The organism is Pseudomonas sp. Choline-02u-1, from assembly GCF_002836515.1.
In the GTDB taxonomy this organism is placed as follows: Bacteria; Pseudomonadota; Gammaproteobacteria; order Pseudomonadales; family Pseudomonadaceae; genus Aquipseudomonas.
This window is the reverse complement of sequence record NZ_PJBC01000066.1, coordinates 1-112,602: the sequence shown is the minus strand read 5'-3', so window position 1 is coordinate 112,602 and position 112,602 is coordinate 1. Positions and strand designations below refer to the sequence as shown.

The 112,602-nt window shown below is 60.1% G+C and carries 113 protein-coding genes, 2 tRNA genes, 4 pseudogenes and 1 riboswitch (1 of these 120 only partly in view); of the genes and pseudogenes, 72 read left to right on the top strand and 47 right to left on the bottom strand.

Annotated features, from left to right (window positions below; genetic code table 11):
* From CXF97_RS25210 to CXF97_RS25195, 4 genes are all read left to right on the top strand, one after another.
* Positions 1–1,740, top strand: the 3' portion of a protein-coding gene (locus CXF97_RS25210; RefSeq protein ID WP_101161954.1) for a penicillin-binding protein activator. It extends 72 nt beyond the left edge of the window; only the last 1,740 of its 1,812 coding nucleotides appear in the window; its start codon lies off the left edge, out of view; the stop codon is at positions 1,738–1,740.
* Positions 1,740–2,102, top strand: coding sequence for a YraN family protein (locus CXF97_RS25205; RefSeq protein WP_101161953.1), 363 nt, complete (start codon positions 1,740–1,742; stop codon positions 2,100–2,102). The genes CXF97_RS25210 and CXF97_RS25205 overlap by 1 nt, the downstream gene beginning before the upstream one ends.
* 101 nt (positions 2,103–2,203) lie before the next feature.
* Positions 2,204–2,797, top strand: coding sequence for a phosphoheptose isomerase (locus CXF97_RS25200; protein ID WP_008082788.1), 594 nt, complete (start codon positions 2,204–2,206; stop codon positions 2,795–2,797).
* The gene (locus CXF97_RS25195) at positions 2,794–3,372 is read left to right on the top strand and encodes a BON domain-containing protein (RefSeq protein ID WP_101161952.1); all 579 of its coding nucleotides are present in this window, start codon (positions 2,794–2,796) and stop codon (positions 3,370–3,372) included. Before CXF97_RS25200 ends, CXF97_RS25195 begins: the two co-directional genes overlap by 4 nt.
* Before the next feature lie 145 nt (positions 3,373–3,517).
* Here CXF97_RS25195 and CXF97_RS25190 read toward each other — a convergent pair whose 3' ends face one another.
* The 7 genes from CXF97_RS25190 to rplM all read right to left on the bottom strand — a co-directional run bounded on the left by CXF97_RS25190 (position 3,518) and on the right by rplM (position 8,407).
* Complete coding sequence (locus CXF97_RS25190) at positions 3,518–3,931, bottom strand: ClpXP protease specificity-enhancing factor (RefSeq protein ID WP_016773263.1); 414 nt, start codon at positions 3,929–3,931, stop codon at positions 3,518–3,520.
* Between the two features lie 16 nt (positions 3,932–3,947).
* Positions 3,948–4,565 carry a glutathione S-transferase N-terminal domain-containing protein gene (locus tag CXF97_RS25185; protein WP_007961620.1) on the bottom strand — a complete coding sequence of 206 codons (618 nt, stop codon included), beginning with the start codon at positions 4,563–4,565 and terminating at the stop codon, positions 3,948–3,950.
* A 146-nt stretch (positions 4,566–4,711) separates the two neighbouring features.
* Positions 4,712–5,494 (bottom strand): cytochrome c1, encoded by a 783-nt coding sequence (locus CXF97_RS25180; RefSeq protein WP_101161951.1) that lies wholly within the window; start codon positions 5,492–5,494, stop codon positions 4,712–4,714.
* A complete protein-coding gene (locus CXF97_RS25175) occupies positions 5,494–6,705 on the bottom strand; it encodes a cytochrome bc complex cytochrome b subunit (RefSeq protein WP_101161950.1) in 1,212 nt (403 codons plus the stop codon). The genes CXF97_RS25180 and CXF97_RS25175 overlap by 1 nt, the downstream gene beginning before the upstream one ends.
* Positions 6,705–7,298 (bottom strand): ubiquinol-cytochrome c reductase iron-sulfur subunit, encoded by a 594-nt coding sequence (gene petA / locus CXF97_RS25170; RefSeq protein WP_007917031.1) that lies wholly within the window; start codon positions 7,296–7,298, stop codon positions 6,705–6,707. The genes CXF97_RS25175 and petA overlap by 1 nt, the downstream gene beginning before the upstream one ends.
* A gap of 273 nt (positions 7,299–7,571) precedes the next feature.
* Complete coding sequence (gene rpsI / locus CXF97_RS25165) at positions 7,572–7,964, bottom strand: 30S ribosomal protein S9 (RefSeq protein ID WP_003228056.1); 393 nt, start codon at positions 7,962–7,964, stop codon at positions 7,572–7,574.
* A 14-nt stretch (positions 7,965–7,978) separates the two neighbouring features.
* Positions 7,979–8,407: a 50S ribosomal protein L13 gene (gene rplM / locus CXF97_RS25160; RefSeq protein ID WP_003228062.1), complete on the bottom strand. Its 429-nt coding sequence runs from the start codon at positions 8,405–8,407 to the stop codon at positions 7,979–7,981.
* Between the two features lie 244 nt (positions 8,408–8,651).
* Between rplM and CXF97_RS25155 the strand changes: the two genes are divergently transcribed.
* Complete coding sequence (locus CXF97_RS25155; protein WP_101161948.1) at positions 8,652–9,692, top strand: NADP(H)-dependent aldo-keto reductase; 1,041 nt, start codon at positions 8,652–8,654, stop codon at positions 9,690–9,692.
* A gap of 141 nt (positions 9,693–9,833) precedes the next feature.
* Here the strand turns inward: CXF97_RS25155 and CXF97_RS25150 are convergent, their stop codons facing one another.
* Positions 9,834–10,970: an acyl-CoA dehydrogenase family protein gene (locus CXF97_RS25150; RefSeq protein WP_101161947.1), complete on the bottom strand. Its 1,137-nt coding sequence runs from the start codon at positions 10,968–10,970 to the stop codon at positions 9,834–9,836.
* Positions 10,971–11,220: 250 nt separating this feature from the next.
* Between CXF97_RS25150 and CXF97_RS25145 the strand changes: the two genes are divergently transcribed.
* The 5 genes and pseudogenes from CXF97_RS25145 to CXF97_RS25125 all read left to right on the top strand — a co-directional run bounded on the left by CXF97_RS25145 (position 11,221) and on the right by CXF97_RS25125 (position 17,367).
* On the top strand, positions 11,221–12,117 hold the full coding sequence (locus tag CXF97_RS25145) for a GlxA family transcriptional regulator (protein WP_178081235.1): 897 nt from the start codon (positions 11,221–11,223) through the stop codon (positions 12,115–12,117).
* Between the two features lie 183 nt (positions 12,118–12,300).
* Positions 12,301–14,011: pseudogene (locus tag CXF97_RS25140) on the top strand (flavin monoamine oxidase family protein).
* 191 nt (positions 14,012–14,202) lie between these two features.
* Positions 14,203–15,090 (top strand): nitrilase family protein, encoded by an 888-nt coding sequence (locus CXF97_RS25135; RefSeq protein ID WP_101161945.1) that lies wholly within the window; start codon positions 14,203–14,205, stop codon positions 15,088–15,090.
* Between the two features lie 14 nt (positions 15,091–15,104).
* Positions 15,105–16,310, top strand: coding sequence for a hypothetical protein (locus tag CXF97_RS25130; RefSeq protein WP_101161944.1), 1,206 nt, complete (start codon positions 15,105–15,107; stop codon positions 16,308–16,310).
* A gap of 70 nt (positions 16,311–16,380) precedes the next feature.
* Positions 16,381–17,367: an asparaginase gene (locus CXF97_RS25125; protein WP_101161943.1), complete on the top strand. Its 987-nt coding sequence runs from the start codon at positions 16,381–16,383 to the stop codon at positions 17,365–17,367.
* Between the two features lie 42 nt (positions 17,368–17,409).
* Here CXF97_RS25125 and zapE read toward each other — a convergent pair whose 3' ends face one another.
* The 3 genes from zapE to CXF97_RS25110 all read right to left on the bottom strand — a co-directional run bounded on the left by zapE (position 17,410) and on the right by CXF97_RS25110 (position 20,604).
* Positions 17,410–18,504, bottom strand: a complete 1,095-nt coding sequence (gene zapE / locus CXF97_RS25120) for a cell division protein ZapE (protein WP_039761353.1) — start codon at positions 18,502–18,504, stop codon at positions 17,410–17,412.
* 90 nt (positions 18,505–18,594) lie between these two features.
* Positions 18,595–19,950, bottom strand: a complete 1,356-nt coding sequence (locus CXF97_RS25115) for a tryptophan--tRNA ligase (protein WP_101161941.1) — start codon at positions 19,948–19,950, stop codon at positions 18,595–18,597.
* Between the two features lie 24 nt (positions 19,951–19,974).
* Positions 19,975–20,604 carry an alpha/beta hydrolase gene (locus CXF97_RS25110; RefSeq protein WP_101162253.1) on the bottom strand — a complete coding sequence of 210 codons (630 nt, stop codon included), beginning with the start codon at positions 20,602–20,604 and terminating at the stop codon, positions 19,975–19,977.
* Positions 20,605–20,748: 144 nt separating this feature from the next.
* On the opposite strand from CXF97_RS25110, the gene CXF97_RS25105 reads away from it, so the two are divergent.
* Positions 20,749–21,183: a YhcB family protein gene (locus CXF97_RS25105; RefSeq protein ID WP_016773251.1), complete on the top strand. Its 435-nt coding sequence runs from the start codon at positions 20,749–20,751 to the stop codon at positions 21,181–21,183.
* A gap of 256 nt (positions 21,184–21,439) precedes the next feature.
* Here the strand turns inward: CXF97_RS25105 and CXF97_RS25100 are convergent, their stop codons facing one another.
* From CXF97_RS25100 to CXF97_RS25070, 7 genes are all read right to left on the bottom strand, one after another.
* Positions 21,440–22,174 (bottom strand): OmpA family protein, encoded by a 735-nt coding sequence (locus CXF97_RS25100; RefSeq protein WP_041479972.1) that lies wholly within the window; start codon positions 22,172–22,174, stop codon positions 21,440–21,442.
* 117 nt (positions 22,175–22,291) lie between these two features.
* Positions 22,292–22,936: an MBL fold metallo-hydrolase gene (locus CXF97_RS25095; RefSeq protein WP_101161940.1), complete on the bottom strand. Its 645-nt coding sequence runs from the start codon at positions 22,934–22,936 to the stop codon at positions 22,292–22,294.
* A gap of 60 nt (positions 22,937–22,996) precedes the next feature.
* Positions 22,997–25,732 (bottom strand): LuxR C-terminal-related transcriptional regulator, encoded by a 2,736-nt coding sequence (locus tag CXF97_RS25090; RefSeq protein WP_101161939.1) that lies wholly within the window; start codon positions 25,730–25,732, stop codon positions 22,997–22,999.
* A 305-nt stretch (positions 25,733–26,037) separates the two neighbouring features.
* A complete protein-coding gene (locus CXF97_RS25085) occupies positions 26,038–27,402 on the bottom strand; it encodes a DUF1329 domain-containing protein (RefSeq protein ID WP_101161938.1) in 1,365 nt (454 codons plus the stop codon).
* A gap of 27 nt (positions 27,403–27,429) precedes the next feature.
* Complete coding sequence (locus CXF97_RS25080) at positions 27,430–29,319, bottom strand: DUF1302 domain-containing protein (RefSeq protein WP_101161936.1); 1,890 nt, start codon at positions 29,317–29,319, stop codon at positions 27,430–27,432.
* A 337-nt stretch (positions 29,320–29,656) separates the two neighbouring features.
* On the bottom strand, positions 29,657–31,339 hold the full coding sequence (locus CXF97_RS25075; RefSeq protein WP_101161935.1) for a fatty acid--CoA ligase: 1,683 nt from the start codon (positions 31,337–31,339) through the stop codon (positions 29,657–29,659).
* Positions 31,340–31,608: 269 nt separating this feature from the next.
* Positions 31,609–32,238: a LysE family translocator gene (locus tag CXF97_RS25070; RefSeq protein WP_101161934.1), complete on the bottom strand. Its 630-nt coding sequence runs from the start codon at positions 32,236–32,238 to the stop codon at positions 31,609–31,611.
* 235 nt (positions 32,239–32,473) lie between these two features.
* Between CXF97_RS25070 and CXF97_RS25065 the strand changes: the two genes are divergently transcribed.
* The 3 genes from CXF97_RS25065 (at position 32,474) to CXF97_RS25055 (ending at position 35,307) form a co-directional block, all read left to right on the top strand.
* Positions 32,474–33,439, top strand: a complete 966-nt coding sequence (locus CXF97_RS25065) for a 2-hydroxyacid dehydrogenase (RefSeq protein ID WP_101161933.1) — start codon at positions 32,474–32,476, stop codon at positions 33,437–33,439.
* Positions 33,440–33,471: 32 nt separating this feature from the next.
* Positions 33,472–34,470 carry a class I SAM-dependent methyltransferase gene (locus tag CXF97_RS25060; RefSeq protein ID WP_101161932.1) on the top strand — a complete coding sequence of 333 codons (999 nt, stop codon included), beginning with the start codon at positions 33,472–33,474 and terminating at the stop codon, positions 34,468–34,470.
* Positions 34,471–34,510: 40 nt separating this feature from the next.
* Positions 34,511–34,633: riboswitch (yybP-ykoY riboswitch) on the top strand.
* Between the two features lie 89 nt (positions 34,634–34,722).
* Positions 34,723–35,307, top strand: coding sequence for a TMEM165/GDT1 family protein (locus CXF97_RS25055; RefSeq protein WP_042609731.1), 585 nt, complete (start codon positions 34,723–34,725; stop codon positions 35,305–35,307).
* 149 nt (positions 35,308–35,456) lie between these two features.
* Here CXF97_RS25055 and CXF97_RS25050 read toward each other — a convergent pair whose 3' ends face one another.
* Positions 35,457–36,275, bottom strand: a complete 819-nt coding sequence (locus tag CXF97_RS25050; RefSeq protein WP_101161931.1) for a M48 family metallopeptidase — start codon at positions 36,273–36,275, stop codon at positions 35,457–35,459.
* Between the two features lie 251 nt (positions 36,276–36,526).
* Between CXF97_RS25050 and CXF97_RS28845 the strand changes: the two are divergent.
* Both CXF97_RS28845 and CXF97_RS28840 read left to right on the top strand, forming a co-directional pair.
* A pseudogene (locus CXF97_RS28845) lies at positions 36,527–37,813 on the top strand (HAMP domain-containing protein); the annotation flags it as partial.
* 12 nt (positions 37,814–37,825) lie between these two features.
* The gene (locus CXF97_RS28840; RefSeq protein ID WP_371918396.1) at positions 37,826–38,668 is read left to right on the top strand and encodes a methyl-accepting chemotaxis protein; all 843 of its coding nucleotides are present in this window, start codon (positions 37,826–37,828) and stop codon (positions 38,666–38,668) included.
* A gap of 99 nt (positions 38,669–38,767) precedes the next feature.
* Here CXF97_RS28840 and CXF97_RS25040 read toward each other — a convergent pair whose 3' ends face one another.
* The 3 genes from CXF97_RS25040 to CXF97_RS25030 are packed head-to-tail and all read right to left on the bottom strand — an operon-like array spanning position 38,768 to position 39,880.
* Complete coding sequence (locus CXF97_RS25040; protein WP_101161928.1) at positions 38,768–39,391, bottom strand: SOS response-associated peptidase; 624 nt, start codon at positions 39,389–39,391, stop codon at positions 38,768–38,770.
* A 35-nt stretch (positions 39,392–39,426) separates the two neighbouring features.
* On the bottom strand, positions 39,427–39,687 hold the full coding sequence (locus CXF97_RS25035) for a putative signal transducing protein (protein WP_101161927.1): 261 nt from the start codon (positions 39,685–39,687) through the stop codon (positions 39,427–39,429).
* Positions 39,688–39,697: 10 nt separating this feature from the next.
* The gene (locus CXF97_RS25030; RefSeq protein ID WP_101161926.1) at positions 39,698–39,880 is read right to left on the bottom strand and encodes a CPXCG motif-containing cysteine-rich protein; all 183 of its coding nucleotides are present in this window, start codon (positions 39,878–39,880) and stop codon (positions 39,698–39,700) included.
* A gap of 140 nt (positions 39,881–40,020) precedes the next feature.
* Here CXF97_RS25030 and CXF97_RS25025 point away from each other — a divergent pair, with 140 nt between their 5' ends.
* A complete protein-coding gene (locus tag CXF97_RS25025; protein ID WP_174823868.1) occupies positions 40,021–41,184 on the top strand; it encodes a 1-acyl-sn-glycerol-3-phosphate acyltransferase in 1,164 nt (387 codons plus the stop codon).
* Between the two features lie 60 nt (positions 41,185–41,244).
* Here the strand turns inward: CXF97_RS25025 and CXF97_RS25020 are convergent, their stop codons facing one another.
* Positions 41,245–41,523, bottom strand: coding sequence for a hypothetical protein (locus tag CXF97_RS25020; RefSeq protein WP_101161925.1), 279 nt, complete (start codon positions 41,521–41,523; stop codon positions 41,245–41,247).
* Between the two features lie 193 nt (positions 41,524–41,716).
* Between CXF97_RS25020 and CXF97_RS25015 the strand changes: the two genes are divergently transcribed.
* Entirely contained in the window at positions 41,717–41,923 is a 207-nt protein-coding gene (locus tag CXF97_RS25015; RefSeq protein ID WP_101161924.1) for a hypothetical protein, read from the top strand.
* Positions 41,924–42,084: 161 nt separating this feature from the next.
* Here CXF97_RS25015 and CXF97_RS25010 read toward each other — a convergent pair whose 3' ends face one another.
* Positions 42,085–42,669 carry a YajG family lipoprotein gene (locus CXF97_RS25010; RefSeq protein ID WP_042609724.1) on the bottom strand — a complete coding sequence of 195 codons (585 nt, stop codon included), beginning with the start codon at positions 42,667–42,669 and terminating at the stop codon, positions 42,085–42,087.
* Positions 42,670–42,874: 205 nt separating this feature from the next.
* On the opposite strand from CXF97_RS25010, the gene CXF97_RS25005 reads away from it, so the two are divergent.
* Together CXF97_RS25005 and mqo are read left to right on the top strand one after the other, a co-directional pair.
* Positions 42,875–43,108, top strand: a complete 234-nt coding sequence (locus tag CXF97_RS25005; RefSeq protein ID WP_039761314.1) for a hypothetical protein — start codon at positions 42,875–42,877, stop codon at positions 43,106–43,108.
* 703 nt (positions 43,109–43,811) lie between these two features.
* Positions 43,812–45,320, top strand: a complete 1,509-nt coding sequence (gene mqo, locus CXF97_RS25000; protein ID WP_101161922.1) for a malate dehydrogenase (quinone) — start codon at positions 43,812–43,814, stop codon at positions 45,318–45,320.
* A gap of 148 nt (positions 45,321–45,468) precedes the next feature.
* On the opposite strand, the gene CXF97_RS24995 is transcribed toward mqo, so the two are convergent.
* The 3 genes from CXF97_RS24995 to CXF97_RS24985 all read right to left on the bottom strand — a co-directional run bounded on the left by CXF97_RS24995 (position 45,469) and on the right by CXF97_RS24985 (position 47,035).
* Positions 45,469–45,756 (bottom strand): PA4642 family protein, encoded by a 288-nt coding sequence (locus CXF97_RS24995; protein ID WP_101161921.1) that lies wholly within the window; start codon positions 45,754–45,756, stop codon positions 45,469–45,471.
* A 63-nt stretch (positions 45,757–45,819) separates the two neighbouring features.
* The gene (locus CXF97_RS24990) at positions 45,820–46,299 is read right to left on the bottom strand and encodes a hypothetical protein (protein ID WP_101161920.1); all 480 of its coding nucleotides are present in this window, start codon (positions 46,297–46,299) and stop codon (positions 45,820–45,822) included.
* A 178-nt stretch (positions 46,300–46,477) separates the two neighbouring features.
* Positions 46,478–47,035: a hypoxanthine-guanine phosphoribosyltransferase gene (locus tag CXF97_RS24985; RefSeq protein WP_016773231.1), complete on the bottom strand. Its 558-nt coding sequence runs from the start codon at positions 47,033–47,035 to the stop codon at positions 46,478–46,480.
* 164 nt (positions 47,036–47,199) lie between these two features.
* Here CXF97_RS24985 and upp point away from each other — a divergent pair, with 164 nt between their 5' ends.
* Positions 47,200–47,838, top strand: coding sequence for a uracil phosphoribosyltransferase (gene upp, locus CXF97_RS24980; protein WP_024014279.1), 639 nt, complete (start codon positions 47,200–47,202; stop codon positions 47,836–47,838).
* Between the two features lie 2 nt (positions 47,839–47,840).
* Positions 47,841–49,115, top strand: a complete 1,275-nt coding sequence (locus tag CXF97_RS24975) for a uracil-xanthine permease family protein (RefSeq protein WP_101161919.1) — start codon at positions 47,841–47,843, stop codon at positions 49,113–49,115.
* Between the two features lie 108 nt (positions 49,116–49,223).
* Here CXF97_RS24975 and hemH read toward each other — a convergent pair whose 3' ends face one another.
* Positions 49,224–50,249: a ferrochelatase gene (hemH, locus tag CXF97_RS24970; RefSeq protein WP_101161918.1), complete on the bottom strand. Its 1,026-nt coding sequence runs from the start codon at positions 50,247–50,249 to the stop codon at positions 49,224–49,226.
* 13 nt (positions 50,250–50,262) lie between these two features.
* Positions 50,263–51,165 (bottom strand): TIGR01777 family oxidoreductase, encoded by a 903-nt coding sequence (locus CXF97_RS24965; RefSeq protein ID WP_101161917.1) that lies wholly within the window; start codon positions 51,163–51,165, stop codon positions 50,263–50,265.
* Between the two features lie 197 nt (positions 51,166–51,362).
* On the opposite strand from CXF97_RS24965, the gene CXF97_RS24960 reads away from it, so the two are divergent.
* The 12 genes from CXF97_RS24960 (at position 51,363) to CXF97_RS24905 (ending at position 61,401) form a co-directional block, all read left to right on the top strand.
* Entirely contained in the window at positions 51,363–52,349 is a 987-nt protein-coding gene (locus CXF97_RS24960; RefSeq protein WP_101161915.1) for an NAD(P)/FAD-dependent oxidoreductase, read from the top strand.
* A complete protein-coding gene (locus CXF97_RS24955; RefSeq protein WP_076564097.1) occupies positions 52,346–52,561 on the top strand; it encodes a TIGR02450 family Trp-rich protein in 216 nt (71 codons plus the stop codon). Before CXF97_RS24960 ends, CXF97_RS24955 begins: the two co-directional genes overlap by 4 nt.
* Before the next feature lie 130 nt (positions 52,562–52,691).
* The gene (locus CXF97_RS24950; protein WP_101161914.1) at positions 52,692–53,654 is read left to right on the top strand and encodes a DUF523 and DUF1722 domain-containing protein; all 963 of its coding nucleotides are present in this window, start codon (positions 52,692–52,694) and stop codon (positions 53,652–53,654) included.
* Positions 53,654–54,595 (top strand): MerR family transcriptional regulator, encoded by a 942-nt coding sequence (locus tag CXF97_RS24945; RefSeq protein WP_101161913.1) that lies wholly within the window; start codon positions 53,654–53,656, stop codon positions 54,593–54,595. The genes CXF97_RS24950 and CXF97_RS24945 overlap by 1 nt, the downstream gene beginning before the upstream one ends.
* Positions 54,596–54,611: 16 nt before the next feature.
* Entirely contained in the window at positions 54,612–56,057 is a 1,446-nt protein-coding gene (gene phrB, locus CXF97_RS24940) for a deoxyribodipyrimidine photo-lyase (protein ID WP_101161912.1), read from the top strand.
* Positions 56,050–56,472, top strand: a complete 423-nt coding sequence (locus tag CXF97_RS24935; protein WP_101161910.1) for a nuclear transport factor 2 family protein — start codon at positions 56,050–56,052, stop codon at positions 56,470–56,472. Before phrB ends, CXF97_RS24935 begins: the two co-directional genes overlap by 8 nt.
* Positions 56,469–57,251 carry an SDR family oxidoreductase gene (locus CXF97_RS24930; RefSeq protein WP_101161909.1) on the top strand — a complete coding sequence of 261 codons (783 nt, stop codon included), beginning with the start codon at positions 56,469–56,471 and terminating at the stop codon, positions 57,249–57,251. The genes CXF97_RS24935 and CXF97_RS24930 overlap by 4 nt, the downstream gene beginning before the upstream one ends.
* A complete protein-coding gene (locus CXF97_RS24925; RefSeq protein ID WP_101161908.1) occupies positions 57,248–58,495 on the top strand; it encodes an NAD(P)/FAD-dependent oxidoreductase in 1,248 nt (415 codons plus the stop codon). The genes CXF97_RS24930 and CXF97_RS24925 overlap by 4 nt, the downstream gene beginning before the upstream one ends.
* A complete protein-coding gene (locus CXF97_RS24920; protein WP_101161907.1) occupies positions 58,492–59,307 on the top strand; it encodes a DUF1365 domain-containing protein in 816 nt (271 codons plus the stop codon). The genes CXF97_RS24925 and CXF97_RS24920 overlap by 4 nt, the downstream gene beginning before the upstream one ends.
* Positions 59,294–60,559 (top strand): cyclopropane-fatty-acyl-phospholipid synthase family protein, encoded by a 1,266-nt coding sequence (locus CXF97_RS24915; RefSeq protein WP_101161906.1) that lies wholly within the window; start codon positions 59,294–59,296, stop codon positions 60,557–60,559. Before CXF97_RS24920 ends, CXF97_RS24915 begins: the two co-directional genes overlap by 14 nt.
* Complete coding sequence (locus tag CXF97_RS24910) at positions 60,552–61,043, top strand: DUF2878 domain-containing protein (RefSeq protein ID WP_101161904.1); 492 nt, start codon at positions 60,552–60,554, stop codon at positions 61,041–61,043. Before CXF97_RS24915 ends, CXF97_RS24910 begins: the two co-directional genes overlap by 8 nt.
* 52 nt (positions 61,044–61,095) lie before the next feature.
* Positions 61,096–61,401: a YkgJ family cysteine cluster protein gene (locus CXF97_RS24905; protein WP_101161902.1), complete on the top strand. Its 306-nt coding sequence runs from the start codon at positions 61,096–61,098 to the stop codon at positions 61,399–61,401.
* A 136-nt stretch (positions 61,402–61,537) separates the two neighbouring features.
* On the opposite strand, the gene CXF97_RS24900 is transcribed toward CXF97_RS24905, so the two are convergent.
* From CXF97_RS24900 to hemA, 6 genes are all read right to left on the bottom strand, one after another.
* The gene (locus CXF97_RS24900) at positions 61,538–62,056 is read right to left on the bottom strand and encodes an acyloxyacyl hydrolase (protein ID WP_101161901.1); all 519 of its coding nucleotides are present in this window, start codon (positions 62,054–62,056) and stop codon (positions 61,538–61,540) included.
* Between the two features lie 110 nt (positions 62,057–62,166).
* Positions 62,167–62,958, bottom strand: coding sequence for a glutamate racemase (murI, locus tag CXF97_RS24895; RefSeq protein WP_101161899.1), 792 nt, complete (start codon positions 62,956–62,958; stop codon positions 62,167–62,169).
* A complete protein-coding gene (locus CXF97_RS24890; protein WP_101161897.1) occupies positions 62,951–63,706 on the bottom strand; it encodes a molybdopterin-synthase adenylyltransferase MoeB in 756 nt (251 codons plus the stop codon). Before CXF97_RS24890 ends, murI begins: the two co-directional genes overlap by 8 nt.
* On the bottom strand, positions 63,700–64,530 hold the full coding sequence (gene prmC, locus CXF97_RS24885; protein WP_101161896.1) for a peptide chain release factor N(5)-glutamine methyltransferase: 831 nt from the start codon (positions 64,528–64,530) through the stop codon (positions 63,700–63,702). The genes CXF97_RS24890 and prmC overlap by 7 nt, the downstream gene beginning before the upstream one ends.
* Positions 64,531–65,613 (bottom strand): peptide chain release factor 1, encoded by a 1,083-nt coding sequence (gene prfA, locus CXF97_RS24880; RefSeq protein ID WP_101161894.1) that lies wholly within the window; start codon positions 65,611–65,613, stop codon positions 64,531–64,533.
* Complete coding sequence (gene hemA, locus CXF97_RS24875) at positions 65,610–66,896, bottom strand: glutamyl-tRNA reductase (protein ID WP_016773209.1); 1,287 nt, start codon at positions 66,894–66,896, stop codon at positions 65,610–65,612. Before hemA ends, prfA begins: the two co-directional genes overlap by 4 nt.
* 182 nt (positions 66,897–67,078) lie before the next feature.
* Here hemA and CXF97_RS24870 point away from each other — a divergent pair, with 182 nt between their 5' ends.
* From CXF97_RS24870 to ychF, 8 genes are all read left to right on the top strand, one after another.
* On the top strand, positions 67,079–68,803 hold the full coding sequence (locus tag CXF97_RS24870; RefSeq protein ID WP_101161892.1) for a tetratricopeptide repeat protein: 1,725 nt from the start codon (positions 67,079–67,081) through the stop codon (positions 68,801–68,803).
* 3 nt (positions 68,804–68,806) lie between these two features.
* Complete coding sequence (lolB, locus tag CXF97_RS24865; RefSeq protein WP_101161890.1) at positions 68,807–69,424, top strand: lipoprotein insertase outer membrane protein LolB; 618 nt, start codon at positions 68,807–68,809, stop codon at positions 69,422–69,424.
* Between the two features lie 3 nt (positions 69,425–69,427).
* Complete coding sequence (gene ispE / locus CXF97_RS24860; protein WP_101161888.1) at positions 69,428–70,279, top strand: 4-(cytidine 5'-diphospho)-2-C-methyl-D-erythritol kinase; 852 nt, start codon at positions 69,428–69,430, stop codon at positions 70,277–70,279.
* Between the two features lie 37 nt (positions 70,280–70,316).
* Positions 70,317–70,391 (top strand) — tRNA-Gln (locus CXF97_RS24855).
* Between the two features lie 45 nt (positions 70,392–70,436).
* The gene (locus CXF97_RS24850) at positions 70,437–71,378 is read left to right on the top strand and encodes a ribose-phosphate pyrophosphokinase (RefSeq protein WP_003171603.1); all 942 of its coding nucleotides are present in this window, start codon (positions 70,437–70,439) and stop codon (positions 71,376–71,378) included.
* Between the two features lie 141 nt (positions 71,379–71,519).
* Positions 71,520–72,122 (top strand): 50S ribosomal protein L25/general stress protein Ctc, encoded by a 603-nt coding sequence (locus CXF97_RS24845; protein WP_039761263.1) that lies wholly within the window; start codon positions 71,520–71,522, stop codon positions 72,120–72,122.
* Positions 72,123–72,293: 171 nt separating this feature from the next.
* Entirely contained in the window at positions 72,294–72,878 is a 585-nt protein-coding gene (gene pth / locus CXF97_RS24840; protein WP_008079560.1) for an aminoacyl-tRNA hydrolase, read from the top strand.
* A 22-nt stretch (positions 72,879–72,900) separates the two neighbouring features.
* Positions 72,901–74,001: a redox-regulated ATPase YchF gene (gene ychF, locus CXF97_RS24835; RefSeq protein WP_101161886.1), complete on the top strand. Its 1,101-nt coding sequence runs from the start codon at positions 72,901–72,903 to the stop codon at positions 73,999–74,001.
* A gap of 179 nt (positions 74,002–74,180) precedes the next feature.
* On the opposite strand, the gene CXF97_RS24830 is transcribed toward ychF, so the two are convergent.
* The gene (locus CXF97_RS24830) at positions 74,181–75,398 is read right to left on the bottom strand and encodes an MFS transporter (RefSeq protein WP_101161884.1); all 1,218 of its coding nucleotides are present in this window, start codon (positions 75,396–75,398) and stop codon (positions 74,181–74,183) included.
* Positions 75,399–75,834: 436 nt separating this feature from the next.
* Between CXF97_RS24830 and CXF97_RS24825 the strand changes: the two genes are divergently transcribed.
* From CXF97_RS24825 to CXF97_RS28095, 22 genes are all read left to right on the top strand, one after another.
* Complete coding sequence (locus tag CXF97_RS24825; RefSeq protein WP_101161882.1) at positions 75,835–77,892, top strand: methyl-accepting chemotaxis protein; 2,058 nt, start codon at positions 75,835–75,837, stop codon at positions 77,890–77,892.
* Positions 77,893–78,006: 114 nt separating this feature from the next.
* Positions 78,007–78,083 (top strand) — tRNA-Met (locus tag CXF97_RS24820).
* A 170-nt stretch (positions 78,084–78,253) separates the two neighbouring features.
* Positions 78,254–79,495: a tyrosine-type recombinase/integrase gene (locus tag CXF97_RS24815; protein WP_101161880.1), complete on the top strand. Its 1,242-nt coding sequence runs from the start codon at positions 78,254–78,256 to the stop codon at positions 79,493–79,495.
* 178 nt (positions 79,496–79,673) lie between these two features.
* A complete protein-coding gene (locus CXF97_RS24810) occupies positions 79,674–80,216 on the top strand; it encodes a hypothetical protein (RefSeq protein ID WP_101161878.1) in 543 nt (180 codons plus the stop codon).
* Positions 80,217–80,320: 104 nt separating this feature from the next.
* Positions 80,321–80,590, top strand: a complete 270-nt coding sequence (locus CXF97_RS24805; protein ID WP_101161876.1) for an AlpA family transcriptional regulator — start codon at positions 80,321–80,323, stop codon at positions 80,588–80,590.
* Positions 80,591–80,959, top strand: a complete 369-nt coding sequence (locus tag CXF97_RS24800; protein ID WP_101161874.1) for a hypothetical protein — start codon at positions 80,591–80,593, stop codon at positions 80,957–80,959.
* Between the two features lie 478 nt (positions 80,960–81,437).
* Positions 81,438–82,001 (top strand): hypothetical protein, encoded by a 564-nt coding sequence (locus CXF97_RS24790; RefSeq protein WP_157830928.1) that lies wholly within the window; start codon positions 81,438–81,440, stop codon positions 81,999–82,001.
* On the top strand, positions 81,998–82,312 hold the full coding sequence (locus tag CXF97_RS24785; protein ID WP_101161868.1) for a hypothetical protein: 315 nt from the start codon (positions 81,998–82,000) through the stop codon (positions 82,310–82,312). Before CXF97_RS24790 ends, CXF97_RS24785 begins: the two co-directional genes overlap by 4 nt.
* The gene (locus CXF97_RS24780) at positions 82,309–82,569 is read left to right on the top strand and encodes a hypothetical protein (protein WP_101161867.1); all 261 of its coding nucleotides are present in this window, start codon (positions 82,309–82,311) and stop codon (positions 82,567–82,569) included. Before CXF97_RS24785 ends, CXF97_RS24780 begins: the two co-directional genes overlap by 4 nt.
* The gene (locus tag CXF97_RS24775) at positions 82,566–82,781 is read left to right on the top strand and encodes a hypothetical protein (protein WP_101161865.1); all 216 of its coding nucleotides are present in this window, start codon (positions 82,566–82,568) and stop codon (positions 82,779–82,781) included. Before CXF97_RS24780 ends, CXF97_RS24775 begins: the two co-directional genes overlap by 4 nt.
* Positions 82,778–83,275: a hypothetical protein gene (locus CXF97_RS24770; protein ID WP_101161863.1), complete on the top strand. Its 498-nt coding sequence runs from the start codon at positions 82,778–82,780 to the stop codon at positions 83,273–83,275. Before CXF97_RS24775 ends, CXF97_RS24770 begins: the two co-directional genes overlap by 4 nt.
* Before the next feature lie 4 nt (positions 83,276–83,279).
* Positions 83,280–83,567 carry a hypothetical protein gene (locus CXF97_RS24765; RefSeq protein WP_101161861.1) on the top strand — a complete coding sequence of 96 codons (288 nt, stop codon included), beginning with the start codon at positions 83,280–83,282 and terminating at the stop codon, positions 83,565–83,567.
* Complete coding sequence (locus CXF97_RS24760; protein ID WP_101161859.1) at positions 83,560–83,787, top strand: hypothetical protein; 228 nt, start codon at positions 83,560–83,562, stop codon at positions 83,785–83,787. The genes CXF97_RS24765 and CXF97_RS24760 overlap by 8 nt, the downstream gene beginning before the upstream one ends.
* Positions 83,784–84,665: a toprim domain-containing protein gene (locus CXF97_RS24755; RefSeq protein ID WP_101161857.1), complete on the top strand. Its 882-nt coding sequence runs from the start codon at positions 83,784–83,786 to the stop codon at positions 84,663–84,665. Before CXF97_RS24760 ends, CXF97_RS24755 begins: the two co-directional genes overlap by 4 nt.
* Positions 84,652–86,454, top strand: coding sequence for a DUF927 domain-containing protein (locus CXF97_RS24750; protein WP_101161854.1), 1,803 nt, complete (start codon positions 84,652–84,654; stop codon positions 86,452–86,454). The genes CXF97_RS24755 and CXF97_RS24750 overlap by 14 nt, the downstream gene beginning before the upstream one ends.
* A gap of 336 nt (positions 86,455–86,790) precedes the next feature.
* Positions 86,791–87,099, top strand: coding sequence for a hypothetical protein (locus CXF97_RS24745; protein WP_101161852.1), 309 nt, complete (start codon positions 86,791–86,793; stop codon positions 87,097–87,099).
* Entirely contained in the window at positions 87,096–87,701 is a 606-nt protein-coding gene (locus CXF97_RS24740) for a hypothetical protein (protein WP_101161850.1), read from the top strand. Before CXF97_RS24745 ends, CXF97_RS24740 begins: the two co-directional genes overlap by 4 nt.
* Positions 87,702–87,811: 110 nt before the next feature.
* Positions 87,812–88,198, top strand: a complete 387-nt coding sequence (locus CXF97_RS24735) for a hypothetical protein (protein ID WP_101161849.1) — start codon at positions 87,812–87,814, stop codon at positions 88,196–88,198.
* Between the two features lie 5 nt (positions 88,199–88,203).
* On the top strand, positions 88,204–88,824 hold the full coding sequence (locus CXF97_RS24730) for a tail assembly protein (RefSeq protein WP_101161847.1): 621 nt from the start codon (positions 88,204–88,206) through the stop codon (positions 88,822–88,824).
* 48 nt (positions 88,825–88,872) lie between these two features.
* The gene (locus tag CXF97_RS24725; protein ID WP_101161845.1) at positions 88,873–89,304 is read left to right on the top strand and encodes a hypothetical protein; all 432 of its coding nucleotides are present in this window, start codon (positions 88,873–88,875) and stop codon (positions 89,302–89,304) included.
* 135 nt (positions 89,305–89,439) lie between these two features.
* Positions 89,440–89,718: a hypothetical protein gene (locus tag CXF97_RS24720; protein ID WP_157830927.1), complete on the top strand. Its 279-nt coding sequence runs from the start codon at positions 89,440–89,442 to the stop codon at positions 89,716–89,718.
* 230 nt (positions 89,719–89,948) lie between these two features.
* Entirely contained in the window at positions 89,949–90,146 is a 198-nt protein-coding gene (locus CXF97_RS28095) for a hypothetical protein (RefSeq protein WP_157830926.1), read from the top strand.
* Between the two features lie 421 nt (positions 90,147–90,567).
* Here the strand turns inward: CXF97_RS28095 and CXF97_RS28090 are convergent, their stop codons facing one another.
* The gene (locus CXF97_RS28090; RefSeq protein ID WP_157830925.1) at positions 90,568–90,777 is read right to left on the bottom strand and encodes a hypothetical protein; all 210 of its coding nucleotides are present in this window, start codon (positions 90,775–90,777) and stop codon (positions 90,568–90,570) included.
* Positions 90,778–91,990: 1,213 nt separating this feature from the next.
* On the opposite strand from CXF97_RS28090, the gene CXF97_RS24705 reads away from it, so the two are divergent.
* Positions 91,991–92,191 (top strand): hypothetical protein, encoded by a 201-nt coding sequence (locus CXF97_RS24705; RefSeq protein ID WP_101161837.1) that lies wholly within the window; start codon positions 91,991–91,993, stop codon positions 92,189–92,191.
* Between the two features lie 522 nt (positions 92,192–92,713).
* Complete coding sequence (gene ggt, locus CXF97_RS24700) at positions 92,714–94,546, top strand: gamma-glutamyltransferase (RefSeq protein WP_101161836.1); 1,833 nt, start codon at positions 92,714–92,716, stop codon at positions 94,544–94,546.
* 53 nt (positions 94,547–94,599) lie between these two features.
* Here the strand turns inward: ggt and CXF97_RS24695 are convergent, their stop codons facing one another.
* The 4 genes and pseudogenes from CXF97_RS24695 to CXF97_RS24685 all read right to left on the bottom strand — a co-directional run bounded on the left by CXF97_RS24695 (position 94,600) and on the right by CXF97_RS24685 (position 98,126).
* A complete protein-coding gene (locus tag CXF97_RS24695) occupies positions 94,600–95,199 on the bottom strand; it encodes a flavin reductase family protein (RefSeq protein WP_101161834.1) in 600 nt (199 codons plus the stop codon).
* 181 nt (positions 95,200–95,380) lie between these two features.
* Positions 95,381–95,818: pseudogene (locus tag CXF97_RS28835) on the bottom strand (methyl-accepting chemotaxis protein); the annotation flags it as partial.
* A 150-nt stretch (positions 95,819–95,968) separates the two neighbouring features.
* Positions 95,969–96,607: pseudogene (locus tag CXF97_RS28830) on the bottom strand (PAS domain-containing protein); the annotation flags it as partial.
* 205 nt (positions 96,608–96,812) lie between these two features.
* The gene (locus tag CXF97_RS24685; protein WP_101161830.1) at positions 96,813–98,126 is read right to left on the bottom strand and encodes an MFS transporter; all 1,314 of its coding nucleotides are present in this window, start codon (positions 98,124–98,126) and stop codon (positions 96,813–96,815) included.
* A 337-nt stretch (positions 98,127–98,463) separates the two neighbouring features.
* On the opposite strand from CXF97_RS24685, the gene CXF97_RS24675 reads away from it, so the two are divergent.
* Together CXF97_RS24675 and CXF97_RS24670 are read left to right on the top strand one after the other, a co-directional pair.
* Positions 98,464–99,882 (top strand): short-chain fatty acid transporter, encoded by a 1,419-nt coding sequence (locus CXF97_RS24675; RefSeq protein WP_101161826.1) that lies wholly within the window; start codon positions 98,464–98,466, stop codon positions 99,880–99,882.
* Between the two features lie 157 nt (positions 99,883–100,039).
* Positions 100,040–101,212 carry a hypothetical protein gene (locus CXF97_RS24670; RefSeq protein WP_101161824.1) on the top strand — a complete coding sequence of 391 codons (1,173 nt, stop codon included), beginning with the start codon at positions 100,040–100,042 and terminating at the stop codon, positions 101,210–101,212.
* Positions 101,213–101,273: 61 nt separating this feature from the next.
* Here CXF97_RS24670 and can read toward each other — a convergent pair whose 3' ends face one another.
* The gene (gene can, locus CXF97_RS24665) at positions 101,274–101,918 is read right to left on the bottom strand and encodes a carbonate dehydratase (protein WP_039761245.1); all 645 of its coding nucleotides are present in this window, start codon (positions 101,916–101,918) and stop codon (positions 101,274–101,276) included.
* 140 nt (positions 101,919–102,058) lie between these two features.
* Between can and CXF97_RS24660 the strand changes: the two genes are divergently transcribed.
* Positions 102,059–102,463: a serine kinase/phosphatase gene (locus tag CXF97_RS24660; RefSeq protein WP_101161822.1), complete on the top strand. Its 405-nt coding sequence runs from the start codon at positions 102,059–102,061 to the stop codon at positions 102,461–102,463.
* Between the two features lie 118 nt (positions 102,464–102,581).
* On the opposite strand, the gene rimI is transcribed toward CXF97_RS24660, so the two are convergent.
* Positions 102,582–103,034 (bottom strand): ribosomal protein S18-alanine N-acetyltransferase, encoded by a 453-nt coding sequence (gene rimI, locus CXF97_RS24655; RefSeq protein WP_101161820.1) that lies wholly within the window; start codon positions 103,032–103,034, stop codon positions 102,582–102,584.
* Complete coding sequence (locus CXF97_RS24650; RefSeq protein ID WP_101161818.1) at positions 103,027–103,785, bottom strand: energy transducer TonB; 759 nt, start codon at positions 103,783–103,785, stop codon at positions 103,027–103,029. Before CXF97_RS24650 ends, rimI begins: the two co-directional genes overlap by 8 nt.
* 242 nt (positions 103,786–104,027) lie before the next feature.
* Between CXF97_RS24650 and mksB the strand changes: the two genes are divergently transcribed.
* Genes mksB through mksF form a run of 3 tightly spaced genes read left to right on the top strand, consistent with a single transcriptional unit; the run spans position 104,028 to position 108,836 of the window.
* Positions 104,028–105,308, top strand: a complete 1,281-nt coding sequence (gene mksB / locus CXF97_RS24645; RefSeq protein ID WP_178081233.1) for an Mks condensin complex protein MksB — start codon at positions 104,028–104,030, stop codon at positions 105,306–105,308.
* Positions 105,298–105,999 carry an Mks condensin complex protein MksE gene (gene mksE / locus CXF97_RS24640; RefSeq protein WP_064589195.1) on the top strand — a complete coding sequence of 234 codons (702 nt, stop codon included), beginning with the start codon at positions 105,298–105,300 and terminating at the stop codon, positions 105,997–105,999. Before mksB ends, mksE begins: the two co-directional genes overlap by 11 nt.
* Positions 105,996–108,836 carry an Mks condensin complex protein MksF gene (gene mksF / locus CXF97_RS24635; protein ID WP_101161814.1) on the top strand — a complete coding sequence of 947 codons (2,841 nt, stop codon included), beginning with the start codon at positions 105,996–105,998 and terminating at the stop codon, positions 108,834–108,836. The genes mksE and mksF overlap by 4 nt, the downstream gene beginning before the upstream one ends.
* A gap of 118 nt (positions 108,837–108,954) precedes the next feature.
* Here mksF and CXF97_RS24630 read toward each other — a convergent pair whose 3' ends face one another.
* The 3 genes from CXF97_RS24630 to CXF97_RS24620 are packed head-to-tail and all read right to left on the bottom strand — an operon-like array spanning position 108,955 to position 112,520.
* Positions 108,955–111,258 (bottom strand): PqiB family protein, encoded by a 2,304-nt coding sequence (locus tag CXF97_RS24630; protein WP_101161812.1) that lies wholly within the window; start codon positions 111,256–111,258, stop codon positions 108,955–108,957.
* Positions 111,251–111,874 carry a paraquat-inducible protein A gene (locus CXF97_RS24625; RefSeq protein WP_101161810.1) on the bottom strand — a complete coding sequence of 208 codons (624 nt, stop codon included), beginning with the start codon at positions 111,872–111,874 and terminating at the stop codon, positions 111,251–111,253. The genes CXF97_RS24630 and CXF97_RS24625 overlap by 8 nt, the downstream gene beginning before the upstream one ends.
* On the bottom strand, positions 111,861–112,520 hold the full coding sequence (locus CXF97_RS24620; RefSeq protein WP_101162251.1) for a paraquat-inducible protein A: 660 nt from the start codon (positions 112,518–112,520) through the stop codon (positions 111,861–111,863). The genes CXF97_RS24625 and CXF97_RS24620 overlap by 14 nt, the downstream gene beginning before the upstream one ends.
* Positions 112,521–112,602: the final 82 nt, after the last annotated feature.

The following is a 112,602-nucleotide window of genomic DNA, read 5'->3' as shown; positions in this document are numbered from 1 at the left end:
TCCTCCAGCCTTGGCGAACTTCCACGGACTCCGGACGCCAGCATCGAGCAACTGCTCGAACAGGCTGCCCAGGCTAAAACCCCGGAACAAGCCGCCCTGTTGCGCCTGAGCGCGGCAGACCAGGCTTACCGCCAAGGCAATGCCGGCCAGTCCGCGCAAATCCTGCAACAAGTGCCGATCGAGCAACTCAAGCCAGGCCAGCAGATTTTCGCCAATACGCTGTCCGCCGAACTGGCCATGACGCGCAATCAGCCGAAAGCTGCGCTAACTGCGCTGAGCCATCCAAGCTTCCAAAAGCTCGGTGAAATGCCGCAAGAGCAGCAAGTGCGCACCGGCACCGTTCATGCCCGCGCCCTGGAAGCCGACGGTCAGACATTGGCGGCTGCTCGCGAACGTGTGTTCATCGCACCAATGCTGGAAGGCGAAGCCGCGAGCAAGAACCACGAAGCGATCTGGACCCTGATCGCCTCGCTGCCAACCGATCAGCTGCAACCGAACACCACCGATGATCTCGGCGGCTGGATGGCACTGGCGCAAGCAGTGAAAACCGCAGGCACGCTGGAGCAGCAGCAAGCTGCGATCGACAACTGGCGCGCGCAGAATCCAAAGCACCCGGCAGCGATCAACCTGCCGCTGCCGCTGACCAAACTCAAGGAACTGGCCAGCCAGCCGCTGGGCAAAATCGCCCTGCTGCTGCCACAAGACGGCCAGTTGGCGTCGGTTGGCAAAGCGCTGCGCGAAGGCTTCATGGCGGCGCATTATCAAGCGCAACAGGCCGGTCAGAATCCGCCAGCGATTGAGTTTTACGACAGCTCGAAACTGACCTCGATGGACGAGTTCTATCGCAAGGCTCAGGCTGACGGCGTGCAGCTGGTGGTCGGCCCGCTGGAAAAACCACTGGTCAAGCAATTGAGCACCCGTCCGCAATTGCCGATCACCACCCTGGCGCTGAACTACAGCGAAGGCGAGCAAGGCCCGGCGCAATTGTTCCAGTTCGGCCTTGCTGCTGAAGACGAAGCTCGGGAAGTCTCGCGCCGCGCCCGTGCCGATGGCTTGCATCGCGCCGCGATCATGGTGCCGAAAGGCGAATGGGGTGATCGCGTGCTGCGCGCCTTCAGCCAGGACTGGCAGGCCAATGGCGGCAGCATCGTTGCCACCGAGCGAGTTGATCAGCCGGTGCAACTGGCGCAGCAGATTGCCGACATGTTCCAGTTGCGTCAGAGCGAAGCCCGCGCCAAGAGCCTGCAGAACGTTGCTGGTACCAACGTCGCAGCCCAGCCTTCACGCCGCCAGGACATCGAATTCATTTTCCTGGCCGCCACACCGCAACAGGCCCAGCAGATCAAGCCGACCCTGAACTTCCAGTACGCCGGTGATGTTCCGGTCTACGCGACTTCCCATGTGTACAGTGCCAGCGGCGACGTCAACCAGTACAACGACATGAACGGCATTCGCTTCTGCGAAACACCCTGGCTGCTGGAAACCAGCGATCCGCTGCGCCAGCAAGTCGCTGCGCAATGGCCGCAAGCGAACGGCAGCCTCGGTCGCCTCTACGCCATGGGCGCCGATGCCTATCGCCTGGCACCGCGCCTGGGTCAACTCAAAGCCCTGCCGGACAGCCGCATCGAAGGTCAGTCGGGCAGCCTTGGCATGACCCAGACCCAGCGCGTTGTGCGCCAGCTGCCGTGGGCGCAGTTTGTCAGCGGTCAGGTGCAGCGTCTGCCGGACACCCCACGCTGATGCCCGACAGGTCACGCTCGCAAAGCGGCAAGGATGCCGAGCGCCAGGCGCTCGAACATCTGCAACAACAGGGGCTGCGCCTGGTGGCGCAAAACTGGTTATGCAAACGCGGCGAGCTTGATCTGGTCATGCTTGATGGCGATACAGTAGTATTCGTTGAAGTTCGCTACAGAAAAAACACTCAATGGGGTGGCGCGCTCGCCAGTATCGACGAGCGCAAGCAGCAGAAACTGATCTTTGCAGCACAGTATTTTCTTCAGCGCGAGTCGCGTTGGGCCAATTCCCCCTGCCGCTTCGATGTGGTGGCGATCGACAGCCGCCCGAATCAGCTGAACTGGTTGCAGAATGCTTTCGACAGTTGATCGCCTGCACCCTGCCCCGTTTTCGTCCGACACATTTTGCTCTTTGCTTTGCGGGCTGCACATTCACGTGCCGAACAGCCGCGCCACTTAAGGTCACACAGATGGACATGCAATCCCGAATTCGCCAGCTTTTCCAGGCCAGTATCGACACCAAGCAACAGGCGATGGACGTACTTGCACCGCACATCGAGCAAGCCAGCCAGATCATGGTCAACGCCCTGCTCAACGAAGGCAAAATGCTCTCTTGTGGCAACGGTGGCTCGGCCGGCGACGCCCAGCATTTTTCCTCGGAACTGCTCAACCGCTTCGAGCGCGAACGCCCGAGCCTGCCGGCGATTGCGCTGACCACCGACACTTCTACGATCACTTCGATCGCCAACGATTACAGCTACAACGAAGTGTTCTCCAAACAGATCCGCGCGCTCGGTCAGCCGGGCGATGTGTTGCTGGCGATTTCGACCAGCGGCAACTCGGCGAACATTATTCAAGCGATCCAGGCCGCACATGATCGCGAAATGATTGTCGTAGCTTTGACCGGACGCGATGGCGGCGGCATGGCGTCGCTGCTGTTGCCCGAGGACGTGGAGATTCGCGTACCGGCCAACGTCACTGCACGTATTCAGGAAGTCCACTTGCTGGCGATCCATTGCCTTTGCGATCTGATCGACAGCCAACTGTTCGGGAGTGAAGAATGACCCCTAATCGCCTTGGCCTTCTGGCCTTGACCTTGTGCCTCGGCATCAGCGGCTGCACCTCGGTGGTGAATGCCAGCCGTGAAGCGCCGATCGAAGACGACCGTGGCACGCGCACCTTTGGCAGCAAGATCGACGATTCGCTGATCGAAACCAAAGCAGGCGTGAACATCGCCAAGGCCGACCCGGCTCTGGACAACGACTCGCACATTGTCATCACCAGCTTCAACGGCGTGGTATTGCTTGCCGGCCAGACGCCACGCGAAGACCTCAAGGCCAAGGCCGAACAGGCCGCCGCCAACGTCCAGCGCGTAAAGAAGGTGCATAACGAACTGCAAGTGCTGCAACCGTCCTCCCTGCTCGCTCGCCAGAACGACGCGTGGCTGACCACCAAGATCAAGACGCAGATGCTCACTGACGCCAGCATCCCTGGCTCGCGCATCAAAGTCGTGACCGAAAACGGCATCGTCTATCTGCTGGGCCTGCTGACCAAACAGGAAGCCAATCAGGCGACCAACCTGGTTCAGGGCGTGTCCGGTGTGCAGAAAATCGTGAAACTGTTCGAATACATCGACTGACCTGATTACGCAGGAGCTGTGTAGGAGCTGACGAGTGCAACGAGGCTGCGATCTCTTGATCTTGTGCTTCTAAAAACAGCCTTCGGCCGCTCCTACCCGGCCAATGCAGACACAAAAAAGGCGATCCAACCGGATCGCCTTTTTTTTATTTCACAACTTTCAAACTCGGCCGGCCACTTGGGCGCGGCGGCTCGCTGCCCGGAGGCGGCGAGTCGTCATCCGGATCAATGTCTTCCTCGTCATCCATCGGCAACTCGAGGTCAAACACCATCCCCTGGCCGTTCTCCCGGGCGTAGATACCCAGAATCGCGCTGATCGGCACATAGAGGCTGTGCGGAACACCGCCGAAGCGGCCTTCGAATGTCACCACGTCGTTGTCCATGTGCAGATGACGCACGGCACTCGGCGAGATGTTCAGGACGATCTGGCCGTCGCTGGCAAAACCCTGCGGCACCTGCACCGCCGGGTACTCGGAGTTGACCAGCATGTGCGGTGTGCAATCGTTATCCACAATCCACTCGTAGAGCGCGCGGACCAGATAAGGTCGACTGGAGTTCATAGCGGCTCCTTAAGCCTTAGCGCATATCGCGTTCGACACCAGACAGACTCGCCTGGAAAGCCTCACGCGCAAACTGACGCTCCATATAATCAAGCAGCGGCTTGGCCGGCCGCGGCAGTTCAATACCCAGAATCGGCAAACGCCAGAGTATGGGTAATAGGCAGCAATCCACCAGACTTTGTTCCTCACTGAGGAAGAACGGTTTGTCGGCGAACAGCGGCGAAACGCCGGTCAGGCTTTCGCGCAATTCCTTGCGCGCCACGACCCTTGCGGCCTCTTTGCTCTTGGGATCCAGAATCAGATCCACCAGTCCGCACCAGTCACGCTGAATCCTGTGAATCAGCAGACGGCTGTTGGCTCGCGCCACCGGATAAACCGGCATCAGCGGCGGATGCGGGTAACGCTCATCCAGATACTCCATCACCACGGTCGACTCCCACAACGCCAGGTCACGATCGACCAGCGTCGGCAGACTGCCGTAAGGGTTCACCTCAATCAGTTTAGGCGGCTGCCGGCCGGCTTCCACGTAAATGATTTCGGCGCTGACACCCTTCTCTGCAAGCACGATGCGCACTCGGTGGGAATAGTGGTCGGCGGGGTCGGAGTAACAGGCCAACCGATTGGTCACGCCCATGGCGATCCTCCTCGCTTGTTGAATTTGTCGGAACCGGAAAAACGCGCGCGCCCAGAGGGCACCTCCTGCAGGGTCTGACCGAGCAGACCCTGCTTTAGCGGAGGCGCCCTTGGGCGCGCGCGATTAACAGCAATGCTTGAAGCGTATCAGTGCACGTCTTTCCAGTATTCACGCTTGAGCAGGTAGGCGAACACGAAGAAGAACGCCAGGTACAGCAAGACATAAGTACCGATGCGCTGATGTTGCAGCTTGACCGGGTTAGCCGAGTAAGCCAGGAAGGTTACCAGATTCTTGACCTTCTCATCGAACTGCTCTTCGTTCAGAGCACCGGACTTGGGCACGATGGTCAACTGATCGCACGCTTCATGCGTCAGCGGCGTGCCGGTCAGTGGATCGTATTGCTTCTTGCCGTCCTCGACGATCTGCACCTGCTTGCAGCCGACAACCTGGCGACCCTGCAGGCCAACCAGTACGTTCGGCATGCCGACGTTCGGGAAGACCTTGTTGTTGACGCCCCAAGGACGCGCCGGATCTTCGTAGAACGACTTCAGGTAACCGTAGAGCCAGTCGGTGCCGCGCACGCGTGCTACGAGGGTCAGATCCGGCGGCGCCGCGCCAAACCACGTTTTGGCGTCGGCCGGCTGCATGCCGATGTTCATGTGGTCACCGATCTTGGCGCCCGTGAATACAAGCTTCTCCAGCATCAATTCGTGCGGTATGCCGAGGTCATCGGCAACGCGCTCGTAACGCTGGAACTTGGCGCTGTGGCAACCCATGCAATAGTTGGCAAAGGTCCGCGCACCATCCTGCAGGGCAGCTTTGTCGGAGACGTCGATATCGACACTTTCCAGTTCCGGACCATGCCCCCCGGCGGCAAAAGACAGGGCAGGCAGCGCAGCAAAAATCAGAGCAAAAAATAACTTTTTCATCAGCCAGTCACCCTTTCCGGAACCGGTTTGGTCTTCTCGAGCCGGGTGTAGAACGGCATCAGAATGAAGTAGGCGAAGTACAGGAAGGTGCAGACCTGCGACAGCAACGTGCGCCCCGGCGTCGGCGCAAGCACACCGAGCACACCCAGGATCACGAAGGAAATGCAGAACACCACCAGCCAGATCTTGCTCAGCCAGCCCTTGTAGCGCATCGACTTGACCGGACTGCGATCCAGCCACGGCAGCACGAAGAGCACCGCAATGGCCGCGCCCATGGCAATTACGCCCATGAGTTTGTCCGGCACCGCGCGCAGGATTGCGTAAAACGGTGTGAAGTACCAGACCGGAGCAATATGTTCGGGAGTCTTGAACGGGTTAGCCGGCTCGAAGTTAGGCTTTTCGAGGAAGTAGCCGCCCATTTCCGGAAAGAAGAACACAATGAAGCAGAAAATGAACAGGAACACCACGACGCCGACAATATCCTTCACCGTGTAGTACGGGTGGAATGCGATGCCGTCCAGGGGAATGCCGTTTTCGTCTTTGTGCTTCTTGATATCAACGCCGTCAGGGTTGTTCGAACCCACTTCGTGCAGCGCCAGAATGTGCAGCACCACCAGACCGAGGATCACGATCGGCAGCGCAACAACGTGCAAGGCGAAAAAGCGGTTCAGGGTGATTCCGGAAATCAGGTAGTCACCACGAATCCACTGGGTCAGGTCATCGCCGATCAGCGGAATCGCACCGAACAGCGAGATGATCACTTGGGCACCCCAGTAGGACATCTGGCCCCACGGCAGCAGGTAACCCATGAATGCTTCGGCCATCAGCGCCAGGTAAATCAGCATGCCGAACACCCAGACCAGCTCGCGCGGCTTTTGATACGAACCGTAGAGCAAGCCACGGAACATGTGCAGGTACACAACAATGAAGAACGCCGAGGCGCCAGTCGAGTGCAGCAGACGCAGGATCGAGCCGTACTCGACGTCGCGCATGATGTATTCGACGGAAGCGAAAGCCTCTTCTGCCGACGGCGTGTAGCTCATGGTCAGCCAGACACCGGTGACGATCTGATTGACCAGCACCAGCAGCGCCAGGGAACCGAAGAAATAGAAGAAGTTGAAGTTTTTTGGGGCGTAATACTTGCTGAGATGGTCTTCCCACATTTTGGTCGCGGGAAAGCGCGCATCAACCCAGTCCATGAACTTGCTCATCACGCTTTCTCCGTATCGACGCCAATGACAATCAGGTCATCAGTCTCATAGGAATGCGGGGGAACTGGCAGGTTCAAGGGCGCAGGTTGCGACTTGTAGACGCGGCCAGCCAGATCGTAGTGGGAACCGTGACAAGGGCAGAAATAACCGCCTACCCAGTCTTTGCCCAGATCAGCAGGTGCCACTTCGGGACGGAAGGTCGGTGAGCAACCCAGGTGCGTACAGATCCCGATCAGCAGCAGAATTTCCGGCTTGATCGAGCGTACTTCAGGGTCGACATAAGTGGGTTGTGTGGAGTTTTTGGAAGTCGGATCAGAGAGCTGGCCCTCGATCTTCTTGAGATTCCCCAGGATTTCCTCAGTACGGCGGACAATGAATACCGGCTGGCCGCGCCACTCAGCAATCATCTGCTGGCCTGGCTCGATTTTGCTGACATTCACTTTCACCGGTGCACCGGCAGCTTTTGCCTTGGCACTGGGAAACCATGACCCCACGAACGGGACCGCAGCCCCCACCGCTCCTGCAGCACCCACCACGGATGTGGCTGCCACCAAGAAGCGACGCCGGCCTGCATTCACGCCGTCATTGCTCATTCAGTCCTCTCCCATCAGCTTTTTTGGCCTGTTAAATCAGGCGTCTACTAAATAAATCAAATGTTACTTATAAAAATTTTGCCCGAATGGTAATGAAAACCCCCAATTCTGACAAGGTTAATTCCCTGGGGCTAAGCCCCTTAAGCCTTGGAGTATAGGGGGTCTACGGCTGTGGCAAGTTGTCACAACGCAATTCTTTGATAAATCGCAGGCATAAAAAAACGCCCGCTTCCGTGAGGAGGCGGGCGTTCTTTTTTGAACGTGGAAGCGGAATTAACGCTTCGAGTACTGCGGACGCTTACGCGCTTTACGCAGACCCACTTTCTTACGTTCAACTTCACGGGCGTCGCGGGTAACGAAGCCAGCTTTGCGCAGAGCGCTACGCAGGGTTTCGTCGTAGTCCATCAGAGCGCGAGTGATGCCGTGGCGGATTGCGCCAGCCTGACCACTTACACCACCGCCGATCACGGTGACGTAGATGTCGAACTTCTCGACAGTCTCGGTCAGCTCCAGCGGCTGACGAACTACCATGCGGGCAGTTTCGCGGCCGAAGAAGTTATCCAGCGAACGGTTGTTGATGGAGATGTTACCAGTACCCGGACGCAGGAAAACGCGTGCGGTTGCGGTCTTGCGACGGCCAGTGCCGTAATTTTGAGTCGCCGACATAATGAACTATTCCGTTAAATCTTCAGTTCTTGGGGCTGCTGAGCAGTATGAGGGTGTGCAGCGCCCGCATAGACTTTCAGCTTACGGTACATGTCGCGACCCAGTGGGTTTTTAGGCAGCATGCCTTTAACCGCGGTCTCGATCACGCGCTCAGGGGCTTTGGCGATCAGCTTTTCAAAGTTGATCGACTTGATGCCGCCCGGGAAACCGGAGTGGGAGTAGTACATTTTGTCAGTGGTTTTAGCGCCGGTAACACGGATCTGCTCGGCGTTGATGACGACGATGTAGTCGCCGGTGTCAACGTGAGGAGTGTACTCAGGCTTGTGCTTGCCACGCAGACGGCTCGCGATTTCGGTGGCCAGACGACCCAGGGTCTGACCAGCAGCGTCGACGACAAACCAGTCGCGCTTTACTGTTTCCGGTTTAGCAGTAAAAGTTTTCATTCTTTATAGCCTCAGGGGCCGCCTGTAAATAAGACGGCGGATCTTACTGAATAGTGCGTACTTTGACAAGTCAAAGGCAGCCGGATACAGACGCTTTCGGGGGCTCGGGTCGGCGCGTCCGTTCAACGGCAAGATTCTTCGGCGGCGGCGCATCACTTCCACTGCAGAAAGAGGTCGGCAATTATGCAGATTGCGAAAATTTTTTCAACCTGCTTTTATGATTGTTTTGCCCAAGGAGCACCCGATGGACTATCGCCAGCTAGGCCGTACCGACCTGAACGTGAGCGCAATCTGCCTCGGCACCATGACCTGGGGCGAGCAAAACACTGAAGCTGAAGCCTTCGCCCAGATCGAACGGGCCAAGGAAGCCGGGATCAATTTCATCGACACCGCCGAGATGTACCCGGTACCGCCAAAAGCCGAAACTTACGCCACTACCGAGCGCTACATCGGCAATTACTTCAAGAGTCGCGGCGACCGTGCCGACTGGATCCTTGCCAGCAAGATCGCCGGCCCCGGCAACACCATCGACTACATCCGCGATAAAAACCTGCGCCACAACCGCCAGCACATCACTGAAGCGCTGGACGGCAGCCTCAAGCGCCTGCAGACCGATTACATCGACCTGTACCAGTTGCACTGGCCGGAGCGCAGCACCAATTTTTTCGGCCAGTTGGGCTACAAGCACAAGATCGAAGCCAACCTGACCCCGCTCGAAGATACCCTCGAGGCTCTTGACGAGCAGGTGAAGGCCGGCAAAATCCGCCACATCGGCCTGTCCAACGAGACGCCGTGGGGCACCATGCGTTTTCTCGCGCTGGCCGAAGCCCGTGGCTGGCCGCGTGCGGTGTCGATCCAGAACCCGTACAACCTGCTCAATCGCAGCTTCGAAGTGGGGCTGGCGGAAATCGCCATTCGCGAACAGTGCGGCCTGCTGGCCTATTCGCCGCTGGCGTTCGGCTTTCTTTCCGGCAAGTACGAGGGCGGCGCCCGGCCACCGAAAGGCCGCCTGAGTCTCTACAGCCGCTTCAGCCGCTATTTCAACCCACAATCGGAGGCGGCGTGCAGCCGTTACGTTGCGCTGGCCCGTGAACATGGTCTGGATCCGGCGCAAATGGCCCTGGCCTTTGTGACCCAGCAACCCTTCGTCACCAGCAACATCATCGGCGCGACGACGCTGGAACAGCTGGACAGCAACATTGCCAGTTTTGATCTGAAACTGTCTGATGAAGTGCTGGCCGGGATTGAGGCGATTCACAAGGATCATCCGAATCCCGCGCCTTGACCCACCGCCCAACCGTCCCGTCTGATCGTTCCCACGCTCCGCGTGGGAATTTTTCCCGTGGCGCTCCGCGTTACATCCACAGCGGAACGCGGAGCGTCCCCGGCGGCATTGCCACGCAGAGCGTGGGAACGATCATGCCTCTCAGAGCGACCGCGCAATAATCTCCTTCATGATTTCGTTGGTGCCGGCATAAATCCGCTGTACCCGTGCATCCGCCCACGCCCGGGCGACCGGGTATTCCCACATGAAGCCGTAACCGCCATGCAGTTGCACGCACTCGTCGAGTACTTTGCATTGCAGGTCGGTGCCCCAATACTTGGCCATCGCCGCTGTTGGCACATCGAGTTTGCCCTGCAGGTGCAGCTCCAGGCAGCGGTCGACGAAGACCCGGCCGATCTGAATCTCGGTAGCCATTTCGGCCAGTTTGAAGCGGGTATTCTGGAAGTCGGCAATCGCCTTGCCGAACGCCTTGCGATCACGGGTGTAATCCAGCGTCCATTGCAGCGCCGCCTCGGCCGAGGCCAGCCCGCCGATGGCCACGGTCAGTCGCTCTTGCGGCAACTCCTGCATCAGATACGCAAACCCGGCACCCGCCTGGCCGAGAAGGTTTTCCTTCGGCACGCGCACATCCTGGAAGAACAGTTCCGAAGTGTCCTGCGCTTTCATGCCGACCTTTTCCAGGCGCTTGCCCTTCTCGAAGCCCGGCGTATTCGCCTCCACCAGAAACAGGCTGGTACCCTTGGCCCCAGCCTTCGGGTCGGTCTTGGCCACCACGATCACCAGGTCAGCCAGGAAGCCGTTGGTGATGAAGGTTTTCGAGCCGTTGATCACATATTCGTCACCGTCCAGCACCGCCGTGGTTTTCACGCCTTGCAGGTCGGAACCAGCGCCAGGCTCGGTCATGGCAATCGCTGTGACCATTTCGCCCGAGACCAGTTTAGGCAAGTATTTGTGCTTCAGCGCCTCGCTGCCGTAATGCAGGATGTACGGCGCGACGATGTCCGAATGCAGCGAAAACCCGATGCCAGTCAGCCCGAGACGCCCGACCTCTTCAATCACCACGGCGCTGTAGAGGAAGTCCGCGCCCAGCCCGCCGTACTCCTCCGGCAAATGCGAACAGAGCATCCCGGCCTCCCCCGCTTTGTTCCAGAGTGCGCGATCGATGTGCCCCTGCTTCTCCCATTGCGCGTGATACGGCACAGCTTCTTTTTCGAGGAAAGTTCGTACGCTGTCGCGGAACAATTCGTGCTCGGAACTGAACAGGGTTCTGGGGATCATGCGGCACCTTTCTTTGTTGTTGGAGGGATAAGGCTCTCAGAGACTAAGCCCGACTCCTGCTACGGGACACTGGACACATCCGACAAAAAATAAGACGATCCAGCCGTCTGGTGACCACTTTCCCTTATAAAAACAAAACAAAAGTTGAATTATGTCCAAGCACGTCTCCCCGCCCTTGCGGCGCGTCAGCATCCTGGCTATCGACCGGGTTTTCGCTTACACCCTCATGCAGGCCAAGGATTTTTTCCACGTGGCCAGCCTGCGTTACGGCAAACAACTGGGCCATGGCCTGACGCCGGCGTTCGAAACGCGCCTGGTCAGCCCCGATGGCAAACCGGTGAAAAGCTTCAGCGATGTGGTCATGCCGGTCGACGGCGGCCTGGAAAACGCCGATGTGATCATCCTCCCGGCGTTCTGGGACGATTTCGATACGCTGTGCGGCCGTTACCCGCAAATCCTGCCGTGGCTGCGCGAACAGCATGCGCGCGGCGCGGTGTTGTGCGGCGAAGCCACTGGGGTGTTCTGGCTTGCCGAAGCCGGGCTGCTCAATGGCAAGGAAGCGACCACCTATTGGCGCTTCTTCAATGCCTTCGCAGAGCGCTTCCCCAAGGTCTATCTGAATCAGGACAAGCACCTGACCGATGCCGACAACCTCTACTGTGCCGGCGGCACCACCTCAGCCTGCGATCTCTATATCTATCTGATCGAACGCTTCTGCGGCTCGAACGTAGCGCAGGCCGTGGCCCGCGACATCCTGTACGAGGTGCAGCGCAGTTACTCGCCGGGGCGTATCGGCTTCGGCGGGCAAAAGCTGCACCAGGACGTCATCATTCTGCAGATCCAGCACTGGCTCGAAGAGCATTTCGCCGACAAGTTTCGCTTCGAAGACGTCGCTCGCGAGCATGGAATGAGCATCCGCAACTTCATGCGCCGCTTCCAGACCGCCACCGGCGACAAGCCACTGCATTACTTGCAGCGCCTGCGCATCGAGACCGCCAAGGGTTTGCTCTCCGGCACGCGCAAGAGCATCAAGACCATCAGCTATGAGGTCGGTTACGACGATGCGAGTTTCTTCGCACGATTGTTCCGCCAGCACACCGAACTGTCGCCGAACCAGTATCGGCAGCAGTTCCAGCAGGCTGCATAAACTCCCGTCAGTTTGAAGCCCCTGTGGGTGTAGTCCTCCCACAGGGCACAGCTTCATTTTTGTCCTTCTTCCGACACAAATGAGCGAAAACAGAACAGCATCTGGCTCGGTTTTACGACTGTTCAGACGAGGCTGCGCCGATCAGACTTCTTTCCAAGCACATCGCATCAGGGAAGATGAACAGTGACCATCGGCTCCAGCTACAACTACCCCTCCCAGGCTCCTGGCCTCGAAACCCGTAACAAACGTTCGCCATCCGGCAAATGGAAAGCTCGTTTCCCCAATCCGCCGGATCTGTGTTTTGACTACCGGGCGTTATTGGAGCAGCCAGGCGGAATCGCCCGAGCGACTGATTCCAGCCATCGAATATGCATTATCGGCGCCGGCATTACAGGCCTCACGGCCGCCCGAGAATTACTGCGCTGCGGCTTCACCCATATAACCCTGATTGAACAATCCTCGCGAATCGGCGGCAGGCATCTGACCGTTCCCGGCAGTCCTCAATCCAAGGCCAGTCATACCCCTTTCGAAATGGGCGCGATGCGCATGCCGTTGTTCAATCGCGAAGGAGAATCGCCAAAGGACGGTCGTTCGCTGATGGCCTACTACGCGACGATATTCGAGCTGGCCCTGTCAGACTTTGCCAATCCCGGCAGCCAATGGGTCAGATCGACCGGCATTTATCTGCGCGAGGGCAGCCTGTCAAAGCCGGCTACGCCGCAAATGCTGATCTGGAAAAACGCCGATGGTCGCACCCTGCCTCCCGGAGAGGAACTGCAAGCGGTCTATGCGAAATGGAGAGCGTTCGCCGACCGTATGACCCGACACGTTTGCGACAGTTATGCGAGTGAGCAATGGGAATCCGTATGGGCAGCTATTGTCGCCAGGTATCACGCCATTTCCTTCCGTGATCTGGTGAGCATGCCCGCAGCAATGCGGTTTTCGATTCAACCGGCCTGCAGTTTGAAGGCCCGCGCTACCTTGGGCTCGCGGCGCTGAGCGAAGGCCTTATGTTCATCAAGCCAGATGAAGTGCCGATGTCTTCCTACCAACACTGCCTGCAATACCGCGAAGGCTTGCTGACCGACAGCTCCGTCACGCGGTTGAAAAAGCTCGCCAACGGTAAAACCCGTGTCTACTACAACTGGAAGCAAAGTCGGCCGCAGCAGGCCGAGGAACACTTCAGCGATTTTGATTCAGTGATCATGACGCTGCCTTCGTGGCTGATCGAAACACGAATCAAGCTTGAAAATTTCACTGCACAAATGTTGCCGTTCGAGACGATCAATGCCTATAAGACTGCGCATTGGGAAACCAGCTGCAAGGTGTTCGCTCCGCTGAAGAAATCTTTTCTGTCCGGCAACACCGCTATCCCCCAAGCGATCGTCACGGACAGTTTCATCCACGATGTTTATACCTACCGCTATAACGATCACTACAGTTACGACTGCATTCTTCTCAGTTATACCTGGGAAGACGACGCGACCAAACTTTGCTGTTTCAGCGACAAGGAACTGATCACCGAATGCGCCGAAGAACTTGATCGGATCCTGGTGAACTGCAGCAATATCGGGCAGCGCATCTCGCCTTACATCGGCCTGGAGCAGGCCGTCGTGCAGCGCTGGATGACCACAGGAACTCACTGGGTTGCGCCAAGCTTTACCGCCCCGGCGCCTATCACGACGCTGTCAGCCTGATGCGATACAACCGAGACTACTCGAGCGTTTCCGGGTTGTATCTGTCGGGCGAGTCGTTTTCGGTAGATGCCGGTTGGACAGAGCCCTGCTTTCGCGGCGCCATCGATGCTGTGATTCATATTTGCGAAAAAACCTCGGCGCAGTTCAATGGCGGCTTCGAGATAGCCGACTATCCACACTACCAGGCCGGCCCATGAACTTTTCGGAGCAGGCTCTTGCCCCTGGAAAATACAGCGTGGTGAGCGCGCACCGTCGATATGTGTTTAATCGTCCCAGGAGGCGTACTACAACTTAACCGGAAAGCGCCGACTTACCTTCCACGGCTGACTCGACTCTTATGTTCCCCGCCACCCGATGGCGTGAAAACAACAATAAGGGATCATGAAAAATGAGTGAGTCAACAAGCCCCGTTCGTGTTGCGGTCGTGCAATGTGATCCGCAGGTCGGTACGAAAAATCGTGCAGCGAATCTAAGTAACAGCCTGGAGTTGGCACTGCAGGCGGTCAATGGTGGTGCCAATCTCATCGTTTTGCCCGAGCTGACGAGTACCGGTTATTTCTTTCGCACTCGACAGGATGCGTTCGATCACGCCGAATCGGTTCCGGATGGACCAAGCGTGAGCCGCTGGGAGGATTTTGCCCGCCAGCATCAGGTGTATCTGGTGGCTGGACTGGCCGAGCGCGAAGGGGCGCGGTTGTACAACACCGCCGTGCTGTTGGGACCTGACGGTTTCATCGGCAAATACCGCAAGGCGCACCTGTGGAATCTGGAGAAGCTCTGGTTCACTGCCGGCGATAGCGGTTTCCCGGTGTTCGAAACGCCGATCGGTCGCATCGGTCTGCTGATCTGCTGGGACATCTGGTTTCCTGAAGTCCCGAGGATCCTCAGCCAGCAGGGCGCGGACATCATCTGCAGCCTGAACAACTGGGTCTGGACACCACCGCCCTTGTTCGATGACGCCGGCAAGTGCATGGCTTCGTACCTCACCATGACCGCAGCGCACGTCAACAACGTGTTCATCGCGGCGGCGAGTCGAATCGGCGAAGAGCGTGGCGCTCGTTACCTTGGATGTTCGCTGATTGCTGGCACTAACGGCTGGCCGATCGGCCGCGTGGCGTCCGCCGATCAGCAGGAAATCCTCTACGCCGATATCGACCTGACGAGTTCGCGCAGTGCGCCAATCTGGAACGAGCTGAACGATCTGCACCGAGATCGGCGCTGTGATGTCTACGACCGGATGCTCGGTTACACCCAGCATCCATGCCTGCCGCGTTAACCGGAGGCCAGCCTATGGACGTTCACGCAAAACAACGCAAAACAATCGTGGCCAGAACATCGATGGACAACACGATCATCGTCCTGTTGGTGGGTGCAGCGGCAGTCATCGCCTGGCTTTCTCTAACCTATCATTCGCTGTGGTCAGCGCGCTGGCCGGATTACGGCCATATGGTCTCGAGCTTTCCCGACGCGGCTGCCTGGCTGCGCTGGGTGCTCGGGGATATCAGCGAGGTGGCGTTCTATAAGCACGAGTTCGCCTCGATTGGCCTGCTGGCCGGTGCATACCTGGGCTATTGGGCGAATCGAACGGGGAAATCCTGGCAAGGTTTCACAATCTGCTACGGCAGCGGGCTCTGGCCGTGGCTGGTCACCAGTTCATTGCTGGGGCTGGCACTGAGCAATCTGCTGTGGGGCTGGACTGTCACCGCCACCAGTTGGCAGCCCACCTTCGCGGCGTTCGTGTCGTTGCCGGCGGCGATGGTGCTGATGTTTGGCGGCGGCTGGAAAGTCGCAATCAACGGCGCAATCCTGGGAGCCCTGTCAGTGACACCGCTGTGCCTGGTGATTGTCAATTACGTATGCAATCCACTCGGCTTGCCGGTGGTGATCGGTAACGTTTCGGGCATGGCCATTGCCAGCATTGGCGCCTTCGTGCTGTGTCGCTGCGTGCCGAGCCTGGTGAAATCCGCAGAACCTGCGCAGGCCGACGTGCAAGCCAGTGTCACCGTGCCCACCAAGGCGCCGGATTACGGCGTGGTGTGGAGCATGCGCCGGGTCTTGGCAGATTTCTCCGAAGCGCCTTTCTTCGGTAATGAGTGGGCCAGTCTGGGGCTGATTGTCGGTGCGTTGCTCGCATTCACACTCAACCCGATGAGCCCGGTCTACGGGACAGGTCTGTTGCCGCAACTGCTCGCGGGACAGGCGTTGACGTCAGCCTTGGGCGTGGTGATCTGGCGCAGGCAGTGGATGGCGCGCGGCTGGTATCCGACGTATGTACCGCTGGTGTCCGTTGTTCCGGCCGCGATTCTCACTTACGGCGCAGATTGGCAAGTGATCATTTCCAGTGCGCTGCTCGGCGCGCTGATCGCGCCGCCATTGGCCTGCGCCCTCGCGCAGCGGCTGCCAGGCTACATGCATGGCTTTATCGGTAACGTGTTGTCGATGGCCCTCAGTACGCTCTTGATCGTGCCAATCGTCGGATGGCTGGCCAGCCACTGACCTTACCCCCTGCCCCGGCTGGCCTCTGGATTATTTCCGGTACAGCCGGGCTTCCTTCGCGAGGTATCACATGGAACTGCCAACACTGGCCATTGCCGCGCTGGGTGGCACTGTCAGCATGCAATCGACGCAAAGCGGTCAAGGGGTCGTCCCTGCAGTGTCCGGGGAAACGCTGCTGGACACCGTGCCCGAACTGAAAAAGCATGGGCATCTAACCGTCGAAACTTTCGGACTGCTGCCCAGCGCGTCACTGGATTTCGACTACCTCTTGAACGTGCTGGACTGGGCCAACGCGCAGATCAGCCAAGGCGCGGCCGCAGTCATCGTCATCCAGGGCACGGACACTCTGGAGGAATCCGCGACGTTTTTCGATTACCTGTGGGCGCATGACGAACCACTGGTGCTGACAGGTGCCATGCGTTCTGCCGCGCAAGCCGGGGCTGACGGACCGGCGAACCTTCTGGATGCCGGTCGTGTCGCGTTGGCGGCGTGCAGTCGTGGGCGCGGCGCGCAGGTGGTTATCAACGGCGAGATTCACCGCGCCAGTAGCGTGCGCAAGGTCGACTCGATGGCCATGCACGCCTTCGCCTCTCCCTTGACCGGTCCTGCTGGGTTGATAATCGAAGGCGCTGCGCGCTACTTCCGGGCGCCGGTTGCGCGCCATGTTTTACCGATACCACAAGACACCCACCAGAATATTGCTTTGCTGGAAGCGTCACTCGGTGCCGACAGTCGGCTGTTGGATAAAGTTGTGGAGTTGGGTTACGCCGGCCTGGTGATCGCAGGCTTCGGTGCCGGCCATGTTTCAGCGCAGTGGGCCGATGTCATCGAAGGCATTGCCCGGCACATTCCGGTGATCATCGCCACCCGCACCGGCTGCGGCGCGACGGCGCAAGCGACCTATGGCTTCGCCGGCAGTGAAATCGATATCACCCGCAAAGGCGCCCTGATGGCCGGGTTCCTGTGCCCGCGCAAAGCGAGAATTCTGCTGTGGCTTCTGGTTGGCTGCCGACAACAATCAAAGTTGGCAACCTGCCTCGCTGAACCGGCCCCATAAAAAAAGGCCTGCAATCGCAGGCCTTCCAATGGGTCGAATCCGTTAAGGCTTGTGCGCCCGCGACAGAAACTCGTGGGATTGCATCTCCAGCAGTCGGCTCAGCGTGCGCTGGAACTCGAACGTCAGGCGGCCGCCAGTGTAAAGATCCTTCAGCTCGACTTCGGCAGAAATGATCAGTTTGACGTTACGGTCGTAGAACTCGTCGACCATGTTGATGAAGCGCCGGGCGATGTCGTCGGTGGTGACGCTCATCTGCTCGACACCGCTGAGCAACACGGCGTGGAAGATCTTGCCCAGTTCGATGTAGTCGTTCTGGCTGCGCGGGCCGTCGCACAGTTCACGGAAGTCGAACCAGGCCACGTCGTCGCAAGTACGCAGTGCGCGGATTTCGCGGTTCTCGATGATCAGCACATCGTTTTCCACCGCCGCCGTGCACTCCGGTGTCAGCGCCTTGAAGCTCTTGCGCAGACTTTCGTGAGCGGCTTCGTCGAGCGGATAGTGGAACAGCTCGGCTTGCTCGAGGTGACGCAGACGATAATCGACGCCGCTGTCGACGTTGACGATCTCGGTGTTCTGCTTGATCAGCGCAATGGCCGGCAGGAAGCGCGCGCGTTGCAGACCGTCCTTGTACAGACCGTCCGGGACGATGTTCGAGGTCGCAACCAGGGTCACGCCATTCTTGAACAGCTCTTCCATCAAGGTGCCGAGGATCATCGCGTCGGTGATGTCGGAGACGAAGAATTCATCGAAGCAGATCACCCGCGACTCGGCCGCGAAGCGCTTGGCGATGATGGTCAGCGGGTTCTTTTCGCCGCCCAGGGTTTTCATTTCTTCGTGCACACGCTTCATGAAGCGGTGAAAGTGCGTGCGGGTCTTTTCCTTGAACGGCAGCGCTTCGAAGAACGTGTCGACCAGGTAAGTCTTGCCGCGACCGACGCCGCCCCAGAAATACAGGCCCTTGACCGGTGCCTGATCCTTTTTGCCAAACAGCTTGCCGAGAAATCCCGGCTTGTTCTGGTCGGCGGCGATCAAGTCGTCGTACAGACGCTGCAGGTGACGCACAGCAGTTTCCTGCGCGGCGTCATGGAAGAAGTCCGGGCGTTTCAGATCAGCTTGATATCGTTCTAGGGGCGTCATAATTCGTTAGCAAGGCAACAAAAACGGGCCGTCACTGTAGCGACGGCCCGCAGGAATGGCAATCGGCCCTTGGTCGGGTCGTGCCGCCGATCAGTCCTGAGCTGGAGTCAGCGCGACGCGCAGTGCCGCAATGGCCGCGTCCCGCGCAGCCGCGTCGGCGAACGCCGGGCTGTCGCCGACGCACTCACCCGCCAGCCAGACGCTGAAGCTCAGTTCTTCAGTACGCACGTCCAGCGGCTCACCGGACTGCAGCTGCTTGGTCACCTGCCCGGCAGTTTTGCCGTCAGCGAAGTTGCGCGACAGCAACAGTTGCTCGCCATCAGCCGCCAACAGACGGAAACGGAAGCTGCCGTCAGCTTCGCGGAAGCTGACGAAACGCGCGGCTTTCGCGGCCTTCTTTTTGGTGGTCGCGGCGACCTGAACCTGATTGACGAAAGAACGCAGGCCAACGGCTTCGCGCAATTCATTGAGGAACGGCGTGGCCACGGCGCGGGCCTTCTTTGCGCCGATCTGCAGAATGTCTTCCAGGTCCGCCGGGCGCTCGATCAACTGGTGATATTTCTCGCGCGCCTCGCCCAGATCGCTGTCGAGCAACTGGAACAGACGATTCTTCGCCTCGCCCCAACCCAGACCACCGAGCAGTTCGCTGCGGAATTCGTCAGCCTGCGCCGGGGTAGCGAAGGCCTGGAACAGCGTGAACAAGTGCGAGTTGTCCGGATCCTTGGCTTCGCCCGGGGCCTTGGAGTCGGTGACGATCCGCGAGATCGCGTCCTTCATCTCCTTGGCGCTGGAGAACAGCGGGATGGTGTTGTCGTAGCTCTTCGACATCTTGCGACCGTCGAGGCCCGGCAACGTCGCCACGCTTTCTTCGATCAGCGCTTCGGGCATGGTGAAGAATTCTTTGCCTTGGCCGAAGAGGTGGTTGAAACGCTGGCCGATGTCTCGGGCCATTTCCACGTGCTGAATCTGATCGCGACCGACCGGCACCTTGTGCGCGTTGAACATCAGGATATCTGCGGCCATCAGCACCGGGTAGCTGTAGAGGCCCATGGTGATACCGGCGTCCGGGTCTTCGCCGGTTTCTACGTTCTTGTCCACCGAGGCCTTGTAGGCGTGCGCACGGTTGAGCAGACCTTTGGCGGCGACGCAGGTCAGCAGCCAGGTCAGCTCAGGGATTTCCGGGATATCGGACTGGCGGTAGAAGGTCACGCGATCGACATCGAGGCCACCGGCCAGCCAGGTCGCGGCGATTTCCAGACGCGAGCGCTGGATGCGCAGCGGGTCATCGCATTTGATCAAAGCGTGGTAATCGGCCAGGAAGTAGAACGAATCGGCCTGGCTGTCGCGGCTGGCAAGGATTGCCGGGCGGATGGCGCCGGCGTAGTTGCCCAGGTGCGGCGTGCCGGTGGTGGTGATGCCGGTGAGAATGCGGGTACGGTTGGTCATGGGTAATCGCTTGTCAGACTGCAATCAATTCGAGATACGCGGCAGCAGCAGATCCTTGAGATCGGTCAGCTTGCCGTGAAAAAAGTGTCCGCATTCTGCCACTTTCAGCAGCTCATGGGGGCGCTGGAGTTGTTCCGACCATTGGTAGACCAGTTGCGGATCGATGACTTCGTCGGTTTCCGGCTGGATCACGGTCAATGCGCCGTGCTGCGGCAGTTGATCCTGCTCGCCCAGACGCATCACCGCCGGGGCAACCATGAACAGGTGCTGAATCTGCACGCCCTGTGCTTCGAGGCGGCCACCGAGACTTGCTGCAACAAATCCGCCGAAGGAGAAACCGAACAGGGTCAGCGGCAGGTTCGGGTGTTTTTCGCGCAGCCATGTGGCGGCCGCCTGAGCGTCGTCGACCTCACCGGTGCCCATGTCGTGCGTGCCCTGGCTGGCGCCGACGCCGCGATAGTTGAAGCGCAAGGTGATCAGGCCTGCGTCACGCGCGGTGCGCTGCAGGGTCGAGACCACCTTGTTGAGCATGGTGCCACCCTGCACCGGGTTCGGATGGCAGATCAGCGCGATGCCGCGCGGCTGCTCGCTATCCAGGTACAGGGACTCCAGTTGACCCACCGGGCCGTCAATCACTACAGGGGTTTCGCGCATCAGCAAGGGAGGAACTCCGTGACCTCGAATCGGGTCGACTCGTCTAGCAAATTGTCTGTGCCGATCTATTGCGAGTGAATCGCGGTATACAGCGCAGGTTCGAGCCGTTAACGTAAAGCAAAGCCGTTTATAGAGGAAGGACTCGTGGAACACTCGCTCTTAGTTTGGTTGTTACCGACTCTTGCCCTGGTTGTGGGTGTCGCCATTGGATTCCTGATCGCGCGCGTTGCGCCGAACGCCGCACCGAGCCGTACGCAGCGTCAACTGGATGATATCCAGGAGCGTTTCGACAGTTATCAGAACGAAGTGGTCACCCACTTCAACAGCACCGCGATGCTGGTCAAGAAGCTGACCCAGAGCTATCAGGAAGTGCAGGACCACCTCGCCGAGGGCGCCAATCGTCTGGCCCTGGACGAGCAGACCCGCCAGCGCCTGATCGCCGCCCTGCACGCTGACGCGGCGCAGGCACCACGCGAACGCCTGACGCCACCGCGCGATCAGGAACCGCCGCGTGATTACGCACCGAAATCGCCAAATTCACCGGGCATGCTCGATGAGCACTATGGTTTGAAGAAGTAATCAGGGTTCGCGCCCAACAAAAAGCCCCCGGACAATGCTGTTGTCCGGGGGCTTTTTTGTATCGGCTGATTTTGCGGTGACAACACTGGCCTCTTCGCGGGCAAGCCCGCTCCCACAGGGGTCAGGTGTGGGACACAGATTTTGTGGCCACCGCCAATACCTGAGGGAGCGGGCTTGCCCGCGAAGAGGCCGGCACTGCCCAGCCAAAAAAAATGCCCGATCACAGGATCGGGCATTTCTTCAATCAGGCAATCGTTTACGGATACTGCTGCACCGTACCCGGCTGTTGCTGCTGACCACCATATTGCTGGCCCGGAATCGCCTTCAGGTTGACTTCAACCCGGCGGTTTTGCGCGCGGCCATTGACGTCACCGTTGCTGGCAATCGGGTTATCCGGGCCGGCGCCACGGGCCGACAGGTTGGCGCCGCTGACGCCTTGCGACGTCAGGTAGGTCGCCACGCTCTGCGCACGACGCTGGGACAGGTCCATGTTGTGCTGGCGGCTGCCGGTGCTGTCGGTGTAGCCGACGATTTCAATCTGGTTCTGGTTGAATTCCTTCAGCGAGTTGGCCAGGTTGTTCAACGGCTGGTAGAAGCTCGGGGCAATGTTCGCCGAATCGGTGGCGAAAGTGATGTTGCCCGGCATGATCAGCTTGATCTGATCGCCCTGACGCTGCACTTCAACGCCAGTGTTGGCCATGCTCGCGCGCAGTTTCTTTTCCTGCTGGTCGGCGTAATAGCCGTAGCCGGCCGCGGAGGCACCAACCACGGCAGCGCCGATCAAGGCGCCCTTGCCACGGTTGTCGTGACCGATGGCGGCACCGGCGAGCGCGCCGGCCAGCGCACCGAGGCCACCGTATTTGGCGGTTTTGCTCATGCCTTGCGAGCCACCGTCGGCCTGCCCCTGATTGTCATACGGGTTAGGCGAGGCGCAGCCGGACAGCACGGCCACGGCAGTAGCGACAATAATCAAACGACGCGTGGTGAACATGGAGAGCTCCTACATTTTTTGCATTCTATGGTGCAGCGGCCATCGATGAATGGACCCGTGCGGGCGTTGGATCATGACAATGCCTAAAAATTCCGCCCGCTGCCCGTGACAAAAAATTCAGGCACGCACAAACGGGTTCTCGCGCATCTCGTCGCCCAAGCGAGTGTCCGGCCCATGGCCGGTCACCACGGTTGCCTCCTCATCCAGCGTGTACAGCCGCTGCTTGATCGAACGCACGATGGTTGCCTGATCGCCGCCCCATAAATCCGTGCGCCCTACCCCGCGACGAAACAGCGTGTCGCCGGCTATCAACAGCTTAGCCTCGGAAAACCAGAAGCTCATGGAACCCGGTGTATGTCCCGGCGTGTGCAGCGCCACGCCGCAGCCGCAGGCCAGTTCTTCGTCATCGCTCAGCCAACGATCCGGCGACGGTACCGGGGTGTAAGGCACGCCGAACATCTGGCATTGCATCTCCAGGTTGTCCCAAAGGAACTGGTCTTGCTTGTGCAAATGCAGCGTCGCACCGGTTTTCTCCTTCATCTGCCCGGACGCCAGAAAGTGGTCGAGGTGCGCGTGGGTGTGGATGATGCTGACGACTTTCAGACCATGGGCGTCGAGGCGCGCCATGATCAGATCAGGGTTACCGCCCGGATCGACGACGATGGCTTTTTTTGTGATGGGGTCGCCGATGATCGTGCAGTTGCACTGGAGCGGGCCGACGGGGAAGGTTTCGCGGATAAGCGCAGGGCTGGGCGTGGTCATGGAAAAATCCTGGGCAGGTTAAACACCGTTGGCAACGGCCGATGGCAAATTTTACCGTTGCTAAAGCAATAACCCCAACGCCTTCGCCCGCGCCACCGCCTGCGTACGCCGCTCGACCCCGAGCTTGCTGTTGATGTGGCTGGCGTGGGTTTTCACGGTGTGCAGGGAAATGAACAACTGCTCGCTGATTTCCTGATTCGAACAGCCCTGAGCAATCAGGCGCAGTACTGCCAACTCACGGCTGCTGAGTTGTTCGGTCGCTGAGCTTTCCCCGCTCGGGCGCGGAGCAACCGTTGGAAAATGCGTGAGCAATTGCTGGCTGACCGCGTTGCAAGTGAGCGCCTGCAATTGCCCTCGCAACCAGTCGGCATGGCTTCTGAGCAGTGCATCAAAAGGTTGATAGACACCGCCTGCAGCGGCTTCCAGCGCCAAATTCAAGGTTTTGCGCGCCTCGAGCTCTCGTCCGCTCGACAGCAATAGCGCCACCTTCTGCGTCAACGCCATCACACTGAGCAACTGGCGCCCGGTCAGCTGGCCGTTTTCATGCAACACGTTCAAGCGCCCTTCGGCGAGCATCGGCTGCCCCTGAATCACATCGAGCAGCGCCTGTTGCAGCTCCACGTGCAGTGGCAGCTGTGGATGAAACTCTGGCGGTGCGGCAGCGTGTTCGCCGGTATAGGTCTGACCCAGTCGCGCGAGCCACGCTTCGGCGAGATCGATGCGGCCCTGGGCCAGCCATAGCTCGCATTTGACCAGGGTGATCATCGCCAGATAGTAGATCGGCGGCACGTCCCAGATGTGCATCAGGCGTTCGGCTTCGGCAAGCTCGGCAAAGGCCTTGGCGAACTCGCCACTGGCGCCATCCAGGCGGGCGATCACGCAGTGACCGATCAGCACGCTGATGTCACGACAGGCCCGCGCTTCGCCAATCCCCGCCAGCAGACGCACGCGTGCAGCCTGAGGCTGCAGACGCATTGCCAGCAGAAAACCCTCGTACAGCGTCAACCGCGCGCGCACGGCGTAGAGTCGTTGCGGCGACAATCCACGCAAGCGCTCCAGGCCCTGATGCACCTCATCAAGCGCTCGCAATATTTCGCCACGCGACTGTAAAACCCGGGCACGGTCGTAATGCGCCAGCGCTTCGAACAAGGGATTGCCAACCCGTTGCGCCAGCTCAAGGGATTCACGGTTCAAGCCACGGGCGCGCCATAAATCACCGTCGGCGATCGCCAGATTGGACAGCGTCGACAAGCACATCAGGCGCTGGCCATAGCGCTTGGCCGGCAGGCTCTCCAACGCTTCGCTGCAATAGCGCAGCGTCAATTCGCGATGGCCGCGCCCGCGGGCAATGATCCCGCTCAGCGCCAGCCATTGCGCCAGCATCGATTTCTGCGCGGTAGCAGAAGGCGCCGGCAGGAAGCGGCTCAAATGGCTGGCCAGCTCTTCGGCAGCATCGAGCTGACAGGCCAGGCCCAGTGCCCAGCTGTAGAGCACGATCAGCCGTGGCGTACTGATCAGCAGGCTGTCGGGCAAGTCCATTTTCCAGCGCAACAGCATGCCGACGTTCTGCTCGGCAAGCAGTTGTTCCTCGGACAGGTTCTGTACCAGGTTCGCCGCGACATCCAGATGCCCGGCGCGCAAGGCCTGCTCCACCGCTTCGTCGAGCAAGCCCTGGGCATTGAACCAGCGGCAGGCGCGCAAATGCAGGGAGGCGGTCGGCACCATCGCCTGCGCGATCGGCCGACTGCGCAACAAGTCAGAAAACAGATGGTGATAACGATACCAGTGGCCGTGCTCGTCCAGCGGCACCAGGAAAACCTGATGGGCAAGCAGAAAGCGCAGGATCTCGGCGCTGTCGTGGGCTTCGCGGACGGCGTCGCACAGTTCGCTGCAAAAGCGTTCCTGCGGGGCGGTTTCGTAGAGAAACGATTGCACTTCGGCGGGCAGGCAATCGATGACCTCTTCGAGCAGATAGTCGCGAATCAGGCCTTCGCCGCCATTCAGCGCTTGCGGCAGCGCGGCATCGTTGCCCGCTTCGGACGCCGCCAGCAGCCAGAAGCGCAGGCCGGCGACCCAGCCTTCGCTGCGCTGGATCAGGTTTTCCAGCGCTTCGCCGCGCAGTGAGCTGCTGTGGCGATCAAGCAAGGTCAGTGCTTCGTCGTGGGTCAGGCGCAAATCCTGTTCGTGCAACTCAAGCAACTGCCGCGACAGGCGCAAACGCGCCAGATGCCAGTCCGGGCGCTGGCGGCTGGTGACCATCACCAGCAGGCCATCGGGAAGATGATTGAGAAAAAATTGCAGGCAACGATCCAGCACTGGCCCCTGGGCAAGGTGGTAGTCGTCGAGCACCAGCAGCAACGGCGCAGCAGGATCGAGATGCAGCGCCAGCTCATCGAGCAGTCCGTCGAGCCACTCTTCGAAGGCAAACGGCTGATGGCGCTGACGCATTTTTAACAGCCCGAGAGCGCCCGCGCCCAACGCGGGAAAATAGTCTTGCAGACCTTCAAGCAAGCGTTCAAGAAACCGCCCCGGATCGCTGTCTCGCGGACTCAGACCCAGCCAGAGACTTTGCCAATGCGCCGGCAGACTCTGACAGAACTCCACTGCCAGCGAACTCTTGCCGAACCCGGCCGGGGCGCTGACCAACAGCAACCGCCCACCGAGCCCGGCCTGCAGGCGCTGGCAAAGGCGCGGTCGCAGAACATAGCCGTCAGGCAGCGGCGGGCGGAAAAAACGCCCGTCCAGTGCGGCGACGGTAATGCTTGCGGGACCCGGAAGTGGGGACAGATCAGTCATGGCCGGCTCTTGTTCGAAGGCGATTGGCGGCGTTGCAGATGTCCGCAGCCTAGCCTTAATCGAACCGGTTATGAAGGTTGCTGCTACAAATGGCTACAAAAAGGCTACATCCACCCGCCTTCCCTGTAGGAGCTGCCGAAGGCTGCGATCTTTTGATCTCGCTTTTGCTGTTGCAAAGGCAAAGTCAAAAGATCGCAGCCTTCGGCAGCTCCTACATGAGCGGTGCGGCGCAAGCCGCACGCAAAAAAACGCCCCGAACCGGTCGGGGCGTTTTCACGAGGATGCTGCCTCGGGTTTACGCAGGTTTAGCGAACACCGTCCTGACGCAGAGCCGCCGGGGTGAAGTCGCTGGTGGTGGCGGTGAAGCCGAAGTCATACGCCTGCTTCTCTTCGTTCTTCATGCCCAGTGCCAGGTAACGGCCGGACTGCAGGTCGTAGAGGGTTTCGAGGGCGTACCACGGCACTTGCTTGTCGTAGTAGTTCTCGGCATGCGCCTCGGCTACGCGCCACAGTTGGCCACGACCGTCGTAGTGGTCGATCACCGCTGCTTGCCAGGTGTCCTCGTCGATGTAGAAGTCACGCTTGGCGTAGATATGGCGCTGACCTTCCTTCAGGGTCGCGACGACATGCCAGACGCGGCGCAGCTCGTAACGTGCCAGGTCCTGGTTGATGTGACCGGCCTTGATGATGTCCGAGTACTTGAGCTTCGGATCGTCGAGCTTGTAGCTGTCGGAAGCGATGTACATCTCTTTCTTGCCTTCGAGCTTCCAGTCGTAACGATCCGGAGCACCGTTGTACATGTCGAGGTTGTCAGAGGTACGCAGGCCGTCGGCGGCAGTACCCGGGCCGTCATATGACACTTGCGGTGCACGACGCACGCGGCGCTGACCGGCGTTGTAGACCCATGCCGAACGCGGCTCTTTCACCTGATCGAGAGTTTCGTGCACCAACAGAACGCCACCGGCCAGACGCGCCGGCGCGGTCACTTTCTGCTTGAAGTAGAACAGGATGTTGCCCGGGTTCGCCGGATCGTAGTCCTTCATCTTGTCGCGGAACACGAACTGATCCTGGAAGTAGACCAGGCTGTACGAGCCGTTCGGTTGCGGCGTGGCCTGGGTCACCAGACGGGTCACGCTGCCGCCACGATAGCGGGTGATGTGGTTCCAGATCACTTCCACACCGGTTTTCGGAATCGGGAACGGCACGGCGGTATCGAAGTTTTCCAGACCGTTGCCGCCCGACACCAGGTTGGTGCTGGTGGCGTTCTTCTTGATGGCCGCGAACACGTTATCCGGCACGGTGGCGCCGCGATGGGACGGATAGACCGGCATCTTGAAGGTTTCCGGGTAGCGCTTGAACATCGCGTACTGGCCCGGGGCAAGCTTGTCCTTGTACTTGTCGACATCCTTGGCTGTGATGGTGAACAGCGGCTGCTCACTGGCGTAAGGGTTGGACAGGAAGCCCTTGCTGTCGACGCTGCCGGCATTTTTCGGCAGCGGTTTCCAGGCCGGGATCGAACCATCGGCATTACCCGCCATTTCCGCGCCCATCGGCGTCAGGCTCTTGCCCAGTTTATCCGCTTCGGCAGCAGGCACCGCCGCCATGACGCTGGTCGCAAGCAGCGACAGACCCAGAACACCGGCGTGGAACAGACTCTTTGTTATTTTCATAAATTCGTTCGTCCTGAAATGCAGTGCTTAGAAGTTCACGCCGAAGCTGAGCGCCACGAAGTCGCGGTCATCCACGGTGGTGTACTTGCCATCGAAGAAATTGGTGTAAGCCAGGCTCGCGGTGTAGGTGTTCTGGTATTCGGCATCGACGCCCAGGCTGACCGCCTTGCGACCTTCTTCGAAGTTGCCGCCAGGGCCTGGCGAGTAACCGCTGACGTCGTGGGACCAGGCCACGTTCGGCTTGAGGTTCACACCGGCAAACACGTCGTTGTATTCCCAGATGGCACGACCACGGTAGCCCCACGACATCGAGGTGGTGAAACCGTCGTTGTCGCAATTGCGGCTGCGATTGTTTTGCGGCGAACCAGGGCCTGCGCCGTTGATGGTGCTGGCGTTAAGGATGTTGGCGCAGGTATCGACTGTGCCAGTGGCCGGCAACTCACCCGGACCGTAGACCGGATCGCGGCCATAACGCTTGTCGGAACGGCTTTCCAGGCCACCGACGTAGGTCGCGCCGACTTCACCGACGAGGGTCAGACGGCTGGCGCCCATGACCTGATCGAAGAAGTGCGTGAAGGTCGTTTGCAGTTGGGTGATTTCCTTGCGCTCGTAGCCATGCAGATCCTGACCCGGCACGCCGGTCAGCAGCGAAGCGTTGGTCAGTGCACCGCCCAGTGGACGTACGCCGGCAAACAGGATGTCGGTGGAGTTCAATTGCACCGGCGCGTTCGGACGGTAGCTGATCTCACCGCTCCACGCCGTACCGGTAGGCAGGGTGGTGGAGAAGCTCAGACCGTAGAGACGAATGTCTTCAGGATATTCGATGAAGTAATTGGAGTTGCCCGCCACCAGCAGCGGCGCGAGCGCGGCGAACGGCCCCGGCAACGCGGCGGCACTGTTGTAGACCGACTGCGGTGCGCCGGTGGCGCTGAAGATCGGCGCACGGCTGTGGTAGTTCATGAAGTAGGCGCCGAACTCGGTGTCGAGTGGCTCGAACATGTATTTGAGGGAGGCGCCCCACTGACCGCTGTCACGTGCGTCGCGGTCCGGCCCTCGGCGCACCAGGACACCTTCCTGGTTCACATCGACGCCGGCATTGGCCAATGGCCCCAGAGCAATGGCCGGAATCTGCGAACGTTTGTTCAGCACGCGCAGATTGTTGTCGCAACCGTCGGCAACGATGTCCGGCTGGGAGAAGAAGGTGCCGCAGTTGTCGACGACGGTCTGATCCCATTCCAGTTGATAGAACGCTTCGGCCGAGAGGTTATCGGTGAGGCTCTGCGACACGTAGAACATGTTGACCGGAATCAGGCCTTCCTTGATCTCGGCGCCTGGGCGACGGAACGCGGAGACGTCGATCGGGTTGATCGAGTTGATGCCGCCGCCGATGAAGGTACTTTCACCCCAGCTCACGACCTGTTTGCCCAGACGCACGGAGCCCGGCTGATCGGCAATCGCATAGTTGTGGTAGACGAAGGCGTCGAGGATCTGCCCGCCGGAGGACTTGGCGCCCTCTTTGCGGTTGCTGTCGCTGATGTCCTTGAACTGGCGGCTCTCGTCCTTCAGTTCGAAGTCGTACCAGTACTTGCCACGGACGAACACGCCGGTGTCGCCGTATTTCAATTCAAGGTCATGGATGCCCTTGAAGATTTTCGAAAAGGTTTCGCCACTCTTGAAGTTGGCGTGACCGTCATCGGAGGTCTGCGACAGGCCATGGCCGCCGTTGTTGACGCCGATGAGGTTCTTGTTCGGGCTCTGAGTAGACCAACTGGCACCGATCGACAGGGACGAGTCGAACTGGCCTTCGATTTCACCGACGTTGAAACTGACGCCGAATGCAGGTCCGGCGAGCGAGGAGGCAAGGCTGACCGCCAGAGGCAGTTTCGCCCGGCGCCAGAACTGGTTTACTGAGGTCATCGACGCTACTCCATGTGCATTATTGTTATGGCAGTGAGTACTTTTAAAAACGCTGTGGAGGACCGGGCGCCAGGGCTGCCCGAAATCGCTCCAGAGTTGCTCGCCCCGTTCAGTGCGTGTGCTCCGTTTTCAAAAAGTCCTTGAGCGGACTATAGCCAGCGGGTGGTAGTGCTTGATCCCTCTAAAGTGTGATTTGCAGCCGCCAACCACTCTGGAACAGTCCTTTCGCCAGTCCGACACAAGTCGGCACGGCAAGGATGGCTGATTTTTTCGATTTCACAAGCCAAGCGCTTGCTTGGTGGGTCTGGCACGCCGGTTTCGGCGCGCCAGCAGACACTCAAAGTGTCGAAAGGAAGGTGCTGTTGTTGGCTTGCCATTCGGTGATGTCGAGGCGGATGCGCTTCTTGTCGAGCTTGCCGACACTGGTCTTGGGAATTTCGGTAACAAGGGCGATCTGGCTGGGAATCGCCCACTTGCTCAGGTGCCCCAGCTCGACGAATGGCTTGAGGTGTTCCTTCAGTTCCCGTGCGCCAATTACATGCCCTTCGCGGACCACCAGCAAGGCAAACGGGCGCTCGCCCCACTGCGGATCGGCGATGCCCACCACTGCTACTTCGCGTACCGCCGCGTGGCGGCTGATGAGGTCTTCGAGGTCTAGGGAGGAGATCCACTCGCCGCCGGTCTTGATCACGTCCTTGATGCGATCACGAATATCGATCACGCCCATGCTGTCGAGCGTGGCGACGTCGCCGGTGTGCAGCCAGCCACCGGCCCAGAGCTCGGCCCCCTTCTGCGGTTCATTGAAATAACCTTCGGTCAGCCACGGCGCGCGCAGCACCAGCTCGCCCTGGGTTTCGCCGTCGGCCGGCAGGAAGTTGCCCTCGCCGTCGACAATCGCCGCTTCGACCAACGGCCCCGGCACGCCGGCCTTGATCCGGTAAGTGGTGCGCTCGTCCTCGCTGCCAGCCATCAGCTCGTCATTAAGGTGCGCGCAGGACACCAGCGGACCGGTTTCCGACATGCCGTACGCGGCCGTCAGTTGAATGCCGCGCGACTTGGCGTTTTCGTAGAGGCTGCGGTTGAGCGCGCTGCCGCCAATGACGATTTTCCACCCGGCAAAATCGGTTTCCTGGGCGGCTTTGGCGTTGAGCAGCATCTGCAGGATGGTCGGCACGCAGTGAGAGAAGGTGACCTTCTCCTTGCGCCACAACTCCACCAGATACTCCGGATCGTAACGCCCCGGATAGACCTGTTTGAGCCCGAGCATGGTCGCGACGTACGGCAAACCCCAGGCGTGAACGTGGAACATCGGCGTGATCGGCATGTAGACGTCGCTGGTGCCGAGCAAGCGCACGCTGTCGATCGAACCCATGATCGTCGCCACGCCAATGGTGTGCAGCACCAGTTGCCGATGGGTGAAATACACGCCTTTCGGGTTGCCGGTGGTACCGGTGGTGTAGAACGTGGTGGCGACCGAGTTTTCGTCGAAATCCTGGAAATCGTATTGCGCGCTCGCAGCGGCCAGCAGTTGCTCGTATTCGCCGACGAGGTTCGGCAGCTCGGCGGTTTTCTCCGCAAGATCGGTCAGCAGTAACGTTTTCTCGACCGTGGTCAGCTGCGGCGCGATGCTCTGATACAGCCCGACGAACTCGCTGTTGACCAGCACGAAGCGGTCCTCGGCGTGGTTCATGGTGTAAAGAATCTGCTCTGGCGACAGGCGTACGTTGATGGTGTGAATCACCGCGCCGATCATCGGAATGGCAAACATGCATTCCAGGTAACGGTGGCTGTCCCAGTCCATCACCGCCACGGTGTCACCTGCCTTGACCCCGGCCGCCGTCAGCACGTTGGCCAACCGCGCAACGCGTTCGATCAAGGTCGGATAGCTGTAGCGCAGCTGGTCGCGGTAGATGATTTCGCGGGTTTTCTCGTAACGGGCGCCAGACATCAGCAGCCGTTTGATCAGCAATGGATACTGGTAGGCCCCATCGGCCGGCGGAATGACCCGAGTCTGCAACATAAGAATCCCTTTTCTGACTGCACGGTGTTGGCGGAAAGATTCGTACTCTAGTGCGCCTGCATGACAGTCAAATCAGCCAAAGGAATGATTTGCAGAGCCGTACAAATGCTAGCTTTGCGCCAGCATCCCAGGTATCAAGAAAATGGAATATGGCACCTGTAGGAGCTGCCGAAGGCTGCGATCTTTTGATTCATTGATGAAAAGAGAAGATCAAAAGATCGCAGCCTCGTTGCACTCGTCAGCTCCTACAAGAAAGAAATGCCTAGCGGTCAGTGCATTTCGGTGAACGCGATTTTCACGCCGAGAGCAATCAACACCGCGCCCATGGTGCGGTCGAACCAGTGGCCCATGCGGGCAAAACCGGCGCGCACGCGCTGTTGGCTGAACAGCATCGCCACCAGGCAAAACCAGAACGCCGTCGCCACCGCCAGGTACACCCCGTAACCGGCCTGCACAGCCAGCGGCGTGTGCGGATTGATCACCACGGTGAACAGCGAGAGAAAAAACAGCGTGGCTTTCGGGTTCAGGCCGTTGGTGACGAAGCCCGAGGTGAACGCACCGCGCGCGGTGCGCACGCCGGCTTCCTTGTGCAGATCATCGGTGACGGTTTTCGCCGGCTGCGCGCGCAACGCCTTGAAGCCGATGTACAGCAAATAAGCCGCTGCTGCCCACTTCAGCGCATTGAACAGCACAATCGATTGCGACACGATCAGACCGATGCCGAGCAGCGAATAACCGACATGCAGGAAAATCGCCGTGCCCACGCCCATGGCCGTCCAGGTGCCGGCGCGGCGCCCATGGGTCACGCTTTCGCGCACGACCACCGCAAAGTCCGGGCCGGGGCTGGCGACGGCCAGCAAATGGATCAATGCCACGGTCAAGAATTCGGTCCAGTACATTGGGGGCTCCTCTTAAATTAAACGGTCACATTGTTGCCAGCCGGTAAATGCAATTTCTGTGGGAGCGGGCTTGCTCGCGAATGCGATGTCACCTTCAACCCTTGCGCTGACTGACCCACCGCTTTCGCGAGCAAGCCCGCTCTCACTTGAAAACTTCGGCATCAAGTAACCAATTGTTTCATCTGTTAGGCTCGGCAGAGTACGCCCTCCGCTCACAGCACAAAAGGTACAGTTGATGACGAACACGCGCCGCGCGGTATTCCTTGATCACCCTTCACTGGATCTCGGCGATCTGGATCTCGGTCCGTTGCGTGAATGCTTCAGCGACTTGCAACTGTTCGCCCAGACCTTGCCGGAGCAGGTCCGTGAACGCGTGCAAGGCGCCAGTGTGGCGATCACCAACAAGGTGGTGATCGACGCGGCCGCCATGGCCGCCAACCCGCAGCTGAAACTGATCCTGATCAGCGCCACCGGCACCAACAACGTCGACCTCACTGCCGCCCGCGCCCACGGCATCACCGTGTGCAATTGCCAGGCTTACGGCACGCCGTCGGTGGCGCAACACACAATCATGTTGTTGCTCAACCTCGCCACCCGCCTCGCCGACTATCAGAAAGCTGTGGGCGCGGGCCGCTGGCAACAGGCGAAACAGTTCTGCCTGCTCGACTACCCGATCGTTGAGCTGCAAGGCAAAACCCTCGGCCTGCTCGGCCATGGCGAACTCGGTGGCGCCGTGGCGCGGCTGGCCGAAGCGTTCGGCATGCGCGTGCTGCTCGGGCAGATTCCCGGGCGCCCTGCCCGCCCGGATCGCTTGCCACTGAATGAACTGCTGCCACAGATCGACGCGCTCACCCTGCACTGCCCGCTCAACGAGCACACCCGCCATTTCATCGGTGCGCGCGAGCTGGCCTCGCTGAAACCTGGCGCGTTCGTGGTCAACACTGCTCGGGGCGGGCTGATCGATGAGCAGGCGCTGGCCGACGCGCTGCGCAACGGGCACCTCGGCGGCGCGGCGACGGATGTGCTGAGCGTCGAGCCGCCCACAATGGGCAATCCTCTTCTGGCCGGCGACATTGCGCGCCTGATCGTCACCCCGCATAACGCCTGGGGCAGCCGCGAAGCCCGCCAGCGCATCGTCGGCCAACTGAGCGAAAACGCCCGGGCGTTCTTCAGCGGTGAGGCGCTGCGGGTCGTCAGTTGATAAACTGCGGCACTTTTTTTCAAGGAGCAGTTATGGATCCGCGCAGTGAAGTACTGCTTCGTCAGGCCGAGTTATTCCAGGGTTCGCTGCTGTTGGCCGGCCTGCCCGCCGATGACTTGCTCGGGCGCTTGCCCAACGCGTTCGGCTGGTGCTGGCACGCTGGCGATCAAGCCGCGCTGGACGCGCGTTTCGAGGGCCGCAGCCAGTTCGGTGTGAATGTTCCGGAGCGCGAATTCGACAGCGCTGTGGTGTTCCTGCCCAAATCCAAGGACCTGACCGATTACATCCTCAACGCAGTGGCATCGCGTCTGGCCGGGCGTGAAGTGTTTCTGGTCGGGGAAAAACGCAGCGGCATCGAGGGCGCGTCCAAGCAACTCAACCCATTCGGCAAGCCGCGCAAACTCGACAGCGCTCGCCACTGCCAGCTCTGGCAAGTCACCGTGGCCAACGCGCCTGAAGCAAAATCACTGGAAAGCCTCGCACAGACTTACCAATTGCCGCTGGCCGAAGGCCCGTTGAAAGTCATCAGCCTGCCGGGCGTGTTCAGCCACGGTCGACTGGATCGCGGCAGCGCCCTGCTGTTGGAGCATCTGGACAAACTGCCGAGCGGCCATCTGCTCGACTTCGGTTGCGGCGCCGGTGTGCTCGGGGCGGCTGTGAAGCGCCGCTATCCGCACAATCAGGTGACCTTGCTCGATGTCGACGCATTCGCTGCCGCCAGCAGCCGTCTGACGCTGGCCGCCAACGGCCTGGAAGCGGAAGTGCTGACCGGTGATGGCATCGATGCCGCGCCGATGGGTTTGAGCGCAATTCTGAGCAATCCGCCGTTCCACGTCGGCGTGCACACCGATTATTTCGCCACCGAGAATCTGTTGCGAAAAGCGGCGAAACATCTGAAAAACGGCGGCGAACTTCGTCTTGTGGCCAACAGCTTCCTCAAGTATCAGCCGCTGATCGAGGAGCACCTGGGCGTGTGTGCGATCAAGGCTGAAGGCAATGGTTTCCGGATCTACCGGGCCAAGCGCGGTTGAAAATTTGTTCTTGCCCAATCGGATTTGCCTAGGCAGAATCCGCTCCGTCCTAGGGGAGTAGTCTCCCACGAGCGCCAAGCTCGTCCGGCATACGTCAACATACTTGATCCTCAGATCATGGCGTATGCGACCCAAGCGTCCGCACCAGACGGATCGCAGGGTTTGACAAGACCTATGACACGCACACCTTACCCGGGGCGGGAAGGCTGTACGTGTCATAGCCGTGTCGACCCGCCCCTTAGGAAATCCCTGATGCTGGACTCGTTACTCGTTCCCACCGCTATCGTTGCCTTGGCCGAAATCGGCGACAAGACGCAACTGCTCGCGCTGATTCTCGCCGCTCGCTTTCGCAAACCCTGGCCGATCATTGCCGGGATTGTCGCCGCGACGCTGGCCAACCACGCAGCAGCCGGTGCGGTAGGTGCCTGGTTCGGCAGTTTCTTCTCCGACGCCGTTCTGCACTGGATTCTCGCCGCCAGCTTCGCCGCCACGGCGCTGTGGACCCTGGTTCCAGACAAAATGGATGACGACGAAGCCAGCACCGCGCGCAAATTCGGGCCGTTCCTGACCACGCTGATCGCGTTCTTTCTCGCGGAAATCGGCGACAAGACGCAGATCGCCACGGTGATGCTCGCCGCGCAATATCCGGAACTGTGGCTGGTGATTATCGGCACCACCGTGGGCATGCTGATTGCCAACGTGCCGGTTGTGCTGGCGGGTAACTTTGCCGCAGACAAACTGCCGCTGACCCTGATCCGCCGCCTCGCGGCTTCGGCGTTCATGATTCTGGCGATTGTCGCGGTTTATAAAGCGATGCAGAGCAGCGGCTGGGTTTGACAACGCACGTCGATAAACCGTGTGGCCGTTCTTCGGGAGCACCCCCCCTCCCCCATTAGATGGCAGTGAACACAGATTATGTGTTCAAGCAGATCCAGTGTGGGAGCGGGCTTGCTCGCGAAGAGGCCATCAGCCTTGCTGAAAGATAATCAGGATTTCGGGGCTTTTTCGTACAACGGCATCACCTTCGGAATCGCTGCCTGCAACGCAGCAATGCGGCTGCTCGACGCCGGGTGAGTGCTCATGAATTCCGGTGGCGCGCCCTCGGAAGCCTTGCTCATCTCGTCCCACAGGGTGATCGCCGCGTTCGGGTTGTAGCCAGCGCGGGCGGCCAGTTCCAGGCCGATCAGGTCGGCTTCGTTTTCGTTGGCGCGGCTGTTGGGCAAGGTCATACCGTAGTTGGCCACGGTGTCGGCCAGCGCGAGACTGTCCTGCCCCAGACCGAACAAGGCGCCGGCGCCCTGCTTGGCCATTTCCATGCCATAGGCCTTCGACATCGCCTCACGACCGTGCTCGCGCAGGGCGTGGGCGATTTCATGACCCATGACTGCAGCAATTTCATCGTCGGTGAGTTTCAGACTGTCGATCAGCCCGGTGTAGAAAATGATCTTGCCGCCAGGGCCGCAGTTGGCGTTGAGTTCATCGCTCTTGATCAGATTGACTTCCCATTGCCACTGCGCCGCGTCCGGGCGGAAGGTCGGCGCCTGGGCGATCAAGCGATTGGCGATGGTCTGCACGCGTTTGGCTTCCGGGCTGGTCTTGTCCAGCACACCTTTGCTCGATGCTTCGCCGACGGTCTTCTGATACGACTGCGCGTACATCTGGTCGACCTCTTGCGAGGACAGCATGCTGAACATGTACTGTTTGCGCTCCACGCCCACGGCGCCGCCGCTGGTGGTGTTGACCGACTGACAACCGGCCAGCAACAGCGCTGCGCTCAGTGCACTTGTAACCAATGTCTTGTTCATTCAAACGCTCCCTGAAAACCTGAGGCGTATCCTAGGCGGCTAATTGTATTGGCGCCAGATACAACGGACGCATTGCGCGTACATTCAGCTATGGCCGCAAGACTCGCTGGAAATTCCTCAACGCGCATTGAATCCGCCGCGCACCGATCCATCAGCGACATCGCGCGGCGATTCCGACCAACGTCTCTCATGGCCACGCTCACCCCGCCGATAAATCCCTCGCAGATTGTCCTCTTGCGTGCGGAGCTCCCATGAAGTTCAAGTCGATCCAGTTTTCCGTCGCCGCCCTGGCCGGCGCCATCGTTCTCAGCGTGGTTGCGGCGCTGGTGCTGTACGCGTTGTTCTCCGGCAGCCGCACTCAAGAAATGGTGCAACAGCGCACCCAGGCGCAGTTCGAGCAAGTCATTGAACAGCGCCTGACTTCGCTGGCGCAGACCCAGGTCAGCCAGATCCAGCGCGAGCTCGAAGCGCCGCTGCTGATCGCCGGCGGCCTGGTGCGCGTCAACGCTCTGCTCGGTACAACCGGCGCCGATGGCCAGCCGCGCCTGAGCGTCAGCCGCGAGCAGCTGATCAGCCTGATCAAGGAAAACGTCGAGAAGAACCCGAAAATTCTCGGCACCTACATCGGCTGGGAAAAAAACGCACTGGACCACAACGACGCGGCCTACGTTGGCAGCTCTGTGGTCGGCATCGATCCCGCCAACGGCCGCTTTCTACCGTGGTGGTTTCGCAATACCGACGGCAGCCTGGGCGTGGACAAACTGGCCGATGTCGACGACCAGAAAACCCTCTCTACCGGGGTGCGCGCCAGCGAGTACTACCTGTGCTCGAAAGAAACCAAGAAACCCTGCGTGATCGACCCGGCACCGTACAAAGTCGGCGACAAGATCGTCATGCTCGCCTCGTTCATTGAACCGATCATGGTCAACGGCGCGTTCCAGGGCATTGTCGGTGCCGACCTTTCGGTGAACTTCATTCAGGACATGCTCCTCGCCGCCAATCAGAAGCTTTACAGCGGCGCCGGTGAAATGGCTCTGGTCGGCGGCAACGGGCGAATCGTTGCCTACACCAGGGACTCGAGCAAATTCGGTGAAAAAGTCAGCGACATCCTCGATGCCGAACAGGCCAGCAACCTCGCCAATCTCAAGCGCGATGAGGTCACCTACTCGGTCAATCAGGCCAAGGGCCGTATCGAGTTGTACCTGCCGTTCGGCATCGGCCAGACCGACGCGCGCTGGACGCTGATGCTGCAATTGCCGCTCAACGCCGTCATGGCCGATCTGCAAAACCTGCAGGCCGACCTCGATGCGCAGCGTAAATCCGACACCTTCGGCATGGCGATGGTCGGCCTGATCATCGCCGGTCTCGGCCTGCTGGTGATCTGGCTGGTCGGACATGGCATCGCGCGGCCACTCAAGCAAATGGTCGCCATGCTCGATGACATCGCTCAGGGCGAAGGTGACCTGACCCGTCGCTTGAGCAGTGACCGCAGCGATGAACTGGGCTCGATTGCCAAAGGCTTCAACACCTTCCTCGCCAAGTTGCAGGCCATGATCACCCAGGTGGTGACCTCGGTGCAGAGCGTCAGCGATTCCTCGGAACACACTGCAGACATTGCCATCCGCACCAACATCGGCGTGCAGAAACAAATGGCCGAAATCGATCAAGTCGCGACCGCCGTGCAGGAGATGACCGCCACCGCCCAGGACGTTGCGCGCAACGCCACCCAGGCCGCACAAGCCGCCAGCCACGCCGATCAGGCCGCCAGCCAGGGCATGCAGATCGTGCGCGACACGTCGAATTCGATTGGCGTGCTGGCAGTGGAAATCGGCAAGGCTGTCGACGTGGTGCAGACGCTGGCCAAGGACAGCGAAAACATCAACGCCATCCTCACTGCCATTCGCGGCATCGCCGAACAGACCAACCTGCTCGCGCTCAACGCGGCGATCGAAGCAGCACGGGCCGGCGAGCAGGGTCGCGGGTTTGCCGTGGTCGCTGACGAAGTGCGCAATCTGGCGCAGAAAACCCAGAAAGCCACTGAAGAAATCCAGACGATGATCCAACAGTTGCAACAGGGCACCCGCGACGTGGTTCGGGTAATGGAAGATAGCCAGAACCGCACCGACGAAAGCGTGCAACACGCGGCGAAAGCGGCCGAGGCGCTGGAGACGATCACGCAGGCGGTATCAGTGATCAACGACATGAACACGCAGATTGCCAGTGCGGCGGAAGAGCAGAGCGCAGTGGCCGATGACATCAACCGCAACGTGATCAATATAGGTCAGGTGGCCAATGAAGTGGCAGGCGGTGCGGATGAGTCGAGTTCGGCGAGCGCCGGTTTGACCAAACTGGCCGAGCAGCAGCGGCGGTTGATCAATCAGTTCAAGGTCTAGGGGCAAGATCAAAAGATCGCAGCCTTCGGCAGCTCCTGCATCGGGATGTGCATTTTCCTGTAGGAGCTGCCGAAGGCTGCGATCTTTTCGCTTTTTACATCACGCCGGGGTGAGACACTCCGGCCCATTCAACTTCGGATCATTCACCAGATTCGCCAGCACCCGCTCGCGCAGCGCCGCCGGTTCACTGGCGAGCAATCCCTGCAACACATGCAGCGGCGTTTCGGGATCAAGCCAGGCAGCCTGCCCCGCTTCATCGAGAATCAACGGCCGCCGCTGACTCGCCGCCGACTGAGTGATCACCGCCGCGCTCAGCCAGACCTGCTCCTGCACCGGATACGCTTCCCAGATCGCCGCGAAAAACAGCGACGAGCCCTCCCCCGGCGTCAGCCAATAGGGGCGTTTGCGCTGGGTGCCACGCCATTCGTAAAAACCGTTGGCCGGCAGCAGGCAGCGGCGCAGACGCAAGGCCTCACGAAACATTGGCTGTTCAGCCACGGTTTCGGCGCGGGCATGAGCCGGGGTCTTCGACAGATCGGTCAGCCACGGCGGCGTCAGCCCCCAGCGCGCACGCGCCAACGTGCGCCCGCCGGCTTCGTCGGCACGCAGCATCAACACCGAATCATTGGGGGAAATGTTCCACTGCGCCTGCTGATCGGCGGGAAAACCTGGCAGGGCCGCGAAGTCGCGGTTCCAGCGAAACAGGGCATAACGTCCACACATGGGGCAACACGACTCTTGATAAAACCAACGTCAGCCTAACAGACCAGCGTCCCGGGGAAGCTTTCCGGTTCGTCGCCGGGCAGCGGCAGCGCGGCATTGTACGCGGTGATCAGCTCGCGGGCGTATTCGGCCTGATCGTTCTCAACCGACAGCCAGAGCAGTCCGAAGATCGGCAATTCACCGGCACCGCCCACCAGATCACGGCCGATCAGGTGCGCCTCGATACCTTCATTGGCAAGCATGCCCTTGAGCATTTCGCCTTCCATCAGGTTCGCCGGTTCGTAGATGCGCTGCATACGCGGCCCCTCATTCGTTTTCGCTGAAGACTTCCAGATGCCACTCGTCTTCATGTACCTGCAGGACAAAGGTGATCGGACGACAGCACACCTGGCAGTCTTCGATGTACGTTTGGTCGCCGCCGGACAGATCCAGCGTGGTCTCGACTTCTTCACCGCAATAAGGACATTCATACACTGCATTTTCCAGCATCGCGGTCTCCCCAGTGACTTGTGCGTATAATCGCCGGTCTATTTGCAGGGCTATTTTTGTCTGGCTACTTTCAGACCGCGCCCCGCGGGTTTTCGATCAAACCCTTTACTTACCCTAGCCGTTTCCAACAAGAGAGCATGATGGGCGAATTCGATGCCATCCGACCTTACGACGACAGCGAAGTACCTGCGGTACTGGCAAGGCTGCTCGGCGACAAGGCGTTTCTAGATATCCTCACCCACTTCCGCTTCCCGCGTTTTGCCGGTGCCTTCGGCTGGATGCTCAAACCTCTTATAGCCCATCGGCTGCGTCGTGAGTTTGCCGACGTGAATTCCGTGGCTACCTTACAGGACAAAGTCGAGTTCTACGTCGACCACACCATCGAACGCGCCACCGACGGTGTGACGTATACCGGTGTCGAGCAATTCAAGTCCGGCAGCGCCTACCTGTTCATCGCCAACCACCGCGATATCGTGATGGACCCGGCCTTCGTCAACTACGCCGTGTACCACGCCGGCCTGCCGACGCCGCGCATCGCGATTGGCGACAACCTGCTGCAAAAGCCGTTTGTCAGCGACCTGATGCGCTTGAACAAGAGTTTCATCGTGCATCGCTCGATCACCGGCCGTCGCGAGAAAATGGCGGCGTATCAACTGTTGTCGGCGTACATCAACCACTCGATCCGCAACGATTGCGCCTCGATCTGGATCGCGCAGGCTGAAGGTCGGGCGAAGGATGGCGACGACCGCACCGAGTCGGCGATCCTCAAGATGTTCCACATGAGCCGCAAGGACGAGCCGTTCGGCGAAGTGATCCGCTCGCTCAACGTCACCCCGGTGTCGATCAGTTATGAGTACGACCCGTGCGACCAGGCCAAGGCCCGCGAACTGTACATCCGCGCTACCACCGGCACCTACGCCAAGGCGCCGGGCGAGGATGACGTGAGCATTGCCAAGGGCATCACCGGCTACAAGGGCCGGGTGCACGTAAACTTTGCCGCGCCGATTACCGAGGTGTTCGAAGACACCAAGCAACTGGCGATCGAGATGGACAAGCAGATTCTCGGCGGCTACCGGTTGTTCCCGGTGCATTACCTGGCGTACGCGCAGTGGGCCGATGCCGATCCGCAATTGAATGTGCCGAAGGCAGCTGAGGTGTTCCCGGCTGACGAACTGGCCAAGGCGCAGGATGAGTGGCAGAGCCGACTGGATGCCTGCCCCGCCGAGCATCGTCCGTATCTGGTGCTGCAATATGCGACGCCGGTGCGCAATCAGTATCGGGTCAAGGCTGGGTTGCCGTTGTAAGCGGTTTCCGGCAAACGCAAAAACGGCGCCAACGGGCGCCGTTTTTTATGCGTAAGCGGGTCAGAAGCGTGTGCTGATCCAGGAGACCAGCAGAGCCAGGCCTAAACAGGCAAAACCAAAACGATAGAAAAACCGGTTCATGCGCAACGTCGCCCAATCAAGGATCGGCTCGGCATTCGGCTGCGCCTGGCGCTGGGCAGCGAGACTGGCCTGCGCGCGTTGCTCGCGGCGGCGGGTTGCGTGCAGCAGCCAACTGCCTGGAAAGGCCAGAAGCAAGGCCAGCAGGTTGATCAACTTGGCGGGATGGGCGGTAAACAGCGTCATCAAGTGCAGCGACATCACAGACCTCGAACTAAACCGGTATGGCAGACGCCAGATCGACGACCGCGGCGCGGATTCTACCCAAACCCTAGCGCCCTGCCCCAGCCTTTGCGACAAATAACCCGACAATCGACCGATGGCTGCCCTGTGTCATGGCATCGTCACGTGGATGCTTCACCCTGCGCGCCTCGAAACCCGAATGGAATGCGACATGCTGCACGCGGAAAACCAGGATCGCCTTTATCTCATTACTCCTTACGACGACCAGCAAAGCCTGGTCGGCGGCCTTGCCTTCAACGTGCAGGATCGGCACTGGCTGGTGTACTGCGCACTGGGCGGGCATCAGCATGCGGACCTGCCCGAGACCGATTTGCTGACCGGAGTGAGCGTGCTCGATTTTTATTCGCAGGCTGCCTGAATGAAACTCCCCGTGTAGGAGCTGCCGAAGGCTGCGATCTTTTGATGTTGGTTTTAAGATCAAAAGATCGCAGCCTTCGGCAGCTCCTACAGGGAATCGATCTGCATGAAAAAGCCCGGGGCCATTACTGGCCCCGGGCTTTTTTGCCTCTGCCGAAAAGCTTACTCAGCAAGAACCTGACCCACCGTCGGGTCCTTGAACAGACGCGTCAACGCATCGCTCAACACGTCGCTGACCAGTTTGGTATTGGTCTCCTGATTAGGCGCCATGCCGAAGCGCTGGTCCAGCGAAGCACCGTAGCGCCCGCTGTAGCGGCGGTTGGCGTTCTGCACGTCGGAGCGGAAGGTTGCGCCGATGGTGGCTTCGGTCACGTACATGCCCTCTTTCGGCGACTGGTACTTCAGCTCGGCCAGGGTCACGGTCAGCTGCGGCGCGTTGGGTGCGCTGGTGGTCGGGGTGAAGCCGAGCAGACGCACGGCGGCTTCGGCCTGGGCCTGCAGCTTGGGCAGGATCTGCTCGCGCTGCACAGTGATGGCGCTGGTTTCCGGATACAGACCGCCACGGGTGCCCAGGGTTGGCGACGGACGACCGTCGACCACACGCACCACCACAGGTTGGCCACGACCTACCGCTGGCAGTTGCGTGGTCAGCTTCGGCTCCGGATTCAGTTGTTGCGGGCTGTGGGCGCAGCCGGCCAGGGTCAAACCGGCGACAGTGATCAAACCGAACAACAGGCGTTGCAACATGCTCTTCTCTCCAGAATCAGGCACAAACAGGCCGGCAGTATAGCGGTGGGCCACGGCGCGTAACCAGCGCCGCACAGTGAATACTGAAATGTCAGACAAACCCCGCCCAAAGCGGTTCCTGTCACACATTCTTCATCGTCCATACACCGCCGCGTCACGCCTCGCCGGCATTCTTCACAGCAGTCCTCCTTCAAGGAACTCTGCCATGCGTTATCTGATCTCGCTGTTCGCCCCACGCCCGCTGCACCGCAGCTTTGCCCTGCTCGACCGCAACGGTCATTGCCAGGCCTTCAAGCAGTGCAGCCTGCAACCGATGGGTGACGGCTGGGTGGAAATCGAGGAAATTCGCCTGACCTGGTTGAACCAGCCGCTGCCCGCCAGCGCCCGCGTCGTACCGCGACAAATGCGCGCACGGGGCCAGGTGCAGTTGAGCATCTGACCGGATGCCTAATAAAAGTCATTAAACACGAGCAACTGCGCGCATTTCTTCGCTACAATCTCCCCCCGATTATAAGGACGTCTCCTGATCGGGCCCCGCAACAGCGTCAATGCGCACGCATTGACATCAAAATCGCCCACAGAGAGCCGCCCACACAGATCGAGTGAAGTTGGCGCGCTTGCCTGTTCTTCCGGCAAAAACCCGCTTTTCGCGAATCTGCAGAGCTGTCATTCGCTCGGCCACCGCGTTGTTTTGCCCTAGCGGGCAGGTGCCAGGCCAAGGCAGCCCTTTTTGAGGTTCACGTCTTCAAAAGAGCGTGAAAAAAACGGGTTTTCACAACTTCACAAGAGTGTGGCGAGCAAATGAATAGTTTTGCGTCTGAACATGCACCATTGGCGTCTGAAACAGCCCAACGACACAGGACCGGGTATACCTCGAATACCGGAGCCTGAAGCCTGTCCGCTACGGATTTGGTTGCACGAAAACGGATGTCTCGGCCATAAGTCGAATTGCCAGCCCTGTGTGAAAATGCGTTCATTGAACGCTTGAAACCAGGCCGCACGCATCCGTCGAAGTTGCGAAAAATTGCGAAGATTCGGACATGGCCAACCTGACCACGGATAGCCCGGGCCCACTGACCTGCCCTGGAACGCCTGGCAGCCATGCCGACAATTTGGTGCTGCAGATTTGGGAGACGCGTTAAATGGCGCATAACGAAGCAGTCGACGTAGTTCTGGTAGGGGCCGGCATCATGAGTGCCACCCTGGCCGTACTGCTCAAAGAGCTCGACCCCGCGATCAAGCTGGAAGTCGTCGAGCTGATGGATTCCGGTGCTGCCGAGAGTTCCAACCCATGGAACAACGCCGGTACCGGCCATGCCGGTCTGTGCGAGCTGAACTACACGCCGCAGGCCGCCGACGGCAGCGTCGACATCAAGAAAGCCGTGCACATCAACACTCAGTTCGAGGTGTCGAAGCAGTTCTGGTCGTACCTGACCAAGAAAGGCACGTTCGGCTCGTGCAAATCATTCATCAGCCCGGTGCCGCACCTGAGTTTCGTTCAGGGCGACAGCGGTGTGTCATTCCTCAAGGAACGCTTCAATGTCCTGAGCAGACACCACGCGTTTGCCGACATGGAATACACCGAAGACAAAGGCAAGATGGCCGAGTGGATGCCGCTGATGATGCCGGGCCGTTCGCCCGACGAAGTCCTCGCCGCCACCCGCGTGATGAACGGCACCGACGTCAACTTCGGCGCCCTGACCAATCAGTTGCTCAAGCACCTGACCAGCGCTCCGGATACCCAAGTCAAATACTGCAAGCGCGTGACGGGCCTCAAGCGTAACGGCGCCGGCTGGACCGTCAGCATCAAGGACGTCAACAACGGCAACACACGCGAAGTCGACGCCAAATTCGTCTTCCTCGGCGCCGGTGGCGCGGCGCTGCCGTTGCTGCAGGCTTCAGGCATCGAAGAAAGCAAAGGCTTCGGCGGCTTCCCGATCAGTGGCCAGTGGCTGCGTTGCGATAACCCGGAAGTGGTCAAACAGCACCAGGCCAAGGTCTACAGCCAGGCCGCCGTAGGTTCGCCACCCATGTCGGTGCCGCACCTTGACACCCGCGTGGTCGATGGCAAGAAATCCCTGCTGTTCGGGCCATACGCCGGTTTCACCACCAAGTTCCTCAAGCACGGCTCCTTCATGGACCTGCCAATGTCGGTGCGTGCCGGCAACATCGGGCCGATGCTGGCGGTGGCGAAAAACAACATGGACCTGACCAAGTACCTGGTCAGCGAAGTGATGCAATCGATGGAGCAGCGCCTGGATTCCCTGCGCCGTTTCTACCCGCAGGCAAAAGCCGAAGACTGGCGCCTGGAAGTGGCCGGCCAACGGGTGCAGATCATCAAGAAGGACCCGAAAAAGGGCGGAATTCTGCAGTTCGGTACCGAACTGGTCGCCGCCAAAGACGGCTCTCTCGCCGCCCTGCTCGGCGCATCGCCTGGCGCGTCGGTGACCGTTTCGATCATGCTCGAGCTGATCGAGAAGTGCTTCCCGGGCAAGGCGTCCGGCGAATGGGCGGCCAAACTGGCGGAAATCTTCCCGGCCCGGGAAAAGGTTCTGGAAACCGATGCTGCGCTGTATCGCAAGATCAACACGCAGAACAACATCGCCCTGGAGCTGGTTGAGGAAAGCAGCGAGACGCCAAGCTTCGCTTGATCTCGCTGCATAAAAAACGCCCCGTTCGGGGCGTTTTTTTTGCCTGTGAGAAGCAAAAGATCGCAGCGTTCCGCAGCTCCTACAGGGTGTACATCGATCCCGTGTAGGAGCTGCGGAACGCTGCGATCTTTTGATCTTGCTTTTGATCCTAGCCGCGAGCCTTGTCGATCAGCTCGATGTAGTCGGCGGCATTACGCTGATCCTTGATCAGCTCGACGAAGGTCTTGCCCTGCTCGTCCTTGCCATCGACGTCAAAACCGGCCGCGACGAAGAACCCCAGAAAACGTTCGAAGTCGTCGATGCGCAAACCGCGATAGGCCTTGATCAGTTTGTGCAGCGACGGCGAAGTGGCGTCGACCGGCTCAAAATCGAGGAACAGCTTGATCTGCTCATCGCCGATCTCGTCACCAATCACTTGTTTCTTATCTTTACGCATTGCCGACTCCAGCTTGCAGACATGACACGGGGCGGGCAGTTTACCCCTGCCCGGTCGCCCGGCTCAACGCGGACGAATCGCCCCGGTGTGCAAATCGGCCCAGATGTGGCCGTTGGCGTAACTGAGGAACTGCACATACACCGTGTCGTTGCGCAGCAGATCCATCACCACGCGGTATTGCGCCAGTGGGTAGAACAGCGTCAGGGTTTTGCTCTTGTCGTCGTAGGCCGGCTTTTTCAGGCTTTTGCTTTCGCCGTCGAAACTCACCAATACCTGATTGATGGTTGCGCCTTTGTTCAGCGACTTGCCCTTGAGGCGGATCAACAAGGATGACGTGACCGGAATCGGCTGCTGATTGGATTGGCGTTGCGCACCCACCACCACCGAGTACTCGCTGACTTGCATCAGTTGTTGCTGCTCGGGCTCGGCATCGCGCACGGTCAGATCATCGGGCGGCAGGAATTGACTGTGCATCGGCGCGGCGGACAGCGGCAGGCTGAGGGACAGCAACAGGGCGGCGAGGCTACGGGACAAGAGGCGCATGACGGACTCCGGGGCGGGGCCGAGCACTCTAGCATGGGTGTCGCGGAAGGATCAGCACACACAAAAACAACTGTGGGAGCGGGCTTGCTCGCGAAGGCGGCCTGACATTCAAAATGGATGTCGACTGATACCCCGCTTTCGCGAGCAAGCCCGCTCCCACATTGGATCGGGGCTTGGATTACATGCCTTTAACGGCGTAAATCCCGTTGGCATTGCGCCAGTAGCCTTTGTAGTCCATGCCATAACCGAAGATGTAGCGGTCGATGCACGGCAGGCCGACGAAATCGGCTTTCAGGTCAGGGCGCGCCTTGCGGTCGTGGTCCTTGTCGATCAGCACGGCGGTGTGCACTTTGCGTGCGCCGGCGTGTTTGCAGAAGTCGATGATCGCGCCCAAGGTATGACCTTCATCGAGGATGTCGTCGATGATCAGCACGTCGCGGTCGATGAACGAGACTTCCGGCTTGGCTTTCCAGAACAAGTCGCCGCCGCTGGTTTCGTTGCGATAACGGGTCGCGTGCAGGTAGGACGCTTCCAGCGGGAATTGCAGATGCGTCAGCAGTTTGCCGGAGAAGATCAGGCCGCCGTTCATCACGCAGAACACCACCGGATTGCTATCAGCCAGTTGTTCGTTGATTTGTGCACCGACGCGGGCGATGGCCGCCTCGACTTCAGATTCGGTGTACAGGCAGTCAGCCTCTCGCATGATTTGACGGATATGCTCGAGATCAGCGGACATGGCGCTCTCCAGGGGGGCTTCGGATTCGGAAAAGCGGGCAAAGGTACGCATCCGCAACGGCTGAATCAAGCCTTTATGGACTAACGTACTGTATGTCCTATAGGACATCACCCTCGGATAGATTAATCTAGGCCGGTTTTTTTGCCCGCCGCCGGAGTTTTTCCATGCCCATTCTCGAGATCCGCCATCCGCTGATCCGCCATAAACTCGGCCTGATGCGCCGCGCTGACATCAGCACCAAGAATTTCCGCGAGCTCGCTCAGGAAGTCGGCGCCCTGTTGACCTATGAAGCTACAAAAGATTTGCCGCTCGAATCCTACGACATTGCCGGCTGGTGCGGCACTGTGTCGGTGGAGAAGATCGCCGGCAAGAAAATCACCGTTGTACCGATCCTGCGTGCCGGCATCGGCATGCTCGAAGGCGTGCTCAGCCTGATTCCGGGTGCCAAGGTTTCTGCTGTGGGCGTTGCCCGCAACGAAGAAACCCTGCAAGCGCACACCTACCTTGAAAAACTGGTACCGGAAATCGACGAACGCCTGGCGATGATCATCGACCCGATGCTCGCCACCGGCAGTTCCATGGTTGCGACCATCGACCTGCTGAAAAAGGCCGGTTGCCGCGACATCCGCGCCATGGTCCTGGTGGCCGCGCCGGAAGGCATTGCTGCCGTAGAACAGGCGCACCCGGATGTGACCATCTATACCGCGTCCATCGATGAACGTCTGAACGAGCACGGCTACATCATCCCTGGGCTTGGCGACGCCGGTGACAAGATCTTCGGCACCAAGCAGAAGGACGCGTAACCATGCAGCAAGAGTTCAACGATCCGCTCTGGCGCACGGTGCTGTCCGGCGCGCAGATGCTGTTCGTGGCTTTCGGCGCGTTGGTGCTGATGCCACTGATCACGGGCCTGGACCCGAACGTGGCACTGTTCACCGCGGGTCTGGGGACGATCCTGTTCCAGATCGTCACCGGGCGGCAGGTGCCGGTCTTCCTGGCGTCGAGCTTCGCCTTCATCACACCGATCATTCTCGCCAAAGGCCAATTCGGCCTCGCCGCGACCATGGGCGGGGTGATGGCGGCCGGTTTCGTCTACACCTTCCTCGGCCTTGCCGTGAAGATCAAAGGCACCGGTTTCATTGACCGATTACTGCCTCCGGTGGTGATCGGTCCGGTGATCATTTCCATCGGCCTGGCCATGGCGCCGATTGCCGCCAACATGGCAATGGGCAAAGCCGGGGACGGCACCGAGCTGATTCATTATCAGACGGCGATGATGATTTCGATGCCGGCGCTGCTGACCACGCTGATCGTGGCGGTGTTCGGCAAAGGCATCTTCCGTCTGGTGCCGATCATCTCCGGCGTGCTGGTCGGTTTTGGTATGGCGTTCTATTTCGGCGTTGTTGATACCGCGAAGATTGCTGCAGCGCCATGGTTTGCGATCCCGCATTTCACTGCGCCGGAGTTCAACTGGCAGGCGATTCTGTTCATCGTTCCGGTGGCGCTGGCTCCGGCCATCGAGCATATCGGTGGTGTGATTGCTGTGGGTAGCGTGACCGGTCGCGATTATCTGAAGAAGCCGGGCCTGCATCGCACCCTGCTCGGTGACGGCATCGCCACCACCGCCGCTGGCCTGTTCGGAGGTCCGCCCAATACCACCTACGCCGAAGTGACCGGCGCGGTGATGCTGACCAAGAACTACAACCCGAAAATCATGACCTGGGCGGCGATCTTTGCCATCAGTCTGGCGTTCATCGGCAAGTTCGGCGCCCTGCTGCAGAGCATTCCGGTGCCGGTGATGGGCGGGATTCTGTGCCTGTTGTTCGGTTCGATTGCGGCGGTGGGCATGAACACCCTGATCCGCCACAAGATCGACCTGGGCGAAGCGCGCAATCTGGTGATTGTTTCGGTGACGCTGGTGTTCGGTATCGGCGGCGTGCTGGTCGGCACCGGCACCGGCCCGGACGACTTCGGCCTCAAAGGCATCGCGCTGTGCGCGGTGGTGGCGATTGCGCTGAACCTGATCCTGCCGGGCAATGATGGCTGGAAGCAGAAGAAGGCGGATGAGCCGCTGATCTAACCCTTGCAGATCTTCAGCGCCTGACAGTCAGCCTTCGCGAGCAAGCCCGCTCCCACATTTAATCGCATTTGAATGTGGGAGCGGGCTTGCTCGCGAAGCTTTTGACTGTCAGAGGGCCAGCGGCGCTCGTTCGCAGAGGGTCGCCAAGGCCTTGGCCCATTGCGCGTCGTCGTTCAGACACGGCACCAGCACCAACTCCTCGCCCCCCGCTTCGCGGAACTGTTCCTTGCCGCGATCGCCGATCTCTTCCAGCGTCTCGATGCAATCGGCGACGAACGCCGGGCACATCACCAGAATCTTTTTCACCCCGCTTTTTGCCAGCTCATCCAGCCGCGCTTCGGTGTACGGTTCGATCCACTTCGCCCGGCCCAGGCGTGACTGAAACGACACCGACCATTGGCCGTCCGGCAAGCCCATTGTTTGGGCGAAGGCGGCGGCGGTACGGAAACACTGCGCGCGATAGCAAGTCGCCAACACCGCCGGCGAGGCGGTCTGGCAGCAATCGGCGCCCTTGAGGCAGTGCTTGCCGCTCGGATCGAGCTTGGTCAGGTGCCGCTCCGGCAAGCCGTGAAAGCTCAGCAGCAAATGGTCGTAATCCTGCTGCAGATGAGGGCGCGCGCTGGCGGCCAGTGCTTCGATGTATTCCGGCTGATCGTAGAACGGTTGCAGGATCGACAACTGCACGTCGAGTTTCTTCTCGCGCAACACGCGCCGCGCTTCTTCGATCACAGTGGTGGTGGTGCTGTCGGCAAACTGCGGATACAGCGGCGCCAAAGTGATCTTCTTGTGCCCGGCCTTCACCAGCCGCAGCAGGCAGGTTTCGATCGACGGCTCGCCATAACGCATCGCCAGATCCACCGGGCCGTGTTTCCACGTCCGGGTCATCTGTTCCTGCAGCCGGCGGCTGAGCACCACCAGCGGCGAGCCCTCCTCCCACCAGATCGAGGCGTAGGCATGCGCCGATTGCTCGGGGCGCTTGATCAGGATCAACGACACCAGCAGCCGCCGCAGCGGCCATGGCAGGTCGATCACGTACGGGTCCATCAGAAATTGATTGAGGTAGCTGCGCACATCGGCCACCGAGGTGGAGGCCGGAGAGCCCAGGTTGACCAGAAGCAAAGCGTGATCGGTCATGCAACGTCCTATTTCAGAGGCGGCTGGAGAGATCATCCAGAGCCGCGCGTAAATCCGTAAAGCGGAAAGCGAACCCCGCTTCCAGCAAGCGTGCCGGCGTGGCGCGCTGGCCGCCGAGCAGTAACAGTGACAGCTCGCCGAGCATGACTTTCAGCGCCAGGGTCGGCATCGGCATGAACGCTGGGCGGTGCAATACGCTGCCCAGGGTCTTGGCAAATTCGCGGTTGCGCACAGGTTTCGGCGCGCAGGCATTATATGGACCGCTCGCCTGATTGCGGTGCAGAAGAAAATCAATCAGGGCGATTTGATCGTCGATGTGAATCCACGGCATCCACTGCCGGCCACTGCCTAACGGCCCGCCCAGCCCGAGCTTGAACGGCAGCAACAGCCGCGATAAAAAGCCGCCCTCGGCCGACAGCACCAGACCGGTTCGCACCAGCACCACGCGGATGCCAAGGTTTTCGGCACGCAACGCGGTTTCTTCCCAGGCGATGCACAACTGGCTGGCGAAGTCGTCGATGCCGGGCGGCGACTCCTCTGTCAGCTCGCGCTCGCCACCGTCGCCGTACCAGCCGATCGCCGAGCCGGAAATCAGCAGCGACGGTTTCTGCACGCGGGTCTCCAGCCACGCCAGCAAGGTTTCGGTCAGCGTGATGCGACTGCTCCACAGCAACGCCTTGCGCCGATGGGTCCAGGGGCGATCGGCAATCGGCGCGCCGGCAAGATTGATGATCGCATCCAGCGGCTCTTCGCCGAGGTCTTCCAGGCGCGCAATCCCGCGCACTTGGGCGCCGCAGATCTGCGCGACTTTTTCTGCGCGGCGACTCCACACCGTCAGGCAATGGCCCTGTTGCAGCCAGTGCCGGCAGAGCTGACGTCCGATCAAACCAGTACCGCCGGTCAGCAATATGTGCATGACATCTTCCTCGCGTGGCATTTAACCCGGATCACTAGTCTATTTTTATAAACAGGGATCTTTTCCTTCGGGCGGGCTCTATTGTTTAACCATAGGCCAAGCTAACGAAACGAGAATGGCAGAAGTTATACCAAAAAACATAATTGTACAGGTTTCATCGACGGCGTAGTCTGTACAGAAAGGTAAACGAGGCCCCTATGACTGTACCTATCGCAATCATCGGCACCGGCATCGCCGGGCTCTCCGCCGCCCAGGCTCTGACAGAGACCGGGCATACCGTTCAACTGTTCGATAAAAGCCGTGGCAGCGGCGGGCGCATGTCGAGCAAGCGCAGCGACGCTGGCTCGCTGGACATGGGCGCTCAATACTTTACCGCGCGCGACCGGCGCTTCGTCACCGAGGTGCAGCGCTGGCAGAGCCAGGGCTGGGCCGCCGAGTGGACGCCGCAGCTGTACACCTTCCAGGGCGGGCAACTGAACATGTCGCCGGACGAGCAGACCCGCTGGGTCGGCACGCCGCGCATGAGCGCCATCACCCGTGGCCTGCTCGATGGCCTGGACGTGCAGTTTGCCTGCCGCATCACCGAGGTCTACCGGGGTGAAGAACACTGGCACTTGCAGGACGCCGACGGCGGGACACACGGCCCCTTCAGCCATGTGGTGATCGCCACGCCGGCACCGCAAGCCACCGCGCTGCTCGCCGCCGCGCCGAAACTCGCCGGCGTTGCTGCCGGGGTGAAGATGGAGCCGACCTGGGCCGTCGCCCTCGCCTTCGAGTCCCCACTCGACACGCCGATCGAAGGTTGCTTTGTGCAGGACAGCCCCCTCGACTGGCTGGCGCGCAACCGCAGCAAACCCGGGCGCGAGACCACGCTCGACACGTGGGTGCTGCATGCAACCAGCGCCTGGAGCCGGCAGCACATCGACTTGCCCAAGGAAGCAGTGATCGAGCATCTGCACGGCGCCTTCGCCGAGCTGCTGCACAGCGCCATGCCTGCGCCAACCTTCAGCCTCGCCCACCGCTGGCTCTACGCCCGCCCTGCCATTGGCCATGAATGGACGACGCTGGCGGACGTCGATCTGGGCCTTTACGCGTGCGGCGACTGGTGCCTGTCCGGCCGAGTTGAAGGCGCCTGGCTCAGCGGGCAGGAGGCTGCACGTCGCTTGCACGAACACCTGCAATGAATCGCATCAATCCGCGCAAATTGCTGCTGTCGAAGTGGACAGCAGCCCACCCGCAAAACCGCGAAAAACATTTTCTGGTCACCGAACTGATCCGCGACGAGGAAGGTACGGTGCTGGAGGTCGAGTTGCAGGCGGTACTCACCCAGCGCAGCGAGCGGCTGGATTGGCAGGTGCTCAAAGATAGCGAGCACTGGTTACTCGGCTGGAAGTAGATTTCTGCCCAAAGATTAGGCGCCGCACAAAAAACTTATACAAATCATTTGACTTGTACATCCATCGATCTATGCTGAGGAAAAGTTGTACAGAGATAACTCTCTGTACAGGTATAGATTCGAGGTGCTCATGTCTACTGCTTCCCTGTCCAAGCCGAAGATCGCCATCAGCGCCTGCCTGTTGGGCGAAGAAGTGCGCTACAACGGTGGGCACAAGGAATCGCGGCTATGCAGCCGTACCCTCGCGGAATATTTTGACTTCGTCCCGCTCTGCCCTGAGGTCGCCATCGGCATGGGCATTCCGCGCGAGCCGATTCGGCTGGTAGGCGACCCGCAGCAACCCGAGGCCGTCGGCACCGTCGACCGCACCATCAATGTCACCAGGCCACTGGCCGAGTACGGTGAGAAAATGGCCGGCGAGCAGCAGGATCTTTCCGGCTACATTTTCATGCAGCAATCGCCCTCCTGCGGGCTGGAACGGGTCAAGGTCTATCACGCCAACGGCGCCCCGGTGAACGGTGGCGGGCGTGGCATCTATGCGCAGGCATTCTGTGCCCAACATCCTGACTTGCCGGTGGAAGAAGCCGGGCGCCTCAACGATCCGGTGCTGCGGGAAAACTTCATTACCCGCGTGCTCGCCTACAGCGCCTGGCAGCAAGTGCTCGCTAAGGGCCTGAGCCGCCGCGCCCTTACCGAATTCCACTCGCGCTACAAATACCTGCTGATGGCGCACAACCCGCTGCAGTACAAAACCCTGGGCAAACTGCTCGGCAACATGGCCGACAGCGATCCTGCCGAACTTGGTCCGCGCTACTTCAGCGAACTGATGGCCGCACTGAAGAAATGCGCCACCCGCGGCACCCATTGCAACGTGCTGCTGCACCTCAGCGGATATTTGAAACAATCGCTGAGTGCCGAAGACAAACAGGAAATGCAGCAAGTCATCGGGCAGTACCGCCAAGGCATCGTGCCGCTGGTGGTGCCGTTGACGCTGCTCAAACACCACTTCCGACTCCATCCGGACCCGTACATCGCGCAGCAGGTTTACCTGCAGCCGCATCCGGAAAACCTCAGTCTGCGAAACGCGATCTAATGAACGATAAAACCGACAGCAGCGCCCGGGAAGACCTCGGCGCCGACTTCAAGAAAGCCCTCGACGAAGGCTGGTTGCCGATCCGCGAAGTCGCGCGGCAGACCGGCGTCAACGCCATCACCCTGCGCGCATGGGAACGTCGCTACGGGTTGGTGGTGCCCCAGCGCACGCCCAAGGGCCATCGACTGTATAGCGCTGAACATGTGCAGCGGATCATGGCCATCCTTACCTGGCTCAATCGTGGCGTGGCGGTCAGCCAGGTCAAGCCGCTGCTCGACGCGCCGCAGGCCTTCACCGAAACCGTGGAAAACGATTGGCAGCGTCTGCGTCAGACTTTGCTGTCGGCGGTGACCGCGCTGAATGAGCGCACGCTGGACGACAGCGTCAATCAGGCCATCGCTCTCTACCCGCCACGGACCTTGTGCGAGCAGTTGCTGATGCCGCTGCTGGCCGAGCTCGAACAGCGTTGGCAGGGGCAGTTCGGCGCGCAGATGGAGCGGACGTTTTTTTTCTCCTGGCTGCGCAGCAAGTTCGGTGCACGCATCTACCACAACAACCGCCAACTGCATTCGGCGCCGCTGCTGTTGATCAATCATTCCGACCTGCCGCTGGAGCCGCATCTGTGGCTATGCGCGTGGCTGATCAGCAGCGCCGATTGCCCGGTGCAAGTGTTCGACTGGCCGCTGCCGGTCGGCGAGCTGGCGCTGACTGTCGAGCATCTGCAAGCCCGTGGCGTGCTGCTGTATTCGAGCAAAGCCATGCAACTGGCGCAGCTGCCCAAGCTGTTGGCGAACGTCAATTGCCCGACGTTGATTGCTGGCCCCACGGTACATATCCACCACAGCGAGCTGTCGGCACGCACCTCTCAAACCGCCGATCTGTTCCTGGCTGAAGATCCGCTTGCGGCACACCAGGCGCTGCTCGAGCGCGGATTGATCTGATGATGGGTTTAATCACATGCAACTGATCTGGCTGCGCAGCGACTTGCGCCAACATGACAACACTGCCCTCGCGGCCGCTGCAGCGCGCGGCCCGACCGTGGCGGTGTATATGTTGAGTCCGCAGCAGTGGCTGGAACACGACGATGCGCCGTGCAAAGTGGATTTCTGGCTGCGCAACTTGCGCGAATTGAGGCAAAGCCTCGGCGCGCTGAACATTCCACTGTTGATTCGCAGCGCGCCGCACTGGGATCAGGCGCCGGCAGAATTGCTCAAGCTGTGCCGGCAATTGAAGATCGAGGCGGTGCACGTCAATGAGGAATACGGCGTCCACGAAAGCCGCCGCGATGAAGCTGTGGCCGAAACGTTGCAGGCCGAGGGCATCGAATTCCACAGTTACCTGGACCAGTTGCTGTTCAAACCCGGGACGGTGCTAACCAAGACCGGCACTTATTTCCAGGTGTTCAGTCAGTTCCGCAAGGTCTGCTACGAACGCCTGCACCGCTCGATACCGGCATTGATCAAAGCACCGGGCAAACAGGCCGCGCTGGATATCGAAAGTGACGCAATTCCCGAGGCGGTCAAAGGCTTCGCTACGCCGAGCGAATCCCTGCGCAGCATGTGGCCTGCGGGTGAGCAAGAGGCGCGGCGTCGCCTCGATACCTTCACCGACGCGCAGATCGACTACTACCGCAGCGAGCGCGACTTTCCGGCCAAACCCGGCACCAGCCAACTGTCGGCGTACCTCGCCGCCGGGGTGATCTCGCCACGCCAATGCCTGCACGCCGCGCTGCAAAGCAATCAGGGCGAATTCGAAAGCGGCAAGGTCGGCGCGGTGACCTGGATCAACGAGTTGCTGTGGCGCGAATTCTACAAACACATTCTGGTCGGCTATCCACGCGTCTCGCGGCATCGCGCCTTCCGCCCGGAAACCGAAGCGCTGGCCTGGCGCGATGCGCCGGAGGAACTCAAGGCCTGGCAAGAGGCACGCACCGGTCTGCCGATCATCGACGCGGCGATGCGCCAATTGCTCGAAACCGGTTGGATGCACAATCGCTTGCGCATGGTCGTGGCGATGTTCCTGACCAAGAACCTGCTGATCGACTGGCGCGAGGGCGAACGCTTTTTCATGCGCCACCTGATCGATGGCGACCTGGCGGCCAACAACGGCGGCTGGCAGTGGAGTTCATCGACCGGCACCGACTCGGCGCCGTACTTCCGTATTTTCAACCCGCTGAGCCAGTCGGAAAAATTCGACGCCGAGGGTGTGTTCATCAAGCACTGGTTACCGGAACTGGCCGGCCTCAACAAGAAAGAAGTACACAATCCGGCGAGCGCCGGTGGACTGTTCGGTGGGGCGGATTATCCGGCGCCGATCGTCAACCTCAGCGCCTCACGCGAGCGAGCGCTGACGGCGTTCAAGAACCTGCCGTCGCGCCAGCCTGTCGGCGGCAGCGATGAGTGAATTCCTGCGCAGCTTCGCCCGCGAATTTGCCGGGTTGAACAAAGACAACCTCCATCGCCTCGGCGAGTTGTACAGCGACGATATTCATTTCACCGATCCGCTGCATGAAGTTCAGGGCCTGGCGCAACTGCGCGATTACTTCAATGAGCTGTACGCCAACGTCAGCGATCTGCGTTTCGATTTTCATGGTTTCGATCAGATCGGCGAAGGCGAAGGCTACCTGCGCTGGGTCATGAGTTACCGCCATCCGCGCCTGGCCAAGGGTCGGGAAATCCGCGTCAGCGGGTGCTCGCACCTGCTATGGCGCGACAAGGTTTATCGCCATCGGGATTATTTCGATGCCGGGGCGCTACTGTATGAACACCTGCCAATATTGGGCCCGGTGATTGCCTGGCTGAAAAGGAGAATGGGATGAGTCGTACACCTCCACGCCGATATTGGTTGACCGGCGCCAGCAGCGGCATCGGTGCAGCATTGTGTGAACACATTCTGAAAAGCGGCGCGCATCTGGCGGTCAGCTCGCGCTCGGCCGCGCCGCTGAAAGTCTTGTCCCAGCGTTATCCGGGACAGGTGCTGGTAGTGCCCGGCGACCTGACCAACAGTCAGACCGTGCGTGAAATCGGTGAGCAGATCACCGAGGCCTGGGGCTCGCTGGACAGTGTGATTCTCAACGCCGGCACCTGTGAATATGTCGACGCGCGTCAGTTCGATGCGTCGATCATCGAGCACGTGGTGCGCACCAATCTGTTCGCCAGCAGCTACTGCATCGAAGCCGCTCTGCCGCTGTTGCGCAAGGGCACCGCGCCGCATCTGGTCGGCATGGCCAGCTCGGTGACTTACCTGCCGCTGCCACGGGCCGAAGCCTATGGCGCATCGAAGGCCGGGCTGCGTTACCTGTTCGAATCGCTGCGTATCGATCTGGCGGACGAAGGCATTGAAGTGACGATCATCAGCCCGGGTTTTGTCGAAACGCCGCTGACCGAGAAGAACGATTTCCCGATGCCGCTGAGCTGGCCTGTGGATAAAGCCGCGCGGCACATCTACGCCAAACTCAAGGATCGTCCGCTGGAAATCGCTTTCCCGGCGCTGTTCATGGCCGCGCTGTGGCCGCTGTCGAAACTGCCGGCCCGCGCGCAACTGGCGATCGGCAAACGCATGGTGCGCAAAGACCCTCCGCAGCAGGACCCGATATGAAAATCGCCGTGATTGGCAGCGGTATCGCCGGCCTGACCTGCGCCTACCTGCTGAACCGCCGCCACGACATCACCGTCTTCGAGGCGAGTGACTGGATCGGCGGGCATACCCACACCGTGCCGGTCACCGTGGCCGGGCAATCGTTCGCCATCGACACCGGTTTCATCGTGTTCAACGACTGGACGTACCCGAACTTCATTCGCTTGCTCAACCAGCTCGGCGTGGCGTTCAAGCCGACCGAAATGAGCTTTTCGGTAACCGACCCGGACACCGGCGTCGAGTACAACGGCAATAACCTCAACAGCCTGTTCGCCCAGCGCAGCAATCTGTTGTCGCCGGGGTTCTGGGGCATGCTGCGCGACATTCTGCGCTTCAACAAAGAAGCCCAGCGCGACCTGCTGGAACTGCGCATCGCCGCCGACACCACCCTCGACGATTACCTCAAGGCTGGCGGCTACGGCGAGCGCTTTATCCTGCATTACATCGTGCCGATGGGCGCGGCGATCTGGTCGATGCCGATGGCCGAAATGCTCAATTTCCCGCTGCAGTTTTTCCTGCGCTTTTTCAAGAATCATGGCCTGCTGTCGGTCAGTGATCGGCCGCAGTGGCAGGTTATTGATGGCGGTTCAAGTGCCTACGTCGCGCCGCTGACCGCGTCATTCAGCGAGAGGATTCGCCTGAACTGCCCGGTCAAAAGCGTCGAGCGCAACCAGCACGGCGTGATTATCCACAGCCCGGCCGGCCTCGAACATTTCGACAAGGTCGTGTTCGCCTGTCACAGCGATCAGGCTCTGAAGTTACTGGCCAACCCGAGCGACGCCGAGCGTTCGATCCTCGGCGCCCTGCTCTACGCCGACAACGACGTGGTGCTGCACACCGACACGCGCCTGCTGCCAACGCGCAAACTCGCCTGGGCCAGTTGGAACTATCGCCTCGGCGGCGCCGGCCATACCCGCGCGGCAGTCACCTACAACATGAATATCCTGCAAGGCATCGAAAGCGAAACGACGTTCTGCGTCAGCCTCAACCAGACCGCCGGCATCAGCCCGGACAAAGTGCTGGCCCGCTATACCTACGCTCACCCGCAATACACCCTGGACGCCGCAGCAGCGCAAAACCGTTGGGGCGAACTCGACGGTGAGCAGCACACCCATTATTGCGGCGCCTACTGGGCCAACGGTTTTCATGAGGATGGCGTGGTCAGCGGTTTACGCGTCGCCGCTGCATTCGGTGAAACCCTGTGAACAGCGCCCTCTACAGCGGCCTCATCGGCCATCGACGTTTTGCGCCGCGCCGCCATGAATTCCGCTATCGCATTGGCCTGCTCTATCTCGATCTGAGCGAACAGGACGCCGTGCTGGCCCTGTCGCCATTAGCAGGGCGCAGCCGTTTTGCGCCGTTCTCGTTTCGCGAAACCGATTACCTGAAAGCCTTCACCGGCCAGGGCATGCGCCTGATCGACGCCGTGCGCCAACAGGTCGGCGCGGCCATTGGTCATGAGCCACAAGGCGCGGTGTACCTGCTGACTCAGCCGCGCAGTTGGGGGCTGTCGTTCAATCCGGTGAGCTTCTTCTATTGCCACGAAGCCGACGGGCAACTGGCGGCGATCGTTTGTGAAGTGACCAATACGCCGTGGCGCGAGCGTTATCACTATGTGCTGCCGGCGCAGGCGCCGACCAGTCTGCAGGACTTTCATCAGCATTTCGCCGTGGCCAAGGCATTTCACGTCTCGCCGTTTCTGCCCCGCGACCTCGAATACCGCATGAGCTTCAGCCCGGCCGCGCAGACCCTTGGCGTGCACATGGCCGACTGGCAAGGCAGCGCCAAACTGTTCGACGCCACGCTCAATCTGCGCCGCGAATCCCTCGATCGTCGCAGCCTGCACCGCTATCTGCGGCGCTTCCCGTGGATGACTGCAAAAACCGCTTTGGCGATCTACTGGCAAGCGCTGCGACTGCTGTGCAAGCGCGCGCCGATTTTCGCTCATCAGGCTGCCGACGGCAGCTTTCAAACCGCCACTGTGCCTCCGAAGGAGCCGCACCATGAAATCCTCTAGCCTGCCGCTCAGTCGCTTGAGCACCAACGGTTTGACCGGCTCGCTGCTGCGCCGTGGCGTGTTACGCCAATTGGCCAAGCTCAAACACGGACAATTGATGGTCGTCGAGAATGGCGAACACATGCTCTTCGGCACCCCGGGCAGCGCCCTGCTCGGCGAAGTCCATGTGCTTGATCCGGCGCTGTGGGGCATGGTCGCCAGCAACGGCTCGATCGGCGCGGGCGAAGCATTCATCCACGGCTATTGGAGTTCGCCGGACCTGACGGCTGTGGTGCGCGTGTTCGTCAGCAATCTGGATGTGCTCGATGCCATGGAGGGCGGCCTGGCGCGTCTCGGCCGGCCGTTCGTGCAAGGCCTGCACTGGCTCAACCGCAACACGCGCAAGGGCTCGCAGAAAAATATTTCGGCGCATTACGACCTCGGCAATGAACTGTTCGAACAGTTTCTCGACCCGACCATGATGTATTCCGCCGCCCAGTTCCTCTCTACAAGCGACACGCTGGAACAGGCGCAACTGAACAAACTCGAGCGCATCTGTCAGAAACTCGCGCTCAAGCCCAGCGATCACCTGCTGGAAATCGGCACCGGTTGGGGCAGCATGGCGCTCTACGCGGCGCAGCATTACGGCTGCCGCGTGACCACCACGACCCTGTCGAAAGAGCAGTTCGCGTTCACCGCCAAGCGCATCGAACAACTCGGCCTGCAGGATCGCGTCACCCTGCTGCTCAAGGACTATCGCGACCTCAGCGGCGAGTACGACAAACTGGTGTCGATCGAGATGATCGAAGCGGTCGGCCATCGGTTCCTGCCGACCTATTTCAAGCAATGCGCGCAGTTGCTCAAGAGCAATGGCCTGATGCTGCTCCAGGCGATCACCATTCGCGAGCAACGCTACGAACAGGCCAAGCGCAGCGTCGACTTTATCCAGCGCTACATTTTCCCCGGAGGCGCGCTGCCCTCGGTGCACAAGATGCTCGATGTGGTCAGCCGCGAGACCGACATGAACCTGTTGCACATGGAAGATTTCGGCCTGCACTACGCCAAGACACTGCGCCTGTGGCACGAGAACTTTCGCCTCGCCCACGGTCGCTTGAGTGAACTGGGCTACGACGATTATTTCCTGCGGCTGTGGGAATTTTATCTGTGTTACTGCGAAGGCGGATTCCTCGAGCGCACCATCGGCACCGCGCAATTGCTGCTGGCCAAACCGGCGGCGATGACCGCGCCGCTACTCGGTCGCTTCGATGCGTGAGCGAATCGCCAATGCCGTGCTGTTTCAGCTCGGCTGGCTGGCTTGCGTGCTCGGCGGCAACAGCTTTTGGCTAACGCTGGCACTGGCCGCGCTGGTGATTCATCTGCGCTGGATCAGCAGTTGGGCGGCGGAAGGTCGTTTGATTCTGTGCCTGGTGATTGTCGGCACGACGGTCGACAGCGTTTTGCGTTACCTCGGCGTGTTCCGCTTTGAAGAGGCGGCGCCGTTGATTCCGTTGTGGCTGATGCTGCTCTGGGCGCTGCTCGCCACTACATTGCGCCACTGCCTGGCCTGGAGCGCACGGCCGTGGTGGCTGGCCAGCGGACTTGGCGCGGTGGGCGGCGCGTTGTCGTACTACGGCGGCGGGCAACTGGCCGGCGTGCAATTTCCCTACGGCGAAATGCAGACGCTGATCGTGATCGGCGTGCTCTGGGCGGGGCTGTTTCCGCTGTTGCACTTGATGGCGCGACGTCTGGCGCCATGAGCGTCCGTCAGCGCTCTCACACCCACAGCGATCACTGCCTTACACTGCGGCCATGAAAACCATCCCCCACACCCAAATTGCCGAACCGGCAGTCACCTGTTCGACCTGCGCGGCGTGCTGCTGCCAACTCGAAGTCATGCTGATCACCGACACCGGCGTGCCTGATCGCTTTATCGATACCGATGAATGGGGCGGCGAAGTGATGCTGCGTCTGGACGACGGCTGGTGCGCCGCGCTGGATCGCGACAGCATGATGTGCACGATTTATGAACGTCGCCCGCTGATCTGCCGCGAGTTCGAAATGGGCGCGCCGGAGTGCATCGAGGAGCGCCGGGGCATATCTACCGTCTACCGCTGATTTTCGAACACCACAAAAAACAACTGTGGGAGCGGGCTTGCTCGCGAATGCGGTGGGTCAGCGCCTTATGTGCTAACTGATACACCGCATTCGCGAGCAAGCCCGCTCCCACAATGGGATTGCGCGTAGCGACTGATTACAGCGGCATTGTGTAATGCAGCGCGTAGCTTTCTACACCGTCGTTGTCGCTGGACAGGCCGGCGTTGGAATAGTGCGTGGCGCGGATGCCGACTTCGTGGCCGCCGTTGAAGCGCAGGCCGAAACCGATGCGGTCTTCGAACTGGAAGGAGCCGCCCAGCTTGTTGCTTTCGTATTCGGTGTTGGAGAAAAACGCCGCGCCGATACCCGCTTCAATGTACGGTTTGACCGACTGGCCGGCAAACTCGTAAACAAATACAGGCGAGAACGACACGCTGTTGTTGCTGGAAGTCTTGTCACCTTCCCAATACGTGTAGGCACCGCTCCAGTAGCCGGTCAGGCGACCCACGTCACTCTGCAGCCAGCTCTTGTCCCAGTCGAAATTCATGCCCAAGCGATACGTCATAGTCGAATCGCTGGTACCGCCGACAGCGAATTCAACGCCAGCGGCTTGTGCAGAAATGCTTTGCCCCATTAGTGCGGCCGCAATCGCGGCCAAGCAGAATAGTCGCTTCACTTTGAAACTTCCTTTTCCGGAACGATCGTTTGGTTTTTAGTGCTGCTGTCGCTATAGAAATCTGCGCTTGGTCAGAAGTTCAGCTTATTTCGAGTTATTTCACATTTTTTTTACAAGTCGAAGTTTTGCACATTCGACGGAATCTGGCCCAGCAAGGGTAGGATTTTTCTGAGCGATTGCGGATCGCCGCTGGTCCAGAACTTCACGGGCAGGTTCATACCTTGCGCCAGCAGATCACGTTCGGCGAGCAGCCGATGCAGCTGCCGGGCCACGGCGGCTCCGGTATCGATCAGGCTGACATCATCGGCGATCATCGATCTTAGAAGCGGCTTGAGGAAAGGATAATGTGTGCAACCCAGGATGATCGTATCGCAGCCGTGAGCCAGTATAGGCGTGACGTAACCCTGCAATAAAGTCCGCAGCTCGGGGCTGTGCAGGTCGCCACTTTCAATCAGCTCGACCAGTCCCGGGCAGGGCTGGGTAATGACTTTTACGTCTGCGGCAAAACGATCCAGCAACGCGGCAAACTTTGCGCTCTGCAACGTGCCCGTCGTTGCAAGCACGCCGACAACGCCACTTCGGGTGGCTGCTGCGGCCGGTTTGACCGCCGGTTCCATGCCGACAATCGGCCAGTCGGGATAGTCGCGACGCAGATCGGCCACACCAGCCACGGTCGCGGTATTACACGCCAGCACCAAAGCCTTGGCACCCTGCTCACGAAAAAACCCGGCCATCACGCTGCAACGCTGGCGGATGAATTCCGGGGTTTTCTCGCCGTAAGGAATGTGCCCGCAATCGGCGACGTAGAGCAGCGATTCGTGGGGCAACAAATGCTGAATTTCAGCGAGAACCGACAAGCCGCCGACCCCGGAATCGAACACGCCAATCGGCGCTTCACGCATGGCGCGCGCCACACACGCTGCAGCCCGGATCGCGCTTGACCCGCAACTCACGGAAGCGCGAACTCAAGGCATCGATCAGCAATAGACGCCCCACCAGCGGTTCGCCAAAGCCGACCAGCACTTTCAGAGCCTCCAGTGCCTGCAGGCTGCCGACCAGCCCGACCAGCGGCCCGACCACGCCAGCCTCGCTGCAGGTCAGTTCGGCTTCGCTGCCGTGTCCGTACAGGCAGTGGTAGCAAGGGCTTTCGGCACGCCGTGGATCGAACACCGACAACTGCCCTTCCAGACGAATCGCCGCGCCACTGACCAGTGGCTTGCACGCGGCAACACAAGCGGCGTTTACCGCCTCGCGCGTGGAAAAGTTGTCCGAACAATCGAGCACCAGATCCACCGCCGCCACCGCTGCGGCGAGGGAACCCTCGTCCAGCGCCTGGCGATGGGCGACCAGTTGAATCTCGGGATTGATCGCGCCCAGGCGCTTGAGCGCCGAGTCGACCTTGGACATGCCGACACTGTCGGTGTCGTGAATGATCTGCCGTTGCAGGTTGGTCAGATCGACCGTGTCGAAATCCGCCAGATGCAATTCGCCGACACCCGCCGCCGCCAGATACAACGCCACCGGCGCGCCGAGCCCGCCGAGGCCGACGATCAGCACACGGCTGGCCTTGAGCTTCAGCTGCCCGTCGATGTCGATGTGTTGCAGCAGAATCTGCCGGCTGTAGCGCAGCAATTCCTGATCATTCAGCACGGCAGGCGCCCCAGACTGATGCGTTGATGGCCGCCCAGATCGGTGCGGCTGTGGACCTCTTCAAAGCCATGGGTGAGCAGCAGATCACGCACGGCTTCGGCCTGATCATAGCCATGTTCGAGCATCAGCCAGCCACCAGCCTCCAGATGACCCGGAGCTTGCGTAACAATCAGACGCAGATCATCGAGGCCGTCTTCACCGGCAACCAAAGCACTGGCCGGCTCGAAACGCACATCGCCCTCGACCAGATGCGGATCGGCGGCGGCAATGTACGGCGGGTTGCTGATGATCAGATGGAAGCGCTGGCCTTCAAGAGCGCTGAACCAATGGCTGCTCAGCACAACGGCGTTGTTCAGGTGCAGACGCTGGCGATTGCGTTCGGCCAGGGCCACGGCTTCGAGGACACGATCCACGGCGGTGACTTTCCACGCCGGGCGTTCGCTGGCCAGGGCCAGAGCAATCGCGCCGCTGCCGGTCCCCAGATCGAGAACCCTGGCCGGGGTGGCCGGCAGCAGTTCCAGCGCTGCTTCCACCAGCAATTCGGTGTCGGGCCGCGGGATCAGCGTGTGTGGCGCGACTTCCAGATCGAGTTTCCAGAAGCCCTGCTGGCCGAGAATATAAGCCACCGGTTCACCGCTACGTCGCCGTTGCAAATACTCGGCAAAGGTCAGCGCGGCTTCGCTCGGGACGATGCGCTCGGGCCAGGTGTGCAAAAAACTGCGCGATTTGCCCAGCGCCGCAGCGAGAAGCAATTCGGCGTCCAGACGCGCTGTCGGCGAATCCGGCAGTTCGGCGGCGCGCAGCAGGCTGGCGATGATGGTCATTTATTCACCTATCGCTGCGAGTTGGTCAGCCTGGTACTCGGCCAGCAAAGGCTCGATCACGGCGTCGACGCCACCGGCAAGAATTTCGTCAAGCGAATACAGCGTCAGGTTGACGCGATGGTCGGTGACCCGGCCCTGAGCGTAGTTGTAGGTGCGGATGCGCTCGGAGCGATCGCCGGAACCGACCAGCAATTTACGCTCACTGGCAATCGCGTTGGCCGCCGCTGCGTTCTGCTGATCGTTGAGCTTGGCCGACAGCCACGCCATCGCCCGGGCGCGGTTCTTGTGCTGGGAACGCTCTTCCTGACACTCGACGACGGTGCCGGTCGGTATGTGGGTGATGCGGATCGCCGAGTCGGTGGTGTTGACGTGCTGACCACCGGCCCCGGAGGAACGGTAAGTGTCGACACGCAAATCCGCCGGGTTGATCTCGATGGCTTCGCGCTCGTCCGGCTCGGGCAACACCGCCACGGTGCAGGCCGACGTGTGGATCCGGCCTTGGGATTCGGTGGCGGGTACACGCTGGACGCGGTGTGCACCGGACTCGAATTTCAGCTTGCCGTAAACGTTGTCGCCTTCGATGCGGGCGATGACTTCTTTATAGCCACCGTGTTCGCCTTCGTTTTCCGAGAGGATTTCGACGCGCCAGCCACGCCGCTCGGCGTAACGCGAGTACATGCGAAACAGATCGCCGGAGAAGATCGCCGCCTCGTCGCCACCGGTGCCGGCGCGGATTTCGAGGAAGACGTTGCGCCCGTCGTTCGGATCCTTGGGCAGCAGCATGCGCTGCAGGTCGGATTCCAGAGTACTCAGCAACTCCTTGGCTTCGCGGACTTCTTCCACGGCCATTTCGCGCATGTCCGGGTCGTTGTCCTTGAGCAGCGCCTGCGCGCCTTCAAGATCGCTTTGTACGCCGAGCAGTTTTTTATAGGCGGCCACTACCGGCTCGAGCTCGGCGTATTCCTTGGAATAAGCGCGGAATTTGGCCTGATCGGCAATGACCTCGCCGTCGCCGAGCAGCGCGGTCAGTTCCTCGAAACGGTCCTGGAGAATGTCCAGCTTGTTGAGCAGTGACGCTTTCATTGCGGTTTTTTATCCGAAAAACTATCCGGTGAGCCCTCAAGGGCAAAGAGTTCCTGGGCCATGGCCAGCGCATCGAGGCGGCCTTCGGCAGACAGCTTTTTCAACTGCACGCTGGGCGCATGCAAGAGTTTGTTGGTCAGGCCCCGGGCCAATTGCCCGAGCACGTCTTCGGCGTTGCCGCCGTTGGCCAGCAGCCGCAGGGCCTTCTGCAATTCCTCGTCACGCAAACGTTCGCTCTGTTGACGATAGGCCTTGAGCACATCCACCGCCGCCAGTTCGCGCAGGCGCACCATGAAATCGTCGGCGCCGACCGAGACCATTTCTTCCGCCGCTTGCGCAGCGCCCTGGCGGCTCTTGAGGTTCTCGGCGACCACTTCGTGTAGATCGTCGACGCTATACAGGTAAACGTCGTCGAGTTCGCCGACTTCCGGTTCGATATCCCGCGGTACAGCGATGTCGACCATGAAGATCGGCTTGTGCTTGCGCAGCTTCAGCGCACTTTCCACCGCGCCCTTGCCGAGGATCGGCAACTGGCTGGCGGTCGAACTGATGACGATATCGCTGCGCACCAGCTCCGCCGGAATGTCCGAGAGCAGCACGGCATGGGCCCCGAACTGCTCGGCCAACTGGCTGGCGCGCTCCAGCGTACGGTTGGCGACGACGATGCGCTTGACTCCCAACTCGTGCAAATGGCGCGCGACCAGAGTGATGGTCTCGCCAGCACCGATCAGCAGCGCCTGGCTGCGTTGCAGGTCGCTGAATATCTGCTTGGCCAGGCTCACCGCAGCGAACGCCACCGACACCGGGTTCTCGCCAATCGCAGTATCGGTGCGCACCTGCTTGGCGGCATTGAAAGTCGCCTGAAACAGCCGCCCCAGCAGCGGGCCGATGGTGCCGGCCTCGCGGGCCACGGCGTAGGCTGATTTCATCTGGCCGAGAATCTGCGGCTCGCCCAGCACCAGCGAGTCGAGCCCGGAGGCCACACGCATCATGTGACGAACGGCCGCATCGTCTTCGTGCACATAGGCACTGGCGCGCAGCTCGTCCAGGCTCAGATGGTGATAATCGGCCAGCCAGCGCAGCACGACATCGGCCGAGAGCTGATCCTGTTCTATATAAAGCTCACTGCGATTGCAGGTGGAGAGGATCGCGGCTTCGCGGCTGTCAGTCAGTCGGCAGAGCTGCTGCAAGGCCTCCACCAGCTGCTCAGGGGTAAAGGCCACGCGCTCGCGGACGTCTACTGAAGCAGTCTTGTGGTTAATACCGAGTGCAAGGAAGGCCATTCAAGGTCGCTGGTGGTGACGTGAAGCCGGCAATTGTCCTACTTCGAAAGATTCAGAACAACTACCGCTGACTATTGTCCCAATCGTCAGCCCCTATAATGGCCACAATTGAGTCTCGGTTATGTTTGGCCGAAGGCTTGTGTCATGATGATCCGACCGCAGGTTAGTCGTCCTCTTCCTATATGAATAGATCTTCCGCGTTGCTCCTCGCTTTTGTCTTCCTCAGCGGCTGCCAGGCCATGGCGCCCGTTGCGCCGGACGGCACCCCACCGGTCGAAGACACCACGCCCGCACCTGAAAAGCCCAAGGTTTACGGCTCGTTCAGCGAGGAAACCGTGTTCAGCCTGCTGAGCGCCGAACTCGCCGGCCAGCGCAATCGTTTCGACATTGCCCTGGACAATTACGTGACCCAGGCCATCAACACCCAGGATCCGGGCGTCTCCGAGCGGGCTTTCCGCATCGCCGAATATCTGGGCGCCGATCAACCGGCCCTCGACACCGCGCTGATCTGGGCGCGCAATGCCCCGGACGATCTCGAAGCGCAACGCGCCGCTGCCGTGCAGCTGGCCCGCGCCGGGCGCTACGACGACTCCATGGTCTACATGGAAAAGGTCCTGCAGGGCAAGGGCGACACTCATTTCGATTTCCTCGCGCTGTCGGCCGCCGACACCGATCAGGAAACCCGCAACGGTCTGATGAAAAGTTTCGACCGTTTGCTGCAGCGTCATCCGAACAACAATCAGCTGATTTTCGGCAAGGCCCTGCTGTTGCAGCAGGACGGCGACAATCAGGGTGCGCTGACTCTGCTCGAAGACAATCCCCCGGAAGACGGCGAGATCGCACCGATTTTGCTGCGCGCACGCCTGCTTCAGCTGCTCAACCGTGGCGACGAAGCACTGCCGCTGCTGCAAAAAAGCATCAGGAAGTATCCGGAAGACAAACGCCTGCGCTTGACCTATGCGCGCATGCTGGTCGAACAGGACCGCATGGACGATGCCAAGGTCGAATTCTCCACCCTCGTTCAGCAATACCCGGAAGACGACGAACTGCGTTACTCGCTGGCGTTGGTGTGCCTGGAAGCCAAGGCGTGGGATGAAGCCAAGGGTTATCTGGAAGACCTGATCGCTCGCGAAAGCCATGTCGATTCGGCGCATCTGAACCTCGGCCGGATTGCCGAAGAGCGCAACGATCCACAAGGCGCGCTCATCGAATACGCCCAGGTTGGCCCGGGCAATGACTATCTGCCGGCACAGTTGCGTCAGGCCGATATCCTGATGAGCAACGGCAAGACCGCCGAAGCGCAGAGCAAGCTGGCCGCCGAGCGTGACGAGCAACCGGATTACGCGATCCAGTTGTATCTGATCGAATCGGAAAGCCTGTCGGCCAACAAACAGGACGACAAGGCCTGGAAGGTTCTGCAACAAGCGCTGCAGAAATACCCGGACGATCTCAATCTGCTTTACACCCGCGCCATGCTCGCGGAAAAACGCAATGACCTGGCGCAAATGGAGAAAGACCTGCGTCTGATCATCAAGCGCGACCCGGACAACGCCATGGCGCTGAATGCGCTGGGCTACACCTTGTCCGACCGCACCACCCGTTACGCTGAAGCGAAGACGCTGATCGAGCAGGCGCACCAGATCAATCCGGAAGACCCGGCGGTTCTCGACAGCCTCGGCTGGGTGAACTACCGCCTGGGCAATCTGGATGACGCGGAGAAATATCTGCGTCAGGCGCTCGAGCGCTTCCCTGACCACGAAGTCGCCGCACACCTGGGCGAAGTCCTGTGGGCCAAGGGCAATCAACGCGAAGCCAAACAAGTGTGGGGCAAGTTCCTCAAGGATCAGCCCGACAGCACCATTCTGCGCAGCACCATCAAGCGCCTGACCGGATCCGAGACTCTTTAACCCATGTTTTTGCGCCACGTTATCGTTTTCAGCTTCATCGCCCTGCTCGCCGGCTGCTCGGGTTTCGGTACTCGCGAATCAGTTGAAGGCCACGGCAGCCCGGCCCAGTGGGCGGCAAACAAACAGCAACTGACCGGCCTCGATGGTTGGCAGATCGACGGCAAGATCGGCATCCGCGCACCGAAGGATTCCGGCAGCGGCACGTTGTTCTGGCTGCAGCGGCAGGACTATTACGACATTCGCCTGTCCGGCCCGCTGGGTCGTGGCGCGGCACGCCTGACCGGGCGTCCGGGCAAGGTGTCGCTGGAAGTTGCCAATCAGGGCCGCTACGAATCGCAATCGCCTGAATCCTTGCTCGAAGAGCAGCTGGGCTGGAAATTGCCGGTATCGAATCTGGCCTGGTGGGTTCGTGGCCTGCCGGCTCCGGAAAGCAAAAGCCGCCTGAACCTGGACGCCGACAGCCGTCTGGCCAGCCTTGAGCAGGACGGCTGGAAAGTCGAATACACCGCCTACACCGAACAGAATGGTTATTGGCTGCCCGAGCGCATCAAGCTGCACGGCACCGACTTCGACGTGACGCTGGTGATCAAAACCTGGCAACCGCGCAAGTTGGGGCAATAACGCATGACCGCTGCACGCCTCACCCTGCCCTCGCCAGCAAAACTCAACTTGATGCTGCACATTCTCGGTCGCCGTGAAGACGGCTATCACGAATTGCAGACGCTGTTTCAGTTCCTCGATTACGGCGATGAAATCACCTTCGCCGTGCGCGATGACGGCGTGATCCAACTGCACACGGAGTTCGCCGGCGTGCCCCATGACAGCAACCTGATCGTGCGCGCGGCGAAGATGTTGCAGCAACAGTCCGGTAGCTCACTCGGCATCGACATCTGGATCGACAAAGTGCTGCCCATGGGCGGCGGCATCGGCGGCGGCAGCTCAAACGCGGCGACGACCTTGCTCGGCCTCAACCATTTGTGGCAACTGGGCTGGGATGAAGATCGTCTGGCGGCACTGGGCTTGTCACTGGGTGCCGATGTACCGGTTTTCGTCCGTGGCCACGCGGCGTTTGCCGAGGGCGTCGGCGAAAAACTGACCCCGGTCGAACCCGAGGAACCTTGGTATCTGGTGCTCGTGCCGCAAGTTGCTGTTAGTACGGCAGAAATTTTTTCCGATCCTTTGTTGACACGTAACACACCGCCCATTAAAGTGCGCCCCGTTCCCGAGGGAAACAGTCGAAATGACTGCTTGCCGGTGGTAGCAAGGCGTTATCCAGAGGTACGTAACGCATTGGATTTGTTAGGTAAATTTACCGAAGCAAAGCTCACCGGAACTGGAAGTTGTGTGTTTGGGGGCTTCCCAAGCAAAGCTGAAGCTGATAAAGTCTCGGCCCTTCTGACAGAGACCCTTACAGGGTTTGTAGCGAAAGGAAGCAACGTTTCGATGTTGCATCGCAAGCTGCAAAGTCTGCTCTAAAGGAATCAAGTGCCCGGCACTTGAAAGCAACAGATACAGGGGCGTCGCCAAGCGGTAAGGCAGCAGGTTTTGATCCTGCCATGCGTTGGTTCGAATCCAGCCGCCCCTGCCATTTTCTCTACTCATCCAGGTTACCCTCAGCCTCTAGGTACTGCGCGTGTCCAAGATGATGGTCTTTACGGGGAATGCCAACCCCGATCTGGCTCGGCGTGTCGTACGTCAGCTGCATATCCCTCTCGGTGACATCTCTGTCGGCAAGTTTTCCGACGGCGAAATCACAGCCGAGATCAATGAAAACGTTCGCGGTAAAGACGTCTTCATTATTCAGCCGACCTGCGCTCCGACCAACGATAACCTGATGGAACTGGTAGTGATGGCTGATGCCTTCCGCCGCTCCTCGGCTACTCGTATCACTGCTGTTATTCCTTATTTTGGTTATGCCCGTCAGGATCGCCGTCCGCGTTCCGCACGTGTGGCTATCAGCGCGAAAGTCGTCGCTGACATGCTTACCGTAGTCGGCATCGACCGTGTTCTCACGGTTGATCTGCATGCTGACCAGATTCAGGGCTTCTTCGATATTCCGGTAGATAACATCTACGGCTCCCCGGTTCTGGTGGATGACATTGAAGATCAGCGCTTCGAAAACCTGATGATTGTGTCCCCGGACATTGGCGGCGTCGTGCGTGCACGGGCTGTTGCCAAGTCGCTGGGCGTCGATCTCGGGATCATCGACAAACGCCGTGAGAAAGCCAATCACTCTGAAGTGATGCATATCATCGGTGATGTCGAAGGGCGTACCTGTATTCTCGTCGATGACATGGTCGATACCGCCGGCACCCTGTGCCACGCGGCGAAGGCCCTGAAAGAGCATGGCGCAGCCAAGGTCTTTGCCTACTGCACACACCCTGTGCTGTCGGGCCGGGCCATCGAGAATATCGAAAATTCCGTGCTGGACGAGCTGGTGGTCACTAACACCATCCCGCTGTCCGCTGCAGCACAAGCCTGTGCACGTATCCGCCAACTGGATATCGCACCGGTTGTTGCCGAAGCGGTTCGCCGCATCAGCAATGAAGAATCGATCAGCGCGATGTTCCGTTAAGGGCCCTGCCCTTCACGAAATGTCTCGTTGACGAAAAGCGCCCCGCCCCGGCATTCCTGTCGGGGCGGGGCTTTTTTGCCCATACCGTGTTCGGCGCTGGTCGCAAACGCCACTCGGTCATGGCTATTTTGGAGATACAAAATGAACGATTTTACTCTGAATGCTGAAGTGCGTTCCGACCTGGGGAAAGGTGCGAGCCGCCGCCTGCGTCGTCTCGCAAGCCTGGTTCCAGCTGTAGTTTACGGTGGCGACAAAGCCCCTGAATCCATCAGCATGCTGGCCAAAGAAGTTGCCAAACTGCTCGAAAACGAAGCGGCTTACAGCCACATCATCGAGCTGAACGTTGGTGGCACCAAGCAGAACGTCATCATCAAGGCTCTGCAGCGTCACCCGGCCAAAGGCCACGTGATGCACGCTGACTTCGTACGCGTTGTTGCCGGCCAGAAACTGACCGCCATCGTGCCTGTACACTTTGTTGGCGAAGAAGCTCCAGTCAAGAAAGGCGGCGAAGTTTCGCACGTTGTTGCCGAGATCGAAGTTTCCTGCCTGCCAAAAGATCTGCCTGAGTTCATCGAAGTCGACCTGTCGAAAGCAGAAATCGGCACCATCATTCACCTGTCGGACCTCAAAGCTCCTAAAGGTGTTGAGTTCGTTGCTCTGGCACACGGCGATGACAAGGCTGTTGCCAACGTCCACGCTCCACGTGTTGCTGCAGAACCTACCGAAGAAGGCGCAGCAGAGTAATTCACTCTGTATAGCCTGAGTGAGCAAGTAACATCGCGGACTGGAACGTAGCGAGAAAGCGGGCGAAAACGCGGAGTTTACATCCATGGTAAATGAGCACTTTTCGTCCACTTTCGCCGCTGTCACAGATTGCGGCGATGTTATTCACCACTCAAAGGAAGGGCCCCTATCGTGACTGCCATCAAACTGATCGTTGGCCTGGGAAATCCAGGCGCTGAATACGACCAGACCCGGCATAACGCAGGGGCCCTTTTTGTTGAGCGCATCGCCCACGCACAGAATGTGAATCTTGTGGCCGATCGCAAATATTTCGGCCTGACCGGGCGCTATTCGCATCAGGGTCAGGATGTTCGTCTGCTGATTCCCACCACCTACATGAACCGCAGCGGCCAGGCCGTGGCGGCACTCGCCGGTTTCTTCCGCATCAAGCCTGAAGAAATCCTCGTGGCGCATGACGAACTCGACTTGCCTCCGGGCGTTGCCAAGCTCAAGCAGGGCGGCGGCCATGGCGGTCACAACGGGTTGCGCGACATCATTGCGCAACTGGGCAATCAGAATACGTTCTACCGTCTGCGGCTTGGCATCGGCCACCCGGGCGTTGCCAGTATGGTTTCAAATTTCGTCCTGGGTCGTGCGCCACGCGCCGAACAGGAAAAACTCGATGCCAGCATCGACTTTGCCCTCGGCGTGCTGCCGGATATCCTCGCCGGGGAATGGAACCGCGCGATGAAAAACCTGCACAGCCAGAAGGCCTGACTTTTACCCGAGGGGAAACACCATGGGATTCAATTGCGGCATCGTCGGCCTGCCTAACGTCGGCAAGTCCACCCTGTTCAACGCCCTGACCAAATCCGGTATCGCGGCCGAGAACTTCCCCTTCTGCACCATCGAGCCGAACAGCGGCATCGTGCCGATGCCGGACCCGCGTCTGGACGCACTGGCGGCCATCGTCAATCCCAAGCGCATCCTGCCGACCACCATGGAATTCGTCGACATCGCCGGCCTCGTCGCTGGTGCCTCGAAAGGTGAAGGCCTGGGCAACAAGTTCCTGGCCAACATCCGCGAAACCGACGCCATCGCTCACGTGGTGCGCTGCTTTGAAGATGAAAACGTGATTCACGTTTCCAACAGCGTCGACCCCAAGCGCGACATCGAAATCATCGACCTGGAACTGATCTTCGCCGACCTCGACAGCTGCGAGAAGCAACTGCAGAAAGTCGCGCGCAACGCCAAGGGCGGTGACAAGGACGCTGTGGTTCAGAAGGCGCTGCTTGAGCAATTGATCGCGCACTTCACCGAAGCCAAGCCGGCGCGCAGCCTGATGAAGAACATGAGCGCGGATGAAAAAGCCGTGATCAAGGGCTTCCACCTGCTGACCACCAAACCGGTCATGTACATTGCCAACGTTGCCGAAGACGGCTTCGACAACAACCCGCACCTGGACGTGGTCAAGGCCATTGCCGAAGAAGAAGGCGCCATGGTCGTTCCTGTCTGCAACAAGATCGAAGCGGAAATCGCCGAGCTCGACGACGGCGAAGAAAAAGACATGTTCCTCGAGGCCTTGGGCCTGGAAGAGCCTGGTTTGAACCGCGTGATTCGCGCCGGCTATGAAATGCTGCACCTGCAGACCTACTTCACCGCTGGTGTCGAAGAAGTCCGCGCCTGGACCGTCAAGGTCGGAGCCACCGCACCACAGGCTGCTGGCGTGATCCACACCGACTTCGAAAAAGGCTTCATCCGCGCCGAAGTGATCGCCTACAACGACTTCATCCAGTACAAGGGCGAAGCCGGTGCCAAGGAAGCTGGCAAATGGCGTCTGGAAGGCAAGGAATACATCGTCAAGGACGGCGACGTGATGCACTTCCGCTTCAACGTCTAAGCAACAGCCATACATGAAAAAGCCGCGTTTGATTCGCGGCTTTTTTGTGCCTGCGATCTGACACTGTATCTGTGGGAGCGGGCTTGCTCGCGAATGCGGTGTATCAGCAAAACATTCGTCGACTGACACGACGCCTTCGCGAGCAAGCCCGCTCCCACCGGGGACTGGATAGTGTGGGATCAGGTCTTTCTGGTACGCGGGAGAAAGATCGCCAACACGCCAAACAACGGCAGGAACGAGCACAGGAAATACACGTACTCAATCCCGTGCACATCCGCCAGATGCCCGAGCAGCGCCGCGCCAATCCCGCCGAAACCGAACATCAAACCGAAGAAAATCCCGGCGATCATCCCGACATTGCCCGGCACAAGCTCCTGCGCGTAGACCACGATCGCCGAGAATGCCGAGGCCAAGATAAAGCCGATGACCACGCTGAGAATGCTGGTCCAGAACAGATCGACATGCGGCAGGATCAAAGTGAACGGCGCGACGCCGAGGATGGAAAACCAGATGACTGCCTTACGCCCGATCTTGTCGCCAATCGGCCCGCCGAAGAATGTTCCCGCCGCCACTGCACCCAAGAACAGGAACAGATGCAATTGCGAGCTGGCCACCGACAGGTCGAACTTCTCGATCAGGTAGAAGGTGAAGTAGCTGGTGAAGCTGGCCATGTAAAAGTATTTGGAGAACACCAGCAGACCGAGCACCACCAGCGCACTGGTCACCCTGCCCTTCGACAAGCCGTGCGTCGCAGCCTGGCCGGCCTTGAGTTTGAACAGGTTGAGGTGATTGGCGTACCAGCGGCTGATGCGGTACAGCACGAACAGCGCAAACACCGCGAACAGGCCAAACCACGCCACGTTGCCTTGGCCGAACGGGATGATGATCGCCGCCGCCAGCAGCGGGCCGAACGCGGAACCGGCGTTGCCGCCGACCTGAAACGTCGATTGCGCCAGACCAAAGCGCCCACCCGAGGCCAGCCGCGCAACACGCGAGGCTTCCGGGTGAAAGGTCGACGAGCCAATACCGATCAGCGCCGCTGCCAGCAGAATCAGCGGGAAGCTGCCCACCACAGACATCATCAGAATGCCGATCAGGGTACACACCGTGCCCGCCGGCAGCAGCCACGGTTTGGGGTGGCGATCAGTGTGATAACCGACCCACGGCTGCAACAGCGACGCGGTCAACTGGAAGGTCAAGGTAATCAGGCCGACCTGGGTAAACGTCAGGCCATAGCTGGCCTTGAGCATTGGGTAGATCGACGGCAGCACCGACTGGATCAGGTCGTTGATCAAATGCGCCAGCGCCACCGCGCCGATGATGCGCATCACCAGTGGGCTGCTTTGGGGCGCAGCGGTCGCCGAGGCAGCGGCGGTCTGAACATTGCTGATAGCCATGGAAATTTCCGGACAGCAGAGGGATGCCCGCAGGCAGGTGCGTCAATGTGCCATTTTTCGGTGCGCTCGCGCTATCCCCTTAGCCAGCTAACTAAGTTATCGAAGGCTGATCCCAGTGTAGGAGCTGCCGAAGGCTGCGATCTTTTGACTTTGACTTTCAAGAACAAGATCAAAAGATCGCAGCCTTCGGCAGCTCCTACACGGGGGCACTGGCAGAAAGGTGATAGCGCAACGCCATGGTCTGAATCTTGCCTTGCTTCTGCCCTTGAACACGATCGCCTTACAAAGGCGCTCGACAATGGGAAGTTTCGCTACAGAGCCGGCCTACAGAGCGGGCAAGAGTGAACTTTCGAGGCCTTTTAGCAGGGCACAACATCAAGGTCGAACGACTGCGATGCACGCCAATGGTGCGTGGTGTCCAGGGGAGTCATGGGGCATGCAGGCTTTTCTTTCGCCGGGAATCAAATTGCTGGGGCGATTTGGCTTCGCACGTAAATTCCAATTGTTGTTTCTGCTGTTCATTCTGCCGTTGGCCGGTAGCCTGTTGATGATCGGCCAGGACTATCGCGAAAAACTCAATCTGATTGCCGGCGAACGCGCCGGCGTGCGTCAGTTGCTGGCGCTCGATGCGCTGGACAACCTGCTCGCCGCGCAACGCGACCGTGCCGCCCGCTGGCGCGCCACGGAAACCAACCGGCAACCGACGCCAGCCACCCTGGCGGCCATGGCCGCCTTCGACGCCGTGCAACCTGCCGTGCTGCAAGCCACCACGGACCTGGGCACGGCACTGAAAAAAGAAGGAGCCGAAGGCGAGACGCTGACGCGCTATCAAGCGCTGCAAACCGCGCTCAACAGCCTCGACTCGAAAAGCCTGAGCAGCGTCGGTTGGTGGCCGGACGGCTACGACCGCTTCACCAACGCTCTGAGCGCCCTTCAAGCGTTGCGCGAGCAGATCGTCATGGACAATCGCCTGACCCTCGCGCCATGGCTGGAAACCTACCTGCTGACGCAGATTTCCACCCAACACGCGCCAGACCTGATCGAGCGGGTTGGCCGTCTCGCCGCGGTCGGCCAGGCCTCGGTGGTCTCCGGCCAGTTCACGCTGCAGAGTCGCTTGCAGTTGCGCGACCTGCGCAGCCGCATCGGCGACGCCCGCGAGCAACTGGTCAAAACCGCCACGCTGCTCGAAGCACGCCTGCCGAAAGATCAGCAGAGCTGGGCCAGCCAATACCATGACAGCCTGAAACGTCTCGATAGCGGCCTGAAGGTACTCGACGACGGCGTGTTCGGCGGCAGCATCACGCTCAAACCGGACGACTTCGAACGCAATCTTGATGCCCTGCTGAGCGACCTCGCCGCCCTGCGCCAGCAGTCGCTGGTTTCGCTGGATCAGCGCCTCGACGCCTACCACAGCTCAGCGATCCGTCAGTTCATCCTCGTCGCAGCCATCTTCGGTTGCCTGCTGCTCGCGGCGATGTATCTGTTCATCTGCCTGCAAGCCTCGATCCGCCGCAGTGCCAGCGGCATCACCTTGCTCGCTGAGGCCTTGCGCGACGGTAACCTGAGCCTGCAAGTGCCAGTGGTGGGGCGCGATGAGCTGGCAGCGATCAGCACCGCGCTCAACGTCGCCGTGGTGCAACTGCGCAGCAGCATGCTCGGTGTCGATCACGAGACCTCGCAACTGAGCAACGCCGTGCGCAGCCTCAACGACCATTCCAGCGGTGCGCTCAGCGAAGTCGAGGCGCAGCAATTGCAGATCAGCCAGATCGCCGCAGCGGCCACGCAACTGGCCGCTACCTCGCAAGGCGTCGCACAGAGCTGCGAACAAGCCTCTGGCAGCGCCCAGCACACTCGGCGCATTGCCGCCGACAGCAGCCGCGACAGCCAGCGCACCACGGCGAGCATTCAGCAGCTCAACCAGCGTTTGAACGACACAGCCGCAGCATTGGGCCGGGTCAGTGAACAAGGCCAGCAGATTCAACTGGTCGTCGACACCATTCGCGGCGTCGCCGAACAAACTAACCTGCTCGCCCTCAACGCGGCGATCGAAGCCGCACGTGCCGGTGAACAGGGCCGTGGCTTTGCCGTGGTCGCCGATGAGGTGCGCAGCCTGTCACAACGCACCCAGTCGTCCACCGCACAGATCGCCGGCACCGTCGATAGCCTGCGCGCCACGGTCAACGAAGCAGTCAGCCTGATGGAAGCCGCCTGCGGCCAGGCGCAATCGGATGCCGCCGCCGTCACCGGCCTCGGTGAACGCCTGGGCGAAATTGCCAGCGCCGTGCAGAGCGTCACCGACACCCTGGCGCAGATCGCCACGGCGGTTGAGGAGCAGGCGAGCACCGCCGATGAGGTCAGCGGCAACATCCAGCAAGTCGATCAAGCGGCGGTTCGTTTGCTCGAAGGCGCACGGGCGGTGAACATTGCGGCGGACACGTTGAGCCAGGGCAGCGAAGCCTTGAGCGCCAATACCGCCAGATTCCGCCTGCGCTGACACCCTCCCCGGCCCCGATTTTTGGGGCGGAGGATAAGCGGTTGAAAATAAGAAGAAATATTTTGGATTTACGCTTGACGCTTTGCCATTTCAGGGGAATAATGCGCGCCACTTGGCTACATAGCTCAGTTGGTTAGAGCATAGCATTCATAATGCTGGGGTCCGGGGTTCAAGTCCCTGTGTAGCCACCAAGTACCTGTTTACAGATGTCTCTATGAGTCTCTAAACAACCTCAAGAAGCCCGCCTAGTGCGGGCTTTCTTGTTTCTGGCTATCTCTCCCTGTATCCCTCTATACCTTCCCTCCGTGTATCCCTCTGTGTATCCTCGACAAATAATTGAACCGAGGGGATACAAGCCCAAATGAAGCGCTCCGAGATAAAACGTCGCCCCCTTTCCGATACCGCATTGGCCGGCCTTGAGCCTGACGCCAAGGAGTATCGCGAGCTCGACGGGAGCGGCCTTTATTTTCGCGTGAAGCCTGACGGGCAAAAGTCTTGGCAGCTCCGTTACAAGAAGCCAGACGGCAAATGGTCGTGGCTCGGGCTCGGCGGTTACCCAGAGGTGAGCGGATCGGCCGCCAGGCAGAAAGCTGCCGAACTACGCACCGATGCCGCCGACGGCAAAAACCCTATCGTCACGAAACAGGCTCGCAAAAAGGCAGATCGGGATATCGCCGGCGAGATGTTCGAGCCATTGGCGCGGGAGTGGTACGCGTCACGCCTGACCAATTGGGATGCCGGAACAGCGAAGCGGATCATCGGCGCCCTGGAGCGTCATGTCTTCCCTGTGTTCGGCAAGCGCCAGTTCGTGGATATCACCCCACTCGAATGGATGGAGTTCCTGCGCGGCATGGAGCAGAAAGGAATCCTTGAGCAAATGAGCCGGGTTCGCTCCTACTGCCGCGACGTTTACGACTTGGCCCGGGTTACCGGTCGCGCGACGCACAATCCGCTGGAAGGCCTGCAGAAGTATCTCCAGTCAGGCAAGGCCGAGAACTACGCCCACGTAACGCAAGACGAGTTGCCCGGCCTGATCCGCGCGATTGCCGCATATCCACATGCCCACGATGTCCGCCTCGGCCTGCGCTTGCTGAGCCTTTTTGCCGTGCGCCCCAGCGAGCTGCGCGAGGCGGAGTGGTCAGAGTTCGACCTCGATAAAAAGATCTGGACCGTCCCGGTGAATCGCAAGGGGCGGAAAAAAGGGCTGGAGCATCTGGTGCCCCTGTCGACTCAGGCAATCGAGGCGCTGGAAGAACTGCGCCAGTACACCGGCGGCAATCCCCTGCTGTTCCCCGGCCGCAGCGACCGCACGAAACCCCGCAGCGATACGGTGTTCCTGATGGCACTTCGGCGAATGGGGTATGAGGGTCGCCAGACCGGGCACGGGTTCCGACACATCGCGTCGACCGTCCTCAATGAAAACGGGTTCGACGAGAACCACATCGAGGCCCAACTCTCCCACAAGAAGCCTGGCGTCGCTGGCGTTTACAACAAAGCCAAGTATCTGCCGCAGCGCACAGTGATGATGCAATGGTATGCGAACTACCTCGACGGTCTCGCGGGCGGTGTTGTGGTTCAGGGACACTTCGGTAAGCGCGCATGACACAGCGCTTTCATCAAATAGATAGACAGATATAGACTGAACGCCATTACTGTTTGAATAGCCAGTATCTGGAGAGCATAGAGTTTTGGCTGATCTAGTCCGACGGGACGAAAAGCGGCATTCCCAACCGCCTGGTCAGCCAATCTAGCCAATTGGGGCTCCTGGGAGGGAGCGGCAGATGAAGCGCGAATACTACAACCACCAGCTCGGCCTTTTTCTTGCGGGCATGGTCGCCGGCATGATCCTGCTGTGCGTGTTTTTGGCTCTGAAAAAGTACGGCTATGACACGCTGGGGTGGATAGTCATGGGCAGCACAAGCGGCATGTTGTGCGCAGCGTGGGGTATGTCGTACGTCCTCCGCCAATTCCACGCAATCGACGAGATGGAGGCAGCCGAATCAAGCGACGCGGTAGCGACTGCGCAGCCGGACAGCCCACTGCCGGGAGATAAGCCGCTGCTGATACCCCTCACCCATGACAGCAATGGCCCAATCGATACTGGGGCGCTCACATTCCCATATACGACAAGAGCTCTGTCAGCCGCCCAACAGGCCACGATCAAATTCTGGATTGAGTACGATCCTGAGCGTCCGCCCTTGCAGAAAAGCGTTCAGAGCTTCATTTCGGAGCGAGGTATCCCCGTGCGCCAGGCCGCGGAATTGGCGAGTGCGATCAAACCTGACGATGTGTCAGACCGCTCTGACATCGCTGCCGGTAAGTGACAGATTGGTATGACGTGACGGCACGCCGGCATGTCATACATTTTCGACAATAGCCCCGCCGACGCAATGTGTTTCCTGTCTAAATCAGTATCGGGAAACGCAAAATGCACACCATTCATACGCCGCACCAGCCTTCCGCTGTCTCTGCGCAGAACTTTGACCCGGCGATCACCCTGATTCGCATGCCGGACCTTGAGGCCATCACCGGCCTCGCCCGCCCCACTGTGTACAAACGCCTCAAAGACGATCCGACCTTTCCGCGCCCGGTGCCGCTGAGCAACAGCAAGTCGCGCGGCTCGCCGGTGGGCTTCGTGCTGGCCGAGGTCCAGGCATGGGTGCGCCAGCGCATCGCTCTGCGTGGAGAGGCCGCATAAATGACCGACCAAAAAAAAGGCCAACCCAAAAAGGCCAGCCCGGAAAAATCTCAAGCCGATATTACCACCAGCACAGGGAAAGCACCGACAAAGATCAGTCGCGTCTTGGGCCACTTCCTCAAAGACCTGAGCCTCAATCGCTTCGAGGCCGAGCGTTTGGGCGACCACTGCCTTCACTCGACCATCAGCAGTCTCTCCAACGGTTACGGTCTGAACTTCAACCGCCTGATGGAGCGTGTGCCGAACCATTGGGGTCTGCCTTGCCTGGTGACCCGCTACAGCCTGCCGGCCTCCGAACACAAGCGTGGGCACAACGTTCTGGCCATGCTCGAGAAGACGGGCGCATCCCGCCAAAAGGTGGCAGCATGAATGCTCCCCTCATGATCAGCGATGAACGGTCGATAAGTCTTCTTGCCACCAGTCGTGCTCATCGGTATGGTTCGCCCCAAGTCGCTGCAAATTCAGCGACCGACCTTGGCGGGTCTAACGATTTCAGGCGCAACAGCGCCCCCATTACGATTGCAGGCGCTTTTTTTGTGCCCGCATTCTCGTTTTATGGCGGGTTGCGCAGGAGCACCCTCGGGTGCGCCGGGTTCCTGAATCTCCGGTCCGCCAATCCTGTGCAACTCGCCACCCTTCTCTGCTTGGCGGCAGGCCGTGGTGGCTCTCAAGATTCGGGAGCTACACCCATGCGACACGCCCTCATTCCGTCCAAAGTCCGCGCTTTCGCTCACCGCCGCATGGCATTGAGCGCACTCCGCGCAAATTCATCCCTTTCCGTTCGCTTGAAGCGCTACAACCATCACTCCGAGATCGCTCGCGAACTAGAAGCGCGGGAGGTGTCGAAATGATCGTCAATACAAACACCCCCAATATTCGGGCATTACCGCGCACGTCCCTCGGAAGCGCTGAAGCGTCCTTGAGCAAAGGAAGTGCCAGCGGTAGCTATCGATCCAAGCGTCGAGCTATGACCATTATGCGCACTGGAAGCCGCCTGTCCGGCAAGTACGTGCCTAGCTTTGCTGAGTTGGAGCGGGCTTGGCCGGAAGACAATGCCTGCCCGCGCTGCAAGGTGAAATTTGAATTTTTGCGTAGGACGGGGGCCGCTTATGGGAGCCACCCGTCGATCCAACACTTTCTCCCATCTGAAAGCGACCAGAACCCGCTCGCAGTGATTTGCGGCAAATGCAATCACGCCTTGATCAACCTCGGCGATACGGTCGACGCGATGTCCGTCGAGCTGGGGCTGCGCAAATGTACCTGTTGCGGCAACCTGAAACAGGAAGGCGACTTCTATCCAAAAAAGATGCGGAAGTCAGGTAACACGGGGCTTCAATCGCACTGCAAGGACTGCCAGAAAGACCGGTTACGTCAGCACACAAATGCCCGTCGTGTTGGGGGTGCGCAATGAGTCGTCAGCTGTGCGTCATCGACCATGATGCTATCGAAGGGGAAGTGCTGCGCGAGGCGGTTATAGACGCCCGCGATATGTGCTCCATGAATTTCGCCCGCGAAGAGCACAAGAAGCTGGAGAAAATCCTGCTGACGTTCGTGATTCCAGCGATGGGTGGTTACGACAATGAGCTGGCGTGTGACATTGCCCGCCATATTGAGCAGATCCGCACTTTCAGCGGTAATTTCTGCTGGCGCCATCGCCACCTGGGCGCCTCGCACGGCGTGGTTGGCAAGCGCGCCGAAATGGGCGAAGGGGGTGCGCAATGACGAGCAAATCGAAAGCCGGCACCTGCCAGCAGGTGGCCCAAGAGGCACTTTTCCAGCTCGATTGCTGCCGCGAGTTCAGCGATTGGATGCTGGTCCTGATGACTGCCATTCGTGACGACCAAAAACACTCCGATGGCAAGAACGTTCCCGGTCTGTCGAACCTCGGCGTGTACCTGGCGGAAACGCATCTCGGGGATGTGGAGCAGTCGTTCGAGCTGCTGAGTGACAACCTGTCGAACCTCGGAGGTGAGGTATGACTGGCACGCTCAAGACCAACGCAGGCGTGGTCGAAGATCTGCGAGATGCGCAGGACATTCTGGTGCTTCTGGCGATGTCGCTGGCGCTGATCGCCTCGCCCTCGACTCACATCGCTGTGGCCCGTGTGACGGCCATGTTCGCACAGCACACAGCCATGGCTTGGGCCGATCTCCTCGGTGATGTCATCGCCGAACAGGAGGCGTTCCAATGATTCAGCCAATGATGTTCAAACGCCGCAGAACCCTCCCGGCTCACCGCCTCCCCTACGTCGGCAACACCGTCTATACCGACCCGATGGGGCGCATCGGGTACTGGGATGTTCCCTTGATCGGTGGTTATAGCGGTGGCTGGGCAACCGGCGGCGCGCTGGCGCTGATCGCCTTGAAACACATGAGCAATTACGCCCAGCGAGTTGATGGCGACCACCTTAAATACATCGCCGCTTCGTGGATCGACCGCGCCAGCCAGGCGTCCCCTGAGGAGCTGGAAACGCTTAAGGCCCAAGTCATGGGGTTCATGGCAGAGATCGGCAAGTTCACCGAGGCGTCGGCTGTTGGCTCGCGATTGCGGCTTTCCCAGGTCGACGACAAGGCCGCGCTCAAAAAGGCGAATGAAGGGCTTGGATTTATGGCTGCAGAACGGGCACGCCGGACGCAGACGATCGACGCGCACTCGGCGCGAAACGCTGATTCGATAAAGGGTTAAGACCATGAAATTTCAAAACGGCGCATCTGCGTCAACGGGATCGGCTTGCCTGAAGAAAGCCAACGAACTGTTTTATGTGACCCATCCGAAGGCGCCTAAAGCGCTGCTGGGTCCGTTCCTGACTGAGGCCGACGCCGAGTGCGGACGCGTAGTTATGCGTAGCGCCGGCGCCCAGGTCACGGCGTGCTTGGTCGACTCCATCGACGACTTCACCCGTTGGCACGGTGTAAACAACGGTCAAGTTTGCCGGGCCTTTGCTGGCGCTGATCGACGGGAGGTCAGCCATGGGTGACGTGACCCCAATCAATCGCAAGAGCAGTGGCGGCCCACCCGCTGCCGGCGCTCATATCGACAGCGCCAGCTATGTGCTGCTGGTGGAGACGCTGGTCGGCTTCCTCGAGCTGCGCATCTCGGAAGGCGACCAAGGCCGTCACTGCGATGAGCTCGAGCGCCTGACTCAGAAACTGGAGAGTTTGGCCAAGCGGTTTACCCCGCCGAAGGGGGTCGCATGACTGAGGCAACGATCCTATTCCGTGATGCGCTCCAGTCCGTCTATGGCCCCCTCGACTGGATTCCAGAGCCCGACGGTGAAATCCACCGATTCCGTGTGCCAGAAGATAAGCCTGGTTCGCTCAACGGCTGGTATGTGCTGTACCTGGACGGCATTGCATCCGGTGCTTTCGGGAGTTGGAAAGCCGGTGGCGCCAGCACCTGGTGTAGTCGCGACCCAGTGGACGCCCGCGAAGCGGCGCAAATCCGCGAACGTGTTGAGTTGGCCAGGCGCCAGCGAGAGGCCGAACAGCGCCAGCGCCATGAGCGAGCGGCGGCAAAGGCCAATCACTTGTGGCGCAACGCGCGCCGGGCATCACCCGAGCATCCGTATCTGGTGGCGAAGGGCGTTCGCTCCTACGGCTTGCGCCAGCGTGGGGCGGAACTGCTCGTCCCGCTGTATCTGGACGGTCGTCTGGTCAACCTGCAACGCATTGCACCGGACGGCGGCAAACGCTTCCTCTTCGGCGGGCGCATCAAGGGCACCTATTCCCCGCTGGGCATCATCCAGCCCGGCGCGGTGCTTTGTATCTGCGAAGGGTGGGCGACCGGCGCCAGCCTCCATCAGCACGGCGGATACGCGGTTGCCGCAGCCATGAACGCGGGCAACTTGATGCCCGCCGCTGTGGGTCTCCGCTCGCGCTACCCAGCCCAGCCAATTGTGGTTGCTGGCGATGATGATCGCCTTACCGAAGGCAACCCAGGCCGCGCCGCTGCAAACGCAGCAGCCGCAGCCGTGGGTGGTGAGGTCGCTTTCCCTGACTGGCCAGACAACGCACCTGAATCCCTGACTGACTTCAACGATCTTGCAAACTGGAAACTCGCCAATGGCCAAGCCTGACGCCAACGTGATCACCCTTCGGCCGGAAGCCGCCACCATTGCGCCAGCGCGTCCCTGCTGGGCAGTGTACGAGCATTGGGTAACCAACGAGAACGGCCGCAAGCTGCGCCCAGGGGTGTACTGGCACAGCTTCAAGCGCACCGCCGCCGATCAGGACGACGCGGAGAGCGACGCCGCGGAACGCCCTATCACCGATGAATGGATCTCCAGCCCCGTCACGGTAGTGGCGCGCACGACCAACAGCGACGACGGCAGCGAAGGGCGTCTGCTCCGCCTAGTCACGGAGGGCGGCATCAAGGAATGGATCATCGCCATGGAGGTGTTCGGCGGGAGCGGCGAGGACGCTCGCCGGGCACTGTTCGGAATGGGCGTAATCATCGCGCTCAAGAAGCGCGGCACGTTCATGGAGTACCTGCTCGATCAGCACCCCGCCGAGGTGTTCGCTACCACCGGCCGGCCGGGCTGGCATGAGTCAGGCGCGTTCGTGCTACCCGGGCGAACGATCGGCACCGACAACGTGCGATATCAGGCGAGCAACAGGGCTCAGGTTTTGTTCAGTCAGCGCGGCGAGCTGGCGCGGTGGCAAGCCGAAGTGGCAGCCAAATGCGCGGGCAATCCCGTGCTGACGTTGGCGATCGGCTGCTCGCTGGCCGGGCCTCTCCTGAGTCTGGTCGGCGTGCTGGGCGGTGGTGTTCACCTGGTGGGCGATAGCTCGAGCGGCAAGTCGCTGGCGCAACTGATCGGCTCCTCCGTATGGGGTGACCCGGGCGTGTTCGCCGCCAGTTGGGATATGACCAAGGGCGGGCTTGAGATCGAGGCGTCCAGTCGTAACGACACCATCCTGCCGCTGGACGAGATCAAGCGCGCCGACCCCAAGCGGGTACAGGAAATGGCCTACTCCCTGGCCAACGGGCAAGGCAAAGGCACCATGACCCGAGAGCGTGAGGGACGGGCCAAACTGAGCTGGCGCCTGCTGACCCTTTCCAGCGGCGAGCGCTCTCTCTCTGAGCACGCAGCCATATCGGGTAACGCCGCCCACGCTGGCGCCGAGCTTCGCATGGTCGACGTGAACGCCGGCACCCGCACACATCGCGCCTTTGATGAATTACACGGACTTGAGGGCGCCGACTTCCATCGGCAGCTCACCGTCGCGGTAGGCGCCCACCATGGGCATCTTGGGCCTGCGTTCGTGGAGCGTCTGGTCGCAGCCGACGACAAGCCCGGCCTGCTCAGTGACTTTGATGGCATTCGCGCTCAGTTCGTCGAAGACAACGCCCAGGCCGGCCGCGTCGCTGACCGGTTCGCGGTGATAGCGCTGGCTGGCGAGATGGCCATCGCCTACGGACTGCTCCCGTGGGAGCCCGGTACCGCCCTCTCCGACTGCCGCCTGCTCTACGGCGAATGGCTTTCCCGTGTGGGCGGAGGGAATGCCGAAGACCGCCAGATCCTGGCCGGCATCATCGACTTTATCGACAAGCACGGCAGCAGCCGATTCTCCGACGTGGACGCCCCAGAGACGGACGCAAAGGTTTTCAACCGCGCCGGGTACTGGGAGGTGGTCGCCAACAAGCGGCTGTTTCTGTTCAACAAGTCCGCGCTCATCGAAGCCGCCCACGGGTTCGGCCTCACCCGCGTCATCAAGGCGCTGGAGGTTGGCGGGGCCCTGGCCAAGCGCGACACCGATCGGGATAGCCGCAAAACCAAAAAGTACCGGATCCCCGCCGGCGGATCTGCTCGGCTGTACGTCATCGACCCGGAAGCTCTGGATGGCGAAGGCGGTGCCGTATGACCTCCACCAACACCAGAGGCGAATGCCCGACTTCACAGGAACCTACAAACGTGGGGAACAGGGGGAACGGGGGAACAGCCAGCAAAGACGTGGCCTGTAGCCGTTCCCCCTTATTTGGTGTTTGGGGAACAGGGGGAACACAAACATGTTTTTGAATATAAGAGGACAGCGCTTTCCTGACGTTTGGTTATCACTGTTCCCCACAAAAAAACGTGGGGTACAGAATCCCCCTCTGAAAGCCCCGGAATCATTGGGTGTTCCCACTGTTCCCCCGTTCCCCCGATTTTTTTCTAGAGACACATATGGGCAATGGAGCAATCAGGCCGAGGTGACGCCATGAGCCTCCTTTCCGGCTTGCTCAATCACATGCCGCCAGCCATTGCCAGTACCGACACGCCAAAAATGGATAGTCGGCCTCGCCCACGCCTGGTGCTGGCCAACCCTGTCGAGCGCACTCCCCGGCTCATCACAAGCCCACACGCAAGCGCCGCCACAGCCACGCCTGAGTGGCGGCGAGCGCGCGACGCATACCTCAACCACATCATGGCCTGCCGATCGTGCTACGCGCCCACCAATCGCTATTGCGGCGTTGGTGCCGAGTTGCGCGCTGATTACGACCGCACGCCCATGGAGACAAAACCATGAAGGCCAATATCGTCATTGCCCTGCTGGAAATCGCGCAGAAGCCAGGCGCCAGCAAGAGCACAAGCTTGATCACCACCCGCCGGCTCTGTCGCATCCTCGGCCAGAGAGCAGACGACATCCGAACCGAGCGCCGAGCCATACGGCGGGAGGCCAGCAAGCTGCGCCACTACCTGCCCTTCACCGCCAACAAGATCTACGAGATTCAGCAGAAGTCTTCGGACCATCGGAGCGCTGAATGGGATGACGTGCGCAAGGTGCTGGGCGCGTTCGGCCGGTCGCTGATGCTGGACACCGAAGGCTTGATGGATGGCTTGGGCTTCGACCGGGTGTGCGATCTGCTGGCGGTGAACGCCGTGGAGCGGGAGGCGGCGAGGAAGGACGGCGTGAACGGTTTGGCGGAATTGGTGTTCGCCCATTCCCTGGAGGACAGCGCCGCACGCCGAGGACAGGAATGGAACGACGCGCCGTTGTTCAACGCCTGTCAGATCGCGACTGCCAACTTCATCAGGGACTGCCCAGAGCATTTGCGGCCAGACCCTTTCGCGCCTGGCGCACCGTTTGGCCCAAAGCTTCCGCCCACCCTGAGCATCGTCGGCAAGTAGAAACCCAATTACGCGACACGTTTTGCGAATCACGAAAAGGTGTCGCGACACGGAGCAACACAGCCGGGCATCAGCCCATAACCAGCGCCTGCGGCGCACCAGAGGTACATATGACGGAACAGGACAGCAACGCAGCTAGCCTCCCGCAGACACATCGGGATCGCTTCGAGGAAGCATGCAAAACCAATCGGTTTGAGTCACACCCTCCGAGTCAGGGACCAGATTCCGGCTATTTGGTTTGGGATGTCCAGCATGTCCGCGATGGCGTGAAGGTGACCATCGACGGGCCGTTTTTTACTGAGGAGGAGGCGCGAGTTTCGGCCGAACTGCTGGGAGGAACGTTTCGTGGTGCAAGGGCGTACAAAGCAATCCACGACCGGATCTGGAACTACAACCCTCTGCATGAGCAAGTGATATTCGATCAGGCCCGCATGTCGCGATCCCTGCTCGCCATTCGCTTGGGCACCACCGTACCAACCACCAACCCACAGGAATAAAACCAATGGCAGCGCTAGCTATTCATTACACCCCAAAAACAACTATCGAGCTCACCAGCATCCTCGGTCGAAAGTTCTTCCGCAAAAAGGACTACCTGCTTGACGTTGGCAGTACCTGGGAGGTCTTCAAAGCCCTGAGATCAACGGTCGAGGGATTTTCAGAGGAGGTTGACCGATTGGCCCGGCTGGGTATGAAGTTCGCGATAATCCGAAACGGGGAAAACGTCGGAACAAGTCGCTTTGACCTGGGGGGCACCAAATCTTTAAAAATCGTACCCGTGATTTCTGGAAGCAAGCGCGCTGGTGTTCTCCAGACAATTCTCGGGGTTGTAATGATTGCCGCCTCGGCATTCATTACCTATGCATCCGGAGGAGCAGCATCCCCATTTGCGAGCGCATTGGCAGCTGCCGGGTATGCGACCGCTATTGGCGGCGCGATCCAATTAATTAGCTCGCAGCAGGGTGGACTGAAACAAAGCGCAGCCCCGGAAAACAGGCCGAGTTATGCATTCGGCAGCGCACGAAACACCACGGCCAGCGGCAACCCGGTACCGATCTGCATCGGCGAACGCCGGTGGGGCGGGATGATCATCTCGGCCTCGATCCTGGCTGAAGACAAGGTGTGACCGTCAAGCGCCGGTGCTAGAGTTGCGGCATCAAGACAAGGAGTTCTCATGTTAAAAGTTTTCGCCGCAACAGCTTTGCTAGTACTGATGACGGGGTGCTCCACATCACCTGTTGCCTTCGATAAAGCCAAACCCGTGCCGAGTGACAGGGTGATGAGCTATGGGAAAAAGCCAGCGGGCCCGTACGGAACAATTCAGGTGACGCGCGATACCGGATTCGTTGCTGGGGGCTGCTTTGTCGCAGTCCATCTCGATGGTCGCGCGGTTGCTCGGATCGACACAGGCGAAGCTTTGAGTCTGTATGTTCCCGCCGGCGAACACCTTATCGGACTGGGTGCTGATGAGCGCGGGTCGGGTCTATGTAGCTGGGCTGGTCCATTGAAAGAGCAGTCCGCCACAGTCCAACCCGGCCAGGTGAAGCGTTTTCGCATCGGCGGCGACACTAATGTCGGGCTAGATATTCGCCCAAGTTCGCTATAGCCAGAATGAGGCGGTGGACGGCTCCAAGGATTGAGCCGTCCACCGCCCCTTCATCAAGTTGGTAACCAAGCGTGGTAACCACCGTTGGTAACCATTCCTCCACCCTCTGTCCGAGGACACTCTATGGCTCACACCATGACCCCCAAGCGATATTACCGAGCTCTGCAACGCGGGAATGACGCCTACATCGATGGACACTTCTACAACGGACGATTCTACGAAGGCAATAATCTCGTCGGGCAGATCGACGATGATGGCGCCTTCCGTTATTTCGAGAGCAAGGACGACGGTCGGCCAACCTTCCCGGAGCACATCGCGGGTTATGTCGAAGGGCTGGTACTGACGCTGAAGGACGGATCGATATTCGACGTGATCGAAGTGGAATCTAAATCGAGCAGCACGCCAAAGGCCTGACCGGCCTTGGAAACAATTACGAGCACAGTGCGGCTTGAGCAGGCTGAGATGTCAACAATTGTCACGTCGGCTCCCGAACGCGTCGTGCGATGTCAGGTTTTGTCAGGTTCATCCGAGCGTGCAACCGCTGATAGACGTGACAGGTCATCAATATTTTGCACAGCGACACTCAAGGCAACTTTCGCCTCCGTCAGGATACTGTCCGCTTCATCTTGGGTAACGATTTCGCAATGAACAAACGCTCCCAGGGTCCTGAGCAGCTGATCGAAGTGAAACTGCGGATTCGCCGATCCAGCAAGGATGATTTGGATTTCCGCGTGGGCGTAACTCAGAACTTTATCGTGAAGCCGATCACCGGAAGTCATAAGCCGCGCTCTCCATGGAACTACACCATGGACGCCAAACGGTTCGATTGCACGGTTTATTGATGCGTTTCCACGTCTGGGTGGGGCTGTGATTGGCTGCTGGTGTAGCGCGAACAACGCGCATTTGGTGGCCAGCCTAATAGCTGGCCCGTACGCGCTCGATGAGTTGAATCGAGTCTCTGCAGTACATCATCCACTTGCAGCATCCGGACGAGGTAAAGGCCTCGCTGGGCCTCGAGCTGTCTCAGCACAGCACGAACTGCCAGGCGGAGAGATATTGCCTCCGCCCGCAGGCTCTTGGCCTGCTGAGCCTCAGCGAAGAGGTTGCGGGCGGCGATCAAATTATTCGTCATTTTTCCATTCGTCCAAAGCCGGGGCCATCGATTTCACGTCACAGATGTTCACAGAAGACCGAGCCAGCAAAAAGCGGACTCAGGCGAATTGACGAATGGTTTCCGGTATCCACGCTGGTATCCACCATCTGTTAGCAAAAGTTAGTACGCGCAGCATTGATCTCAGGTCGGCATTTGGGCCAGGCATCCAGCCAGTGACCATTCGCGGTGACCATCAGTAGTGACCACTCCCACCGGTCACCGAATGAACCTTCGCGCACGTCTTCACGCACGATCTTCACGCACCCAGAAGCCCGCGAAAGATGATCCAAAACTGGATCATCTTTGATGGCAGCGAGCATTACTCGGATATCCCCTGTGGGAGCGAGATTCCCAACGCTGGTACGCAGCCCGGTACGCACGATCAGTACGCGCCTGGCACTGGAGCCGCCACCAAGTTCGCACCTGGTTCGCAACCACCATTGCGCGCGAACCGTCGTCCCCATGCCGACCTTTCGCGACAAACTCGTAAAACCTCGGGCTGACATCCAGGCATCCCCGCTATCCAGAGTTGTGGTCGTCGAAGGTTTCCACTGAGGCTTCCACCATAAGCAGTGGTTTCTTCTGTAAACCGGCACACCGAACGGCACATTGCTCTTCAGGACGGCGAGAACGTTCTACCCCATTGGGGAAACACCCCATGAATGAGCGCAATAGCCGCGACCTCGGGTGGTGGACTCAACACAATGTGGCGGTTTTGCCACTCCCCGCGCCGCGGTCTACTTTGACCACGCTTTGACGGAATGTAAGACAGGCATGAGACGGAATCCAAGGCCGGTGGGCGTCAGGGGCTTGTTCCGCCTTGGCCGCGTCAAAGTGGGGAGGCTGACCGTCTCACACCCCTGATAGACCCCTGACGGATTCTGGACAGGCTCTGGACGGATTGACCGGGCGCATTTTGGTTGGGGGTGACGGGGCGCTACGGCCATCAAGGCCTGGCCAGCTCGGAATGCTGACGGCGATAGCCGAGGCGTCCTGAACGGATTGGGCTGTCACAGCGCAGACCACGCCGGAATCCTTGACCATCCTTGACGGAGCCTTGACCAAACTTTGGACAGGTCTTGACGGTTTTCCCTAGGGCAAACCACAACCGGGCACGGCAAACCCGCGCATAGCATGGCCTGCGGCGATTCGCGCGGCCCCGTCGACGCCCGTCTCGTCAAAAATTCAAGATCACACCCGTCAAGGATGAACGGTAGATGGACAGGCCAGCGCCCACGAGCCGGCCGCGCCACAAAAATATTAGACAGGCATTAGACGGATTCCGGACAGCAGGATACCGATCGGTTGCCGGGAGGGTTCGTGGTTCGCGGCTTCTGGCGGTGACGGCATGCCGACGCGCTCCGGTCTCGTCTAGTCTCTTGCGGGCGCCTTAGCTCCTGACAGCAGGCCGGAGCAGGCGGCAGGAAACTACCGGAATCCCGGTAGTTCGATTGCGCACTGATAAACTCTGCAGATCATCGCTGGCGCCGACCCGGTCCAGCGCCAGCATTCCGCGAGCCAGAGGACAGTGCCGTGTCTGTGATCGATTGCGATTACCTGCCAACCGAGAAAGTTAAGATCCCCGCCGAGCTGGCGCTGCTGATCATCAGAAAGGCCAGCGCCATGGCGGCTACCTTCGAGGAGCAGGCGCTCGATCAACTGACCAAGGACGCGCGACGAGCGCTCAGGCAAGGCGCAGACCCGCGGAAGGTCATCAGGGAAATGAGGCTGTGAGAGGCGCCGGTGAGTTTTCGCCACCTGCCCTACCGAAATGGGATGGCAGGTAGCCGCGGCCACTCCCCCGTCCCGGGGTAGCGCTTCTTGGCGTCGGTTCGAAGCGTGGTTACCGTTCGTCGGGTACAGGTGAGTAGCGTCAATGGTGAATTCTGGACGACGGCGAGCAGGCCAAAAACAGCCCAGCAGACGGCGCCGTGTATCCCCTGGTGTATCCCTTGAATATCACAGATTAAGAATATCCAATAGATACAGTAGGTTAGTCGTCCAGTTCAATTGCCTGTGTAGCCACCAAGTACTAAAAACGGCTTACCGAAAGGTAGGCCGTTTTTTTATGCCTTCAGAAAAGTTGCGCTCTGCGTCACTTGCAATCTACCGCTTAACGTCAACGGAGAATCGTTTTCAGGTGATCCGTTGTCGCAGCCACCTAGCGCCACTGGCGAAAATTCTCACCCGGTTTGCACCCCGCCCGCCCGGTCGATAAAGTCCCCAGGACTTCTACCCCACGGACGGAGAGCCCACGTGTTTCCAACCTTGCCCTTGAGCCGCTTTCGCCTGCCAGCCCTGACACTGCTTGTCAGCGCTCTGACCCTCACCGCATGCAACGCCCCACCCTCTTCTTCCTTGCCACTAGCACCAGAAGCTGCTTCCGGCTACCGCACTGATCTGCAAACCCGCCACGCCAATAAACACATGGCTGCCGCAGCCAATCCGCTGGCGGCCGAAGCCGGGCGGGAGATGTTGCGTCAGGGCGGTTCCGCGATTGATGCGGCCATTGCGATGCAGGCGGTGCTGACGCTGGTTGAGCCGCAGTCTTCCGGGATCGGTGGCGGTGCGATGATCGTGTTGTGGGACGGCAAACAGGTGCGCACCTATGACGGCCGCGAAACGGCGCCGGCCGGGGCCACCGAGAAGCTGTTCCTGAATGCCGACGGTAAACCGATGGCCTTTACGCAAGCACAGATCGGCGGGCGTTCGGTCGGTACGCCCGGGGTGTTGCGCGCGCTGGAGCTGGCGCATCGGCAACACGGTCGCCTGCCGTGGGCGAAGCTGTTTGAGCCGGCGATCAAACTGGCCGAGCAAGGCTTTGCGATTTCCCCGCGCCTGCATTCGCTGCTGACCGCTGATCCACTGATACGCCAGTCGCCGGATATGGCTGCGTACTTTCTGAATGAGGATGGCAGCGTCAAAGCGGTGGGCACGCGCCTGCAGAACCCGAAATTGGCCGCCGTGTTCAAACGCATCGCCAGCGAAGGGGCCGATGCGCTGTACAAAGGCCCGATCGCCGAAGAAATCGTCGCCAAGGTTCAACAGCACGCCAACCCCGGCAGCCTGTCGCTGAACGATTTGCAGCGTTATCAGGCCAAGGAGCGCGCGCCGCTGTGTACCGACTACAAGCGCTGGCAGGTTTGCGGCATGCCGCCGCCGTCGTCGGGCGGGATCGCGGTGGCACAGACTCTCGGCACGTTGCAGGCGCTGGAGACTCGCGACCCACGCCTGTCGCTGGCTCCGCTTAAACCAGTGAAAACCAATAAGCCGGCCGGCATCGAACCGAATCCACAGGCCGTTCATTTGATCGCCGAGGCCGAACGCCTGGCCTACGCCGACCGTGCGCAATACGTGGCGGATACCGACTTCGTCCCGGTCCCGGTCAAAGGCCTGATCGATCCGGGCTATCTGACCAGCCGCGCCAGCCTGATCGGCGAGCGCAGCATGGGCAGCGCCAAACCGGGCACACCACCGGGCGTACAAATGGCCTACGCGCCGGACCGTTCGCCGTTGCGCATCTCGACCTCGCAAGTGGTTGCGGTGGATGACCTCGGCGGCGCTGTGTCGATGACTACCACCATCGAAGCCGCATTCGGCTCGCACCTGATGGTTCAGGGATTTCTGCTGAACAACCAGATGACCGACTTCTCGTTCATCCCCGAAGAGAACGGCCACAAAGTCGCCAACCGCGTCGAACCCGGCAAACGCCCGCGCTCGTCGATGGCACCGACGCTGATCTTTGATCGCAACACGGGTGAATTCGTCGCCACGGTCGGCTCCCCCGGCGGCTCGCAAATCATCGAATACGTCGCCAAAACCACCATCGGCCTGCTCGACTGGAACCTCGATGCACAAAGTGCAATCAACCTGCCCAACTTCGGCAGCCGCAATGGCCCCACCGAACTGGAACAGGGGCAGTTCAGCGCGGCCCTGATTCAGGCATTGAAGGAAAAGGGCCACGCGATCAGCGAAATCGACATGACCAGCGGCACCCAAGCGATCGTGCGGGTGAAGGATGCGCAGAATAAAGCGACGTTGACCGGTGGTGCCGATCCTCGACGTGAGGGAGAAGCGGTAGGGGATTGAGACACTGCATTGAAAAAGGCCTGCCGAGCGGCAGGCCTTTTCGCAGGAGTGAATCAGACCTCCAACGTCTTGCCGTCCACCCCATCACCAATCGTCAGGAAATGCCCGCCGGCGACATGGTGCAGCGTGCGCAATCCATCATGCCCTTCGAAATGCCAGCGGCCTTCGCTGAATACACGTTCGTCGGCCTGCGCGGCGATGACCTCGGCGAGGAACAGGTCGTATTGCTCGTGATTGCGCGGCTCTGGCAGCAGGCGGCATTCGAGCCAGGCGACACAGCCCTCGAGCAGCGGCGCTTCAACCTGTTCGCCAGCGAAGGTGTGCAGGTCGTACGCCTGAAACTTGTCCTGACCTTGGTTGCGGGTGATTTGCAGGCCGGAGGTGTTGCCGACGGTTTGCACAATATCGGCCTGATAAACGCATGGCACGTTCAGTACAAACGTGCCGGAAGCTTCAAGCAACTGGCGGGTCCAGGTGGATTTGTCGAGCACGACGGCGACTTTCGGCGGTTCGAAATCCAGCGGCATCGCCCAGGCAGCGGCCATGATGTTGCGCTGGCCATCGTGGGCAGCGCTGACCAGAACGGTGGGCCCATGATTAAGCAGGCGATAGGCTTTGTTCAGGGGCACCGGACGGCGGTGAGAGACGCTCATGGAAATCTGCTCCGGAGGAAAAGGAGCCGATTGTAGCGCCAGCCCCGAAAGATCTGTTGGCGACAACTGTAGGAGCTGCGGAACGCTGCGATCTTTTGATCCTGGCTCTGATGCTTGAATTCAAATCAAAAGATCGCAGCCTCGTTTCACTCGTCAGTTCCTACAGGGATCGGCGTGCAGGTCAGTGAGAGAGCTGATTGGCAAACTGGCCCACCGCATCCACCACTTTCTGCGCACCGTCCTGAATCTCGACGATCACCGTGCCCGCTTCCGCCGCCAGCGCCAGGCCTTGTTCAGCCTGAAGCTTGCCGTCGGTCATCAGGGCCACGGCGCTACGGGCCATTTCCTGGTTCTGCCGTACCACGCCGACGATTTCGTCCGTCGCCTGGCTCGTGCGCGAGGCCAGTTGCCGAACCTCATCCGCGACCACGGCAAACCCACGGCCCTGTTCGCCGGCCCGGGCGGCTTCGATGGCGGCGTTGAGCGCCAGCAGGTTGGTCTGTTCGGCAATGCCGCTGATCGTTTTGACGATCGTGCCGATCACCAGCGACTGCTCGTTCAGCGCCTCGATACCTTCGCCGGCGGCTTGCATGTGCCGTGACAGGTCACGCATCACGTTCACCGCTTGGGTGACCACCGTGGTGCCGCGTTGCGCGGTGCTGTCGGTTTGTTGCGAGGTGCTGTAAGCGATGCTGGCCGCGTCGGCAACCGCCTGCTCGCGGTTGACCTGATCGGTGATCACCGTGGCGAACTTAACCACTTTGTACAGTTTGTCGTTGGCATCGACCACCGGGTTGTAGGACGCCTCCAGCCACACCGTACGACCATGGCTGTCGATACGCTTGAAGCGGCCAGCGACAAATTCGCCGCTGTTCAAGCGCCGCCAGAAGTTCTGGTACTCGGCGCTGTTGTACTCTTCCGGGGCGCAGAACGTACGGTGATGTTTGCCCTTGATCTGCGCCAGGCTGTAACCCATGCCGTTGAGGAAGCGATCATTGGCGGTCAGCACATTGCCGTTGAGGTCGAACTCGATCACGGCGGTGGAACGCACCAGCGCGCCGATCAGGTTCTCATGCTCGCGGGAGGCTTCGATGGTGCGGGTCAGGTCACTGGCGTAAAAGGAAATGTGCCTGATCCGGCCATCAGAGGAGCGCACCGGCTGTACGATTGAACGCAACCACGCTTCGTCGCCGTTGCCGCGCAACAATCGCACGGCGCCGGCGAAATGCTCGCCACGGCTCATCGAGTTCTTGAAACGCTGATGGAATTCGTCGGATTTGACGTGAGCCGGGACGATGTCTTCAATTGCCCGGCCGACCAGGTCCTGGCTCTTGTAGAGCATTTCATCGAGAAAATTCTGGTTGACCGAACGAATCCGCCCGTCGGGCTCAAGGGTCAGTGCGAGCATTTCGCTTTCCAGGCTTTCCTTCACTTGCACAAGGCTGGAGAGTTCTTCGCGGAGAGCGGCCAGCTCTTGCTTCAAGCGTTTATTGAACATGGGAAAGCACCGATGGCAGGGTTGAAAGCGGCGTACAACCTAGCCATCGGCCTGGCGGAGTTTTTCTAAAGCCAGCGCAAGACCCGTCAGTCGAAAATAGTCCAGCGCTCTCGGCTCAGGCAGCACCGGCAGCCTGACACGGCCCCGTGCGCGGCATGCGCGCACCGAAATACGCTGCCGTCAGAATCCCCACCGCACCCATCACTGCACAGAACATCACGCAAATCCATGGGCTCCATGGCATCAGACCGATCAGCAGCAGTGGTGTGAAACTCGCCCAGGCGGCGTAGGCAATGTTGTAGGTGAAGGAAATGCCTGACACGCGAATCCGCGCTGGGAACAGCCCGACCATCACCGAAGGCACCGCACCGACGACTCCGCAGGCAAGACCGGCGACTGCATAGGCAATGCCGATCCAATGTCCGCCGAGGATCAGACAGCCATACAACACGCCAATCCCCAGCGGCAGCAACAGGCTGTAAAGCATGACCGTGCGCCAGGCACCCATGCGATCGACCAGCAGCCCGGCGATCACGCAGCCGATATTCAGGAAAACGATGCCCAGGGCGCTGAGGCCGAAAGTGTGGTTGGCAGTCATGCCAAAAGTTTTCTGCATCATCGTCGGGGTGATCACAACGAACACCACCACTGCCGAGGTCAGCACGCAGGTGAGCAACATGGCCGGCAACATGGCCAGACGATGCTCACGCAATACCGTGCGCAACGGCAGCTCGACCCGCGCCTCGCGCTGCGCCTCCATGGCCATGAACACCGGGGTTTCGCTGAGCCAGCGGCGCAGATAAACGCCCACCACGCCGAATACGCCACCGAGCAGAAACGGATAGCGCCAGGCGTAATCGAGAATCTCCGCAGGAGTGAACACCTGCGCAAGGAAAGTCGCGGTGAGTGCGCCGATCAGATAACCGAAGGTCAGCCCGGCCTGCAAGAATCCGAGTGCGTAACCGCGATGGCCGATAGGCGCATGCTCGGCAACGAACACCCAGGCGCTCGGCACCTCGCCGCCCACCGCCGCGCCCTGCAGGATGCGCAGCGCCAGCAACAGCAACGGGGCGAAATAGCCGATCTGCGCGTAGGTCGGCATGATCCCGATCAGCAGGCAAGGCAGCGCCATCATCAGAATGCTCAGGCTGAAAACCTTTTTGCGGCCCAGCCGGTCGGCGAAATGCGCCATCAGAATCCCGCCCAGTGGCCGCGCCAGATAACCGGTGACGAAGATGCCGAAGCTCTGCAGCAAACGCAGCCACTCGGGCATTTCCGGCGGGAAAAACAGCTGGCTCAGGGTCAGCGCGAAGAACACGAAAATGATGAAATCGTAGATTTCCAGCGCCCCACCGAGCGCCGCAAGGCCGAGGGTCTTGTAGTCGGCACGGCTGAACGGCGCCGGTCGGGCTGGAGAAGTGGCAGTCATGACAAAGAACTCAGGTATCGGCAAAAACCAAGGCGCCCATGGTCTACGCAAATACGCGGATCGACAACCCGTCAGACCATCGTCTCGGTTTGCGAAAACCCGCTCAACAAAATGGCCGCGCTTGATTTACTGTTAGTGCCTGTCTGCTGGCGCACAATTTACAAACCACCATAAATCCCTGTGGGAGCGAGCTTGCTCGCGAAGAGGCCGGTACATTCAGCATCACTGTTGACTGACCTGACGCGTTGGCGAGCAAGCTCGCTCCTACAGAGGCGGTGTCAATGCTGAGATTGTGGCCATAGACCAAAATAACCATAAAAAATCCGAGGTACTTCCCGTGGCCGTTGATATCGAAGATAGCCGCTCCGCGCGCTTTGCCCTGCGCTGTTCAAATTTTGCCGAACGCTGGTTTCCCGACTCCTGGGTGTTCGCCGCGTTGGCCGTCATCATCGTTGCGCTGGCCACCCTGGCCATGGGCGCCAAACCCATCGCTGCGGCGATGGCCTTCGGAGACGGCTTCTGGAGCCTGATCCCGTTCACCATGCAAATGGCCTTCGTGGTAATCGGCGGCTATGTCGTCGCCAGCTCGCCGCCTGCCGTCAAACTGATCGACAAACTGGCACGCATCCCGAAGAACGGCCGCTCCGCCGTGGCCTGGGTGGCGTTGATCTCGATGGTTGCATCGTTGCTCAATTGGGGTCTGTCGCTGGTGTTCGGCGGGCTGCTGGTGCGCGCCCTCGCCCGCCGCACCGATCTGAAAATGGATTACCGCGCCGCCGGTGCTGCGGCATACCTGGGACTTGGCGCGGTGTGGGCGCTGGGCTTGTCATCGTCGGCCGCACAGTTGCAGGCCAACCCGGGCAGCCTGCCGCCGTCGATCCTGTCGATCACTGGCGTGATCCCGTTCACCGAAACCATTTTCCTCTGGCAGTCCGGCGTGATGCTGCTGGCGCTGATCGTGATCTCGATCATCATCGCCTACGCCACTGCGCCCGGTCCGAACTCGGCACGCGACGCTGAGGCCTGCGGGATCGACCCGGCCTTCAACCTGCCGCCGCTGCAACCGCGCACTCGCCCCGGCGAATGGCTGGAACACAGCCCGTTACTGATCATTGTGCTGGTGCTGCTGGCAGCGGGATGGCTGTTACACGAGTTCTCGACCAAACCGGCGATCACCGCGATTTCCGGGCTGAACACCTACAACTTCCTGTTCATCATGCTCGGCGCGCTGCTGCACTGGCGCCCGCGCAGCTTCCTCGATGCGGTAGCCCGCGCGGTGCCGACCACCACTGGCGTGTTGATCCAGTTCCCGCTGTACGGCTCGATCGCTGCGTTGATGACCACAGTCAAGGGCGCCGATGCGCAAACCCTCGCGCATCACATCTCGACCTTCTTCGTCAGCATCGCCTCCCACGACACCTATGCGCTGCTGATGGGCGTCTATTCGGCGATTCTCGGCTTTTTCATCCCGTCCGGCGGCGGCAAATGGATCATCGAAGCGCCCTACGTGATGCAAGTCGCCAATGACCTGCAATACCACCTCGGCTGGGCAGTGCAGATCTACAACGCCGCCGAAGCCCTGCCGAACCTGATCAACCCGTTCTACATGCTGCCGCTGCTGGGCGTGCTCGGGTTGAAGGCGCGGGATCTGATCGGCTTCTCGTTCGTGCAACTGCTGGTGCATACGCCGCTGGTGCTGCTGTTGTTGTGGGCGCTGGGGACGACATTGGCGTATACGCCGCCGGTGATGCCGTAGCGCAAACGAGCCAGGCCTGTAGGAGCGAGCGCTCGCTTGCACAGGTCTGGCGTGGAAATCATGAAATCCACACTCGACCGCTTTTCTGTCAAACACCGCTGATCCACTATGACGCGCCCCCAAATCGAGGGGAACCCACGCTGAAATGGATCTGAGCATGTTCAAACTCGCAGGATTTACCCTCGTTGCACTGACGCTAAGCGCCGCCGCTCACGCCGATGTCGACGTGAAACTGGGCAGCACAGAGCGCGTCACCCGCCTCTTCGCCTACCCCAACAATTGCAGCGTGATCTGCTTCCGCAACTGGACGCTGGAGCAGACCGTTGCTCATTACCTGAGCCAGAGCGTGCAGCGTGATGGCTACGCCGATGCCAAGGTGCTGGTGAAAACCGATAACGATCAGCTCTACGCCGAGATCACCGGAGTGCCGGACGGCTATGACAAGCCGCTGTCGGCGTTGCTCGACGCCGGCGATCTGGCTTACGCCGGCGCCAGCAAGCTCAATGCCGAGGGCAAATGGACCTACAGCTGGTATTTTTTCCTGCCGCTGGGCATGGCCCTGGAAAATCGCAAAAGCGTCGAGTTGCTGCACTTTCCGCCTGACTACTCGCTGACCCAGGCGCAGGACTATCTGCGTTCGAACACCACCGATCGCTGGGCGTCTTTGCTGACCACTAACGGCATCCCTGCCGGGCAGACGCCGGCTTATCAGACCATCATCGACATCGCGCCGATCGCCGCGCCGTCCAGTGCCGGCGGGGATCTGGAGGACGTCTACGACTACTTCAAGGCCTACCAGACCACGCTGGTCAAGCAGTTCAGCCAGACCGCCAGCGGCGCGACGCTGCCGATGGTTGCGTTTGGGGCGCCGGTGCGCAACTGGATCAAGGAACAATATGGGCCGACGGTCGCCGTATTGGGTCTGGCAAGCATCAGTCCGAGCGAAGGGGTGAATGTGCCGGTGCTCGGCTCGAATCATCCGAGCTATATCTGGTACGCCGCTGATCCGAAGAGCTATACCGGCGACGATGCCCAGGCCAAGGCTGACGCCGCAGGCCTGAAAGTCATGGGCCAGGATTTGAGCGCGGCTTGCTGGCAGGCCGGGATGGGCAGCGAACCGGGCAGCAATGCGCAGTCCACGCTGAACAGTTGCACGCAAACATGGCAGGTGACGCAAAAGGTCACCACGTGCGAGTTGTTCTACACCTCGATCCGCGATCTCAGTGCCGAACAGGCCGCCGCCAAGTGCGCCACGCCAGCGGTCAAGAAACAACTGCAGCAGCTGAAAGCGCCACTGCCTGCGGCTGCCGCGCCCGCGCCGGCACTGTAATCGTTGCCGGAGCAACCTCGCGCCAGCCAATGCTGACCCGGGATTACGGCAAGAGCCGCAATTATGGTGCGCCGACCGGGCGCAAGCGATATTGCGGCGGCAATTGCTCGAAACCGCTGATGGTGGTGTTCAGACTTTTCCAGCGACCGTCCTTGATGCCGTAGATGCAACCGTGTATCGACAGTGGCTGGCCGCGATGCCAGGCATTCTGAATGATGCTGGTGTGCGCAACGTTGGCCACTTGCTGGATCACGTTGAGTTCACACATCCGGTCGACCTGCTCTTCTTCGGTCGCCAACTTGGCCAGCTCTTCGCGTTTCTCGTAGTACAGATCACGGATCGACCGCAGCCAGCCGTCGATCAGGCCAAACTGGCGATCCTGCATCGACGCACGCACACCGCCGCAGCCGTAGTGGCCAGTGACGAGGATGTGTTTGACCTTGAGGACGTCGACGGCGTACTGGATCACCGACAGGCAATTGAGGTCGGTGTGCAGCACGACATTGGCGACGTTGCGGTGTACGAACAGATCGCCCGGCAGCATGCCGACGATTTCGTTGGCCGGGACACGCGCATCGGAGCAGCCGATCCACAGGTATTCCGGTGTCTGCTGGCGCGCCAGTTTGGCGAAGAAGTCCGGGTCTTCCTTGGTGATCGCGTCAGCCCAACGCTCGTTGTTATCAATCAGGTCTTGTAGATCGTGCATGTTTAAGGCCTCAAGAAAGATGCGCAGGTTTGATAGACGACCACCCGTCGAAGTCACGCCGCCAGCGCAAAGTGTTTCCGTTGGAATTCTCGCGCGCCCGGTGAGTCCACTCAGTAAGGCCCACAGTATGAGGATTTGCCATGACTGATTCACGACGCCCTTATGATGCGGTGCAACCGGAACCCATCGATGATAACGAAGACCGCATGGGCTCGGTGCACGAGCTGGATTTCGACGACGAAGAGCCCAGCGCGAAGATCGGTGATGAGCTGCCCGAGCGTGAACGAGAACAGCTGATGCCGGCTGAGCGGGTGCGTGAGGCGGGTCTGACCGGGGCCTCGGTGGACGATCACCAGCCGACTGACGATGACCTGAGCCCGGAAACGCTGATTCGCGAGGACGGTGCACGCGATGCCGAGGAAGTCGGCGAGGGTAATCCGGCGGATTGGGATTTGAGCGAGGTCGGGGAAAATGACATCGGCGGCGGTGACGGGCTGGATGAGGCGGAACTGGCGGACCTGGATCCGCTGGATGGCAAGCGCTGATCAGCTGATTGAAAGTCGCTCCATGTAGGAGCTGCCGAAGGCTGCGATCTTTTGACTTTTTTTGCAAAATCCAAAACAAGATCAAAGGATCGCAGCCTTCGGCAGCTCCTACATGGCATCAGTCGATGAGGGTGCAGGCCATCACGACCGCATCCTCACGTCCACCCACCGCCGGATAGTAATCGCGACGCCGGCCAATCTCATTGAAGCCATAACGCTCATACAACTTGAACGCGGCAGTATTGCTGTCGCGCACTTCGAGAAAACACTCCCGAGCCTCAGCGGCATACGCTCGCGACATCAAATGCTCAAGCAAGGTCAGCCCCAACCCACGCCCCTGATTTTCCGGTTTGACGGTGATATTGAGCAGATGCGCCTCATCAAGAATGATCTGCACCACGCCGTGCCCGACCTGCTGCTGCCCTTCGAACATCAGCCAGATCTGATATTTGCCCAGGCCATCGAGAAAAATCCCGCGGGTCCACGGATGGCTGTACGCGGCGTATTCGATCTTCAACACAGCGTCCAGATCCGCCTCGGTCATCGGGCGAAAGGTTACAGCCTCACTCATCGGATTGTTTCCAGCGCGCCATCAGCCGACGCATGGCTTGCCAGACAGCAGCCTTGCGCTGTGGCTCTTCCATTAACAGTTCCAGACCGGGAATGGCCCAGGCCAGGCCCAGACCTTCGATCTGCAATTGACTATTGAACGCTTCGGCGTCCGCTTCACCGGCGAACTTCACCGCTGGCAAGCCGATCAACCATAAACAGGCGCAGGGTGCTGCTTCCATCTGTACCGAGAGGAAGCCCTGCACAAAGTCGCGCGCCGCTTCCGGGCCTTGGTCCAGGGTGCCGCGATTGAGCCACGGCCAGCGCACCGGTTCGCCGACGATCTGCGGTGCATCGGGCAGACCGGCGGCGCGCAGCATGTCTTTGAGCAGCAGGTAGGCGGGATCGCGACTTTGAAACGCTTCGCCTGTGGGTAACTCGACCAGCAGCAGGCAGCGCCCGGCGCGCAGCAGTTGCAGGGCGAAACGCGGCGGCGGCACTGGCGCAGGTTTGGCCACCACCGGCGTCTCGTCGACTTCTTCCACCGGTTTCGCGCCGTTGCGGGTGCTGGCCAGCGACGGACGCGGCACTTCGATTTTCGGCCGCTCGACCGGCCGCTCCACCGGACGCGCGGCAGACTGCCCGGGTGCTTGGGCCTGAGGCGCCGGTGCAACCGGGACCTCAAGCTCAGGCTCAGGTATTTCCAGCAGCTCGGGCCGCGACGGTGCGGCGAAAGGCAGTTCGGTGCGCGGCAGCCAGTTGACCACCTGCATGGCGTTCAAATAGGCGCGGCGGCGGGACTCGATAAGCAAAGGTCGGCCACTTGTGGATAACGGAAAGTGCGCTGATTCTACCGCCCTTCGCGCAAGATCGCTTGCTGTTGATCGATAGCCTGTGCTGCACCGCGCCGCTGCGCTTTGAGCAAAGAATGCGACAGCCCGTCCCGAGAGTGAATCGCCACGCCTGTGATGCAGTACAATCGCCGCTTTTAATTGCCAACCAGCCGGCCATTCCGATGATCGAACCCAAGCGCGTCTTGCGCGCCCTCGCTGAACACTGGGCACTTCTGGAGCCATTGTGCGAGCACTTCGACCAAGGCACCCTGAGCCTCAACGAACTGCGCACGCAACTGGCCGCCCAACAACTCGACAGCACGCCGCAGGACATCACCAGCCTGCTCGACGTGTGGATCCGCCTCGACATTCTGGTGCCGGTGGCGAAAAGCCCGAACCGTTTCGAGCTGAACGCGCAGATCCACGACTTCCTGGCCTATCTGCGCCGCGAACACCGGCTGGGCCTGTGCCTGGAAATCGAAGCCTACCTGCGTCACCTCGAACGGCTGGCCGGTTACATCCAGGACGCCTTCGACGTACGCGACGGCAACGACCTCGCCCGCCAGTTGCGCCTGCTCGACATGCGCGTGCGCGACGTACTGAAGAAGCTCGACAACGACGAACAGGCGCTGGTCGCCGTGGCTGAACGCGCCAAGACCAGCGACCGGCAGATTCCGCTGCGTCAGCGTTACGCCGAAGTACTGGCGACGTGGGACGAATACGTCGAGCCGATGATCGATCTGGTCAACGCCGACGGCGCCTTCGAACAGGGCGTGCGCAAGGTCGAAACGGTGCTGCTGAAAATGCTCAGCGAACAGCAGCGCCTTGGCCATCTGGTCGATGACGACATGCTCCTGCGCACCCACGCGCGCATTCTCGAAATGCAGACCAGCGCCCAACTCACTCTGCGTCACGCCCGCGAACTGCTGCTGCCGCTGCGTGAAGAAGCACGCCGGCACAACGCCGTGACCCGAGGTGCTGCGTTGGCCCTGGCGGCGATCCGGCGTAAAGGCATCGACGCCGTGCCGCAAGCGGCGATGCCATTGTTCACTCGCCCGCAAAGCACCTTCCTCGGCAGCGCCAGTCAGGTCGAAGCGTACGTGTATGCGCTGGCGCGTTTCGAGCCGAAACCGGCGCGCTTCCCTAAGGCGCACAAGACCCAGAAGGCTGGCGATGCCCCACGTGCACCGCGCACCGTGCGCGAGATGGTCGACCGTTGCGAAGAGTCCCTGCCGATGCCGGATCTGATGACCTGGCTGCTGGAGCAGGAACCGGACGGCGCGACCGACGAATTGCTCTACTGGTTCTCGCGCCTGTCGCGGGAAAAACGCTTCAAGCGCGAGCGTCTGGAACGCCGCGAATACCACACTCACGAGCATCAGGTCAGCCTGCGCTCCTTCGCCCTGCTCTCGGCCAGCGACACCGCCGCCGAGAATTCTGCGAGCATCCCCCATGCATCTTGATCTTTCCGAACTGTCGCAACTGGCGCCGATCTTCCGCGAGTTGTTCAAGGGTTACCACGTCAGCCGCCGTGATCCTGAGCTGTACGCACAACTGTCCAACTTCCAGGATCAGTACCGCACGCTGTTCAAGGCGCTGGGCTTTGAACTGGTCTGCGACACCCGTGGCTTTTATTACTTCGTCCCGGACATGGCCGCCGCGGCGGTGAACAAGACCGCCCAGCGTCTGGCGCTGTTCACCTTCATCCTCGTCGAGCATCTGGCCGATCAGGGCCGCGACCCGATCGCCGTGCTCGACGGCGGCAGCCTCGGCCGTGAAGAACTGCCGTCGCTGCTGGACAAGTACCGCGACCTGTTCATTCAGGCCGAAGTGCAGACCGTTGAAGAACTCGAAGAAAAGATCATGCGTCGCATGACTCAACTGGGTTTCGCCGGCGAAGAAAACGGTGTCTACCGCTTTCTGCCGCCCATGCACCGTTTCCTCGACGTGTGCCTGTCGGTCCAGCAGGACCGCGATCTCGCGGCCAGCGTGCACAGCGTTCTGCCGCTGCCGGCACCGGTGCTGATCGATGAAGCGGCCGAAGCGAAATTCCTCGAAACCGACGATCCATTGGATTTGAGCGAATTTGAAGAAGAAAGCGAAGAAGACGCACTGGCCCGCGCCATTGCCGAAGAACAGGAGTCCGACGCATGAGCCAGGAACGCTACGGCATTCGCCGCTTTGCCCTTTTGAACACCGCCGGTTACAGCCTCGGCCTGTTCCCGCTGGAAGAACCGCTGTCGGTTTACGGCGCGAACAACCTCGGCAAATCGGCATCGATCAACGCCTTGCAGTTCCCGATTCTGGCGCGCATGTCGGACATGAGTTTCGGCAAGTACAGCCTTGAACAATCGCGGCGCTTCTACTTTGCTTCTGACACCAGCTACATCCTTGTCGAAGTGAATCTGCCACACGGCCCGCACGTGATAGGCGTGGTCGGTCGCGGCCCGGGTGGCGGTTTCGGTCACCAGTTCTTCGCCTACGCCGGCAAGCTCGATCTGGCCCACTACCAGAAAAACGACACCTGCCTGCGCCAGAAAGAGCTGTTCAGCAACCTCGAAAAAGAAGGCCTGAAAGCCTACGAACTCAAGCCTGACGAACTGCGTCGTTTGCTGGTCGGCGGCCACACGTCGATCCCGCTCGACCTGACGCTGATCCCGCTGCGCTCGACCAGCGAGCAAAGCCTGAAGACTTTCCGCGCGTTGTTCATCAACCTGCTGCACATGCGCGAAATCACCGCGGCCAAGCTCAAGCAATTGTTCCTCGATGCCTTCGAACACAGCCTGCGTTCTGGCAGCGTCGATTACATCGCTGCCTGCGAAGAAGCCTTCCGCGATGTACGCCGCATGGAACAGGACTACAACTCGCTGGTTGCCGCCGGCCCTTTGGTTGAGGCACTGGCCAACGGCGTGAAACAGCGCGACGTGCTGCGCGGCAAACTGCATCGCCTGTCGCCGCTGCTCGATTCCCTGCTCGGCACCTGGTCGGACTACGCCACCGCGCGCAAGGAAGAGCTGACGATTCAGGCCGAGCACTACCGTCGCGAGCAGGACGATCTGCAAAACGATCAGCGCGGCGGCACTCAGGAACTGATGCGTCTGGAGCGGGAGATTTCCGGGATCCAGCGCTGGCTCGGCGAGCTGTCGGTGCTGAAGAACCGCTTCGCCCTGGTCGATGACGTCAAAGTGCTCGAGCAACAATTGCTTGCCGCCAAGGACGCTCACGACGAACTGGCCGGTGCCTTGGCGCAGTCGCGGCAGTTCAGCGCCGAGGATCTCGAAGAGCGTCTGCGCGATCTGGAAAAACGTCTGAAGTCGGTGAAGCAGCAACTCGATAATGCCGACAACAACAGCTACGCCCGTCTGCGCGAAGAGTTCTCGCAACAGGACGTCGAACGCCTGATGCGTCTGTTCAACAGCGCGCTGTTCAGCCTGCCGCTGGGCGAACACGGCATCACCCTCGACGAGAACGGCGAGTGGGTCAAATCGGTCGAGCTGATTCTCGATGGCTTCAAGGGCGAGCGTTTCGAAGTGCCAGGCCTGTCGATCGACATCTCGCACATCGAGCCGCCGGCCCTGCAAGCGCTGGCCGACCGCGCCGCATTGCGCGATCAGAAAGAGCGTCTGGAAAAAGAGCTCAAGCAACTGAAAACCCAGCAGGCCGTGGCCGCCGACCGCGCCGCGAGCAAGACCCAGACCGAGGCGCTGTATCAGCAGGTGCTGGACGCGCAGAAGGCGCTGGAAGATTTCCGTCGCACCCAGACCTTGAGCGCCGAAGAAAGCGACAAGCTCGAGCAACTGGCGCAGATGGAAGCCGCGCAGGACGAACTCAAGCGCTCCAGCGATGCCTTCACCGAGCGCGTCCAGCAACTGTCGGCCAAGCTGCAACTGGTCGGCCGCCAGATCGCAGACATGGAAGCCAAGCAACGCACTCTCGACGATGCCCTGCGTCGTCGTCAGTTGCTGCCGGCGGATCTGCCGTTCGGCACACCGTTCATGGACCCGGTCGACGACTCGATGGACAACCTGCTGCCGCTGCTCAACGATTATCAGGACAGCTGGCAGGGCCTGCTGCGCGCCGACGGTCAGATCGAAGCGCTGTATGCCCAGGTGCGCCTCAAAGGCGTGGCCAAGTTCGACAGCGAAGACGACATGGAGCGCCGTCTGTCGCTGCTGATCAACGCTTACGCGCACCGCACCGATGAAGCCCTGACACTGGGCAAGGCGCGCCGCGCGGCGGTCACCGACATCGCACGCACCCTGCGCAACATCCGCAGCGACTACGACAGCCTCGAGCATCAACTGGCGCTGTTCAACCGCGAGATCAACAAGCGTCAGGTTTCCAACCTGCAGAGTTTCCGCATCGTCCTCGCGCCGAACAAGGAAGCGCTCAAGCACATCGACCAGATCATCCACAGCGCCGGGCAGTACGAAGAAGGCGAAACCCTTTCGGTGTTCGACCTCAGCCAAAGCGCCGAGCAGGACAACAAGAACGAAGAGGCCAAGGAATACCTGGCACGGCTGGTGGCGGCGAACCACAACCAGCTCGGCCTCAAGGACTTGTTCGAACTGGCCTTTGAGATCACCAAGGTCAACGGTCAGCCGGTGATCCACACCGATATCGACGGCGCGGCCTCCAACGGCACGACCATGACCATCAAGGCGCTAACCAACATGTATTTGTTGCTGCACTTGATGGACCGTGACCTGGCCGGCCGCGTGCGCCTGCCGTACTACCTCGACGAGGCAGCGGACATCGACGAGAAGAACCAGGCCGCATTGCTGGAGACCAGTCTGCAACTGGGCTTCGTGCCGATCCTGGCGAGTGTGAAGCCGCAGGTCTGCGCCAGTGTAGCTATCGACCTTGAGGGCGGCAGCGGCCCGGCGGGGATCTACATTGACGAGGCGGACTGGAAATATATCCGCCGCCATGATGTGGTCAAGGCCACGTTGAATGTTCAAGCAGACGAGCCGGAGCTGGATGCGGTTTGATCGGCTGTAGCTGAAGGCAAAAAAAAGGGCCGCGATCTGATCGCGGCCCTTTTTTATGGTCTGGATTTTGTGTTGATTTGGCTGGCCCCTTCGCGAGCAGGCTATTCGACAGACGCCGCTACTTACCCAGCGGAATCTTCGGCGCCCAGGTCAGCCATTCATCCTCAAACTTTTCGAACAACGGGAACGTCTGCTCGGCTCGCGCCGGATTGCCCATGCGTTCGCCATCCGGTGTGGCGAAGGCGATGCCGCCCTGAATCAGCGTCTCCAGCGATTCGGTGCGCACCGTGACACCTTTGAACAAACCGTAATCGAAGCCCACGCCGCTGGTGTTCCAGAAGCGGCTGCCGCTGCGCACCAGCGGCGCGTACTTCGGCTCGATCAGGATGTGCACCAACACTCGGTCAGCCGTTTGGCCCAACTCATAACCGGTGACCTTGCCGACGGTGATTTCACGGTAAGTTACCGGCACTCCAGGCTTGAGCGAACCGCGGCGTGCAGCGCTCAAGACCAGACTCAAACCGGCTTCCTGTTTAGTGACTTCCGGCGCTTCAGCCAAAGCAACGAAGTTTTTCTGCGGCCCGAGATTTTTCACCGCAGGCTGGACTTCGATGTATTTGCCGGTAACCAGCGTTTCCAGATTCTGCGTCTTGATCAGCCCCAGTTCCGGCTTCACCACCCAGAACTGACTGCCGACCCGGGCGATCTTCTCCGGCACTTCGGTGATCCGCGCGGTGAGGATCACAGACTGCATGTCGTCGGTGAGATCGACGCTTTCAATCTTGCCGACATCCAGCCCCTTGAAGCGCACCGGCGTGCCGCTGCTCAAACCGTCGGCGCGGTCGACCTTGATCGTCACCACTGCGCCTTTCTTGTTCGCCTCATCGTGATCTGCAAACAGGCGGAAGCGTGGGATGTGCTTCTTCAGCGGCGCATTGGCCTGCGGCGTTTCGAACGCAATCCCGCCGGCCATCAGCGTTTGCAGGGATTCACTCTTCACCTGAATGCCGCCGGTCAAGCCACCCGTGAGGGTAATGCCGCTGACGTTCCAGAAACGCGTGGAGGCGTTGACCAGGTTTTCGTATTCCTTCTCGATGTGCACGCCGATGACCAGTTGCTTCTTGGTTCTGGAGAACTGGTAGCTCTGCACCGAACCGACCTTGACCTGCTTGTACAGAATCGGACTGCCGACATCGATCGAACCCAGCGAATCGGTAAACAACACCAGATGCAGGCCCGGCGAACGCAGATCCAGCGGCGGTGCTTTCGGTCGCGCCTCGAATTCGCGTTTCGGCGCAGCGCCTTTGTCGCCCGGACGCACGGCGATGTAGTTACCTTTCACCAGCGCTTCCAGGCCGGTGATACCGGCGAGGGAAATCGACGGTTTGACCACCCAGAACTGCGTACCCTCAACCAGATAATCTTCGGCCAACGGATCAAGGGTCAGCTCGGCTGTAGCGCTGTTCAGGTCAGGATCGACCTTCAGCGCTTTCAGATTGCCGACCTGAATGCCCTTGTACATCACCGGCGTGCGACCGGCCTGCAGGCCTTCGAAATCGCTGAGCTTGACCTTGACCCGGATCCCGGCAGCGGCGGCGTCGAAGTCTTCATAGAGACGGAACGGCAGGCTTGGATCCGTCGCCGGGCTGTCCTTGCGATTCTCCGGCGTGGCGAACGCGATACCTCCAGCGACGATGCTGGCCAGGGATTCGCTGCGCACTTTTACCCCGGACAGATTGGCGTCGATACTGATGCCGCTGGCATTCCAGAAACGGGTGTGTTTGCGCACCAGTTTGGCGTAGGTCGGCTCGATGAAGACTTTCAGTTCAACAGTGCTCTGATCTTCGGACAGTACATAGCTTTTGACCTGACCGACTTTGATCTGCTTGTAGAACACCGGGCTGCCACGATTCAACGAACCGAGACGATCAGCCTTGATGGTCAGGTGCAGACCCGGCTTGGCGTCGGACAGCGGCGGCTCTTCGGCGAGTGCCTTGAACTTGCGCACCGGCTCGCCTTCACCGGGGCTGATCGCCACGTAGTTGCCCGAAACCAATGTTTCCAGACCGGTGATACCGGCCAAGGTCACGCTTGGCTTGACCAGCCAGAACCGCGTACTGGTTTTCAGATACTGTTCGACGTCCTTGTTCATTTCGATGGTGGCGATAACCCCTTTGGAGTTGCCTTCATCGTCAAGCTTGAGCGTCTTGACCTTGCCGACCGGCATGCCCTTGTAGACCACCTCAGTCTTGTTGGCCTGGATACCTTCGCCACTCTCGAAGCGCACCTGAATTTCGATGCCGGTTTCTGACCAGGCACGCCAACCGAGCCAGCCGCCAATGATCAGCGCGATCAGAGGCAGCACCCAAATGGCCGACCAGTTCGAAGCCGGTCGGGTTTTCGCTACAGGCAAATCAGTCATGGTCGTCGTCCGACTCCGTGTTATCCCAAATCAGTCGGGGATCGAAAGTTACTGCGGCGAGCATCGTCAGAATCACCACAGAGGCGAAGGCGACGGCGCCCATGTTGGCTTCGACGCTGGCAATCCGGCCGAAGTTGACGACCGCCACGAGAATGGCGATCACGAAAATATCGAGCATTGACCACCGACCAATGAACTCGATGAAACGGTACATCCAGATGCGCTGACGGGCCGACAATGGCTGCCGTCGTTGTACCGAAAACAGCAACAACGCGATGCCGACCAGTTTGAAAGTCGGCACCAGAATACTGGCGATGAACACCACACTCGCGATCGGAATCATGCCGTGCTGCACCAGTTCAATCACTCCGGACATGATGGTGCTCGGCTCACCCTGGCCCAGAGAGCTGACCGTCATGATCGGCAAGACATTGGCCGGGATATAGATGATTGCTGCTGTAATCAGCAGAGCCCACGTTCGGGTCAGGCTGTTGGGGCGGCGAGCGTGAACCTGAGCGCCGCAACGGGTGCAGTTCTGCTCATCGGTGTCTGCTTCCTGCCTGTTCAGCTCGTGGCACTCGGTGCACACCAGAATGCCCGCATCAATCGCCCGCATGGGCATCCTCTCCTGATAATGCCTGCCAGATCTGATGCGGTGACATCACTACCTCCAGCCAGACTTGTACGAGCAACAAACCGATAAAACACGCCAGGCCAAGGCCGACGGTAATCGCCGCCATATCCGCCAATTTGACAATCGCGACGAGGACGCCCATGAGGTAGACCTCAAGCATGCCCCAGTCTCTGAGGTGGTGGTAAATACGATAGAGCAGCAAGCCATAACTACGGCCGACGTCGAAACGAATCGTCAGCAATACAAACAGCTGGCACAGCAACTTGAGCAACGGTATCGCCATACTGCAGAGGAAGACGACGATCGACACACCTTGCATGTCGGTGTTGAACAGGCCAACCACACCGCTCCAGACCGTATCCTGCGAAGATTGCCCGAGGATATTGAGTTGCATGATGGGTAAAAAGTTTGCCGGTACGTAAAGTAATAACGCCGCGATCACTAGGGCGAGGCTGCGCTGCACCACGTTATGGCGGTGGGCATACAACTCATAACCACAACGAGGACAGAGGGCTTTCTCACCATGGGCAAGCGTCGGCTTGCGCATCAGCAGGTCGCACTCATGACAGGCTATCAAGTCTTCCAGCGGTAAATCTGACAGCCCGGGGGTGTCAACCGATTCTGACATACAGGCTCTGGCTCCGAAAAAAGATGGGGCTATTCTAGTGTTCTGTTTCGAAAATAACTGTGCAATTTTGTTCGCCATGTCT

Coding starts and splice junctions, on each gene's coding strand:
- CXF97_RS24965 (WP_101161917.1), bottom strand. CDS start 51,165: ATGCACATATTGCTGACCGGCGGTACTGGTTTGATCGGACGTCAGCTC.
- CXF97_RS25075 (WP_101161935.1), bottom strand. CDS start 31,339: ATGTTGCAGACTCGGGTCATTCCGCCGGCCGATGGGGCCTACCAGTAT.
- CXF97_RS24845 (WP_039761263.1), top strand. CDS start 71,520: ATGAACGATTTTACTCTGAATGCTGAAGTGCGTTCCGACCTGGGGAAA.
- CXF97_RS24740 (WP_101161850.1), top strand. CDS start 87,096: ATGAAGGCCAATATCGTCATTGCCCTGCTGGAAATCGCGCAGAAGCCA.
- CXF97_RS24685 (WP_101161830.1), bottom strand. CDS start 98,126: ATGACTGCCACTTCTCCAGCCCGACCGGCGCCGTTCAGCCGTGCCGAC.
- CXF97_RS24670 (WP_101161824.1), top strand. CDS start 100,040: ATGTTCAAACTCGCAGGATTTACCCTCGTTGCACTGACGCTAAGCGCC.
- CXF97_RS25025 (WP_174823868.1), top strand. CDS start 40,021: ATGGGCGAATTCGATGCCATCCGACCTTACGACGACAGCGAAGTACCT.
- CXF97_RS24825 (WP_101161882.1), top strand. CDS start 75,835: ATGCAGGCTTTTCTTTCGCCGGGAATCAAATTGCTGGGGCGATTTGGC.
- CXF97_RS25125 (WP_101161943.1), top strand. CDS start 16,381: ATGGAACTGCCAACACTGGCCATTGCCGCGCTGGGTGGCACTGTCAGC.
- CXF97_RS25020 (WP_101161925.1), bottom strand. CDS start 41,523: ATGTCGCTGCACTTGATGACGCTGTTTACCGCCCATCCCGCCAAGTTG.
- CXF97_RS25030 (WP_101161926.1), bottom strand. CDS start 39,880: ATGCTGGAAAATGCAGTGTATGAATGTCCTTATTGCGGTGAAGAAGTC.
- CXF97_RS25055 (WP_042609731.1), top strand. CDS start 34,723: ATGCTGGACTCGTTACTCGTTCCCACCGCTATCGTTGCCTTGGCCGAA.
- CXF97_RS25200 (WP_008082788.1), top strand. CDS start 2,204: ATGGACATGCAATCCCGAATTCGCCAGCTTTTCCAGGCCAGTATCGAC.
- CXF97_RS24960 (WP_101161915.1), top strand. CDS start 51,363: ATGACTGTACCTATCGCAATCATCGGCACCGGCATCGCCGGGCTCTCC.
- CXF97_RS25090 (WP_101161939.1), bottom strand. CDS start 25,732: ATGACTGATCTGTCCCCACTTCCGGGTCCCGCAAGCATTACCGTCGCC.
- zapE (WP_039761353.1), bottom strand. CDS start 18,504: ATGACGCCCCTAGAACGATATCAAGCTGATCTGAAACGCCCGGACTTC.
- mksB (WP_178081233.1), top strand. CDS start 104,028: ATGATCGAACCCAAGCGCGTCTTGCGCGCCCTCGCTGAACACTGGGCA.
- murI (WP_101161899.1), bottom strand. CDS start 62,958: ATGCGTGAAGCGCCGATTGGCGTGTTCGATTCCGGGGTCGGCGGCTTG.
- CXF97_RS24805 (WP_101161876.1), top strand. CDS start 80,321: ATGCACACCATTCATACGCCGCACCAGCCTTCCGCTGTCTCTGCGCAG.
- CXF97_RS24650 (WP_101161818.1), bottom strand. CDS start 103,785: ATGCAGGTGGTCAACTGGCTGCCGCGCACCGAACTGCCTTTCGCCGCA.
- hemA (WP_016773209.1), bottom strand. CDS start 66,896: ATGGCCTTCCTTGCACTCGGTATTAACCACAAGACTGCTTCAGTAGAC.
- CXF97_RS24975 (WP_101161919.1), top strand. CDS start 47,841: ATGCAGCAAGAGTTCAACGATCCGCTCTGGCGCACGGTGCTGTCCGGC.
- CXF97_RS24925 (WP_101161908.1), top strand. CDS start 57,248: ATGAAAATCGCCGTGATTGGCAGCGGTATCGCCGGCCTGACCTGCGCC.
- CXF97_RS24775 (WP_101161865.1), top strand. CDS start 82,566: ATGACTGGCACGCTCAAGACCAACGCAGGCGTGGTCGAAGATCTGCGA.
- CXF97_RS25040 (WP_101161928.1), bottom strand. CDS start 39,391: ATGTGTGGACGTTATGCCCTGTTTCGCTGGAACCGCGACTTCGCGGCC.
- CXF97_RS24695 (WP_101161834.1), bottom strand. CDS start 95,199: ATGAGCGTCTCTCACCGCCGTCCGGTGCCCCTGAACAAAGCCTATCGC.
- CXF97_RS24810 (WP_101161878.1), top strand. CDS start 79,674: ATGAAGCGCGAATACTACAACCACCAGCTCGGCCTTTTTCTTGCGGGC.
- CXF97_RS24815 (WP_101161880.1), top strand. CDS start 78,254: ATGAAGCGCTCCGAGATAAAACGTCGCCCCCTTTCCGATACCGCATTG.
- CXF97_RS24955 (WP_076564097.1), top strand. CDS start 52,346: ATGAATCGCATCAATCCGCGCAAATTGCTGCTGTCGAAGTGGACAGCA.
- CXF97_RS25050 (WP_101161931.1), bottom strand. CDS start 36,275: ATGAACAAGACATTGGTTACAAGTGCACTGAGCGCAGCGCTGTTGCTG.
- CXF97_RS24760 (WP_101161859.1), top strand. CDS start 83,560: ATGGGTGACGTGACCCCAATCAATCGCAAGAGCAGTGGCGGCCCACCC.
- CXF97_RS25115 (WP_101161941.1), bottom strand. CDS start 19,950: ATGACCAACCGTACCCGCATTCTCACCGGCATCACCACCACCGGCACG.
- upp (WP_024014279.1), top strand. CDS start 47,200: ATGCCCATTCTCGAGATCCGCCATCCGCTGATCCGCCATAAACTCGGC.
- CXF97_RS24750 (WP_101161854.1), top strand. CDS start 84,652: ATGGCCAAGCCTGACGCCAACGTGATCACCCTTCGGCCGGAAGCCGCC.
- ychF (WP_101161886.1), top strand. CDS start 72,901: ATGGGATTCAATTGCGGCATCGTCGGCCTGCCTAACGTCGGCAAGTCC.
- CXF97_RS24995 (WP_101161921.1), bottom strand. CDS start 45,756: ATGCGTAAAGATAAGAAACAAGTGATTGGTGACGAGATCGGCGATGAG.
- rplM (WP_003228062.1), bottom strand. CDS start 8,407: ATGAAAACTTTTACTGCTAAACCGGAAACAGTAAAGCGCGACTGGTTT.
- CXF97_RS25100 (WP_041479972.1), bottom strand. CDS start 22,174: ATGTTCACCACGCGTCGTTTGATTATTGTCGCTACTGCCGTGGCCGTG.
- CXF97_RS28840 (WP_371918396.1), top strand. CDS start 37,826: ATGATCACCCAGGTGGTGACCTCGGTGCAGAGCGTCAGCGATTCCTCG.
- CXF97_RS24870 (WP_101161892.1), top strand. CDS start 67,079: ATGAATAGATCTTCCGCGTTGCTCCTCGCTTTTGTCTTCCTCAGCGGC.
- CXF97_RS24785 (WP_101161868.1), top strand. CDS start 81,998: ATGAGTCGTCAGCTGTGCGTCATCGACCATGATGCTATCGAAGGGGAA.
- CXF97_RS24800 (WP_101161874.1), top strand. CDS start 80,591: ATGACCGACCAAAAAAAAGGCCAACCCAAAAAGGCCAGCCCGGAAAAA.
- CXF97_RS24950 (WP_101161914.1), top strand. CDS start 52,692: ATGTCTACTGCTTCCCTGTCCAAGCCGAAGATCGCCATCAGCGCCTGC.
- lolB (WP_101161890.1), top strand. CDS start 68,807: ATGTTTTTGCGCCACGTTATCGTTTTCAGCTTCATCGCCCTGCTCGCC.
- CXF97_RS25155 (WP_101161948.1), top strand. CDS start 8,652: ATGGACTATCGCCAGCTAGGCCGTACCGACCTGAACGTGAGCGCAATC.
- CXF97_RS24730 (WP_101161847.1), top strand. CDS start 88,204: ATGGCAGCGCTAGCTATTCATTACACCCCAAAAACAACTATCGAGCTC.
- petA (WP_007917031.1), bottom strand. CDS start 7,298: ATGAGCAATGACGGCGTGAATGCAGGCCGGCGTCGCTTCTTGGTGGCA.
- CXF97_RS25015 (WP_101161924.1), top strand. CDS start 41,717: ATGCTGCACGCGGAAAACCAGGATCGCCTTTATCTCATTACTCCTTAC.
- CXF97_RS25180 (WP_101161951.1), bottom strand. CDS start 5,494: ATGAAAAAGTTATTTTTTGCTCTGATTTTTGCTGCGCTGCCTGCCCTG.
- mksE (WP_064589195.1), top strand. CDS start 105,298: ATGCATCTTGATCTTTCCGAACTGTCGCAACTGGCGCCGATCTTCCGC.
- CXF97_RS25205 (WP_101161953.1), top strand. CDS start 1,740: ATGCCCGACAGGTCACGCTCGCAAAGCGGCAAGGATGCCGAGCGCCAG.
- CXF97_RS25085 (WP_101161938.1), bottom strand. CDS start 27,402: ATGAAAATAACAAAGAGTCTGTTCCACGCCGGTGTTCTGGGTCTGTCG.
- CXF97_RS24915 (WP_101161906.1), top strand. CDS start 59,294: ATGAAATCCTCTAGCCTGCCGCTCAGTCGCTTGAGCACCAACGGTTTG.
- CXF97_RS25190 (WP_016773263.1), bottom strand. CDS start 3,931: ATGAACTCCAGTCGACCTTATCTGGTCCGCGCGCTCTACGAGTGGATT.
- CXF97_RS25130 (WP_101161944.1), top strand. CDS start 15,105: ATGGACGTTCACGCAAAACAACGCAAAACAATCGTGGCCAGAACATCG.
- CXF97_RS25185 (WP_007961620.1), bottom strand. CDS start 4,565: ATGGGCGTGACCAATCGGTTGGCCTGTTACTCCGACCCCGCCGACCAC.
- CXF97_RS25195 (WP_101161952.1), top strand. CDS start 2,794: ATGACCCCTAATCGCCTTGGCCTTCTGGCCTTGACCTTGTGCCTCGGC.
- CXF97_RS24765 (WP_101161861.1), top strand. CDS start 83,280: ATGAAATTTCAAAACGGCGCATCTGCGTCAACGGGATCGGCTTGCCTG.
- CXF97_RS25035 (WP_101161927.1), bottom strand. CDS start 39,687: ATGCAGCGCATCTACGAACCGGCGAACCTGATGGAAGGCGAAATGCTC.
- CXF97_RS24625 (WP_101161810.1), bottom strand. CDS start 111,874: ATGCGGGCGATTGATGCGGGCATTCTGGTGTGCACCGAGTGCCACGAG.
- rpsI (WP_003228056.1), bottom strand. CDS start 7,964: ATGTCGGCGACTCAAAATTACGGCACTGGCCGTCGCAAGACCGCAACC.
- phrB (WP_101161912.1), top strand. CDS start 54,612: ATGCAACTGATCTGGCTGCGCAGCGACTTGCGCCAACATGACAACACT.
- CXF97_RS24830 (WP_101161884.1), bottom strand. CDS start 75,398: ATGGCTATCAGCAATGTTCAGACCGCCGCTGCCTCGGCGACCGCTGCG.
- CXF97_RS25095 (WP_101161940.1), bottom strand. CDS start 22,936: ATGACCACGCCCAGCCCTGCGCTTATCCGCGAAACCTTCCCCGTCGGC.
- prfA (WP_101161894.1), bottom strand. CDS start 65,613: ATGAAAGCGTCACTGCTCAACAAGCTGGACATTCTCCAGGACCGTTTC.
- CXF97_RS24725 (WP_101161845.1), top strand. CDS start 88,873: ATGTTAAAAGTTTTCGCCGCAACAGCTTTGCTAGTACTGATGACGGGG.
- CXF97_RS24985 (WP_016773231.1), bottom strand. CDS start 47,035: ATGTCCGCTGATCTCGAGCATATCCGTCAAATCATGCGAGAGGCTGAC.
- CXF97_RS24790 (WP_157830928.1), top strand. CDS start 81,438: ATGATCGTCAATACAAACACCCCCAATATTCGGGCATTACCGCGCACG.
- CXF97_RS24620 (WP_101162251.1), bottom strand. CDS start 112,520: ATGTCAGAATCGGTTGACACCCCCGGGCTGTCAGATTTACCGCTGGAA.
- ispE (WP_101161888.1), top strand. CDS start 69,428: ATGACCGCTGCACGCCTCACCCTGCCCTCGCCAGCAAAACTCAACTTG.
- CXF97_RS25065 (WP_101161933.1), top strand. CDS start 32,474: ATGACGAACACGCGCCGCGCGGTATTCCTTGATCACCCTTCACTGGAT.
- CXF97_RS25005 (WP_039761314.1), top strand. CDS start 42,875: ATGCGTTATCTGATCTCGCTGTTCGCCCCACGCCCGCTGCACCGCAGC.
- CXF97_RS25135 (WP_101161945.1), top strand. CDS start 14,203: ATGAGTGAGTCAACAAGCCCCGTTCGTGTTGCGGTCGTGCAATGTGAT.
- CXF97_RS24770 (WP_101161863.1), top strand. CDS start 82,778: ATGATTCAGCCAATGATGTTCAAACGCCGCAGAACCCTCCCGGCTCAC.
- CXF97_RS25010 (WP_042609724.1), bottom strand. CDS start 42,669: ATGTTGCAACGCCTGTTGTTCGGTTTGATCACTGTCGCCGGTTTGACC.
- CXF97_RS24935 (WP_101161910.1), top strand. CDS start 56,050: ATGAGTGAATTCCTGCGCAGCTTCGCCCGCGAATTTGCCGGGTTGAAC.
- CXF97_RS24720 (WP_157830927.1), top strand. CDS start 89,440: ATGACCCCCAAGCGATATTACCGAGCTCTGCAACGCGGGAATGACGCC.
- CXF97_RS25060 (WP_101161932.1), top strand. CDS start 33,472: ATGGATCCGCGCAGTGAAGTACTGCTTCGTCAGGCCGAGTTATTCCAG.
- CXF97_RS24630 (WP_101161812.1), bottom strand. CDS start 111,258: ATGACTGATTTGCCTGTAGCGAAAACCCGACCGGCTTCGAACTGGTCG.
- CXF97_RS24780 (WP_101161867.1), top strand. CDS start 82,309: ATGACGAGCAAATCGAAAGCCGGCACCTGCCAGCAGGTGGCCCAAGAG.
- can (WP_039761245.1), bottom strand. CDS start 101,918: ATGCACGATCTACAAGACCTGATTGATAACAACGAGCGTTGGGCTGAC.
- CXF97_RS28095 (WP_157830926.1), top strand. CDS start 89,949: ATGAACAAACGCTCCCAGGGTCCTGAGCAGCTGATCGAAGTGAAACTG.
- CXF97_RS24990 (WP_101161920.1), bottom strand. CDS start 46,299: ATGCGCCTCTTGTCCCGTAGCCTCGCCGCCCTGTTGCTGTCCCTCAGC.
- CXF97_RS25150 (WP_101161947.1), bottom strand. CDS start 10,970: ATGATCCCCAGAACCCTGTTCAGTTCCGAGCACGAATTGTTCCGCGAC.
- CXF97_RS25070 (WP_101161934.1), bottom strand. CDS start 32,238: ATGTACTGGACCGAATTCTTGACCGTGGCATTGATCCATTTGCTGGCC.
- CXF97_RS24755 (WP_101161857.1), top strand. CDS start 83,784: ATGACTGAGGCAACGATCCTATTCCGTGATGCGCTCCAGTCCGTCTAT.
- CXF97_RS28090 (WP_157830925.1), bottom strand. CDS start 90,777: ATGCTCGCTGCCATCAAAGATGATCCAGTTTTGGATCATCTTTCGCGG.
- prmC (WP_101161896.1), bottom strand. CDS start 64,530: ATGACCATCATCGCCAGCCTGCTGCGCGCCGCCGAACTGCCGGATTCG.
- CXF97_RS25175 (WP_101161950.1), bottom strand. CDS start 6,705: ATGAGCAAGTTCATGGACTGGGTTGATGCGCGCTTTCCCGCGACCAAA.
- CXF97_RS24945 (WP_101161913.1), top strand. CDS start 53,654: ATGAACGATAAAACCGACAGCAGCGCCCGGGAAGACCTCGGCGCCGAC.
- CXF97_RS24910 (WP_101161904.1), top strand. CDS start 60,552: ATGCGTGAGCGAATCGCCAATGCCGTGCTGTTTCAGCTCGGCTGGCTG.
- hemH (WP_101161918.1), bottom strand. CDS start 50,249: ATGACCGATCACGCTTTGCTTCTGGTCAACCTGGGCTCTCCGGCCTCC.
- CXF97_RS24660 (WP_101161822.1), top strand. CDS start 102,059: ATGACTGATTCACGACGCCCTTATGATGCGGTGCAACCGGAACCCATC.
- CXF97_RS24905 (WP_101161902.1), top strand. CDS start 61,096: ATGAAAACCATCCCCCACACCCAAATTGCCGAACCGGCAGTCACCTGT.
- CXF97_RS24735 (WP_101161849.1), top strand. CDS start 87,812: ATGACGGAACAGGACAGCAACGCAGCTAGCCTCCCGCAGACACATCGG.
- CXF97_RS24930 (WP_101161909.1), top strand. CDS start 56,469: ATGAGTCGTACACCTCCACGCCGATATTGGTTGACCGGCGCCAGCAGC.
- mksF (WP_101161814.1), top strand. CDS start 105,996: ATGAGCCAGGAACGCTACGGCATTCGCCGCTTTGCCCTTTTGAACACC.
- CXF97_RS25080 (WP_101161936.1), bottom strand. CDS start 29,319: ATGACCTCAGTAAACCAGTTCTGGCGCCGGGCGAAACTGCCTCTGGCG.
- mqo (WP_101161922.1), top strand. CDS start 43,812: ATGGCGCATAACGAAGCAGTCGACGTAGTTCTGGTAGGGGCCGGCATC.
- rimI (WP_101161820.1), bottom strand. CDS start 103,034: ATGAGTGAGGCTGTAACCTTTCGCCCGATGACCGAGGCGGATCTGGAC.
- CXF97_RS25110 (WP_101162253.1), bottom strand. CDS start 20,604: ATGCGCGAAACCCCTGTAGTGATTGACGGCCCGGTGGGTCAACTGGAG.
- CXF97_RS24745 (WP_101161852.1), top strand. CDS start 86,791: ATGAGCCTCCTTTCCGGCTTGCTCAATCACATGCCGCCAGCCATTGCC.